This is a genomic window from Pseudarthrobacter humi (assembly GCF_024294965.1).
GTDB classification, from domain to species: Bacteria; Actinomycetota; Actinomycetes; order Actinomycetales; family Micrococcaceae; genus Arthrobacter; species Arthrobacter humi.
This window is the reverse complement of the sequence record NZ_JANCLV010000005.1, coordinates 1-110,368: the sequence shown is the minus strand read 5'-3', so window position 1 is coordinate 110,368 and position 110,368 is coordinate 1. Positions and strand designations below refer to the sequence as shown.

The following is a 110,368-nucleotide window of genomic DNA, read 5'->3' as shown; positions in this document are numbered from 1 at the left end:
CTGACCGGTGAACTCGGCCAACAGCTCTCCCTGGGAATGGACACCACCAGCGGCGACGGCCTGGACCTCAACTCCAAGGAGGCCGGCAGCACGCTCGCACCCAAACTCATCCTCACCCTGAGCTAGGTCAGGCAGGAAGAGGACAAAACAGGCCCTTCGCAGATGAGCGTGGTTAGGGCGGTCTGAGACTGTCGCCGCGGGGTGGGGCAGTTTCCGGTGCGGCGTGGTGCAGCGGAAAAGAGGTCAGGGCCTCTTTGAATTGGTAGCGACCAAGCAAACCAATACCAAAAGAGACCCTGACATGAATAACTCTATGTCTTGTTCTGATGGCCGCTGGTGCACGCGCGCGGATGCGCTGCTCGGTGTCGAAGGCGTACACGTCAGCTCCGTCACCGCAACCCCAGGCGGATTGATTCTGAGCGTCGAGACCGGGGAGGACGTCACCGGCTGCCCCGACTGCGGCGTCGTTGCGGTCGGGCACGGGCGCCGGCAGGTTCGGCTCCATGACATTCCCTGTTTCGGCAGGCCGGTGCGGCTGCTGTGGGCCAAGCGTGTCTGGCGCTGCCCGGATCCGGACTGCCCGAGGACGACGTTCACCGAGGAGCACCCGCTGGCCGGGCCCCGGGCGAAACTTACCGACCGTGCCGTGAACTGGGCAACCGACGCGCTGCAGCATTTCGACTCCTCGGTATCGGCACTGGCCCACCAGCTCGGCGTCTCCTGGCACACCGTGTGGCACGGGATCCGGGCCGAGGCCGCGCGGCGGATCGCTGACACAGGCCGGCTGAAGGGGGTGAATGCGCTCGGCGTCGACGAACATGTCTGGGCCCACACTGGTCCGCCCGGCACCGGGATGGTCACCGGGATCGTGGATCACACCCGCGACGCGGACGGCATCGTTCACGCCCGGCTGCTTGACCTGGTTCCGGGACGGTCCGGGAAGGCCTACGCGGACTGGCTCAAAGACCGCGGCGCCGGGTTCACCGCCGGGATCAAGACCGCTGCGCTGGATCCGTTCCGCGGCTACGCGAACGCGATCCGTGACGAACTGCCCGAAGCCATCACCGTCCTGGATGCCTTCCACGTCGTGAAACTGGGTTCGGCCATGGTCGATGAGGTCCGCCGCCGGGTCCAGCAGGACACCCTGGGACACCGCGGCCGCAAGGGCGATCCGCTCTACGGGATCCGCAGGACCCTGCAGATCGGCGCAGAACACCTCAGCGAGAAACAGGCCGCACGCCTCGATGCGAAACTCACCATCGGGGACCCGGACCACGAAGTCACGCTGGCCTGGCAGTGCTACCAGAAGCTCCGCAACATCTACCACGCAAGGCCGGAACGCGGCCGTGAACTCGTCACCGAGGTCATCGCGTCGTTCCCGACCTGCCCCATCCCGGAAGTCGCCCGCCTCGGCCGGACACTCAAACAATGGAAAGCCGCGATCTTGGCCTACTTCGACACCCTCGGCGCCTCCAACGGCCCCACCGAGGCGATCAATGGCGTCATCGAGACCACCCGCAGAATAGCGCGAGGCTTCCGCAACTTCCCCAACTACAGAATCAGATGCCTACTCGCCGCCGGCGGCCACCGTCCCTACCGGGCAAAACAAACCAACCATGCCTAAATGCGAAGGGCCACAAAACATGGCAGGGACCCCATCCTTAGGGATGGGGTCCCTGCCATGTTTAGCGACGCGCCCGTCACAGGTCAGATGGAGTGTGCGCTCACTGGACCTCGCTCCACGGTGCGCGTGCAATGACGGTCCCGGACAGCGGGCGGCCCTCCACGTGCGCTATCCGGCGTCCGCGTACGTACCCGGCGGCCGTCCAGGCCAGGACTGCGATGACGGCTCCCGCCCGGCCCAGCCCCTGCGGGTTGTCGCCCCGGCCCCAATCGCGCACTCCCGCAAAAACGGCCCGGGGCAGTACGCTGCGCACGTAGCGCCGCTCAGGGCCGAGAGCCCGTTTTTGGCCTACCACGCGGCTGACCTGGGCTTTGGAGATGCCTTCGGACCAGGAACGCGACAGCATGTAGCGCAATGTCCCCCTGTCCGCCGGCACATGGTGGCGGACCAAAGCCGCAGGTTCGTAGACGATCCGCGATCCGGGTGAGCCCATCTTCGAACGGATGCAGATCTCGGTCTCCTCACAGCCAAGGGGCAAGGTGCCCTGGCGGCCCAGCGAAAGGTTGAAGCCGCCTACCTGCCGGAGGACTTCGCGCCTGAAGGACATGTTTGCGCCGATGACGTTCCGGACCTCGGAGGCCACCTTGGGCATTCCGCGGTGGCTGCATCCTACGATCCAGTCGAGCTCTTCACCGAAGTAGCCCGGACGGCCTGTTTCCCACACCGGTTCCACGCGGCCGCCGACGGCCAGGACATCAGGATCGTCATAAAGGGCGAGCAGCCGTTGAAGCCAGTCCGGGGCTGCCTCGGCGTCGTCGTCGAGGAAGGCAACAATGTCCGAGTCGGCCAGTCCGACGCCGGTGTTCCGTGCTCCGGACAACCCGCGTGGACCGCTGCTCTCCACCACCGTCACGTCATCTACGATTTCGGTGAGCCGCTCGTAGAGGTCCGCGTTATGGTCAATCACCACCAGTACCTCCTGGGGTGCAACTGATTGGGCCCGGACGGACTCTATGACGTCCAGCAACCGGTCCCAACGCCTTTCGGTATAAGCACAAATGACGATCGTTACGCTCGGCCTTGCACCACGATCCAGCATGTTACGCTCCCCGAGCCGCAGAGAGGACTGTTTGGGGATCCATGGGCGTCCGCGGGACGCTGATATTTGCGTAGGTATATTTCACCCGGCGGAGGGCTTCAGGTCTGGCGCCCGCGGTGGGCGCCTCCCACATGGTGCATTCGCGCGCCAGCGTTCCCAGTACCCGCCAGCCGTCACGGAACGTCTGCAGGTTCGACGCGCCGGAGATCCTGTCCAGCTCCAGGCTGGGGACTTCGGCAATGCGCAGACCGGCCTTTGCCGCCCGGACAATCAGCTCGGTCTCAATTTCAAAGCCGTCCGATTCCAGCTGAAGGATCTCCAGGCATTCCCTCCGAAACGCAATATATCCATAGCAAAGGTCAGAGTAATTGCTGTGCAGGACCGCATTGGCCAATCCGGTCAGAGCGCGGTTGCCGGCCTTCCTCAGCCGGGTCAGGTCTTCGGATCCTCCGCCCGTGACATGGCGCGAACCCTTAACAAAGTCGAAATCGTGCTGAAGCGGGGCAACGAACCAGCCGATCTCCTGGGGATCCATGCTGCCATCCGCATCCAGCATGACAATGATGTCCCCTGAGGCTGCGGCAAAACCCGAACGAAGGGCCACGCCCTTACCCTTGCGCTGCTCATCGACGATGACAAGGTTGTCACGGATAGCGCGGGCTACTCCCACCGTGTTGTCCGTGGACCGGCCGTCCACGATGACAACCTCGTCCACATACGAGGGAATCCGGCGAAGCACCCACGGGATATTCCTCGCCTCGTTCAGGGTGGGGATGACGACACTGACTGACGCCCTCGGAGCTTCGAAGGCCAGCATAGGGAATGTTATCGGGAGCTGGGTTGAAATAGACAAATACCTCACCACTTCATGACGCTTGCGGATTTCGTCAACTCCGCACTCGACTCAGAAGTCGGGCGCAGATTTATCGCTTTATCCGGTCATGGGTCTGGTCTCTGGCCCCAGCTCTCATTTAGCCTTCGACTCTGGCCGTGAAAATGAGCCTATGGCTGGCCTGAGGAGCCTGTCACCAGTGGCAGGTACTCACTTTTGAGCGCCGGATATACGTTCCCTACCCAAGTACAGGGGTTAGCCGCCGGTCAAAATATTAGGTATAGGGTTCTCATTCCGCCCATATATCTTAGGGATTTGACCGCTGTATCTGGGCTAGCGCGCCTAGGGGACTTCACGTTGATGATTTCCAAGTGCCCGGGAGCCCCGTTGAAAATGGCCCGTAGCGTCGGGTGTCTCGCCTTCCATAAAGCACCGCCGAAACCATCACCGGGCGGACCGAACGCTGGGAGGCCCCTTCCGGCCAGATAGCCGAAGTTGGCTGACCGCGTTCAGGCCACGCCTACACCGCCGTCCGGAAGAAAAGCTCCGTGGCCGTTGCCAGCCGGTGCGGGTCATCCACGCCGCAGAGCTCGCGGGCTGAATGCATTGACAGCAGGGGCACGCCGACGTCGACAGTCCGGATCCCCAGGCGCGTGGCGGTCAGGGGGCCGATGGTGGAGCCGCAGGGCATCACGTTGTTGGACACAAATTCTTGGTACGGCACCTCCGCCTCCCCGCACAGCCTCGCCCAGAAAGCCGCGCCGATGGCATCGGTCGCGTACCGCTGGTTGGCGTTGATCTTCAGCAGCGGGCCGCTGTTCAGGACCGGGTGGTTGGCCGGATCGTGCCGCTCCGGGTAGTTGGGGTGGACGGCGTGGCCGGCGTCCGCGGAAACACAGAACGACGCCGCCAGCGCCTGCCGCCGCTGGCTCACCGTTGCGCCCAGCCCGTCGGAGATCCGCACGAGGACGTCCTCGAGGACGGGCCCGGACGCGCCGGAACGGGAGTTGGAACCGATTTCCTCGTGATCGAACGCCGCAAGGACGGCGATAGGGGCGCCGGCGATCGGCCTACCTGCCGCGCCGCCGGACGCAGCAGAAGAATGCGCGATCAGTGCCGCCAGCCCTGCGTGCGTCGCGGAAAGGTTGTCCAGCCGCCCGGAGGCGAAGAACTCACTGTTGGCACCGAAAACCGCAGGTGCCTGCGTGTCTGCAATGACGACGTCGTACCCTCCGATCCTGGCCGGATCAACGGACGCACCGGGCACATGCGATGCCAAAACCGCCAGCAGGTCGACATCGGAAGGGCTACCGAGGCCCCACACGGGGTTCATGTGCCGCTGCTTGTCCAGGGTCAGGCCGTCGTTGACGGCACGGTCAAGGTGGATGGCCAGCTGCGGGAAGCGGAGCATGGGCCCGGTAGCGGTGAGGTGTTCGGTGCCGTCCAGCATGACCAGGCGGCCCGCCAGCTGAAGTTCGCGGTCCAACCAGGAGTTGAGCAGTGGCCCGCCGTAGACCTCCACCCCGGCCTGCAGCCAGCCGAACGCTCCCGCGGTGGGCTTGGGCTTGAGCTTGAAGGATGGGGAGTCCGTGTGCGCGCCAAGGATGTTGAACCCGGTGGTGGGTCCGGCATTTTCCGGGACCACCCAGGCGATCAGCGCGCCGTCGCGGACCATGTAGAACGACCCGGCCCCGCCGCCCCAGGGCTCACGCTCGTCCAGGCCCGTGAACCCTGCGGCGTCCAGCCGCCGGGCGGCCTCGTGGACGGCGTGGAAGCTCGACGGCGATGCGATGACGTACGCGCCCAGGTCCTGGATGTGGTCAACGGCATTGGACGCGGCGGCACTGGAGCGTGAAGGCATGGTTCCGAGTCTAGATGGTCACGTTGAGCCCCGCGGTGTAGCCGGCCGAAGCCGATCCGGTCATGGTGGCCAGCTGGTAGATGCCGCCGTCGTCCCCGAAGACGTTGTCTGACTGCAGGGTGGTCCGGGGAAAGTTCCGTGCACTGGATTCATAGCCAGCCGTTGCGTAGACCTCCTTGCAGGCAGCGTCGGTCAGCGCGATCTGCGAGACCGCCAGAACCTGCCCCGCCGCCGTGGCGTTGCTCATGGACTCGAACACCTCGAAGTGGATGTGCGGCCAGCGCCCGGAATAGGCTCCGGGGAAGATGGACGTGAAGGTGACCTGGCCGTTGGAGTCGGCCTCCTGGACGCCGCGGAGGTAGTTTTCGTTTGCCAGTCCGGAATCGTACATGGAGTACCTGCCGTCCCGGTCGCAGTGCCAGGCGTAAACGGCCGCGCCCGCCAGGGGTACACAGCCATTGGCGTTGTCCAGCAGGGTCAGGGTGAATGTCAGCGGCACGCCTTCAGCCTTGGCGGACCCGGTCCCGAAGCTGGAGGTGATGTCCTGCCGGACCACGCCGGAGGCTGCCAGGACGTTGGGGCCGTTGGAGCCGTCACCCGGGTAGGGCCCCGCCGTTTCCTGCGGGATCTCCACGCCGCACTCCGCGATCGCCCGGGTGAGCGTGGGGCTGGCGGTGGGAGTCGCCGCCGTCGTGGTGGCGGCACTTGCGGAGGATGAGGCACTCTCCGGGGCGGCCGACGTCGACGTGCCGGCTGTGGTGCCTGACCCGCCGGGCGTGCACGCTGCCAAGGCCGCGGCCGCACCGCCGGCGCCGAAGAACATTCCGAGGGAACGGCGGCTGATCATGGTGGAAAGATCAAATTCAAGGCCGCGGTCGTGGTTGGGGTGGGGAAGGTGGTTGCTCATGGCTCCATCCAACGCGCCCCGCCTGTCCCCTGCATAGGCCCTTCCTGTGCGGAACCTGTGCCGTCAGTCGTCCGCGCCAGCGTCAGTCGTCCGCGCCAGCGTCAGTCGTCCTCGCCAGCGTCAGTAGTCCGGATTGCTGGGGACTACCAGGCCTGTCTCGTAGGCGTAAACCACTGCCTGGACCCGGTCGCGCAGGTGAAGCTTGGTCAGGATGCGGCGGACGTGGGTCTTCACCGTTGCTTCGGAGAGGAAATACCGGTGCGCGATCTCGGCGTTGGACAGGCCCTCCGCCATGGCCCCGAGCATTTCTGTTTCGCGCGGTGTGAGGTCTTCGAGCAGGGCATCCCGCGGCGCGGCGGAGGGGGCCGGCACCGCTGCACCGCGGACATAGGTCTCCAACAGCCGCTGCGTGACCCTCGGTGCCACGACGGCATCCCCGCTGGCCACCACCCGGACCGCGCTGACCAGCTCCGACGGCGCCACGTCCTTGAGGAGGAAGGCGGACGCGCCGGCCTGGAGTCCGGCGAAGGCGTATTCGTCCACATCGAAGGTGGTGAGGATGATGATCCGGGCGCACGATCGGGAGGCTGTGATGGCGCGGGTTGCCTCGATACCGTCCAGCACGGGCATCCTGACGTCCATCAGCACCACGTCGGGTTTGAGGTCGCGGACCAGCCGGACCGCCTCGGCACCGTCAGAGGCCTCGCCCACGATATGCAGGTCTTCCTCGCCCTCGAGGATGAGGCGGAACCCCATCCTCAGCAGGGGCTGGTCATCAACCAGCAGGACGGTTATGGGTTGGGTTTCAGTCACGGGTGCCTTGCAGTTGGGATGGACGGTTGTGGGGTTCCACTGGCTCGTCGGCCGGCCAGTTCAGGACGGCACACACGCGCCAGCCGCGGCCGCGCCGCCCGGCCACCACGGTGCCTGCGTAGATGCGCGCCCGTTCGGCCATCCCCGCCAGCCCCTGGCCGGAACCGGGGCCGACGCCGGAGCCAGGGAGCCCTGGACCTGGCCCGCCGCCGTCGGACGTGCCTGGACCCGGGACTCCCGCGCCGTCGTCGAGCACTTCAATAGTGACCGTGGGGCCGGCCCGGACGATGCCCACATCCACGCGTCCCAGCGACCGGCCGTAGCGGAGCACATTGGTCAGTGACTCCTGCACAATCCTGTAGACCGTCAGCTGGAAGGCCGCGTCGTCCGGCAGCGCCGGACCGGTGTGTGAGTAGTGCAGCGGCAAGCCCGCGGTGCGGAAGCCTTCCAGGAGCGTCGCCAGGCTGTCGCCCGAAGCGAGCGGCTGACGCGGCGCCGTCCCGCCGGCGTCGTCCCGGAGTACACCCAGGACACGCCGCATGTCCGCCAGCGCCGTCCGGCCGGTCCGCGACAGCTCACCCAGCACTTCCGCGGCGCGGTCGGGGCTTTTCCGGACCACAATGGCGGCGCCATCGGAGAGGCTGACCATCACCGTCAGTGAGTGAGCCACGACGTCGTGCATTTCGCGGGCGATCCGGTTGCGTTCGTTAACGGACGCCAGGCTGGCCGTCCGCGCCGCCCACGCGGCGATCTCCTGCTCATGTTCCCGGCGCTGCCGCACCGAGATGCCGATCCCGGTGGCGATGACGTTGGACAGGGCGATGGTGGCGCCGGTGGCGATGCTGGTCAGGAGGTGGAAGGCGCCGGGATTGCCACCGGCATCATGGACGAAGGAATTCTCCATGGGACCAACGGCGGCCAGCAGGTACAGCAGGGCCAGCGGCGCTGTGGCGGCGGCCATGGCCACCAGCGCGAACCGGCGCGTGTGCACCACGGCCACGGCGTACAGCGAGAACCACAAGCCCGCCGAGACATTGGAGCCCCACGGGTGCAGCAGCGTGACTGCCACTTCCATCACCGCCACGAAGGCAGCCAACGCCACAGGGTGGGAGCGCCGGAAGAACAGGGCCCCGGCGACCACAAGGAGGAGCGCCGCCGCCAGCCAGGCGCCGGACATGATCGCGTCCACCACGGTCGGCGCCACCAGAAGCGCGTAGCTGAACACCACCACACCGTCCATCACCCGGGGATGCTGGTAAAGGTAACGCCGGAGCAGGCCGCGGCGCTTGGCCGTGATCTCGGCAAGGGACGCGTCGGCCTGGCTGGCCGGCGCGTCCCTCACGAGTGCCGCTTCATTCATGCTCTGAGCCTAGTGTCCGCCTAAACGTCGCGTTTCTTGAGCACGATCATGGCCGGTACCAGGAACAGCAGGACGTAGCCCAGGAATATCAGGCCACCCTGCCAGGGATCGATGACCCCGTCGGTGTGGCCAATGGACAGGAACCGTCCGCCGGCGTCGCTGGGGAGGTACTGGGGCACGTACTTCCAGAAGTCACCGGGGATGAACGTCATGAAGCTGGCCGCGATGGACAGGACAAAGAACAGGCCCACCAGGACCGTGATGCCGCCCGCGGAGTTGCGCAGCAGCGCACCAAGTGACAGGCCGATCAGGGCCACCCCGGCAACGTAGAGGCCGCCCGTGAAGACGCTGTACAGCACGCCCTCCGTGGACCAGTCCAGGTCCAGGCCCAGTCCCTGGAAGACCGGCATGGCGATCAGGAACGTGGCCACGGCGGCGATGGTGGTGATGACGTAGGAGATCACGGCGAGCAGGATCGCCTTGGCCACAAAGGCCGGTGTGCGGCGCGGGACGGCGTTCATGGTGGAACGGATCATACCCGTGGCGTACTCGGAGGAGATGAACAGGACAGCCAGCGAGCCCAGCACCAGGATGCCGATCTGCAGGCCTGCATTGGGCAGGTTGTACAGGTCAAAGCCTGATCCCGGCGGGAACGTCTGGGACATCATTTCCGGCGTCAGCGTCTGGCCCTGGTCCCGGGCCTGCCGGGCCATTTCGTCCAGGAAGGAAAACCGGATCAGGACGGCGAGGGCCCCGACGCCGATGATCGCCACCAGGGTCAGGAGCAGCAGGATGCGGGTGGACATCAGGGAGAACAGCTTGATCCATTCGGACCGCAGCACACCGGCGAACGTCACGCCCTTGGTACCAGCGGTGGAACGGACCAGGGAAGTTTGGGTATCAGTCATGGTGGTCATCGTCCTTACTTTCCTGCCGTTGCCGGGGCGGTTTCCGGGGCGAACTCGCCGGCCGGTCCGCCGGTCAGGTGTGAGTGGTATTCCACTTCGTCCTTGGTGAGGTCGAAGTAGGCGTCTTCCAGAGACGATTGCTGCGGGGTGAGTTCGTAGACGAGCACCCGGTTGTCCAGTGCCACCTGGGCAATGTGGCGTGCGTCCAGGCCTGTCACTTCCAGGGTTTCGGGCTGGCCCTGGTCCACGGTCACGCCATGGCCGGACAGCAGCGCGGACAGCTGGGTGGCTGCGGACGTGCGGACCAGGGTCTTGACCTGACGGGTGCCGGCAATGATGTCCTGCACGGGGGCGTCCGCAATGATCTTGCCGCGGCCGATCACGATCAGATGGTCTGCCGTCTGGGCCATTTCGCTCATGAGGTGTGAGGACAGGAAGACGGTCTTGCCCTGCCCGGCGAGGTAGCGGACCAGGTTGCGGACCCACAACACACCTTCCGGATCGAGGCCGTTGACCGGCTCGTCCAGGATCAGGGTCTGCGGGTCGCCAAGGAGCGCGTTGGCAATGCCCAGGCGCTGCCCCATGCCCAGCGAGAAGCCGCCTGCCTTCTTCCTGGCCACTGCCTCCAGGCCGGTCATCTCGATGACTTCATGCACGCGGGACGTGGGAATGTTGTGCGTCGCCGCCATGGCCCGCAGGTGGTTGTAGGCGCTGCGGCTGGTGTGGACGGCTTTGGCGTCCAGCAGCGCACCCACCTGGTGCAGGGGGGCCTTGTGGTCGGCGTAGTGCAGGCCGTTGACGGTGACCGTGCCCGACGTCGGCCGGTCCAGTCCCATGATCATGCGCATGGTGGTGGATTTGCCGGCACCGTTCGGGCCCAGGAAGCCCGTGACCTGCCCTGCTTTAACGGTGAAGCTGACGCCGTCAACCGCCGTTTTGCTGCCGTAGACCTTTGACAGGCCTGTTGCCTCAATCATGGAAATGTTCCTTAGAAACAGCAGCCTGGTGGCTGCGGGGTGTGGGGAAGCTTTCGTGTGTACGCTCCACGCTACCGACGCCTCGGGGGGATTTCGCCTGTCTCAGGGATGATTCAGGGTCGAATCAGGGTAGTCCGCACGGATGATCAGGGGTCCCCTCAGGGGGCGCAGCAGCCTTAGGTGCGGGGCGAGTAGTAGGTCAAGGCACGCGGTTCCACCCGGATCCGGACGCTGCGCACGCCCGCCAGCGCCTCGCCGTCGACCGCCAGTGCCAGGGGGGAGCCCTCCGACTCAATCCGGACCTCGGTAGCCTCCCGTAGATGGGTGATCCGGGACGTCGCCACCGTGCCGGTCAGCACCGACCACAGGAGCCGGAGCCGGGCAAAGGATTCGTCGGCGGTGATCATGCGGACATCCAGGACGCCATCATCCATCACGGGCCGCGACAGGGGCGCGTGGTCCCGAGGGAAATAGCGCCCGCGTCCGATGTACGCGATCCAGAGTTTGTGCCGGACGCCGTCCACGGTCAGGGTGGTGGGTGTTCCCGCGGCGAACGTCCGGAACATTGCCACCACGCCGGCCAGCGGTTTACCGAGGGCCGGCTGCAGTTGTTCCCTGCGCCGGACCAGATTGGGATACAGGCCGATGCTGGCCGTGTTCAGCATGACCAGGTCAGCTGTCTCCGGGTTAACCGCCAGCCCGCGCTCCACGGTCACAATGCCGACGTCGGCCCGCGCGGCCTCACCTGCGGCCGCGGCTTCCACAGCGTCCTTCAGGTTCGCAGTCCCTGTGTCCCTCGCGAAGTGGTTAAGCGTTCCGCCCGGGAGCACCAGCAGGGGAAGGGAATGTTCGACGGCGGCGGCGGCGGCGGTGCCAACGGTACCGTCGCCGCCCCACACGCCCAAGGCACGGGTGTCCGGGTGGGAAGCGGTGGCCTGGATGGCCTCCTCCAGGCTCTCTCCCAGCTCCACCGTTTTTATATACGCCTTGGGGAATACTTCCTGGAGAGCGCCTGCCGTTTGTTCGGTGAAGGAGCCGCCGAGCGTATTCACCACGATGCTGAGGCCTTCACCGCCCGGCAGCTCCGGGGCCTGGGTTGCGGTGCGCGATACTCCGGGAAAAGGTGGGCGGACGGGCCACCACTTGCGGGTCACAAGCGCCGCCCCTGCGCCGATCGCCGAACCGAAGAACACATCCGAGGGCCAGTGGGCCCCCGTGTGGACGCGGGAGTAGGCCACCCCCAGCGCCGCCGGCGCAAGTGCCGCACCGACAACCGGCTTGACCAGCCCGGCGCCGAGCGCGAAGGCGATGGCTGAGGCCGAATGCCCCGATGGCATGGACGAAGTGGTGGGCTGCGGATGGACGAACCGGAAAACCGGCAGATGCTCAGGGAGCGGGCGTGCCCGCGGCAACAGGGTCTTGAACACCACGTTGGTCACCGCCGATGCCACCGCTTGGGCGATCAGCCCGTGCAGGGCAGCCCGGCGGGGCTTTCCGGGGAAGGCGGCCATAATCGCCGCTGCCCCGATCCACAGCTTGCCGTGGGTGGCGGAGGCGGAGAGGCGCCGGAAGAAATCATCGTGGTTTCCACCCGGGAACGACGACACGCCGCGGATAAGATGCCGGTCAAAGCGGCTGATCCAGCCCGGTCCCTTGCGCCACGCTCTGTACATCTCCCCACCCTATAACCGGCGGGTCCTCACTACTTGGAGGACTGGGGCATGGCGGGCAGGGGCTTGGAGGGCAGGGGCCTCGCGGCGCCGGCAAGGAGCAGTGCCACCAGGATCGGGGCGAGGATCGCGAGGAGGGCCAGGTGGATTCCCGTGAGGTCGCCGAGGTAGCCCAGCAACGGCGGGCCGGCGAGGAAGGAAACATACCCCAGGGTGGATACAACCGAGACCCTCGCGGCCGCATGCTTCGGATCGTCGGCGGCTGCTGACATTCCCATGGGGAAGGCCAGCGCGGAGCCCACGCCCCACAGCGCAGCACCAACCCCGGCCAGCCAGATGTTCCCCGCGAGCACAAACAGGCACAGACCCGCCGTGGCCGCGGCCATGCTGGCCCGGAGCACTACGACGCGGCCGTAGATGTCGATCACACGGCCGCCGAAGAGCCGCATCGCCGTCATCGCCAGGACAAACAAGGCGAACATCAGGGCACCGGTGGATTCCGAACTGCCCAGGCCGTCAACAGTGGCCTTGGCGATCCAGTCGTTTCCGGCGCCTTCGGTGAGGGTCGCACCCAGGACCACAACGCCGATCAGCAGGGTGCGTCCGTCACGCCAGGCCGATGGCCCCTTCGCAGCTGTCGGTTCACCTTCGACCGGAGGGGCCAGGGCCGCGTGGGGGAGGAAATAGCGGGGCGCCACGAGCGCCACCGCCACTACGACACCGGCGATGACCAGCAGGTGCACCGGCAGGCCAATACCGAGCGTCGAGAGGCCCGCGCCGATCAGTGCCCCCACAAAGGCCCCGCCGCTGAAGGCCGCATGGAACTGCGGCATGATGGTGCGCCGAAGCTTGTGCTCGACGTCGGCTCCTTCAATATTTTGGGAAACGTCCCACAGCCCGACGCCAATGCCGAAGAAGAACAGCGAAACGGCAGTGCCCGGGACCGATTGCGCCGACAGGGAAAGGGCAATGCCCACCCCGGCCAGGGCTGACAGCAGACCGCCTGTGCGCACGGCATTGGCGGTGCCGATCTTCCCCACCACAAGTCCCGCCGTCGGAAGGGCGAGCAGGGAGCCGACGGCGATGCACAGCAGAAGCGTGCCCATTTGGCCGGACGTCAGGTGCAGCGTCTCAGTGACGGCGGGGATCCTGGCGGCCCAGCTGGCAAAGACGAAGCCGTTGATCCCGAAGACCACAAAAGTGGCGGCGGCTGCTGCCCTGAGGGACGGTCCGGCCGTCGTGCTGGTATTGATGCTCATGCTTTGACTACTTCCACCGAGAGCTCGTTGAGGTGTGCGAGTTCGTCCGCACTCAGGTCTTTGTCCGTAACTATCACGTTCACGGCGTCCAAGGGGGCAACCAGGGCCATCGCGGTGGCGTTCCATTTGGCGCCGGCGCAGGCAACAATGACCCGCGCCGCGGATTCGAGTCCGGCCCGCTTCACTGCGGCGTCTTCCAGATCATGGGCCAGGAGACCGTCCCTGAGGTTCAGGGCGCAGGGGGTGATCACCGCCGCGTCGAAGCGCAGGGAGCGGATGTTGGCTTCCGCGAGCGGGCCGCGGAAGGAGAGCTCGCCAGGAACCAGGCTTCCGCCGGGGAGCAGCAGGGCGGGACGCTGGCCGGCATGCGGGTCGTCGTCGGTGACCGTCGTCAGGGAGCGCATGGACATGGGCATCAGCGTCAGTTCGCGCCCGCGGAGGACGCGGGCAATTTCCGTGGCTGTGGTGCCGCTGTCCAGCCACACGCGTTCGCGATCTCCCAGCAGGCCTGCCACGACGGCGGCGATCCTGGCCTTCACGGCCTGGTCTTCGAGTTCGCGCTGGCCGTAGCCCGGGTTTTCGCCGCCGGCAATGAGGCTCCTGGCACCGCCATGGACCCTGCGCAGCACTCCATGCGATGCGAGCAGCTCAAGGTCGCGGCGGATGGTGGCGCCCGATGCGTCGCACGCCTGGGTCAGCTCCTCCACCGAGACTTCGGCTTTGCGGCGAAGCAGCTCCCCGATCAGGCGGTGCCGCTCTTCAGTCTTCATGCTCATATGATAGCAATTTTTGATCATATGAACAGAGCACTACCGGACGCTCTCTCACTTAACGCAAGAAAATCACCATCGCTCTCTCACTTTCCTCAAGAAAGTGAGAGAGCGTCGGCCGAAAACCCGCAGGAAGTGAGTTTCTCAGGGGCGCTTCGCTCCGCCGTGGGGGCCGAAAATGTACTGCTGTGGGGAACCTTTGCGGTGTCTGGGCTGCCGGAGCAGACTGAAGAGTGTGTTCCGGTCGACCCCGGTCTCTCTTTAGTGCCGGTGAGCCTGTAAGTGAGTTTGGTGGTGGAGGGCGCAGCTTTTGTCCGCGGGACCGTGGAATGTTGCCGTTGAGCACGAATGTCAGATTTGTTGTTTATCCGCCTTCCCCGGGACACAGACGCCATCTGTTGGACTGTTCGAGGAAGGGTGAGCTCTCATGGAGGTCATTCACCCGCGCTGCGCGGGTGTCGATATTTCAAAGAAGGACGCGAAGGTCTGTGTCCGCATCCAGGGCCGCGGCGGCCGGTCCACCACATCCACCGTCACGACTTGGGGTTCGATGACGGGGCAGATCCTGGGGCTGAAGGAACACCTGCTGGACGAGCACGTGGATCTGGTGGTCATGGAGGCCACCGGTGATTACTGGCGCCCCTTCTACTACCTGCTTGAAGACGACGGACTGAACATCATCCTGGTCAATGCCCATGACGCCAGAAACGTCCCGGGCCGCAAAACCGACGTTTCCGACGCTGCCTGGCTTGCCGACCTGGGCGCCCACGGGCTGGTCCGGGCCTCCTTCGTGCCCCCGCCTCCGATCCGTGAACTGCGGGACCTGACCCGGGCCCGGACCATCATCACTCAGGAACGGACCCGGGAAATCCAGCGCCTGGAGAAACTCCTCGAGGACGCCTGCATCAAACTGTCCTCGGTAGCTTCGAACATCACCGGGGTCTCCGGACGACTGATCCTCCAAGCACTCATCGACAGGCAGACCGACCCCGCGGCCCTGGCGGAGATGGCCCAACGCCGGCTGCGGTCCAAAATCCCTGAACTCACCCAAGCCCTCAACGGCCGGTTCACCGAACACCACCGCTACATGACCGGACTCTATCTGCACCGGATTGATGCCCACACCGCCGATATCAACGACCTCAGCGCCAGGATCGAGGCGGCGATGGAGCCCTTTCGTTTCGCCCGGGAGCTCCTCGTGAGCATCCCGGGGTTCAGCACCACCATCGCGGAAATCTTCATCGCCGAAACCGGCGCCGACATGAGCGCATTCGCCACCGCAGGGCAGCTGGCATCCTAGGCCGGTACTTCCCCGGGATCCAACGAATCCGCCGGACGGGTCAAATCCACCAAAATACGGCCCGGCAACCGGTACCTCAAAGGTGCCCTGGGCATCGCTGCTCTGTCCTGCGCGAAATCGAAGAACACCTACCTCGGTGCCAGATACCGGCGCATTGCCTCCCGGCGCGGACCCGCCAAAGCCCTCGTCGCCGTCGAACACTCCATCCTCACTGCAGCGTGGCACATGCTCACCACCGGTGAACTCTACAACGACCCCGGCGCCGACTACTTCACCCGGCAGACACCCGTTAAAACCATGGCCCGGGCCGTCAGACAACTAGAATCCCTCGGCTATCAAGTCATTCTCGAACCCCTGCAACAGACCGGATAACACCGCTCACCCCACCGCACTCACCTAATTTTCATGTCAGAGAGCGTCAGCGGGCGCGCTCAACCCGCTTTTCGTCCCAGACAGGCTCGGCGGATTCGTAGACGCGGCCGTCGGAACCGAACACCAGGAACCGGTCAAAGGTGCGGGCGAACCAGCGGTCGTGGGTGACCGCCAGGACCGTTCCCTCGAAGTGGTCGATGGCCTTTTCCAGGGCCTCGGCCGAATGCAGGTCCAGGTTGTCGGTGGGCTCATCCAGCAGGAGGAGCGTTGCGCCCGAGAGCTGCAGCAGCAGGATCTGGAACCGTGCCTGCTGGCCGCCGGAGAGCGATTCGTATTTCTGCTCCGACTGCGACGCCAGGCCATAACCGTCCAATGCGCCTGCGGCAGCCTCGCGGCCCAGGCCGGACCGGTGCTCGTCGCCGCGGTGCAGGATTTCCAGCAGGGTCTTGCCCAGGAGGTCGGGACGGACGTGCGTCTGGGCGAAGAAGCCGGGCCGGATACGGGCGCCGAGCTTCACGGTCCCCTCGTGCGGCACTTCGGCAATATCGACGTCGGACACGGGAAGGTGTTCCCGTTCCGGGTCCGTCCCGCCCGTGGCGAGCAGGCGCAGGAAGTGGCTCTTGCCGGAGCCGTTGGAGCCGAGCACACCCACGCGGTCCCCGAACCACACTTCGGTGGAGAACGGCTTCATCAGCCCGGTCAGTTCCAGTTTCTCAGCCACGACAGCCCGTTTCGCGGTCCGGCCACCTTTCAGGCGCATACGCACGTTCTGCTCGATCGGCAGCGCTTCCGGCGGGCCGGCCTCGAGGAACTTGGCCAGGCGCGTCTGGGCGGCCTGGTAGCGGTTGGCCATATCGGAGCGGAATGCCGCCTTGTTTTTGTACATGTTGACGAGTTCCTTGAGCTTCACGTGCTCCTCGTCCCAGCGCTTGCGGAGCTCCTCGAAGCGGGCGTTCCGGTCGGCGCGGGCGTCGACATAGGAGCCGAAGCCCCCGCCGTGCACCCAGGCGCCGGCTCCGTTGATGCCCGGTTCGAGGGTCACGATGCGGCCGGCGGCATTGTTGAGCAGCTCGCGGTCGTGGCTGATGAAGAAAACAGTCTTCTTGGACTCGTTGAGCTTGTCCTCAAGCCAGCGCTTGCCGGGCACATCGAGGTAGTTGTCCGGTTCGTCCAGGAGCAGGAGCTGGTCAGGTCCGGCAAACAGGGCCTCCAGCACCAGCCGCTTCTGCTCGCCGCCGGAAAGGCTCGACGCCGGGCGGTGCTGTGCGCGGTCAAAGGGCAGTCCTAGCGCGGCCATGCAGACCTCGTCCCAGACAGTCTCCACGTCATAACCGCCGGCATCTCCCCAGTCCACGATGGACTGCGCGTACCGCATCTGGCTGGGCTCGTCGTCGTGCTCCACCATCGCGAGCTCGGCCTCGTCCACTTCCCTGGCCGCGGCGGCCAGGGCCGGCGGAGCGGCGGATACCAGCAGATCCCGGACGGTGGAATCGTCCCGGACCTGGCCCACGAACTGGCGCATGATGCCCATGTTTCCGGAGCGCCCGACCACACCTTCGTCCGGTACGAGGTCGCCGGAAATGATCCGGAAGAGGGTGGTCTTGCCCGTGCCGTTGGGGCCGATCAGGGCGGTTTTGGTACCGTCCGGGACCTTGAAAGTCACGCCGTTGAGCAGCTGGGTGCCATCGGAGAGGAAGTAGTCAATGCCGGAAATGTCTATGTGGGCCACGCCATCAATCTTCCCACGCCAGCCCTACCCGGCTTTTTGTCCAGATAATCCGACTTTGCCGGAGTTCTGCGCGCATTATCTGGACAAAAACTCGGGGGCGCTAGCCGGCGGCGGTCAGGAACTGCTTGAGCAGCGGCCCGGACGTGGTGGCTCCGAGTCCGCCGTCCTCGACAAACACAGCCACTGCCAGGTCACCGTGGACAGCCACAATCCAGGCGTGCGTCCTGGGCGGGTTCTCCTTGCCGAACTCCGCCGTGCCCGTCTTGGCGCCGACCGGCGCGCCCGGAACGGTAGACAGGAAGCCGGCGTGGCCGGACGTGACCACCGCCCGCATCATGTCGGACAGTGCCGCGGCCTCGGCGGCAGTGATCGGCTGGCCGGACGCTTTGGACGGCGCCTCGGGTGTAACGGTCGACGACGGCGACGCGGCCTCCGCGGTCGTCCCGCCGGAGGTGTCTGCCGCGGCAGCCCCCGCGTCGGGGTTCAGGACCAGCTGCGGTGAGACGGGGGATCCCTTGCCCACGGAACCGGCCATGATGGCCGCCGCCAGCGGGGAAAGGAGCACCTTGCCCTGGCCGATCATCGAGGCGGCATGTTCGGTGCCCGCAGCCTCGCCCGGAACGGACCCCAGGAAGGCCGCGGCGCCCAGCGCGGGGGCCTCCACCGCCACGCCCATGGCGACGGCGGCGGCCTCGAGCTGGGCCTGCGTGACTGTGTCGCGCGCAGCGATGAACGCCGTGTTGCACGAGTGGGCAAAGGCATCGCGGAGTGCCACGGACCCCAGAGACGTTTCCGGGTAACCTTCCGCGTTCTTGAATGTCCGGCCGTCCACCGTAAGGGTGGGTGTGCATTCCACCTTCGAATCGGGCGTCAGGCCGTTGCGGAGCATGGCCAGCGAATCGACGATCTTGAAGGTTGACCCGGGCGCGTACTGGCCCAGCATGGCCGTGTTGTAGCCGTTGCTTCCGGGGCCTGAGGCCGCGGCGAGAACGGCCCCTGTGGAGGGGCGGAGCGCCACGATGGCCGACGCCGGGCCTACACCGGCAAGGGTGCTCTCGGCGAGTGACTGGAGGTTCGGATCAAGGGTGGTCTTCAGTGGCGTGCCCGGGGTCGGGGCCATCTCGAAGACCACCCTGCGGGGATCCGTTCCGGTGGCCTGGATCTGTTCGCGGGTCAGGTCGGCCCGTTGGGCACGGATCACCACGGCGTCGGTGCCGCGGAGCTGCACGTCGTACTGCTGCTGGAGCCCGCCGATGCCAGTCACGTCGCCGGCGGTCAGGACGCCGTCGGACGCCTCGATCTGCTCGGCCGTGGCCTCGCCGACGGTGCCGAGCACTGCCCTTGCGAAGGTGCGGCTGGGTGCCAGCGGCTGGGCTTCCGGGATGGCGCGGGCGCCCGGAATGGCCGTGATCTGCGAGTCCGTGACGGTGCGGCCCTCATCACGGAGAGTGATGGCCCGGACGAACGCCTCGGCACCGGAGGCCGCAACCTGTTGGGCGTAGGCGGCGGGATCCACGCCCACCAGTTCAGCCAGTTTGGTGGCTGACGCGGCGGCGTCCGCGGATCCCAGAAGCATTCTGTCGATCCCCACATTGACCACGGGACGGTACGTGACCAGCTTCGCGTCACCCGCGCCCAGGATATCGGCGCGCTGCGGCGACTGCGTGCCCTTGCTGAGGATTTCGCTGTCGGCGAGTCCGGGGACCAGGGCTGCCGGGTTCCAGACCGCCAGCCATTTGTCCCCTGACTTCGTGAACTCCGCGGAGACCGTGTACTTCCACTCCCCGGTACCGATTTTCCAGGTGTAGTCCAGCGGAACGGTTGCAGTGTCGCCGTCCAGGGTGAGCTCGCCGGCCGACACGGTGGGCTTGTCCGGCTCCAGGGCCTTGAAGACGTCCTGGACCTGTTGCTGGGCCACCCCGGAGTCCTTGCCATCAAAGGCGACCGACCCGACGTCGAGCGTGGAAAGAGCGGACGCGAACTGCTTGGCCGCGCTTTCGGCACCCCCTCTGCCGTCGTCGCAGGCAACCAATGAGGCGCCGAGGATGAGTCCAGCTATGGCAAGCGATAGTTTCTTTGAGTTCCCCACGGCGCTATTATGCCCCGATTTGGAATGCACTTGCCGTCACACATATCGCGCGAACGGACACTTGGCGCCCCAACGATTTGCGCGAAAGGACACTTGAGCACCGCCGCCAGGGGCTTAAGTGTCCGTTCGCGCCGGCAGAGAGGCGGGGTTCAAAGGCCGAGCGAAGGGACCCCAAGACCAAATATGTCCTTCAGGGCATGTTTCGCGGCGAAGAACCCTGGCATGCCCGTTACCCCGGGGCCGGGCGGTGTAGAGGAGGAACAGAGATACACGCCGGGCACGGGCGTCCGCCACGGAACGCTGGAGACCACAGGGCGCTGGATAAGTCCGCGCACATCCATGATGCCGGCACTGAAGTCCCCGCCCACGTAGTTCCGGTTGTAGCTGGCCAGTTCGGCCGCAGTGGTCACCCGGGCCTGCATCACCACATCCCGGAACCCGGGTGCGAAGCGCTCCAGCTGCGCGGTGACGGCCTCGCCCATGTCGCGGGTTGATCCGGCAGGCACATGGCAGTATGCCCACAGGATCTGCCGGCCGGCCGGCGCCCGGCCCGTGTCGAACCGTGATGGCTGGGCCACCAGGACGTAGGGGCGCTCCGGGTGTTTCCCGGCGGATACTTCGTTCTCGGCACGGGCCAGTTCAGCACGCGTGCCGCCGAGGTGCACTGTTCCGGCGTCCCGTAGTTCCTTCGCTGCCCACGGAACGGGTCCGGACAGGATGAAGTCCACTTTGCAGGAACCATTCCCATAGCGGAACGCCTCCAGGGCTTGCCGGTATCTGACCGGGAGGCTGTCGCCTGCAATGTTCAGCAGGCCCCGTGGGGCCACGTCCAGCAGCGTGGCCCGCGCGCCGCGGAGTTGTTGGAGGCTCTCGATCGTCGCCCCCGTATGGATCACGCCGCCGTGGGCACGGATGTCGGCTTCCAGCGCCGCCGCAATGGAGGCCGATCCGCCCAGCGGAATCGGCCAGCCTTGGGCATGGGCCAGTGCGGTAAGCATGAGCCCGGCGCCCGCAGAGGCCAGTGAGGGCAGCTGCGAAACCGCATGGGCGGCCACGCCGCTGAGCAGTGCGGGCGCAAGGTCCTCGTGGAACCGCGCATTCCACAGCCGCGATCCCTGCTCCAGTGTCCGCAGCCCGAAAAGCGCCGCTGCCAGGGGATCCCGGGGGATCCTCATCAGCTGGTGCTGCGTCAGATCCATCACGCCGTCAATACGGTCAACCAGCGGGCCAAGTAGCCGGCGGTAGGCGTCGCCGTCCCGGCCCAGGCCTTGGACCGTCCGTTCGAGGCTGTGATATCCGAGGGCCGCCCGTCCGCTGTCGAGCGGTGATCCGAAGGAAAGCTCCGGGACCACCAGGTCTATCCGGCGTGCCAGCTCGAAGTCGCGGAAGAAGGGTGATGCCAGCGCCATGGGGTGCACGGCCGAGCAGATGTCATGGAGGTGCCCCGGCTGCATCAGTTCGGCGGTGCGGGTACCGCCTCCGATGGTGTCCGCCGCCTCGTGGACCTCGACGGAGAGGCCGGCGCGCGCCATTACGGCGGCTGCAGCCAGCCCGTTGGGTCCGGACCCGACGACGGCGACATCAGGCATGGTGTTTCGCCCGCCAAGGGAGCACCGCATGCGCGGGATGGCTGGGGCTGAAACGCAACCAGTCCGGGAGTCCGTCGAACGGCCCTCCCTGTGGATCATCGAGGTGATGGCGGCGGACAGGATCGTAGTCCGGATCGCGGATGTCCCATATAACCCGGAACATCAAATATGCCGTTGAAAGCATATGTGCTGCCACGGCCAGGACATAGTAGGGCATGTCAATATTGTGCTGGGTCGGGCCCTGGCTGGCCACTTGGCCCAGGTACATCCAGACGGCTGCCCAGTGCAGGCCTTCAACGCCCTGCCACATAAGAAAGTCCCGCCACCGCGGCCGGGCCAGCGCCAACAGCGGGATGAGCCACAGGACATGCTGCGGCGAATAGACCTTGCTGGTCAGGACAAAAGCACCCACGATGAGGAACGCCAACTGGGCCAGCCGCGGCCGGCGTGCTGCTGTCAGCGCCACCGCGGCAATCATGGTGCAGGCCAGCAGGAACGCGGCCAGCGCCAGCCAGTTGATGGTTGCGGGATCCAGCACTGGCCAGCGCAGCCGCCGGGCCACCAGGTTGTAGGCAAACCATAGGGACCCGTAGCCGGCTTCCCTCGTCTCGGTGAACCTGAAGAAGTACCCCCAGCCGGACGGATTGGCCACCGCGACAGGCACGTTAATGACCAGCCAGGCCGCTGCGCTGGCGCCTGCCGTGACAAGGAACCCGCGGATCCGTCCGGTCCGCAGGGCCAGCAGGAGGACTGCTCCGAGAACCAGGGCGGCATAGGGCTTCGTCGCTGTGGCGAGGCCAATCAGGGTGCCGGCGAGGACCAGCCTTTCCCGCGAAAAACACAGCATCCCCAGCGCCAACAACGCCACGGCCCACATGTCCCAGTTGATGGTTCCGGCCAGCACGATGCCAGGTGCCAGCGCCACCATGGCCGCATCCCAGGGGCGCCGCTCTGACATCCGGGCCGTGGCCAGCACGGTGACAATCCATACGGCTGCAACCAGGGTGGCATTAACGTCGAAGTAGCCAAGAATCCGCGCGTCACTGATGCCCTGACCCGGGACCATCCAGGCAGTCACGCCGGCAATGAGTCCCATCAGGACGGGGTCTTCAAAGAGGGATCCCGGGCTGAGGACCGGGAACGTGCCGTCCCCCAGGCCGCGGTTGCGGAAGAATTCCGGGAAGTCGGAATAGCACGTGGAATAGAACTGGCCGGGGCTCGACCAGCCGTTGGCCCGGCAGTAGCCCTTGACGGCGAGCCCGGCCAGCGCCGCCACGACGGTCAGGATGATCAGGACACGTTCCACGGTAAAAACGCCGGGGGAGACGAGGCCGGGCGCCGACCGGGCACCCATCGGCCCGCCGATCAGTTCCGTGAAGTTCTTAAGCAGCAGGTCGCTGCGGCTCGGAACAACCAAGCGGGCGCGCCGTGGGTGCGCCGGTGGCTTCGTCTCCTGCATGTCTGAGAGCTTACCCGGGACGCCCTGCCGGACGTTGGACTTCATTCCTGGCCCTCGCCTCAGTTCATGCCGCCCATCTGCTGGTGCAACAGGACGAAAACGTCTTCGCGCTGCCGTTCCAGCAGCTGCCCGTTGAATTCCCGGCGGTCATCGCGGACGGAATCCCGGACAGGCCTCCGCAGGAAGAACAGTGCTTTCTTGATTCTTTTGATCATGGTGGTCACCTCCTTTCGGCGTGTAATTGGGCATGACAAATAGAGCCATTTAATGTCGGAGCAATAACGGCAGAATTAGGCATGGAAATGCCCGGTGGTTATGAATTGTTCGCGAATGCGAATAAGGACCCTGTTGCAGCGGCGGTGCAGACCCCAACAAAGAAGCTTGAGTTCCGAACTATGGGGATGCTGCGGCGCCGCGCGGACCAGCCCAGAAGCTACGCCGACAGGAGACTTCCAGCAGGCGTCGCCTGAGGCGAGCCGCTAGCTAGCACGAGCCATCCGAGAAGGAGGTGGCCTGGACATACCTCATTGCAGGTGACGCCCCCCCCCCGCGGGGCGGGATCAGTTGCAGGAAGGTTAGGAGGCAGACACTCCATTATGACGGCGCGCAAAAGCAGCAGAGGCCGGGTTCGCGGTGATGGTCATCTTCCATCCGCTAGTCAAAGTAATCATTTTCCCAACCTCCTTTTCCGTTATGCCGCTGTCTCGGCTGACTGGCCAGACAACGCGCGCCGCGACCCCGGCAAAGACGCTCTGGGGTCAGGAATAAAATTACCCTACGAATAGAGCAATGCGCCACTTAATTCGCAAATTTTTTCAAGGAAGTTTATTAATGCGCCGTTAGAGTCCCCAGCGGACAATGGCCGGGGTCCGCTTATCCCAGCCGAGGGTGCAGACTTTCGCGGTTCCCAGGATGAAATGGCGGCCTTCGGCGGGCGGCAGTTCCAGCCAGCGCGCGGTGAGGATCCGGGAGAAGTGCCCGTGCGCCACGATCAGTACGTTGTCCAGCCCGGATTCCAGCACGCGGGCCACAATTTTGTCGGCGCGGGCTGCCACCTGATCCAGGGATTCGCCGTTGGGCACACCATGCGTCCAGATCAGGTAATCCGGGTTGTCCTTGCGGATCAGGTCCGAGCTGATGCCCTCGTAGTCGCCGTAGTTCCATTCCACGGCCAGCGGCTCGTGCTGTGCGTCAGGGTAACCTGCCAGTTCGGCTGTGCGCCGGGCGCGGCGCAGTGGGGACGTCAGGACCAGGTCGAAGTCCACCTGGTCCAGCACTTTGCGGGCCTCTACGGCCTGCTGCTCGCCTTCCACGGTCAGGGGCAGGTCGGTGAGCCCGGTGTACTGCCCGCTCTTGGACCATTCGGTCTCACCGTGGCGCAGGATCCAGAGCTGCGGGCGGGGCGTGGTCATCGGGTTGGTCATTTGGACTCCTCGTTCGGGGAAGGTTCGACGGCGGCGGGAGGTTCGTCTGTTTCCGGAACCGGGGGTGCCGCCTCGGGCTGCTCTGCCCACCAGGCCAGCAGCCTCGCTTGGGCGTCGTCCGGTTGCAGCGGTCCGTGTTCCATCCGCTCCTCGAGCAGGTACTTGTAGGCACGGCCCACCACGGGTCCGGGTTTGAGGTTCAGGAGGGCCATGATTTTGGCGCCGTCCAGGTCGGGACGGACCGCGTCCAGGGACTCCTGCTCGCGCAGTACGGCGATCCGGTCTTCCAGGTCGTCGTAGGCGAAGGCGAGCCGTTCAGCCTTCCGCTGGTTGCGGGTGGTGACGTCCGAGCGGGTCAGCCGGTGCAGCCGTTCCAGGAGCGGGCCGGCGTCCGTGACGTAGCGGCGGACGGCCGAGTCGCTCCAGCCGGCATCGCCGTAGCCGTAAAAACGCATGTGCAGCTCCACCAGCCGGGCCACGGCCTTGATCGTGTCGTTGTCGAACCGCAGGGTCTTCATCCGTTTGGCCGTGAGCTTGGACCCCACCATGTCGTGGTGGCGGAAGCTGACCGCGCCGCCCGGTTCGAAACGCCGCGTAGCCGGCTTGCCGACGTCGTGCATCAGCGCTGCGAACCGCAGCACAAAATCGGGGGCCGGCACGGCGCCGTCGGCATCCGTTTCCAGGGCGGCGGCCTGTTCCAGGACCTGAAGGGAGTGCTGGTAGACGTCCTTGTGGCGGTGGTGCTCGTCGGATTCCAGCCGGAGCGCCGACACCTCAGGCAGCACAAACTCGGCGAGGCCGGTGTCCACCAGCAGGTCCACGCCGACGCGGGGGTTCGCACCGCAGATGAGCTTGACCAACTCATCACGGACCCGTTCAGCCGAGATGATCTTGATGCGCTCGGCCATCTGGGTCATGGCCAGCCGCACGTCGTCGTGCACGGAAATACCCAGCTGCGATGCGAACCGGGCAGCGCGCATCATGCGGAGGGGATCATCGGAGAAGGAGTCCTCGGGTGAACCGGGCGTCGCCAGGACAGAGGCGCTGAGGTCCCGGACGCCGCCGAACGGATCAATAAGTTCAAGGGAGGGCAGCCGCAGCGCCATGGCGTTGATGGTGAAGTCGCGACGCAGGAGATCGTCGGTGAGTGAGGTGCCGAATGCCACTACGGGTTTGCGCGACTCCGGATCGTAAGCTTCGGCGCGGTACGTGGTGATCTCGATCTGGAAGCCGGCTTTCCGCATCCCGATCGTCCCGAACGCGCGGCCGATCTCCCAGAAGTTGTCCGCCCATTTCTTGATCAGGGCAACTGTCTGGTCCGGGCTGGCGTCGGTGGTGAAGTCCAGGTCCGGCGAGGTGCGTCCCAGGAAAAGATCCCGTACCGGACCGCCCACCAGGGACAGCTCGTGGCCGGCGTCGACAAAGCGCTGCCCGAGCTCCAGGACCACCGGGTCCACCTGGAAATCGACGGTGTTGGAATCAATCTTGTGATGTGCGTGCGCCATAGTTACTTAAGCTTGTCAGAAACCAGCGGCTTGGCAGGCCAAATTCTCCTCAAGATCGCGCCTATTCGCCTCCAGCCCCTCAAAGTGCGTCATACGCAGTCCACTTTGATGTCATGTTCAGGTCATCATGATCGGACAAGAGTCGTTAGAGTGGACTCCATGGCCCATCCCGTACCGAGCGCTCCCGGCAGGAGGACAAACGCACCGTTGCCGTCGGCAATTGGTGCCCACGTCGCGCCTGTCTTGCACTCGGCCCCGGCCTCGCTGCCTACGGTGGAGGAAATCTCCGCCGGCGGCGTTGTGGTGGACACGTCCGACGGCGAACTAAGGGTTGCGATCATCGCCCGCCTTAACAGGGGCGGACGGCTGGAGTGGTGCCTGCCCAAGGGCCATCCTGAAGGCAAAGAGGACAACGAGCAGGCAGCAGTCCGCGAGATTGCCGAGGAAACCGGTATCGAGGGCGACATCCTGGCGCCGCTGGGCAGCATCGACTACTGGTTCACTGTCAGCGGGCACCGCGTGCACAAGACCGTGCACCACTATCTGCTGCGCGCCACCGGCGGCGAACTCACCATCGAAAACGATCCGGACCACGAAGCCGTGGATGTCGCCTGGGTCCCCATCAAGGAACTCGCACGGAAGCTTTCGTTCCCCAATGAGCGCCGCATCGCGGATCTGGCCCGGGACGTCCTGCCCGAACACCTCTAAGGCTGCATCCGCCGGAGTGGCATATGCCTGCTCCGGCATACGGCCTGTCCGTTGCGGTACAAACAGCGTCCGGGTGAGACGATGAACTCGATGTCAGCTACCAATCCCCCCTCCGATAAAGCAGGCCGCGCCGCCCCGAGCGAAACCTCGAGTGAAACCCGGTCCAGCGCCATCATGGCCGCAGGCACCCTGGTATCCCGGTTCCTGGGCTTCGGCAAGACCTGGATGCTGGGTGCAGCGCTGGGCCTCGGCTCCACGGTTAACGACACGTTCATCAACGCCAACAACCTGCCCAACCTGATCTTCCTCCTGGTGGCCGGTGGTGTGTTCAACGCCGTGCTTGTCCCGCAGATCATCAAGGCCAGCAAGGCCCCGGACAGGGGAGCGGACTACATCAGCCGGCTGCTGACGCTGGCTGTGCTGCTCCTCCTGGGCCTCACTGCCCTGGTCACCCTTGCAGCGCCGTGGGTCATCGAACTGACAACCCAGGGTTATTCGCCCCAGCAGAAGGCCCTGGCAGTAGCATTCGCCTTCTGGTGTCTGCCCCAGATTTTCTTTTACGGCCTCTACGCCCTGCTCACACAGGTCCTCAACGCCAACGGCGCGTTTGGACCGGCCATGTGGGCGCCCATCATGAACAACCTGGTGGCCATTGGCGGCCTGGGCATGTTCATCTGGATCTTCGGCGAGAACCTGGCCAACCCCCACACTCTGGACAACTGGGGCACCACCCAGACGCTCTTCGTTGCGGGTTTCTCCACCATTGGGGTGGTGGCCCAGACGGCTATCCTGCTGATCCCTGTGTTCCGGCTCGGGCTGGGCCTCCGCCCGCGGTTCGGCTGGCGGGGCGTTGGACTGGGCCAGGCCGCCAGGCTGAGCGTCTGGACGCTACTGACCGCCGCCGTCGGGCAGCTTGCGTTCCTCTACGTCATGCGCATCGCCACCATTCCCGGCGCCGAACGCCTCCGCCTTGAGCAGGCGGGGGACCCCGCCGCCGACTTCCTGCCTGGAAACGCCGTGCTGGAAGTGGCCAGCCAGCTTTATCTGCTGCCGCACTCGATCATTGCGTTGTCCCTGGCGACGGTCCTTTTCAACCGGATGACCCGTGCCTCGCAGGACGGCAACAAGGCCGAGCTGCGTGACGCGCTGTCCCACGGCCTCCGCACCATGGCCGTGGCCACTGTTTTTGGCGCCCTTGCCCTGTTCGCGCTGGCAGGCCCCCTGGGCATGTTCTTCTCCGGCGGGGAAAAGCAGGACGGCGTGATGCTGGCCCAAACGCTCACTATCCTGGCGCTGAGTACCCCATTCATGAGCGCGAATTTCATGATGTCGCGGGTCTTTTACGCCAATGAAGACGCCCGCACGCCCTTCAATATCCAGTTGCTGCTCGCCGTGGTCTATGTGGCCGGCGCCTTCGCCATCCAGTTCCTGCCCGTGGGCCAGGTCATCTACGCGATCGCCATCCTCTACATGATCGGCAACATCCTCTCCGTGGTGATCAGCGCCTTCTTCCTGCGCCGGCTCCTGGGCCACCTCGACGGGCCGCGGATCGCCAACTCCTATATCCGGATGGGTTATGCGGCGCTCGGTTCCGCGATGGCGGGCGCCGGTGCCCTGTGGCTGATGGGCAGCTACAGCGCGGACGGGTTCGCCTGGAGTGGCCGGCCCGCCGCGCTGGTGACGGTCATCGTCGTCGGACCCATCATGTTGGTTACCTATCTCTTCCTGCTCAAGATCTTCCGCGTCGCGGAACTCAGCGACCTCATGCGCCCCCTGCTGGGACGGTTGGGGCGCGGTACAGGACCTTCGGGCGGCACCGGGGGAACGCCGTCGTCGGCTCCGGATGCTGACGCTTACGGAACGGAACGTCCGACGCCGGAACGCGCCACGGTCTCGGTGGACACCGGCCTGATTCCCCGGATTTCCGGCGAATTCGACGCCACCTCCTTCCGCGCAGGTCCCGTACCGGAACGCCAGGCAGCGCCTACGGCGCCGGCTGACGGCGCACAAGGGGAAACTGAGGCGGTGGCTAACGGGGGCACTGAAACCGCCGCGGGATACCTTCCCGCAGAGGACGTGCCCGGCACAGCGCGGGGCGGGCTGCTGCGGGACGAGATTCCCCTTCCCGGCCGGCGCACGTTCCAGGGCCAGGCCGGACAGAACCCCCATTTCAGGCCGCGCCGACCTCGAAAAAAGTGATCTTCCCGCGGTTTTTGGTTGCCTGTCGACCACGGCGGCCATGGCCGATCGGCTAGGATCGACAGTGAACAGGGGTAGTTGCAGGCAAGCGCAGACCGGCTCGCCGGCTGGCTTTTGGCCGGTTTCTGACCGGCGGTGGCATCAGCTACGCCGGCATTCCCGGACAGTCTAGGAGGAACACGTGTCCCACCCGATCGACGTTGGATCAGTACTCGGCGGCCGCTACAAGGTCACAGCCACGGTATTGACCTCACACGACCAGGATCTGGTGCTGGACGGGGTGGACCAGGTTCTCAACCGACCGGTCAGCATTCTGGTCGCCGGCCCGGACAACACCGAACAGGTGGCCCAGAGCGCCCGCGAGGTGGCTACCGGTGAGCGCCCAGGCAACGTCCAGGTCCTGGACCTTGGGGTCACTGAGGCCACCACGTACCTCATCACCAACCACACGTCCGCGGCAGACCTGTTGGACCTCGTGGTTGCCTCCGACGCGCCTTACGTCGAGCCGTTCTTCACGGATACCCTGGGAAGCGAAATTTTCGGCCAGGTGCGTTCACACGAACCGGAACCGTACGACGACGAAGAGAACGTCGACGCCGGATATATCAAATATTCGGACAATCACCCCAGCCAGGGTGACCCCCACCGGTCGGCCGCACCGGTTGCCCCGCCGTTTGTACCCCCGGTTGTTCCGGCCCGTCCGCCGCTCCGCCCGGCGGTACGTCCGGCGTCGGGGCCTGCAAATGCCGGAGCCGTTGGAGCAGGGGCCGCCGCTGCTGGCGCCACTGCCGCACATCAGCACGTCACTGCGCCGCAACCGGTGCAGGCTGCGGAGAACCGGCCAGTTTCCGGTCCGGCTGAGCCCAGGGCCGGCGCGGGCTCCGATTCGCCCAAGGTTTCCCTGTGGTCTGAGGACGATTATTCCAGCGGCTCCCACGACGCAGGCTACGACGAATCCGTGGTCTCCGGAGCGCCGGAACGCTCCGATCGCGCAGCGGGCGCCTTCCCGTCGCTTGCCCGGAAAGCGTCTCCGGCGGCCGCCGTACCGCCTTCCGGCGGGACGGATGACTATTACGACGACGACGAGCCCGAGCGTGAGCCCCGCTCCATGCGCTGGCTGGTGGGCGGGCTGCTTGCCGTGGTGCTGATTGCCGGGCTGGTCTTTGCGGTCACCAACCTGGGCAGTCTATTCAAATCTGGCCCCCAGGCCGCCCCGACCTCCAATTCGACGGGCTCCACGGTGCCAAACTCCGGGTCAGCTTCCCCAAACCCGAGCTCCGCACCGCCGGCGGCACCGCCTGCAATCGAAAGCATCACCCGCCAGGGGGATTTTGACTTCGCAGGCACCTATGACGTGGATCTGGTGAAGGCGTTTGACGGCAACGCAGCCAGCTACTGGTCAGACATGGAATTTGCCACCGAGGGCTGGGGCGGCCTCGCAACCGATGGCGTGCCCTTGTTCGTCAAGCTGAAGAATCCGGCGAAGGTTTCATCCATCACCCTGACCCAGCTCGGAGCCTCGGGCGGCAATCTCAGTGTCTTCACCAATGACCGTCCGTCATTGGACGGAGCCAAGCTGGTGGGGACCAACAGCTTCACGTCAACAGATCTGACCATGCCACTGGCCGAGCCGGTGGAGGCACAGTACGTGATCGTGTCCATCAAGACGCTTCCCAAGCTGGCCGCCCCGAAGACCCGCTACGGCTTTGGCATCCGCCTGGCGGAGATCAAGATCCAGTAGGACCACACCTGCGTCGTTCCCGTTGAGCCGCGACTGTTCTGCCCGGAGCATTGCTCCGCAGTAACAGACGCGGCTCAGCTGTTTTCAGACGGTAATCTGGTAGGGCGTCCCGTCCAGGTGACGGGGTTATGGCCGCTGATGGTTCCTCCGTTCGCGCGGCGCCCGGAATATTCACCACCTAGATTCAGTTGTGCCATGTGGCCGGCCGCAAAAGCCGGCGCATCGACTAAGGAAGAGGTTCACCGTCCAGTGAGCAACGCAGAAAACACCGCGTCCGAAGTACGTGATGTCATCATCGTCGGCTCGGGCCCGGCCGGGTACACCGCCGCTATCTACACGGCGCGCGCCAACCTGAAGCCCTTGCTTCTGGCCGGATCAGTCACCGCCGGCGGCGAACTGATGAACACCACCGACGTCGAAAACTACCCTGGCTTCCCCGAAGGCATCATGGGGCCGGACCTCATGGAGAACTTCGAGAAGCAGGCAGCCCGGTTCGGAACGGACATCCAGTTCGAGGACGTCACAGCACTGGACCTCGACGGCGACATCAAGACTGTCACCATCGGAACCGGGGAAACCTTCCGCGCGAAGGCAATCATTCTTTCCACGGGATCCGCTTACCGTGAGCTGGGCCTCCCGAACGAAAAGCGCCTCTCCGGCCACGGCGTCAGCTGGTGTGCAACCTGCGATGGTTTCTTTTTCAAGGACCAGGACATTGCGGTTATCGGCGGAGGAGACTCGGCCATGGAAGAAGCCCTCTTCCTGACCAAGTTCGCCAAGTCGGTCACCGTTGTTCACCGCCGCGACACACTCAAGGCCTCCAAGATCATGGCGGACCGTGCCCTGGCCCACGACAAGATTTCGTTCATCTGGAACAGTTCCGTTGACGACGTCATCGGAACGGACAAAGTCACCGGGCTCAAGATCAAGAACCTCCAGGACGGTACCGTGTCCGACCTCGCCGTCACCGGCGTTTTCGTCGCCATCGGAAACGACCCCCGCACCGACCTGGTCAAGGACTCCCTGGAGATCACGGCAGCCGGTACCATCGCTGTCGAGGGCCGGAGTTCCAAGACGACCATTCCTGGGGTTTTCGCCGCCGGCGATGTTGTTGATCCCACCTACCGTCAGGCCATCACGGCCTCCGGTTCCGGATGTGTTGCCGCGATCGACGTGGAACACTACCTCGCAGACCTTCACGCGTAATCTCGCGTACCCGCCGTTCGAAGAGAGAGACAAGGTTATGAGCAACGCTAAAGACGTAACAGATGCAAGTTTTGCTGCGGACGTACTGTCCGCCGACAAGCCGGTAATTGTGGACTTCTGGGCTGAATGGTGCGGCCCCTGCCGGAAGCTGGGACCCATCCTCGACGAGATCTCGGTGGAATACAGCGAGAAGGTTAATGTGGTCAAGCTCAACGTCGACGACAACCCCGCCATCGCCGCCGAGTACGGAATCACGTCCATCCCCGCCGTTTACCTCTTCCAGGACGGCCAAGTGAAGAGCACTGTTATCGGTGCGAGGCCCAAGCAGTTCTTCGAAAAGGAATTTGCGGACGTCCTGTCCTAAGCAGGTAGGGGACTTCGGTCCCATAAGACCAGCGACACCGGCCTGTGGCCACTGCTTCCTTGAAGCGGTGGCCACGCGTCTTTAAGACCGAGCCCGTTGAAGCGCAACAACATTGCATCAACCGTCATTTGTTTCCGAACCTCACTAATTGCTCTGAGTCGCCCCTGGAGACCAGTGCAGAGCTGGGTGTCTTACTTATAGGGGCTAGGCTAGTGAGCCGCAAATTCCGGTCAGACGTCCCCGCCGCCGTCCTGGAGTTCGCCTTTCCGGATTCGGATTCCTGTTTCACGTGAAACATTGGCGATCGAGATGCAGAGCCTCGTACTTCTGGCCTCGCTCACGTGAGGAATTGGCGTACGACACTGTGAGAATCTTCGCAGAACGTGCGGTCCTCGTGGGCTTCGGCCCGCGAACCGCGATAAGAAGGCATAGGTTCACCGACAGTAGGCAGAGGGTTCCCGGACTCCAGATCGTTACCAGACTCAAAATGCCCGCCGACGCAAGACTGAGTGCACTGTTTCACGTGAAACATCCACCGTTCGCCAAGCCGAGCGGCGTAGGGTCGCGGGCCGACAAAATATCTTCAGCGTCAGTGCATGCTAATCCTTACATCCGGGTTCCCTTGCGGCACAACAATGCCGCCGCGATTCGGCTCGACATCCTTGAATTCAGTTGGGTTCAGTTCGGCTCACGACGGTAAAACAACTAACCCAGACTTCCATTTTCGTGACGGACAAACACTGCGCACTCATGCGTACCCCGGGCTATGTTTCACGTGAAACACTGCGAAGACTGCGTGAGTCTGCTCCCTCCAGTTCCCATAGGCCTGCCCGATGGCAACTTCGAGCCAGGCCTCATGTATCGAATTCACGCGATGTAGCCGTATTGCGTCCCATCCATTCGCTGAGGAGAATAGCCGCGGCGAACTCAGAGATTAGATCGAACTAGGAGCGGCGAATACCAATTGGATTCGGTGGCCTAGTGACTTTCACGGCCCGTTTCACGACGCGGGGGACAATGGAACCGGAGCAACAGACTACCGGAAGCACACCGACCAGGTCGGCGTATCAGTCTCGCTGGCCGTCCATGGTCTGAATCAAACGCCGATTCTCGTGGTTGATGCCTCGAAAATCGAGGTTCCACGGATTGCTCAGACGCAACGCCGGTGGTCGGGGGAGTCGGCGCTCGTCGGGGGGTGTCGGGGCCGGCCGGAGAAGGCAAGGGCGCCTGGGATGTCCGGTCTCTCCCATAACGCAAGGTTACGAGCAATTGGAATAGGTCCCCGACTTCAAATGGCGGCGTCCCCTCGTAATTGACTGCCCTCTCTCGAAAATGGATCCACGTCAGAAATGCGCACAAGTCTCGTCGCCAAATCGCAGCACGTTGCTATCCTGCCACGTCGGTATCCAGTTCAGTGCCAGCCTGACCAGTTGCAACAGTCCAGTCTTGTCCACTGCATATCGACACAGCAGCGCGCGCGATCCAAGATTCAGCGACCCCCGGGAGCATACTCACGCAGCGCTGGGAAACCTCCAGCACAGACGAGCATGCGGACGAAGTCGGAACCGTCGGCCCGGAGTCTCACCAAGCGCTTAGCCGATACCTGCAGCGTCGGATAGTGATGGAGAGGCCGTTCGGACAGGGCACGCGTCGCGCATTCAAATTGTACTGGCCGCTCTGGTGGGTCCATTCGGGATCAATCGTCGTATTGTGCGACGTATCCATGAGTGCCAATAGCTGAAGAGGCAGCACATGCGGAGATTGAACAAGCCTGATTTAGCTCTCGACCGCCTGCAGCGACGGTCTCGACGCACATGTGTTGCGGCCTCATCCTTTGACAACGACGCCGTACTCGTATTCGCGGGCCATACAAGAGACGTCCTGTTCGCCATGGGTGCGGGCCGGCAAAGACGGAAATAGGGACGCGGCTGTTCTTCCACGCCGGACTGTTTCACATGAAACAGTCCGGCCCCTCTGACCACTACGTGGATGGCCAGACACTGTTTCACGTGAAACCGACTGACCGAAATCTTCCTCCCAGCCTTTCCGAGACGGCATGCCAAGGACGCCGGCTTCGTATGTGCGGGACGCCATCTTCAGAGGCCAACTACCAGATAGCCGCATCCCCACGTCAAGCTAGTAGCGCCACGACCAACACTTCGTAGACACTCGGACCACCCCTACACAACCCAGGCAGACGAGGAATACTCTGCTCACCGCAGGAATTCTCTAAACTGCCGGGCGCCCTCAATCCTGCCACCGGGCCCTATGGACGCAAACGTGAAGGCTCGGCCTTCGCCCACGGCCCCTGGTCTGCAGCGTCGATGGGGGACAGTCAGACTGAACCTGGTCTGGAAGAAGGCGACCGCCGTCTACCTGCCCGTGCCCAAATGGGCACTACAGCTCCGCCCCCACGCACATCTCTATTGGCAAGATCGCTACGGCAGCCGTCCAATCAGCGAAGCACCATACCAGAGCCACCTGCCCGGTCGTCAACGAAGGACGGTATAGGAACCGATTGCCCGGTCAACAACATGTCAGTCCGCCCTGCAGTTCCCGACCGAAGCGACACGCGTCGGCCTGTGCCGATGGGATGCGCGTTGGAGCAAGGCACCGGGCACCCAGCTGCGAACGCATCCTAGGGGCGGGTTATGAATCAGCTGGCCAATGCAGACTTTCCTGTTCGAACGGCGGAACCTAGGTGCCCGACCAACTCCAGCCAATGACATAGAGTAGGTGCCCAATGTCAGCGGGCGACGGAATCGTAGCCATCCGAGGTGTGACTGTCCGGTTCGACTGGAGGGTTCCATCGCGTTGATGTCCACCGACTTCAAAGTTATCCCCAAAGGTTATCCACACCGATATCCACAGGCTTATCCACCTGCCCGCAAATCGTGGATGCAGTACCACTAGTGTTGTCCTTTAATTCAGCCGACACCAACAAGCTGGCTTTGCTCCCAGGGCAACTACCACGGACGAGGCGCATGCTCACGTGGGACTGGAGAAATCGCCGGAAATCCAACTATTGAAGTCGCTTTCCGTCCCGAAAAAGAGTCTGAATCGGCCTTGGTAGTGTTTCACGTGAAACGGGACTGCAGGCGCTATCCAATGCTCACGCTGACCGCTCGTTGCAGGATCCGCTCGTGTGGGCCAAATCTCTTCGTGATGTGTGCCACTAAGGAATCTATCCACAAAGTTATCCACAGCGATATCCACCGTGATATCCACCGCTTAATCCACACCTACGGGCCCAAGACTGTACTGGCTCCATCTCTTGTTGTGGCAGGTTTGCCGCACACGATGATGAACAGTGGGCCGAGGAATCATAATCTTGGGGGATCTTCTTTCTCCTAAACCAGACTGCTGTCCGCCTGGTTAGCTGATTCATCTTCGGCCGAGCCATGATCTGACGTGCTTGCAATTTTGGCCGCTGCCCCCTCGAGTCCGAACCTTCCGAACAGCTCCGTCTGTCTCAAACTGCTGCACAGCAAGACGACTCGGCCTCCACCAATTCCTTCCACTCCCGGACACTCCCCGACTGGGGCGTATTCTGGGCACCCCGCGGTCAGGTCCTAAAGGGGCGAAGCCCGGTCGCGGAGCTGGCCCAGAGACGCGCTATGACAGATTGCCCAAGGTTATGATGTGACGTCTTGGACCGTCGCGTTCCTGCCCAGGACTGTTACCGGATGAGGCAGCAGACGCCCCTATTGGCCAAGTCGGGCGATCGAGGCGCCCTTCCTGAAACTTGTTTGTATGGAGGCATCTTACAGACTCGTTTTTGTCGACTTCCTGTCTCCACAGAAGACCATTTGACGAAGGTCCCCAAGGGCGAGGTCGTACCTGCCTGCCCGCCCGCCTCAGCCGATGCCAACGATGCGCCGGCGTGTGGCCAGCATCCCGGCCTCGGCCGGAACATCTGAGGTGCCTCAATCTCAAGCGTCGTCAGTGGCTGCCAGCTCAAAGGTCCTCGGATGCGCCAGGAAGCTATCTGTTCGGCTATCTGCCCGTCGGATGGAACTCAGGCGTCAGGGTCTGGCCGCGACGGACGGGACAATCTGGACCACGGCATGGCTCTCCGCTGGATACGAACCCTCTGGACGGCTTACCAAGGTCCCAGAGTCATGGGCGGCCATGCGCTGGTTCAGCAGGATGTAGCCACTGGCGGCCCGTCACTGCCGGCCGGGGGATTGGGGTCGACATCATCCTCTAGGCGTGAAGAGGTCAACGTAGGCTCTAGTCCGTTAGCTCCAAGGTCTGTGAATTATCTCTGTTCCCGCGGCGATCGAGATGGGAGGGCGTTTAGGCTGCATGTTGCAATCCGTGTCCCAGCCCCCCTCGCCGGCACGGTTAGGGCGTCGGGACGTTGGGGCGTTGGGGCGTCGCGGCGTGGGCGTGCCGGAGTGCCGGAGTGCAGGGGTTCCGCGGCCACGCGGAGATGCCGGGCGCAGTGCCCTGGACTCGTCACGATGTTTCACGTGAAACCATATGGAAGACGACCGGGGCGTATACCGAGCCTTCCCCGCGATCTCGGCTACCCTCACGAAGCGTAGTGAATTGCTGCAGGAGTAATTTCTGGCCCGGTATTGGCTGCCCGCGCAGACCCCGTATGCTGCAAAGCCGAGTTTGCTTCACCGCAGCCGTGGCCGTAGATCAGGCGAGGCTGGCGAGATCACGCGGCGTTAGCTGTAAACCATACCAACTTCATGTTCGTTCTCGATGGCGCCGCCTAGATCCGGCACATACCCTCTTGATGTTTCACGTGAAACAGCCACCGCGAGACGTCTTCCCATCTGAACCTGACGTTGCCGAACCCGAATGTTGCCGAACCAGATTGAAAGTCAGAAGGCCATCTTGCGACCAGTCGCGGGGGGAGACGTCCACCCTGGCGCATCCGCTTAGGCACCGAGCCAGCCGCAGGCTGGGGCCAACAGCTGCACGGGTGCCTACGCTGCACACCAGCTCCCTGGAAGAGAAAAAGAGAGCAAGAACATCGAACACGGTGTTCCTGCCGCTTGGCAGTAAGGACACCGCACGCGACTGATTAGAAATTGTGCGAATCGACGCATTCTTCACCGCTTCGCAGCAACGGGAGCCCACTGGGCGTCAAGCATCACGACTCGTATCAGAGTGTTCAGCGATCCGTCGAATCCACCGCTCCTGCCTGACCGCCGTCTCGGGAGTTCGCGACTCCGCCAGCTGCATCGCCTTCAGTGCGCACCTCTAGTGCGTCAGCAAAACCGAAGCCACCGACGTCCACCGCTGCCGTGGCAACACCGGCAGAGACGCCAGCCTCAAGAGGGGACCAGTCGTTGGCGGAGTCCAGTCTATGGAGGAGTCCAAGGCAGCAGACAATGCGAAACTTGCGTCGCCACAACGGAACTATCCCATCGGGACCAGAGTGGCACGCGATGCGAACCGCGGGCTCAATCCCGGGGCGTGTCACAACCACGATGGCCACGCCAGTATCAGCTCCGGAGTGCGAGGATGGCGTCAATACAGACGAAGGAAGGGCCTGTTTCACGTGAAACAGGCCCTTCCTTGAACAGAGAACGCTAGTTTTCAGATCCCGGCGCAAGAACTTCCATGATGCGGTTCAGGTCTTCAACGCTGGCGAATTCAATGCTGACACGCCCCTTGCGGACACCCAGGGAAATCTTAACGTTGGTGTCCAAGCGGTCTGACAACGAGGATGCAAGATAGTCCAAGCGCTCATGGCGGGCTCCCGGACGAGGGATGTTGTTCTTGGCAGGCTTGGCAGGATCCTGATAGAGAGTGACGGCTTCTTCGGTTGCCCGAACAGACATGCCTTCAGCCACGATTTTCTGGGCGAGGCGTTCCATGGCAGCTGCATCCGGCAGGGCGAGCAGCGCGCGCGCGTGGCCAGCTGAAATAACGCTGGCCGCCACACGACGCTGAACCAGGGGCGGAAGTTTGAGGAGACGCAGCGTGTTCGAAACCTGGGGGCGTGAACGGCCAATGCGGTCCGCAAGCTGCTCGTGAGTCGTTCCGAAGTCTTCAAGCAGCTGCTGGTAAGCGGCAGCTTCTTCGAGCGGGTTCAACTGGCTGCGGTGCAGGTTCTCCAGCAGTGCATCCCTGAGGAGGTCATCATCAGTGGTGTCCCGGACAATTGCAGGGATGGTCGCCATCCCGGCCGCCTGCACTGCCCTCCACCGACGCTCACCCATCACCAGCTCATATGGTTCTCCACCTTCTTCGGTTGAAGTACGAACCACAATTGGCTGGAGGACGCCGATTTCGCGCACGGAGTGGATGAGCTCGGCCATGTCATCGTCATCGAAGACTGAGCGGGGCTGTTTGCGGTTCGGATGGATGTCGGTGACCGGAATCTCGGCAAAACGCACGCCGGGGACTTCCACGAGGTCAACACCGTTATCCGGCGTACTGCTTTGGGATTCAGGCGCCTCGGACACAGACTCGCCAGGCGCGCCTTCAACCGGCGTGGGCGAACCGTCCACCGTTGATGCAGCTGAACCGCCCTTTGCGGGAGCTTTCACAGGAGCCTTGGCGGGAGCTTTTGCGGCCGGCAGCTTCTCTGCTGTCTTGGCCGCCGGATTCGCGAGGGAGGCCGTTCTCGGAGCGGCTGCTTTCTTCGTTACCGATGCGTCGTTGGCCTCGGCCGGCACAACCGACTCGGAAGCAACCGACTCAGAAGAGGAAGCATCTAGAGCCGCCCCATCATTCCCTGAACCGTCGTCAGGGGACGCCACTTTCTTGCGGCCTTCAGGAAAAAAGAGATCCACAGGCCGCGACACAGCGCCACCGTTGCCCGACGCACTACCGGCGGAACTTGGAATGAGTGCGCCAAGACCGCGGCCTAGGCCACGTCGCTTTTCGCTCATGGATAATTCCCTCCGATGGAAGAGTCAGATCTTGCCGGACTCCGGTTGTTGCAGTTCTTGAAGATTCTAGCGTTCAGCGATTTCGGCTGCAGCTTCCAGGTAAGACAGGGCTCCACTGGAGGAAGGATCGTACGTCATGACGGTTTGCTGGTAGCTCGGAGCTTCTGAAATCCGCACTGAGCGGGGGACTACAGCACCAAGGACCTGCTCGGGGAAGTGGAGGCGAACTTCCGCTGCCACCTGGGCTGCAAGATTGGTCCGTCCGTCATACATCGTGAGGAGAATAGTGGAGACCACCAGATCCGCATTCAGGTGCTTCTGGATCATCTCAATGTTCTTGAGGAGCTGACTGAGGCCTTCCAGTGCGTAGTACTCACACTGGATGGGGATAAGGACCTCACCGGCAGCACAGAAGGCATTAACCGTGAGCAACCCGAGGCTGGGCGGACAGTCAATGAAGATGTAGTCGAGGCGTTCTTCGCCGTTCTTTGCCCGTGACTTGGCATAGACGTCGATCGCCCGGCGGAGCCGCTGCTCACGGGCCACAAGCGAAACAAGCTCAATCTCCGCGCCGGCCAGGTGAATGGTGGCAGGAGCACAGATCAGGTTGCTGATGTCCGGGCAGGGGGCCACGACGTCAGCGAGAGGGAAATCGTTGATGAGGACGTCGTAGATGCTGTCCACGTCGGCATGGTGCTCGACGCCGAGGGCGGTGGAGGCGTTGCCCTGGGGATCGATGTCAATGACCAGGACGTTCAGGCCGGCTGCGGCCAGGGCAGCAGCGATGTTCACGGTGGTGGTGGTCTTACCCACGCCGCCTTTTTGGTTGGACACCGTGAAGATACGGGTCTTCTCCGGCTTGGGAAGTTTCCGGCCAACCAGCCGTTCGCGGCGCCTGGTCTCGTGCGCGAGTTCCCGGGCGATAGGACTGGAATCGTCCATGGTATCCATGACGTTGATCCGGCCACCCGTTGTTGTTTCACGTGAAACAGAGGCAAGAATTGCCATTTCCGCAACCGGATTAGGGTGACTTTCCCCTCGTCCGGGTGCGGAACCCATACCCATGCCAGCAACTGATCGTGCTGACCCCAAAGACACGAACGGGGGTATCCGCTGTGTGGAGGCTTCGCTACTGGTCACTGGGACACACTCACTCTCGTTCGGCTTTTGCTGCCGTTGTCTAGCCTAACCGCTTCGCCCTGCAGACCAAGGTTACCGGGCCAGGACTAGGAGATCTTTCGGGACTTGTTAACGACGATCCGTACCACCGTGGTGGGTTCCTCCAGGAGGTTTTCACCGACAGTCACTACAGAGGTCTGGACGCCACCGAGTTTCCGGATGACCTTCGCTGCTTTTTCAATTTCCTCGCCTGCGCTGCGTCCCTTAATGGCCACAACTTCACCCTTGCCGGCGAGCAAGGGGATGGTCAGGCCGGCGAGGTTACTCAACGCGGAAACAGCCCGGGCAGTCACAACATCAGCGTCCACCATGCCAACCGCAAGCTCCGCCCGGGTCCGCATCACCGTGACGTTCGTCAAGCCTAGATCGTCCACCACTTCCTGGAGCCAGATCACCCGGCGCTCCAGCGGCTCGATCAGTGTCAGCTGGAGGTCCGGACGCGCGATGGCAAGGCAAAGTCCGGGGAGACCGGCTCCGCTTCCGACGTCGGCAACGCGACTGCCGTGCGCGATCTCGCTTTCGATGACGGCACAGTTAAGGACGTGACGGCTCCACAACCGCGGGATCTCACGCGGCCCGATCAGCCCGCGTTCGGTTCCGGACGTGGCCAGGTGCTCCACGTAGCGTTTGGCCAGGTCCAGGCGGTCACCGAAGATCTTCTCGGCCGCCAGCAATTCTGCTGCCGTGATGTCAACCATGATTAGCGGTTCAGCATTCTCTAGTCTGCGGATACTACGATGTGACGCCCGGGGCCTTCGCCCTCGGACTCGCTGACGAGTCCCAGGTCAGCGACGGCGTCATGAACGATTTTGCGTTCGTAGGCACTCATCGGCTCCAGTGCCACGGCTTTGCCGGACTCCTTGACCGAAGCTGCCGCATCCTCGGCGATCTTCTGGAGGTGGACGGCGCGCTGCTGACGGTAGCCGTTGATGTCCAGGACCAGGCGTGAACGGTTCTCCGTTGCGGAGAGAACAGAGAGCCGGGTCAGTTCCTGAAGGGCTTCGAGGACTTCGCCGTCTTCGCCTACGAGGCTGTCGAGACCATCAGTTTCTTCCTCGGCAACGATCGAAATGTATGTGCGGCCATTCCGGACTTCAATGTCAATGTCGCCGTCGATGTCAGCGATATCAAGGAGTTCCTCCAGGTAATCTGCGGCAACGTCGCCTTCCTCTTCGAGGCGGCTGGCAGCGGATCCCTTGGGCGAAGCATCGGCGTCCGTTGAGGCTTCGTCCTGATCGTCAATGACCTCGTCGGAAAGGGCGTGTTCGGTGCTTTCGGCTGACATTACTTTTTCTTCCTGTTCTTACGCTGGGGCTGGACGCGCTGTCCTTTTTGCTCGATGATCGCAGCGGCGGCAGCTGCCTCCGCTTCGGCATCGGCCTTCTTCCCGCCCAGAATGGGCAGGACCGGCAGGCCCTTGGCAGCCCGGCGCTCGGCGAGTGCCTTGGCGGCGGGGGATCCCGGCGTCGGCATGCGGCGGATGACGAAGAACTGCTGCGCCATGGTCCAGAGGTTGGTGGTGGTCCAGTAGATGAGGACACCGATGGGGAAGTTGATACCACCCACACCGAACACGACGGGCAGGATGTAAAGCATCATCTTCTGCTGGCGCATGAACGGGCTGGCCATGGCCTCTTCAGACATGTTCTTGGCCATGATCTGCTTCTGCGTGATGAACTGCGAGGCCGTCATGGCCAGGATCATCACAATCGAGAGGATCCAGACGGACGTCAGATTGCCCTCGCCGCCGTGCAGCAGCGATGCGGACAGTGTGGCGCCGAAGATCGTGGACTCATCGAACTGCACTACCTGGTCGTGGCTCATCGCCCCGATGCCGAGGCCCTTGTCACGGGCCGTGCTGATTCCGGACAACACGGTGAACAGCGCGAAGAAGAACGGCATCTGGATCAGCATGGGCAAGCAGGCAGAGAAGGGGTTGGTCCCGTGCTTCTTGTACATGGCCATCTGTTCCTGCGCCATGGCCTGGCGGGAAAGCTGGTCAGTCTTGCCCTTGTACTTGTCCTGGAGTTTCTTCAGGTCCGGCTGCAGCAGCTGCATGCCACGCTGCGCCTTGATCTGCTTGACGAAGACCGGGATCAGGGCGGCACGGATCACCAGCACCAGCCCGATGATGGACAGCGTCCACGTCCAGCCCGAAGCCTCCGGCAGCCCGATGCTGCTCAGGCCCTCGTGGAAGCCCACCATGATGATGGAAACGAGCCACTTGAACGGAAACATGATTGTTTCAAAGAAGTCCATACGATATCCCTATTCGTCAGGCCGCAAGGCGGCCTTCTCCATCAGTCTGAGCAGCCAGGTACTTGTCCGGGTTGTTCAGCACAACAATTGTGGGGGTCCGGTGATCGGGCCAGTGGCGGTGGCCGGCGGGAACATGGTCCACACCGCCGGCATTCCACGGATGGCAGCGCACAAGGCGACGGGCCGCAAGCCAGCTGCCCTTCACCGCCCCATGGACAGTGATCGCTTCAAGGGCGTACGCCGAGCAGGAAGGAAAGAAACGGCAGACCTGGCCATACAAGGGAGAAATCACCTTGCGGTATGCCATCAGCAGCAGAATAAGAATGTTTCTGGGCAGGTTCCAGAGAAAGGTGCCCACAGCGGCAGCAACAGGATGAAGGGAGTGGACGACGGCGGCAGTTACCTTACGCACGCTGTGTCCCTTCCTGTGTTGTACCGGTCGAACCGTTTACGGCAGCCCGCGGAAGGCGGCTGCCCAACCGGCTCATAGTTGATTCCAGTGCGGCGTTGTAGTCCGCCAGCAGTTGATCCCAGCTGGCGTCAGCGGACGCAGGCAGCGCCCGGACCACTATGGCGAACCCGGTACCGTACTCGCGCAGCGAGGCAGCACCGGCTTCTCTCAGTCTCCTCTTAACGAGGTTCCTGACCACAGCGTTCCCGACACCTTTGGAAACAATGAACCCGATCCGGCTGGGTTCGTCGGCAGCAATAGCTGCCGCATATAACACTACGTTCCGGCGTCCATTGCGGACACCGGAACGTACGGTTGTTGAAAAATCGGTTGCAGTCCTCAAACGGTTACGGGTGGCCAGCACCTTAAACTCGCAAAGAAAAGATTACCGACGAGTCAGATATCTAGGCCGACAGTTCGGTGCGGCCCTTGCCACGACGGGCTGCCAGGATGGCACGGCCGGCACGGGTACGCATACGAAGGCGGAAGCCGTGCTTCTTGGCTCGACGGCGGTTATTCGGCTGAAAAGTCCGCTTGCTCACGTTAGTTACTCCAGTGGATCAAAGGTGCGCCCACCCGATCAGTAAAAGGGGAAGAACTGGCCGACGCTAAGTTTTGTATATGCACGCTTCCCCCGGCTGCTTCAACGCGGTGCGTCAAAGAGATTCAGAAGGGGCCAAAAAGCGTACACAAAGGACTTCACAACGTTAGGGCAAAATGCCTGCCAGAGTCAAACCGGGGTACCCCTGCGTCCCTGTCCCCGGCTGTGGTTAACCTGGCCCCACAGCCTGTGGATGAAGTGGCTCACAAGGCCTGTTTTCGAACCACAACGGTGTAATTATCCACAAGCTACTTCCCAGCTATCTTCTGGCCTTTTGTTCCCCTAGAGTGGCTCAGTAGCCGATTATCCACGGACTGTGCATAACTCTGTGGATGAAGCTGAACCAGCATCCTGGTTCGGGACTTGGGGCTGCACGTAATGCAGGCACGCAAGTTTTGAGGAACTGATTGATGACAGTAGACGAAGCCAACCACGCCAATACTGTCGGAAGTTCCTGGCGTCGGGTGGTGAGCCTGCTCGAGCAGGACGACCGCGTATCTCCACGGCAGCGGGGCTTTGTCATCCTGGCGCAGGCCCAGGGCCTGATCGGATCCACCCTCCTGGTGGCCGTTCCCAACGAACTGACCCGCGAAGTCCTTCAGACCCAGGTCAAGGACGCCCTGGATGACGCCCTGCATAACGTTTTCTCCGAGGACATCCGCTGCGCGATCGACGTGGACACTGATCTGGTGCCGCTCCACACGGAGCCGGAACCCGTCGTCGAACCTTCCTACTCGCCGGACCAGCTGATCGAACAGAAGCCGCAGCCGATGCTGCCGAGCACTTCCCACGAGTTCGGCCGGCTGAACCCCAAGTACGTCTTCGATACCTTTGTGATCGGTTCGTCCAACCGCTTTGCCCATGCAGCTGCCGTGGCCGTGGCCGAAGCGCCCGCCAAGGCCTACAACCCGCTGTTCATCTACGGTGATTCCGGACTGGGCAAGACCCACCTCCTGCACGCGATCGGCCACTATGCCCGCCGCCTGTACAGCGGAATCCGGGTCCGGTACGTGAACTCCGAAGAGTTCACCAACGACTTCATCAACTCCATCCGCGATGACGAAGGCGCCAGCTTCAAGACCACGTACCGCAACGTGGATGTGCTGCTGATCGATGACATCCAGTTCCTGGCAGGCAAGGACCGGACGCTGGAGGAGTTCTTCCACACGTTCAACTCCCTGCACAACAACAACAAACAGGTGGTCATCACCTCGGATCTGCCGCCCAAACAGCTGGCAGGTTTCGAGGACCGGATGAAGTCCCGCTTCGAGTGGGGCCTCCTCACCGACATCCAGCCGCCCGAGCTCGAGACCCGCATCGCCATCCTGCGGAAGAAGGCGCTCAGCGAAGGCCTCTCCGCCCCGGACGATGCCCTGGAATACATCGCTTCCAAGATCTCCAGCAATATCCGCGAACTCGAAGGCGCACTGATCCGGGTCACGGCATTCGCCAGCCTGAACCGTCAGCCCGTCGATGTTGCGTTGGCTGAGATGGTCCTCAAAGACCTCATCACGGACGACGGGGCCCAGGAAATCACGTCGAGCCAGATCCTGATCCAGACGGCGGAGTACTTCAAGCTCACCATGGAGGAACTCTGCAGCAAGTCCCGGACCCGCACGCTGGTGACCGCCCGGCAGATCGCCATGTACCTCTGCCGCGAACTCACGGACATGTCCCTACCGAAGATCGGCCAGGAACTCGGCGGCCGCGACCACACCACGGTGATCCACGCGGACCGCAAAATCCGTGAACTGATGGCTGAGCGTCGTGTGATCTACAACCAGGTCACCGAACTCACCAACAGGATCAAGCAGCAGCAGCGCAACTCCTGAGCCGTCGCCTCTATACCTTATTAACAGGTGCATGTGGATAACCCTGTGGATACTTAAGGGGACAACTGAGCTTAATGGGCTTAAAACCCTTAAGCCGCCTGTGGATCAGCGAAAACCCAAAAATTGTTATCCCCATCCACAGCCTGTTTAAAACCTGCGTCACCCACAATCCATGAACAGGGCTTAACCGCTGGATCCTGCGGCCGGATCGAGTTATCCACAGTATCCACAGCAGTTATTAACACTACTAATCCCAAGAAATTGATTTCCCTCAAATAACAATCTCGATCCGCACCCCGAACCGGCCCAGGCCCAAGGGCCTCCGGACCCCAGGCGTCCTGACCGGGGATGGGTTAATCAGCTGTCTTCCGGCTAAGCTGTCAGCAGCGCTCCCATCCTCGGGTTTCTTTGTGGTTCAGCACTTGATGAACCATGCAGGTTCCGTTGTTGGGGCGCCACTACTTTTGGGCTCCCTGTGGGAGTTTCCGGTTCAGACAAGGCAGCAGCAATGAAAGGCGGCACCCTTCCGTGAAGTTCAGAGTCGAACGGGACGTCCTGGCAGAAGCCGTCACCTGGACAGCCCGGTCGTTGTCTCCGCGGCCGCCGGTTCCAGTGCTGTCCGGCCTGCTCCTGAAGGCTGAAGCCGGCACGGTCAGCCTCTCGAGCTTTGACTACGAGACCTCCGCACGGCTGGACATCCCCGCGGACATCACCGCCGAGGGAACCATCCTCGTTTCCGGACGCCTCCTCGCAGACATTTGCCGCAGCCTTCCTTCCGCTCCGGTGGTCGTGGAGACCGATGGCAACAAGGTGACGCTGACCTGCCGCCGCAGCAGCTTCCACCTGGCCACCATGCCCGAGGCCGAATACCCGCCGCTGCCTGCGTTGCCCGCCATCAGCGGCACCGTCCCGGGTGACGCATTCGCCCAGGCTGTGTCCCAGGTGATCATTGCGGCCAGTAAGGATGACACGCTCCCCATCCTGACCGGCGTCCGGATGGAGATCGAGGATGACCTCATCACGCTTCTGGCAACCGACCGCTACCGTCTGGCCATGCGCGAAGTGCCGTGGAAGCCCACCACCCCGGGAATTTCCACCAGTGCGCTGGTCAAGGCAAAAACCCTCAACGAAGTGGCCAAGACGCTTGGCAACAGCGGCGACATCAACCTCGCCCTTGCTGACGATGACAGCCGGCTGATCGGTTTCGAAAGCGGCGGCCGCACCACCACGTCGCTGCTCGTGGATGGCGATTACCCCAAGATCCGCTCGCTGTTCCCGGATTCCACGCCCATCCACGCAACTGTCCAGACGCAGGAACTTGTGGAAGCCGTCCGCCGTGTGTCGCTGGTGGCCGAACGCAACACACCGGTTCGCCTCGCGTTCACCGAAGGACTGCTGCACCTGGACGCCGGCACCGGCGAAGATGCCCAGGCCTCCGAAGAACTCGAAGCCCAGCTCTCCGGTGACGACATCACCGTCGCCTTCAACCCGCACTACCTGGTGGAAGGCCTGAGCGTCATCGAAACGAAGTACGTCAGGTTCTCCTTCACCACGGCGCCGAAGCCCGCGATGATCACGGCCCAGGCAGACGCCGACGGTGAGGACCAGGACGACTACCGTTACCTGGTCATGCCCGTCCGCCTTCCCAACTAGGTAGCAGAAAACGTCGTTATGGGCCCTCATAACGACACTTAGTGCGACCTAGTTGGGATGACCCGTTCAGCAACAGCCAACCCCGTGCAGAAAAGAGACCCACGTGCATATTGGACTGATCGGCCTTGGCAAGATGGGTTTCAACATGCGCGAACGCCTGCGCAAGGGCGGCATTGAGGTCACGGGTCTTGACCGCAACCCGGAGGTCACCGATGTTGCCTCCGTGGATGAGCTCATTGCGGCGGTTCCGGCCCCGCGGCTGATCTGGGTCATGGTCCCGTCAGGCGACATCACCGATGCCGTTATCACCGAACTCGGGGACAAGCTCGACGCCGGCGACCTGGTGATCGACGGCGGCAACTCCCGCTTCACCGAGGACCAAAAACATGGTGCCGCGCTGGCTGAGAAGGGGATCCGTTTCGCCGACTGCGGTGTTTCCGGCGGAGTGTGGGGCCTCCAGAACGGGTACGGGCTCATGGCCGGCGGCGATGCCGCCGATATTGAGCGGGCACTGCCTGTTTTCGATGTGCTCCGTCCCGAAGGCGAGCGGGCGGACAGCTTTGTCCACGTCGGCGGAATCGGTGCCGGACACTACGCCAAGATGGTCCACAATGGCATCGAGTACGGCCTGATGCAGGCGTACGCCGAGGGCTACGAACTGCTGGCTGCCAAGGACATTGTTGACGACCTGCCCGGTACGTTCCGTGCCTGGCAAAAGGGCACCGTGGTCCGGTCCTGGCTGCTGGACCTGATGGTCAAGGCGCTGGACGAGGACCCGGGACTGGAATCCATCGATGACTACGTCGAAGACTCGGGCGAAGGCCGCTGGACCGTTGAGGAGGCCATTGCCAACGCTGTCCCGGCGCCGGCCATCACAGCTGCACTCTTCGCGCGCTTCTCCTCCCGCGAGGAAAACTCGCCCGCCATGAAGATGGTTTCCGCGCTGCGCCACCAGTTCGGCGGGCATGCCACCCGTCCCGCCAAGTAAAATCCACCCCGGGACCGTGGGTTCCGAGAATTGTCGAACACAGCGTGTACCTAGAACACCTATCGCTCACTGACTTCCGCAGCTACGCCCAGGTTGACCTCCCGCTCGAACCGGGGGTCACCGTGCTCGTCGGGGCAAACGGCATCGGCAAAACCAACCTCATGGAGGCCATTGGATACCTGGCCACCCTCAGCTCGCACCGGGTCAGCTCCGACGCCCCGCTGCTCCGGTTCGGCACGGACCGCGCGCTGGTCCGTGCCCGCCTGGTCCGCGGCGGCCAGACCACAGTTCTGGAACTTGAGATCAACGCCAGCCGAGCCAACAGGGGGCGGATCAACCGCAGCAATCCCGTCCGTGCCAGGGATCTCCTGGGGATCTGCCAGACAGTGCTTTTCGCCCCTGAAGACCTGGCGCTCGTCAAGGGAGATCCGTCCAACCGCCGCCGGTTCCTCGACGAGCTGCTGGTCAGCCTCATGCCCCGGCACGCGGCGACCCGCACGGACTATGACCGCGTCCTGAAACAGCGCAACGCCCTGCTCAAATCCGCCCGCGCCGGAAAATTCACTGCCGGGCACGAGGCCACCCTCGATGTCTGGGACCAGCACATGGCCCGGGCGGGCGCCGAACTGCTGCACGCGCGGCTGAAACTGGTGGAACTGTTGAGACCGCACCTGGCCAAGGCGTATGCCCAGCTCACGGATGGCTCCAAGGAAGCGAATGCCGTCTACCGGTCCACCCTCGAAAACCTGATGGACGACGACGGCGGCGCGGCACCGGGTGCCGGCGGCGGGTTTTTGGCGGGAGAGTCCGCCGCTGCCGAAGATCTGTGGGACCTCACCGTTGAGGACCTCACCGGCCGCTATGTCCAGGCCTTTGCGACCTCCCGCCGCAAGGAACTTGAACGCGGAATCTCCCTGGTGGGGCCGCACCGGGATGAGCTCGAACTGATCCTCGGCGAAGCGCCCGCCAAGGGGTACGCCTCGCACGGCGAAACCTGGTCGATGTGCCTCTCCCTCCGGCTCGCCTCCTATTACGTCATGCTCGATGACGCGAGGACCGGCGGGTCTGCGCCGATCCTTATCCTCGACGACGTTTTCGCCGAGCTGGATGTGGGGCGCCGGCGTAAACTGGCGGCAATAGTCTCCGGCGCGGAACAGGTCCTGGTGACCGCCGCCGTCGACGCCGATATCCCGGAGGAACTCTCCGGCCGGCGGGTGAAGGTCGTCCCGGGAGGAATCGATGAATAAGGATGAAAAGGGCGGGCTACAGCCTGGCCGGGATCCTGACAACATCGACGCGCCGCAGGCTGCGCTCAACCGCATGCGCGAGGCCGCGGCTGCACGCGGCGAAATCCGCCGGAAGGCGCCCCCCAAGGCCGGCGCCGCCAAGACAAAGGGTGGGATCCGGGATACCCGCGGTTTCAGCCAGTTCCATTCCACCGGCCGTGATCCGCTGGGGCTCGGCAAAGTGGTGGGACGGCTCGTGGCCGAACGCGGCTGGAGCTCGCCGGTAGCGGTGGGGTCGGTCATGGCAGAGTGGGCCACACTGGTTGGCCCGGAGATTTCAGCGCACTGTACCCCGGAGAGCTTCACCGATACCACCCTTCATGTGCGCTGCGACTCGACGGCCTGGTCCACGCAGCTGCGGCTGCTGAGCAACAGCCTGCTGGAGAAGTTCCGCACGGAACTGGGCGATGGTGTGGTCACCAGCATCCAGGTGCTCGGCCCGTCAGCACCCAGCTGGCGCAAGGGGGGACGCACCGTCAACGGCCGCGGGCCGCGCGATACGTACGGTTAGCCGCCGTCGACTCTTGAATATTCGTCCGGCGGCGTGTAGGGCGGGCTAACGCCCTTGGGGTGTATAGGCACCCGGAGGCGGGACCTCGAGGGCGCCCTAGGCGGGGTCAATGGCCTCGCATCGGCACATCAAGGTCCCGCGACGCCTGCCGGAATGCGGGTTTGCAGCCCATTTCACGATAGAATCACAGCAGATAACTGGGCGCCGGTGAAACGTTGACTGAGTCCGTTTTCCGCACGCTCTCCGCAGGCGGACTTCGGTCCTGCACGTCGACGTATCCGTCAGCGCCATCAGCTTGTGCCTGTTGGCGGATGCTTTCCCCTGGAAGGCCGCCGCCGGCCATCATCGAAAAAGAGGAGTCGACAGCACCTGTGGCTAACGACAATACAGATACCCAGGCAGTGGAACGCGCTACGGAGGATGTCCCTACTCCCGATACCCCGGCGGAGGCCGTGACACCCCGGGAGTACGGCGCAAGCGACATCACTGTACTTGAGGGCCTCGAAGCCGTCCGGAAACGCCCGGGCATGTATATCGGCTCCACCGGGCCGCGCGGCCTGCACCACCTGGTCTATGAAGTCGTGGACAACTCTGTTGACGAGGCGCTGGCCGGGTACTGCACGCACATCGAAATAGTCCTGCAGGCCGACGGCGGCGTCAAAGTTGTAGATGATGGCCGCGGCATCCCCGTGGACATGCATCCCACCGAGCACAAGCCCACCGTGGAAGTGGTTATGACCATCCTGCACGCCGGCGGCAAGTTCGGCGGCGGCGGCTACGCCGTCTCGGGCGGCCTCCATGGCGTGGGTATCTCCGTGGTGAACGCGCTTTCCAGCAGGGTGGACACCGAAGTCCGGCGGCAGGGCAACGTCTGGCGGATGTCCTTCGCCGACGGCGGCAAGCCCCAGGGTGGGCTGGTCAAGGGCGAAGAGAGCGCCACCACCGGCACCACCCAGACCTTCTACCCGGACGCGGGAATTTTCGAATCCACTGAATTTGATTTCGAGACGCTCCGCGCCCGCTTCCAGCAGATGGCCTTCCTGAACAAGGGCCTGCGGATCACGCTCACGGACGAGCGCACCGCAGCCTCGAACGCGGACGCCAATGAGGACCTTGACCTTGACGCTGTGGTCACGGAAGGCGAAGTCGCCGCTGAGCACCGCACCGTGGTGTACCAGTACGACGACGGCCTGCTGGACTATGTGAAGCACCTGAACTCGGGCAAGAAGGTTGATGTTGTCCACGAAGACGTCATTTCCTTCGAAACCGAGGACACGGAACGGCACATCGCGCTGGAAATGGCGATGCAGTGGACCAACGCGTATTCCGAGAGCGTCCACACCTATGCCAACACCATCAACACCCACGAGGGCGGCACCCACGAAGAGGGTTTCCGCGCCGCGATGACCTCCCTCATCAACCGCTACGCGCGGGAGAAGAGCATCATCAAGGAAAAGGACGACAACCTCACCGGTGACGATATCCGTGAAGGCCTCACGGCGGTCATCTCCGTGAAGCTGGCCGAGCCGCAGTTCGAGGGCCAGACCAAGACCAAGCTCGGCAACTCCGAGGTCAAGGGCTTCGTCCAGCGCGTTGTCACCGACGGCCTGGGCGACTGGCTGGAACGCAACCCCGGCCCCGCCCGCGATGTCATCCGTAAGGCCATCTCCGCGGCCCAGGCCCGGATGGCCGCGCGGAAGGCCCGTGACAATGCGCGCCGCAAGAGCCCGCTGGAATCCTTCGGGATGCCCGGCAAGCTGTCCGACTGTTCCTCGAAGGATCCCGCCCGCTGCGAGGTGTACATCGTGGAGGGCGACTCCGCCGGCGGTTCCGCCAAGCGAGGCCGCAACCCTGAAACCCAGGCCATCCTGCCGCTGCGCGGCAAGATCCTGAACGTGGAGCGGGCCCGGCTGGACAAGGCCCTGGGCAACACCGAGGTCCAGTCCATGATCACCGCGTTCGGCACCGGCATCGGCGAGGACTTCGACCTCAGCAAGCTCCGGTACCACAAGATCGTGCTGATGGCCGACGCTGACGTCGACGGCCAGCACATCACCACGCTGCTCATGACGCTGCTGTTCCGCTATATGCGCCCGCTGATCGAAAACGGCTACGTGTACCTGGCGCAGCCCCCGCTGTACCGGATCAAGTGGTCCAACGCGCCGCACGACTACGTCTTCAGCGACAAGCAGCGCGATGCCAAGCTCCTGTCCGGGCAGGCCGCCGGCCGCCGTATTCCGAAGGACAACGGCATCCAGCGCTACAAGGGCCTGGGCGAGATGGACTACACCGAGCTGTGGGACACCACCATGGACCCGGACCACCGGACCCTCCTGCAGGTCACCATGGACGATGCCCTGGCAGCGGACCAGACCTTCTCCACACTGATGGGCGAAGACGTGGAGTCCCGCCGAAACTTCATCCAGCAGAACGCCAAGGACGTCAGGTTCCTGGATATCTGACCGGTTCACCGAGCAGATATTCCAAGACCGACATATACCTGAAACGGAAAATATAAACGATGAGTGACGAGACACCCGAGAACCCGGCGGAATCCGCCGATCTTCCGGAAAGCGTTCTTGAAGGCGACGTGCTGGTTGACCGCGTGGAGCAGGTGGACCTGCAGACGGAAATGCAGCGCTCGTACCTGGACTACGCCATGGCCGTTATTGTGGGCCGTGCCCTTCCCGACGTGCGCGATGGCCTCAAGCCCGTGCACCGCCGCGTGCTGTACGCGATGTTCGACGGCGGTTACCGGCCGGAACGGTCCTTCAACAAGTGCGCCCGTGTGGTGGGCGAGGTCATGGGCCAGTACCACCCCCACGGCGACACCGCGATCTACGATGCGCTGGTCCGCCTGATCCAGGACTGGACGATGCGCTACCCGCTGGCCCTGGGCCAGGGCAACTTCGGTTCGCCGGGCAATGACGGTGCCGCCGCCCCGCGGTACACCGAAACGAAGATGTCCCAGCTAGCCATGGAGATGGTCCGGGACATTGACGAGGAAACCGTCGACTTCCAGGACAACTACGACGGCAAGAACCAGGAACCCACCATCCTGCCGGCCCGTTTCCCCAACCTGCTGGTCAACGGCTCCTCCGGCATTGCCGTGGGCATGGCCACCAACATTCCGCCGCACAACCTCCGCGAAGTAGCCGACGGCGTCCAGTGGTACCTGGCCAATCCGACGGCCAGCCGCGAGGAACTGCTCGAAGAGCTGCTGCTCCGCATCAAGGGACCCGATTTCCCCACCGGCGCGACCATTCTCGGCCACAGGGGCATTGAGGACGCGTACCGGACGGGCCGCGGCTCCGTGACCATGCGCGCCGTGGTCAACGTCGAGGAACTCCAGGGCCGCACGTGCCTGGTTGTCACCGAACTGCCCTACCAGGCCAACCCGGACAACCTGGCCATCAAGATCGCCGAACTGGTCAAGGACGGGAAGATCTCCGGCATTGCGGACCTCCGCGACGAGACCTCCGGCCGCACCGGCCAGCGGCTGGTCATTGTGCTCAAGCGCGACGCCGTGGCCAAGGTGGTGCTGAACAACCTGTACAAGCACACCGACCTGCAGAGCAACTTCTCCGCCAACATGCTGGCCATCGTGGACGGGGTTCCGCGCACGCTGAGCCTGGACGCCTTCATCCGCCATTGGGTAACGCACCAGTTGGACGTCATTGCGCGCCGTACCCGGTACCGCCTGCGCAAGGCCGAGGAAGAGGCGCACATCCTGCGTGCCCTCCTGAAGGCACTGGATGCGCTGGACGAGGTCATTGCGCTCATCCGTGCGTCCAACACCACCGAAGCCGCGCGCGACGGACTGATGCAGCTGCTGGACATCGACGAGCTGCAGGCCCGGGCCATCCTGGACATGCAGCTGCGCCGCCTTGCAGCCCTGGAACGCCAGAAGATCCAGGACCGCCATTCCGAACTTGAGGCCCTGATCGCCGAGTACAACTCGATCCTTGCCTCCGAAGAACGCCAGCGCGAGATCATCAGCACCGAGCTGGGCGAAATCGTGGCCAAGCACGGTGATGACCGCCGCACCAAGATCCTGATGGGCTTCGACGGCGACATGTCCATGGAGGACCTGATTCCGGAGGAGGAAATGGTTGTCACGATTACCCGCGGCGGTTACGTCAAGCGCACGCGCAGCGACAACTACCGGTCGCAGCAGCGCGGGGGCAAGGGCATCAAGGGCGCCCAGCTCCGCGGCGACGACGTGGTGGAGCACTTCTTTGTGACCACCACCCACCACTGGCTGCTCTTCTTCACCAACCTCGGCCGGGTCTACCGGGCGAAGGCGTACGAACTGGTGGAGGCCGGCCGTGATGCCAAGGGCCAGCACGTCGCCAACCTGATGGCCTTCCAGCCGGACGAGCACATCGCCCAGGTCCTGGACATCAGGGACTACCAGCAGGCCCCTTACCTCGTGCTGGCAACGAAGCGAGGCCTGGTCAAGAAGACCCGGCTGGAGGACTACGATACCAACCGCTCCGCCGGCGTCATCGCGATCAACCTGCGCGACGAGGACGAGCTGGTTTCCGCCCAGCTGGTCTCCGAAACGGATGACCTCATGCTGGTGTCCCGCATGGGCCAGTCCATCCGCTTCACCGCCACCGACGATGCCCTGCGCCCCATGGGCCGGGCCACGTCCGGTGTCACGGGCATGAAGTTCCGCGAGGATGATGAGCTGCTGGCAGCCGACGTCGTCACGGACGGTTCGTTCGTCTTTGTGGTCACCGAGGGCGGTTACGCCAAACGCACCGCGGTGGAGGAATACCGCCTGCAGGGCCGCGGCGGCCTCGGCATCAAGGTGGGCAAATACCAGGAGGAACGGGGCCATCTCGTGGGCGCCCTGATTGTCCAGGAAGAAGACGAGGTCCTGGTGGTCATGGAAGGCGGCAAGGTTGTCCGATCATCCGTGGCCGGCGTACCGGCCAAGGGCCGCGACACCATGGGTGTTATCTTCGCGAAGCCGGACAAGAACGACCGCATCATTGAAGTGGCCAGGAATAGCGAACGCGGCCTTGAGGGCGAAGAATCCGTGGACGATGACGTAACGTTGGCTGAAGAGGCCGGGTCCCCCGAGGGATCCGCAGGGTCAGCAACAACGGCAGAAACATCACCGGCTGTTGAGTCAGAGGACGCCTCCGGCGACGCTGAGCCGAACGAAGACTACACCGGAGGTAACGAGTGAGTAATCCCGACTCATATCCCAAGCCGAGCAGTAATGTCCCCGGCGGAACGCCGCCGCCGGCGGCCGCACCCCGCGTGAACGCCCCCGTCCGTCCGCAGCAGCGCCCGCCGGCCCCTGCCGGTGCGCCGGGGCAGCGGCAGGCCGTTCCCGGCCAGCGCCCTGCGCAGGACCGGGTTCCGGCAGGCCAGGCCGGCCAGCGTGCCGGCCAGGGCCGGCAGGCGGCAGCACAGCCAAGCCAGCGCCCAGTGCCGGGCCGGTCTCCGCAGGCCCAGCCCGGCCTGGTCAAGCCTGCACCCAAGGCCAAGGTCAGGCGTGCACGGCTGCTGGTCAGCAAGGTGGATCCCTGGTCTGTCCTGAAGATGGCATTCCTCCTGTCGGTGGCGCTGGGAATCGTCACCGTCGTGGCCGCCATCGTCCTTTGGACCGTCCTGGACCTCACCGGAATCTTTGACCAGGTGGACAGCCTCCTGGGCACCCTGGCAGGCTCCGAAGGCGGCGGGTTCGAACTGAAGAAGGTCGCATCCCTGGGCCAGGTGGCTTCCTTTGCCACGATTATCGCCGTGGTGAACGTTGTCCTGCTGACGGCGCTGTCCATGCTGTCAGCGGTGCTTTACAACATCTCAGCAACGCTTGTTGGCGGCATCGGCGTCACCCTCACGGACGACTGAAAACCCTTAATTTCACCGGAATTTCTCCGGCGAAATGCCTCGATTTGAGATCGGGCCGGGATGTGCTGTAAAGTCATGTCTCGGCCCGATGAGGCATCGGGGCGTATAGCTCAGGCGGTTAGAGCGCTTCGCTGATAACGAAGAGGTCCCAGGTTCAAGTCCTGGTACGCCCACGGAACCTGTGCAGGTTCGAAGGAAGGTTCGGTTTGCTTCACGGCAGGCAGGATCGGAACGGGGAGCATGTGAAGAAGTTGCTGGTACTTGCAGCTGCGATCGCAGGCGTCCTGCTCTACAGGAAAGCACAGGAATCCGAGGCCCGGAAAACAGTCTGGAGCCAGTCGACCGACAAGGTCGAATAGGCCGGATTCCCGGACCGGGAGCTTGCAAAAGGCTCCACGGTTCTAGGGTATGATTGACGGGTTGCTTCTTATGGGGGCATGGCGCAATTGGTAGCGCACCTGCTTTGCAAGCAGGGGGTTCGGGGTTCGAGTCCCCGTGCCTCCACCATAAGAAAAGAGTCCCGGACAGCTGAAAAGCTGTCCGGGACTCTTTCGTTAAGGCGGCACAGTGCTAATCCAGGACAGTAGGGTTGAGCGGTGAACTTTCTTCTTGCGGCCGTGGGCGTCCTGGGTGTGGCGTCGTCCGGGCCGTTGATCGCCGCGACCCTCGGTGCCACCACCGTCAGTGCCCTCGCCATCGCCTTCTGGCGCAACGCCATCGGGGCCGCCGTGATGGCCACCCCCACCGTGGTCCGCGAACCCCGGCAGTTCGGCCGGATCACCGGCCCTGAGTTCCGCTGGTCGCTGCTCGCCGCCGTGGCCCTGGCCCTACACTTTGCCTGCTTCATTACGTCCCTCCAGCTGACGTCCGTGGCTGCCGCCACCGCCCTGGTCTGCCTGCAGTCGGCCTGGATCGCGGTCTTCCAGCTCTTCCGCGGCACCAGGCACCGCTGGCAGGTGCTGGCAGGGCTGGGGATTGCCTTTGGTGGTGTTATCACCATCACCGGGTTCGACCTGGGATCCTCGCCGGACGCGCTCCTGGGCGACCTCCTGGCCGTCGCGGGCGGGGCCCTGGCCGGCCTCTACACGCTCGCCGGCGGCAAGGCCCGCCAGACCATGACCACGGGAACGTACACCACGCTCTGCTACGGGATGTGTGCGGCCTTTGTGGCGGTGCTGGCGCTCTTCAGCGGCCAGCCGCTGGTGGGGTTCGACGCCGTTGGCTGGGTGGGGATCCTGGCGATCACCGTGTGTGCCCAACTGGTGGGCCACACAGCCTTCAATCACCTGCTGGCCACGATGAGCCCGCTGCTGGTGTCCATGATTATCCTGCTGGAGATCCCCGGCGCAGCCGTGCTGGCCGCGGTCTTCCTGCACGAGACGCTGCCCGCCGGCACCTACGGCGGGCTGGGGCTCATCCTCGTGGGCCTCGCCGTCGTGGTTCTGGGACAGCGGTCAGGCTTCAGGAAACGGCGCGAAGGTTCCGCCGAGCGTGGGGATGAACCGCCGTCGGACCGTCTGGCTGAACTCGGAACGGACTGAAGCGGGCCTATTGTCCGCCGCGGCGGACAGGCTGGGCGGTGTTGACCGTGTGGATGGCCCGCAGGAGCTTCGCCGGGAAATAGACCGAGAAGAACACCACCATGGGTGCCTTGAGGGCCATTTTCTTGACGTTGTGCGCCTTGTACGTGCGGTCGAAGCGGGTCACGTAGTACCGGTAGTCCCGCGGTGAATCCTCGAGCCGGCGGGCGGACATCCCGGATACCATCTGGGGCCAGTACTGGACCTTGAGTTCGTGGTCGGCGAGGTGCAGGGAGAGATCGATGTCCTCGTGCATCTCGTCCTTCTCGTCCCGGCAGGTTTCGGCCCGGATGGTTTCCCATGCCGTAGCCCGCAGGGCCATGTTGGAGCCGAACAGGAAGTGGTACTGGTGCTTGGCGAGCTTGAGCATCAGCTGACGCATCTTGTCGTCTGCCTTGAGCCCGAACCGCCGCATCGGCATGTCGTAGTAGACCACCGGTCCGGTGGCTGCCTGGATGGACGGATCAAAAAAGGCCTTCTGAACCTGCTCCACCCAGTCGGGCTCGACGACGGAATCGGCGTCAATGCGACCCAGGACGTCGCCGGTGGCATGGTTGAGGCCAAAATTACGAGTGGGAATCAGGCCCTGGTCCCGGTCCTGGCTGAGCAGGATGATGGGGCTTTCCGGATACTCCAGCTGCATCTGCGCCACGATGGCGGCGGTGCGGTCAGTGGAGAGGTTGTCCACCACGATGATTTCGTGGGCCGGCACCGACTGGTACACCGCAGCGATAAGACACTGCCGGATGACACTTTCCTCGTTGTAAGCCGGGATGACAATGGACACGAGCGGCAGCTGTGCTGCGTCGTTCAAGGCATCCCCAGAGGATTTATCGGCTGACATCAGTTCAAATTTAGCACCGATCAGGGTTCGTCCCGCCAGCGACTGGGCCCGGCCCGGACAAACACTGGGAAAACACTGAAGGGGCCCCGCACCAGGCGGGGCCCCTTCAGTGGGCGGCGCGACGGCGCCGGAAGTGCTAGTTGCTGCCCTTGTCCGCGGAACCGTTCATGTTGGCCGCAATGTTCTTGATGGCGGTCTTGGCATCGGTGGACGCCTTGGCTGCTGCGTCTGCCGATTCATCGGCGACGTGCTTGGCCTTCTCTGCCGAATCCTCCGCGTCCGCGGCAACATCCTCTGCCTGGCCGGCCACGGCGTCAGCGGCTGAACCGGTGGCGGCTGCAGCCTTGCTGGCTGCATCCGCGGCCGTGTCCTTGGCGTCGTTCACGGTGGTGGCAGGAACCGGTGCAGGAGTGACAGGAGATGGGGTCTTCCACGGGTCTTCCACGGGCTTGGAGGCTTTCCAGGCCGCGACGCCGGCGGCGACGGCTGCGGCGATGATGCCGAACACCAGCCAGCCGCGCTTCTTGGGCTTCTGCGGCTGGGCGATCTGGACTCCCACGGCCTTGCCCGCTTCGTGCGCGGCGGCCTTGAGCTGCGTGCCGGCCGTCTGTGCCTGTTCCTGGAGGGAATGCACGACGCCGGAATCGGCAAGCCGCTGGGCGACGGCATCCACGTGGGACGGCGCGCTTTCCAACGTGCGGTGCACGGCGTCGGACGCGTGGCCGATCTGGTCCGAAAGGCGCGGCAGGTATTCCACCACCACGCGGTCACGGGCGTTCTGGATCACGGGAGTGGCCTTGTCCAGGGCTTCGTACAGGCGCGGCGTAGCGACCTCAACGGCGTCGTGGATTTTCGGGGCGAGCTGGGCGAGCCCCTCCTGGATGCGCGGTGTCACCGTTGCGACGCCGTCCGCAAGGTTATGGGCCGCGGTCTTGAGCCCTTCCTGGATTTTGGGAGAGGCAGTGTCCAGGCCATGCTGCAGGCGGGGAACTGCCCAATCCACCGCTGCTTCCACGCGGGGGGATGCCCAGTCCTTGGCGTTCTCAACTGCGCTGTTGACTGACTGTTCAAGGTCACGGGCAATACGATCCGATTTCTTCACAACTACCTCCCGATTAATGTGACGGTTCTGTTGTTAGCCTACGTGCCTTGACCTGCACGGGCTATTCTTCCAGCGGATTTACGGCTGATTTCACCCAGCGCGGAACTGCCGGTCCAGCCCTGTCCGCGTTGACCTGCCGTGAAAGAATAGGCGGCATGACTGCAATCGCAACTGCAAAAGCAACCATCCACACGAGCCTCGGCGACATCGTCGTTAATCTCTTCGGCAACCACGCGCCGAAGACGGTCAAGAACTTCGTTGGCCTGGCCACCGGGGAACAGGCCTGGACCCACCCCGAGACCGGTGAGGACAAGACGGGCACGCCGCTGTATGACGGCACCATCTTCCACCGCATCATCAAGGACTTCATGATCCAGGCCGGCGATCCGCTGGGCCGCGGCGTAGGCGGACCGGGCTACAAGTTCGACGACGAAATCCACCCCGAACTCAGCTTCAACGCCCCCTACAAACTGGCCATGGCCAACGCCGGCATCCAGGCGGGCAAGGGCACCAACGGCTCACAGTTCTTCATCACCACCATCCCCACCGACTGGCTGCAGGGCAAGCACAGCATCTTCGGCGAGGTTGCTGACGAGGAATCCAAGAAGGTCGTCGACGCCATCGAGGGCGTCCGCACCGGCATGGGTGACCGCCCGGTTGAGGACGTCACCATCAACAGCATCGACATCGAGCAGCTCTAACCCAACACATGAGCTACGGAATTCCGGCGGCTGAGCCGTCCGCGCAGGTTCCGGTGTGCCCCAGGCACCCGGACCGGCCCTCCTATGTGCGCTGCCAGCGCTGCGGCCGCCCAGCGTGCCCGGACTGCCAGCGGGCGGCCGCCGTCGGATTCCAGTGTGTTGACTGCGTCAACGAAACAAAGCGCACGACGCCGGCGGTCAAGACTGTCTACGGCGGCGCCGTGGCAACCGGCAAACCACTAGTGACGTTTGGAATTATCGCCCTGTGCGCGGTGATGTACGTTCTGCAATGGGTGGTCCCCGGCGAGTGGATCTACCAGAACCTGGCGTTCGCCAATGTTTTTGCCACTCCCGAATTCGGTGAGTTCGAACCGTGGCGGATGCTGACGGCGGCGTTCCTGCACTCCCAGGGATTCATCCTCCACATTGTGCTGAACATGTACATGCTGTGGATTTTCGGCCAGGCGCTCGAACCGCTTCTCGGCCGGGTCCGTTTCCTGGCCCTGTATCTTATCTCTGCCATCGGGGGTTCGGTCGGCTACCTTCTGCTGACTCCCGGCTATGTGCCTGGTGTGCCTCTTGCCGGAGTGGTGGGCGCCTCGGGCGCCATCTTTGGACTCTTCGGGGCGATGCTCCTGGTGCAGCGTCACCGCGGCGGGGATACACGGCAGCTGTGGATCCTGATCGCCATCAACGGCGTGATCGGATTTGTGGTCCCCCAGATCGCCTGGCAGGCGCACCTGGGCGGGCTCGTCACAGGAGCCTTGTGCGCTGCCGTCATTGCGTACACACCCCGGGGCCCGCGGCAGCGCCTGCTGCATGCCGCCGGACTGGCCGGAGTGGTTCTCCTACTGGTCCTCGCGAGTTGGCTCCGCGTCACAGCCGGCTGACCGCCCGGGTCCGTGGCCCAGCTCCAACAGACCGCTTAACCCCCGGTGTCCCAACGGACACCGGGGTTTTTTTGTGCCTTGTGTGGCCTCTGAACCGCGATGCCGTTCACTTGCTGGGTGCGTCCCGCCGTGCGAGCAGCCCCTGATCGGCCTCAGGCCCCTGACGATGGCGCCGAAGTTATCCACAGCGGTTATCCACACTGTTGGTAACTTACACGGGTGTAGTTCAGGATTTCAATGTGCCCCTGCTCCCGCACGTCCGCCCTTTTGCCGGATTTCATCATCCTGTTATCCACAATTGTGGACAACACCTGGGGATGCGCCTGTGGTTAAGTGGAAAAACATGCCATTTGAGCCCACCCTGTGGATATCCCGGCCATTTCCCGCGCCGGGGACACAAAGGAGGGGATCCCACCTGCCCGTATCAACAGGGTTATTTACAGTGTTAACAACTTACGGACATGTAGTTAACCTTCGGTGTTTCCCCGGCTGGGGCAGCCGAGGGGTTCGCTCGGGCCCTCCTGTGGATTGTTTTCCACACCTGTGGATAACTTGTGGGTAGTCCAGTGTTAGTAAGTGGATAACACGCGTGTGTGCGAGGGTGTTCGTACGCAGCATCGGACCCGACAAGCTTCCAGCCAGGAGGACCGCCTTGAGCTCCACCGCAACAACCCAGCACATCTACCTCGACAAACAGCACCCCGCGGTATGGCGCGCTCTCAATGGTCTGGGGCTGAAAGTGCGCGAAGCCGCCGACGCGGCCGGGATCGACCGCAAGACCATAGAGCTGCTCAACGTGCGGATCTCCCAGATCAACGGCTGCGCCTTTTGTCTCGACATGCATGTGCGGGACGCCGTGGAGGCCGGGGAGAGCCACCAGCGGCTGGCTGTCCTGCCGGCGTGGCGGGAGACGGCCCTGTTCACGGACAAGGAGCGGGCTGCCCTTGCCCTGGCGGAATGCATCACCGAACTGCCGGACCACCGGACAACCGAGCTTGAGGAAGGATATGCGCGTCAGCACCTCAGCGCCGATGAATTTTCGGCGGTCAGCTGGTTGGTGATCACCATGAATGCCTTTAACCGGGTGTCCATCACCAGCCACCATCCGGTCCGCCGGGAGCGCTGACACCAAGGACACCGTCGTCGGGTCAGTGTGAATTATCCACAGCCAATCCACACTGTTAATAACTGTCCGTCCGAGCGCTTTGGCTCCGGTCCTGTGCGTCATGGCCTGCATGGGCGGCTGTCGCTTCCGGCGCCGGGAAAGTTATGCACAATGTGGATAACTTTCCCAACAGCTGTGGAAAACGGGCCTTGGCGGAGCGTCCGGCCAGTTCCCCGCGGAGCGGCAGGTCAGCCGGTCCAGACGCCTGAGGATCCGCGCCGGTGGCTGTCCAGAAGATGGGTGTCCACCATGCCGATGGCTTCCATCAGCGCGAACATGGTGGTGGGGCCAACGAACGAGAATCCCTGCGTCCGCAGCGCCTTGGACAGCGCCACCGATTCCGGTGACTGCGTGGGGATCTCAGCGTGCGTGACCGGCTGGGGAGTGGCCCGGGGCTGGAACTGCCACACGAAGTCAACCAGGCCTTCCCGCTCGCGCAGCGCGATGGTGGCCCGGGCATTGGTGATGGCGGCACGGATCTTGAGCCGGTTGCGGACGATGCCGGGATCCTGGAGCAGGCGCTCAACATCCGCTTCCGTAAAAGCCGCGACAGCGTCCGGCTGGAAGTCGAGGAAAGCCTGACGGAAGGCAGGGCGCTTCCGGAGGATCGTTGCCCACGAGAGACCTGCCTGGAAGCCCTCGAGGCAGATGCGCTCGTACAGGCCCTGTTCGTCCCGGACGGGCAGGCCCCATTCGGAGTCGTAGTACTCGCGCAACAGCGGATCCACGGCGGCCCACGGCGGACGGGCGAGGCCGTCGTCGCCCAGGACAGTTCCGGCCGCACCCTCGTTCAGGGGCTGGGCAGCGGCAGCGGGACTCATGCGGGTCCTGCGGTCAGGTCAGGAACGCCAGCGCGTGGTCATCAGGAAGCCGATGATGGCAATGCCGAAGCCGGCCACGATGTTCCACGACTCCCAGGCCTGGACAGGAAACCGGCCCTCGCTGATGTAGAACGTGATGATCCAGAAGAGCCCGATGATCATCAGGCCGAACATCACCGGCTTGAACCAAACAGCGTTGGGCTTATACGCTTGCGCCCCGGAAGCGGGCTGTGCGGCGCTGGAAGTCTTCTTGCGAGGCTTTGACTCGGGCACGTGCTCTCCTTGGCGGACTGGAGCAAGCTCGGCGCCGCGGGCTTGATATCCTGCAAGAAGGAAGTTGCCAGCGGTCTGCGCGATCTTGGTCAAATCTGGATTCTTACTAGCAGTCAATTCTAGCCGTAGTTCAGGGCATTCAAACGCCCATCGCGGCCACCCCGGAGGAGAACGCGTGGCAGTGCAGGAGAAGGCGAGGCGCGCCGCTACGCGGCCCGCCCGTGCGGCGCCGGCCCGCGCTTCCATACTGCGTGGCACAGTGCAGGTGCTCGGCGAGCTGCTCATCACAGCCGGCATTATCCTCCTGCTCTTTGTGGGCTGGCAGCTGTGGTGGACCAACATCGAATCCGACGCCAAGCAGAGTGCCGTCATCAAGGAGTTCGCCCAGGGGCTGGGCGGCCCGGTGCCTGCAATCCGCGAACCGGATCCATCGGCAGCGCCCGTGGATTACGGCACCCCGGCCGTTGCCGCGGCACCAGGCCATGCCGGCACCATCGGCATTATGTATATCCCCCGCTTTGGCCCCAACTACACCCGGCCCATCGTGCAGGGAACCACCGGGGACGTCCTGGATACGCTGGGGCTTGGCCATTACGCCAACACCGCCATGCCCGGCGCCGTCGGCAACTTCGCGGTGGCCGGCCACAGGCAGACGCACGGTGCCGTCCTGGACAATATCCACACCCTTGTCCCGGGGGACAAAATCTACGTCCAGACCAAGGACGGCTACTACATCTATGTCTTCCGCAACAACCAGATTGTGATGCCGTCCCGGACCGATGTCCTGGAACCGGTCCCCACCCGCCCCGGCGTCACTCCCACCGAAAGCTTCCTCACCATGACCAGTTGCAATCCGCGCTTCGGCGCCGAGGAACGCATCATCGCGTACGCACTGCTGGACAGCTGGCAGCCTGCCTCGGCGGGCCCGCCGGCCGAGATCGCCGCCCAGGTCGCCGCAGCGGTGGGAGGAAACTGAGTATGTACGGCTGGATTTTCCGCCACCTTCCGGGCCCCCTCTGGCTGCGGATCCTTACGTCGCTGGTGCTCATCGCCGGCGCACTGATCCTGATGGTTCAGTTCCTGTTCCCCTGGATGTCCGGGTTCACCGCATTCACCGACTCAACGATTGGTTCTGCAAGCCAGCCATGACCACAACCAAAATCCTGGTCGTAGACAACTACGACAGCTTCGTTTACACCCTGGTGGGCTACCTCCAGGAACTCGGCGCCGAGACCACCGTTGTCCGTAACGACGACGTGACCCTCGCTGAAGCCATCGAGATGGCACAAACGCGCGACGGCGTCCTCATCTCACCCGGGCCGGGAAACCCCGCCGAGGCGGGTGTGTGCATTGAACTCATCAAGTGGTGCGGGGCGAACAACAAGCCGATGTTCGGTGTGTGCCTAGGCCATCAGGCCCTGGCCGAAGCCTATGGCGGCACAGTGACCCACGCGCCGGAGCTGATGCACGGCAAGACCTCGCTGGTGGAGCACAACGGCACCAGCGTCTTCGCCGGGCTCCCCTCCCCCGTGACAGCGACGCGCTACCACTCGCTGGCAGCGGTAAGGGACACCATCCCTGACGTCCTGGAGATCACCGCCGAGACCGCAACGGGCGTCGTGATGGGCCTGCAGCACCGCACTGCACCGCTGTGCGGCGTACAGTTCCACCCGGAGTCGGTCCTGACCGAAGGCGGCTACCAGATGCTGGGCAACTGGCTCGAGTCCCTGGGAATGGCGGGAGCCGCCGCCCGTGCCGCCACGCTGAGCCCGCTCATCCAGCACTGACGGGCACACGAACAACGTGGGCCCACGCCCGCCGGGTCCCCTGGCCGAGCTTGCGAGGTTAGGGTGCGGGTGGGGAGGGTCACTTCGCTCCCATGTTCCGCTTCGGGATGGGCGCGAAGTGACCCCGCGTTGCTTTAAGGAGCAGGTGGAGGCTTTTAGCCCTTTTTCGTAGCTGTGGGCGTGGCCGTGGGCGTTGGCGATGGCGGCGGGGCCGGTTCCTTGGCCACCACAATATTGATCGTCTTGCCCTGGTCGACGGCGGCATTCACCGGGTCACTTTGATCCGTGACCCGGCCCGCCTCCACCTCGGAATTCTCCACTTCCTGGACGTTCGGCACAAGGCCAAGTTCCTTCAGCGCCGTTTCCGCCTCGGCTCGCGTGCGGCCCCGCAGTTCAGGCATGGACACCTTGCCGGTGGAAATCACGATCTCCACCGTGGTGCCCGGGCCTACCATCTGGCCCGGTGCCGGGCTGGTGGTAATCACCCTGCCGCCGGGAACGGTGGCGCTGTTGGCTGTGGTGGTGGAAGGCGCTCCCACGAGTCCTGCCTGGCGAAGGATGTCCCGCGCCGCGGCTTCTGTCTGGCCCGGAAGGTTCTCCGGAATCTTGACGGCGCTTGGGCCTTCAGAAATATTCAGGATCACCTCCGCATTGGGGTCAAGCGAGGTTCCGGCCACTGGGTCAGTGCCGATGGCCGTTCCGCTGGGTATGGTCTCGTGCTTGTTCCGTTTGATCTGCGGGCGCAGGTTGGCACCATAAAGTTCCTGCAGGGCCGCCGATTCCGTCAGGGCCGCCACCGCCGGGACCGCCACTTTGGGCGGCGGGGGCGCGGGCCGGTTCACAGTGTTGTACAGCCAGAGACCGCCGCCGCCAAGAACCAGCAGGGTGAAGATCACCAGTGTGGCAATCCATGTACGACGACGGGACTTCTGCCGGGCGGACCGCTCACGTTCCGGAGCGAAGCCCAAGGGCAGTTCATCGACATCCGACTGTCCGAGGGTGGCTGCCGCCATGACCGGTACGCCGTCAGTCCGGGTGTCGTCCGCGTTGCGCTGCCGGCCGGTGGGGGCATCGTCCAGGAAGCCGGCTCCGGTGAGCCCGAACGCCTCTGTCACGGGCGGGCGTTCCGGCGTCGGGACATGGTCATTAGGATCGGTGGGGGCTTCGGTCGCGGCCAGCGCGGGCACGGACACGCCCGCCCGGGCGGCGCGCAGCGCACGGCGGAAGGCGGCCGCGTCCTGGAAACGGTCCGCCCGGTTCTTCTGCAGAGCCTTGGCCAGGACACTGTCCAGGGCGGCCGAGACCTCCGGGTTCACGCTGCTCGCGGGCTCCGGGATTTCCCTGACGTGCTGGTACGCCACGGACACGGGGCTGTCACCAATAAAGGGCGGGCGGGCGGTGAGCATTTCGTACAGCAGGCACGCTGCGGAGTAGAGGTCGCTGCGCGCATCCACTGTTTCGCCCCGGGCCTGCTCGGGCGAGAGGTACTGGGCAGTGCCCACCACGGCCTGGGTCTGCGTCATGGTGGCGGATGAATCGGCGATGGCCCGGGCAATCCCGAAGTCCATGACCTTCACGGAATTGGAGCCTTCGCAGTACATCACGTTGGCGGGTTTGATGTCCCGGTGGACGATGCCCGCCTTGTGGCTGTATTCAAGGGCAGAAAGCACGCCCAGGCAGAAGTCGATGGCCTGGTCAATGCTGACTTCCTTGGCCCGGATCAGGTCGCGGATGGTCCGGCCCTGAACAAACTCCATCACGATGTAGGGCACCCGGACACTGTCCTCGGAGCCGTCCGGAACCGTATGTTCGCCAGTGTCGTAAATGGCGACGATGGAGGGATGGTTCAGCGCCGCCACGGACTGCGCTTCCCGTTTGAAGCGCGCCTGGAACTGCGGATCACGGGCCATATCCGGGCGGAGAAGCTTGATGGCAACGGTCCGGCCAAGCCGGGTATCCACGCCGCGGTGGACATCCGCCATCCCCCCGCGGCCGATGATTCCGCCGAGTTCGTAGCGGCCGCTCAGGACACGCTGGTTATCCACCGGGAGGCTGTCCTCCCGGTGGAGCGGGGTGCGGGCCGAATCACTCACTGTCAGTTCCGACCGCTACGGCGCGCAGGTAGGAGGCAATCCCGGCAGCTGGCCAGGGTTGCATTTGGGGAGGGTGGACGTTGGCTCAGCAGAGGCGGCCGGCGAGGACGGCGGAGCGGTCGGCATGCTGGCCGGGACCGGGACGGCGTAGGTCACCGTCACTTCCGCCCCCTTGGGCACGGTGCCCGTGGGGTTGACCTGCAACACCGTTCCGGCGGCGGAAGTACTCTGCTGCGGGATGACCCGGACGGACAGGCCCATGGTTTCCAGCGTCCCCTGGACCTGACGGTAGTCCTTCCCGAGGTAGGCCGCCGAAATGATGTCCACCGTGCTGGGGGTGGGCGTTGGCGTGGGAGCCTCGGTGGTCAAGCTGGGCGTAGGTGTGGCGGATGCCGAGGTCTTTGTCGGGCTGGCGCTGGTGGACGACGGGGTGCTTGATGCCGAGTTGGTGACGGTGGTTGCCGGGTTAAAGATCCCCTGCTGCGTCAGGAAGAACCCCACCAGCGCGAACAGGACCAGCACGATCAGGGCGACCAGTGGCCACGTCCAGGGGCTGCGGCCGCGACGGTCGGGCTCGTCGGCCGGCTCGTCGTCGTACTTCTCTTCCTCCTGCACCCAACTGCGCTCCGCAGCCAGGGCGTCCGCACGCGAAAGCGTGCTCCCGGCTCCAGCGGCCGCGGCGCCGACTGCAGCGCCGCCGGCAGCGGCACCCAGCACGGGCAGGGCGGACGTTGATGTCGTGTTGCTGTCCTTCTGGGCGATGACGCCGGTGGGTGCCGTGGCAATGTCCACCGGAGCGGTAATGGGGCCCGTGGTTGCCTCGAAGAGCAGCATGCCGGGAACCGCTGCGTGCGCGGCGTCAATATCGCCGTTCCGGATGGCCTCGGCGGCTTCGGACAGCTTGATGGCGTTGGCCGGGCGGTTTTTGGGGTCCTTGGCCAGCATGGACATCAGCAGCGCGCGGACCGGTTTGGGGAGAGTCTCCGGAAGCGGCGGCGGGGCGTCGTTGACCTGGGCGAGGGCAATGGCGATCTGGGATTCGCCGGAGAAGGGCCGGTGCCCGGTGAGGCACTCGTAACCGATCACGCCGAGTGAGTAGATGTCCGAGGCGCCGGTTGCGGTCTGGCCTGTGGCCTGCTCGGGGGCGAGGTACTGGGCGGTGCCCATCACCTGGCCTGTCTGCGTCAGCGGGACCTGGTCGGCCAGGCGGGCGATGCCGAAGTCGGTGACCTTGACGCGGCCGTCGGGGGTGATCAGCAGGTTGCCCGGCTTGATGTCGCGGTGGACCAGCCCCTGGGCGTGGGCGACGGAAAGGGCGCGGGCGGTCTGCGCCATCATGGACAGCGTCCGGTCCGGGGACAGCACCTGCTCGTGCTCGATGATGCTGCTCAGCGGCTGGCCCGGAACGAGCTCCATGACCAGGTAGGCCGAGCCATCCTCTTCGCCGTAGTCAAAAACATTGGCGATGCCCACGTGGTTCAGCAGGGCGGTGTGGCGTGCCTCGGCGCGGAACCTCTGGAGGAAACCGGGGTCACCGGTGTACTCCTCCTTGAGCACCTTGATGGCGACAATCCGGCCCAGGACCTGGTCCTTGGCCTTCCAGACCTCTCCCATCCCGCCGATCGCAATCCGCGTGGTCAGCTGGAATCTGCCGCCGAGGGTGATTCCCGTTGTAGGCCTCACTTATTCAACACCGCCTCAAAAATCTTTTTCGCGTTCGGACTGGTTAGCTGTGCGCCAGTGGTGATGTCTACGCCTTCCATGACGATGGTGACACTCACCTCCGGGTTGTTCGCCGGGGCAAACCCGGTGAACCATGAGTTGTTCAGGCCGTTGCCCAGTTCAGCGGTTCCGGTCTTGCCGGCCACTTGGACACCGGGGACGGCCGCCCCGCGGGCTATGCCCTGGCTCACCGCACTGGTCATCCATTCGGTGATCTGGCGGGCAATTTCCGGGGTGGTGGACGTCCGGAGCGCTGCAGGCTGGGGCTCGTCAATGACCCTGAGGTCCGGGGACCGCACGGTCTTGACCAGGCTGGGGCTCATCTGGACACCGTTGTTGGCGATGGCCGAGGTCATCAAGGCGATTTGCAGCGGAGTGGCGCGCACGTCCTTCTGGCCGATGGCGGACTGGGCCAGGCCTGGCCCGTCCAGGTCATCGGGGAAGCCGCTGCCCCTGGCGTAGTCGAGCTTGAGCTGGTCGCCCAGACCCTCGCCGAAGCCGAATTTTGCGGCCTGCTCGGCGATGGCGTCGCGGCCTAGGTCGAGGGCAATGCTGGCGAACGGCGTATTGCAGGATTGCTGCAGGGCGAAGGCAAAGCTGGCCTTGTCCTGGGTGTAGCAGTTGCCTCCGGCGTAGTTCGGCAGTTTGTACTGGATCCCAGGGAAGGGCATCTCGGCCGGGTTGGGGAGCACGCTGTCCTTGTTGTACTTCCCTGAGGCGAGGGCCGCCGCGGCATCCACCAGCTTGAAGACCGATCCCGGAGCGAGCAACTCGCCGGTGGGCCCGCTGACATTCTGGTTCAGGTTGATGCCGGGTACCTTGACCAGCTCGTTGATGTTGGTGGTTTCGGCCTTCGGGTCCTGGGTGGCGATCAGGTTGGGGTCATAGGAAGGCTTGGACACCATGGCCAGGACGGCCCCCGTCTTGGGGTTGGTGACCACAATGGAACCCCGCTGGCCGTCCGGGATGAGGTCGTAGGCGAGCTTCTGGATGGCGGGATCGATGGTGAGTTCCACCGAGGCGCCCTTCGGCTGGTTGCCCAGGAAAAGCTGGCCGATTCGGTCGAAGAACTGCTGGTCTGAGCTGCCGGCCAACTGGGCGTTCATCGCAACTTCCAGGCCGGTGGCACCGTAGTTCTTCGAGAAGTAGCCCGTGATGCCCGCATAAAGTGCCGGCTGCGCGTACGTTCGCTGGAACTGGCAGACCTCGGACGTGCCTTCCACCGATTCGGCCACGGGGTTCCCGCCCACGATGATGGCGCCGCGGTCGTTGCAGTAATTCTGCAGAATGGCGCGCTGGTTCAGGGGGTTGTCCTTGAGGTCATCGGCACCCACCACCTGGACGAAGCTGATAGCGCCGAAGATCAAGGCGAACATGGCGATCGCTGCCACCCAGGAATTACGGATTGCTTGGTTCACGCTTGTTTCACCGCCTCGGTGGGAGTATCAATTCCTGCAGGTTCCGCGGCGCCGCCGGGAGGAAGTGGTGTTGTGTCCACAGGTCCCCGCGCCGTGTGGGAGATCAGCAGGAGCAGGCCAACGATGATCCAGTTGGCCAGCAGCGACGAACCGCCGGCGGCAAGGAACGGCGTGGTCAAGCCGGTCAGCGGGATCAGTCGTGTGACTCCGCCGATCACCACGAAACACTGAAGGGCGATGGCGAAGGAAAGTCCGCAGGCCAGCAGTTTCCCAAAGGCATCCCGCGTGCCCAGCGCCGCCCGGAACCCTCGCGTGAACAGCATGACGTACATCAGCACCACGGCGAACAGTCCGATCAGGCCCAGCTCCTCGCCGATGGACGCGATGATCATGTCGCTGTTGGCGAAGGGGACCAGGTCCGGCCGGCCCTGGCCCAGGCCGGTACCCACCAGTCCGCCGTTAGCCATGCCGAAGAGTCCCTCGATGACCTGCCGGCTGCCGGTCTCGTAAACTTCCGGGCTGAAGGCGTTCAGCCAGCCGTAGATGCGGACTTCGACATGGGAAAACACCTGGGCTGCCACAAAGCCGCCGCCCAGGATGAGGCCCAAGCCGATCACCACCCAGCTGATACGGCTGGTGGCCACATAGATCATCACGATGAACAGGCCGAAGAACAGCACGGAAGACCCGAGGTCGCGCTGGAAGATCAACACCCCGATGCTCACCAGCCAGGCGGTGATCATGGGCCCCATGTCCTTGAACCGGGGGAACTGCAGCGGGCCGATCTTGCGGCCGGCCAGCAGAATGAGGTCGCGGTTGGAGGAAAGATACCCGGCGAAGAATATAGCCAGGGTGATCTTGGCGATTTCACCCGGCTGGAACGTCATGGGACCCACCCGGATCCAGACTCGGGCGCCCAGGATTTCGCCGGCGGAGATACCGGGCACCAGCGGAAGAATCAGCAGGAGCGCGCTCACCGCCAGCGAGATATAGGTGAAGCGGCGGAGCACCCGGTGGTCCTTGAGGAACCAGATCACGCCAATGGCGACTGCCATTGCGATCAGCGTCCAGCGCAGCTGGTTGTTGCCGGTGTCCTCCCCGGGGGCGTCAAGGCGGTGGATCATGGCAAGACCCAGACCATTGAGAGCAACCACCAAAGGAAGTATTACCGGATCGGCATATTTTGCGCGGACCCGCAGGACCATGTGGAAGACGAGGGCGGCCACCGCGAGGAGGCTGGACTGGAACCAGAAATCGGAGTCGAACGCCTTCGCCTGGTCAACGCCCACCAGCATGTTGGCGCCGATGCCCACGGACAGGGCGAGGACCAGCAGCAACAGTTCCACGTTGCGCCGGGGCTTGGGGATGGTGCTGAGCTGGCTCACCGGACCCCCTCACAGGCGGTACTGGGGGTGGGTGACGCGGCCGGGGCAGGTGCTGCCGCGGGAGCGGCTGGGTCCGGCGGTGGGGTAGGCGTGGTGGGTGCTGCAGCGGAGGCCGTTGCTGGCGCCGGAGTGGGCGAGGGGGTGAGGCACTCATCCGGCGGAGCAATGGTGCCGGTGCCCTCGAGGTTCTTCACGATCCGCTGGGCGTCGTAGAGGTCACGCGCGGGCACTGTCTGCCGGACGCGTTGCTGGGAGAACTGGGGCAAGGAATCCATCCGGATCTCTGTTACGGCTTCAAGGGTTGAAAGCTGGATAGGGCCAAGCCGCTGCGATACACCGTTGAAGATGGCCACGCGGGAATCGTATTCCCCGATGTAATAGCGGGTCTGGGTCCAGGCATAGCCGAGCCAGAGGCCCAAGGTCAGGACCAGCACCACGGACGCCGCGATGGACATGGTGACCCAGCGGCGGGGTTTGGGCCGCCCCAGGGCGTCATCTACCTCCGCAACGGGCGCGTCAGCCTTGTGCGTCAGAACGGTGGCGGCCCGCCGGGCCACTGTGCGGCCGGCGATCGTGGGAATGGAGCCGGACTCGGCCGCGGTGGCCGCAGCACCGACGAGTTCGTGCGGGCGCGATGCGAGTTCCTGCCGCAGCACTTCGGCCGAAAGGTGCTCGCCGAGATGGGGGTCGGTGGAGGGCGCCGGTTCCGCGGCAACTGGCTTTTCGGGAGCTTTGTCGGCGGCGGGCTTTTTGTCGTCGGCCGCCACGGGGTCCGCTGAAGCGCTGGCGGCGTCGCTGGCCGCGGCAGGGGCTTCGGTGAGCAGCTGCGAAGGGATGATATCGACGGCGGCGGTACTGACGTCGTCGGGCGTTTCCTCAGTAATTTCCACCATGACCACGGTGACGTTGTCCGGCGAGCCGGCTTCCAGCGTGAGGTTGACCAGGGTTTCGACGCACTCGCGCAGATCTTTTGTCTCGCGGACGGTCCGCTCCACCACATGTCCGGCCACATAGTTGAGCCCGTCCGAGCACAGCAACCAGCGTTCCCCGGGCTTGACGTCCAGGGTGTCCAGATCCAGCTCGGGGCTGGCATCGACGTCGCCCAAGACGCGCATGAGGACGTTTTTGTGCGGGTGGGTTTCGGCCTCCTCGGGCCGGAGCCGGCCCTCATCGATCAGCCGCTGGACGAACGTGTGGTCCACGCTGACCTGCTCAAACTCGCCATCACGCAGGCGGTATGCCCGGGAGTCGCCGATATGCGCGAAGTGCAGCTTGCCCTCGGCGAGCAGCAGGGATGTGACGGTGGTGCCCATGCCGGCGAGCTTGGGGTTGATGTGCACCAGTTCGGATAGCAGGGAGTTGGCCGTCTGGATCTCGTCGGCGAGGACCGTGCCGGCGTCGCCGTCGTAGTCGCCGTGGTCCAGGTGCAGCATGTCCAGCACGGTGGCGGCCGAGGCAACATCGCCGCCCGCGTGGCCACCCATGCCGTCCGCGACCACTGCCAAATGGCGGCCGACGTAGGCCGAGTCATCATTCTTGGCCCGGATGCGTCCCACATCCGAGCGCGCCGCATAGCGCATGATGAGGGGCCGCTGGACGGGTGTGGCCCCGCCGGCGGGAATGTCAGCGGCCATGGCTACGGCCTCAATTCGATGACCGTCTTGCCGATCCTCACGGGTACACCCAGCTCAACGGGCAGAGCCCGGGTAAGTTGCTGGTCGGCCAGGTAGGTGCCGTTGGTGGAGCCAAGGTCCTCGATGAACCATCGACTGCCTTGCGGGAACAACCGCGCGTGGCGGCCGGAGGCGTAGTCGTCCTCAAGTACCAGCGTGGCTTCCTGAGCGCGCCCCAACAGGATGGGGCTGGCGGCTAGGGGGATGGTGGTTCCCTTGAGCGGGCCTTCGGTGACCACCAGTTGGTGGGCCTGCTGCTTGAGCGGCTGCGGCGGAGCCTCGGCCAGTTCAGGGTTTTTGCGGACCTGACGGGCGGTGGGGGTGCCGGCGGCGGCTTTGCGGCCCACCATCAGGTCCCTGCGCATGGCCGAAACGATGCTGAAGATGAGGACCCAGAGCAGGATCAGGAACCCAAACCGCAGGGCAGTGATGGTCAGGTCGCTCATGGGCGGCCCCCAGGGCTGGCGGGAAGCAGGCGGAAGATGATCTTTGTCCGTCCCATCGTGATGGTGGAGCCGTCGGTCAGTTCGGTGCTGCCTGCCAGTTTATGGCCGTTGACGTAGCTGCCGTTAGTGGAGCCGAGGTCCACAGCGCTGGTGACGCCGCTGGCGGTGCGGATCTCGAGGTGGCGGCGCGAGACGCCGGTGTCGTCAATCAGGATGTCGGCCTCGGAGGACCGGCCCAGGACGATGGAGGGGGCATTGAGGGAGTAGCGCTGGCCGTCGATGTCCAGGACGGGCTGCAGGCGTACGGGCGGGCGGCTGGGCGCTGCCGGCATGTTGGGCCTGGCCGAGGAGACTCCGGGGCCGGCTTTGGACTTCTCGGTGGAGGAGACGATCTCGAAGTTGCCAGCGCGAAGATCCTCGGACCGGCGGAAGGAGATCCGCACTGAGCCTTGCAGGGTGTAGCCCTGGCTCCGGACGTGGTTGATGACAACGTCGCAGAGTTCTTCGGCCAGCGGCGTGCCCCAGTCCTGAGCCCTCCTGAAGTCGTCGTCACTCAGTTGGACGTCGAAGACATTGGGGGCCAGGGTGCGGCCGGCAGCGATGGTGAGGGCTTTGTTGTCCACCTCGCGGCGGAGCCGGCTGGCGATTTCCACAGGTTCAACCTGGGCGCGCGAACCGGTGGAGAAGACACCGCGGACGGCTTTTTCGATGCCGCGCTCGACCTTGTCCAGCAATCCCATGGTCCTTCTCCTTTCCCCCCGGCTGTGGGGCAGTATTCGTTCCGGAACTCAGCCAACAATGCAGTTCAGAACCCTTGGGCCTGCCTGGCAGTGGCAGGCACTACTACATCAGATACTACTGGGCAGGCCTGTGAATGACCTTAATCCACAACGGCCGGGCCTTCGGAAAAGTTCGCTGGGGGCTCCCTGCCGGCCCCCTCCCGGCAGTGAATTTGACCCCTCCCGAGGCTCAATTGGTGTTTTGCCGCCGATGTCCGTTATGCTTGATCTCGCTGCTTTTACACGGTTGCGGATCCGGGAAACCGGCCGTAATTCATGGAAAAGAAGTTGCGCGCGAGTGGCGGAACGGCAGACGCGCTGGCTTCAGGTGCCAGTGTCCGAAAGGGCGTGGGGGTTCAAATCCCCCCTCGCGCACGCAAATACAGAAGAGCCCCGGTCTGAGGACTGGGGCTCTTCTGCGTCTGGGGTCCGTGCCGGGTGGCAGCGGCTCTATTCCCGTAACGCCCCGAAGCCCGCGATAAGGGCCTCAAGCCCGAGGCTGAACGCCACGTCTGCAGGTTTCTCGTGCCCCAGCGCGGCCAAGCTCCGGACGGCACCCGTGAAGCTCGGCGTCGACTCCGCCATGCTGCCGGAATCGAAAATGTCGGCTGGGGCCGTGACGTCGTAGGCGGATCCGAAGATGAATGATTCCAGGGCCACGATGGCGGACACGATCCGCTCCTCCGGGAATCCGGCCGCCCGGAAGCCGGCGCTGACGGTCTCATACATGGCAAGGGTCTGCGGTGCGTCCGTCACGGGAAGTACTGCGATGACGGGAATCAGGGGCGTGTGCTCCGCGAAGACGTCCCTGTAACTCCAGGCCCACTTCCTCACCGCGGACTCCCAAGGTTCCGCCGCGAATGCGGTCACGTCCACCAGTGCGGTTAAGTGGTCTTCCACGAGCAGGAGCACGTCCCGCTTGGATTCCACATGGTTATAAAGTGCCGACGGCGCCACTTGCAGTGAGCGGGCCAGCGCCGCCATGGTGAGTCCGTCGTAGCCGTTCTTGCCGATGAGCCGCAGGGCCGCTGCCGTGATGCCCGCCTTGTCCAGGACGGCTGCGGCGGGCCGACCCACGCGGCGCCGTGCCGCACCGGTTTTCGGCACGGGTTCGCGCTCCGTGGTACTTCGTGAAGCGGCTGGTGACGCCGGCATTGGTGGCCTTTCCGCGGGCAGATATCCCCAGCATTATTCCACCCGGCTCTTCCTTGCGGACCACAAAACAGCTATAGTTCCACTAAATGAATGGCATTCATTTAGTGGTTCGCGTCACTCGACCGGCCACAGAGAGGACACTATGCTCAATCTTGACCGCGACGTTGTAATCGTCGGCGCTGGACCCTCCGGGCTCACCGCTGCCCGCGAGCTGAAGAAGGCCGGCCTCAGCGTGGCAGTGCTGGAAGCACGGGACCGCGTGGGCGGCCGGACCTGGACCGACACCATTGACGGGGCCATGCTGGAAATCGGCGGCCAGTGGGTCTCCCCGGACCAGACCGTACTGCTGGAGCTCCTGGACGAGCTCGGCCTGAAGACATACCCCCGCTACCGTGAGGGCGAATCCGTCTACGTCGGCGCGGACGGCAGGAAAACCCGCTACACCGGTGATTCCTTCCCGGTAAGTGAAGCCACCGGAGCGGAGATGGACAAGCTGATCGGCATTCTGGACGGACTGGCCGCGGAAATCGGTGCCACCGAGCCCTGGGCGCACCCCAAGGCCCGTGAGCTGGACACCATCTCCTTCCACCACTGGCTGCGCGCCAATTCGGCCGATGAGGAGGCCTGCAACAACATCGGCCTGTTCATCGCCGGCGGCATGCTCACCAAACCCGCGCACGCGTTTTCGGCACTGCAGGCGGTCCTGATGGCAGCCTCCGCCGGGTCCTTCAGCCACCTCACCGACGAGGACTTCATCCTGGACAAGCGGGTCATCGGCGGGATGCAGCAGGTGTCCCTGCTGCAGGCAGCGGAACTGGGTGCCGACGTCGTACTTAACAGCCCGGTGCGCACCATCCACTGGGAGGATGCCGGCGACGGCGGACACCGCGTCAGCGTTGTCTCGGAGCGTGCCACCGTGAACGCGCGTTTTGTGATCATGGCCGTGCCACCGAACCTTTACTCACGTGTCACTTTTGACCCGCCGCTTCCGCGGCGGCAGCACCAGATGCATCAGCACCAGTCGCTGGGCCTGGTGATCAAGGTCCACGCCGTCTACAGCACGCCGTTCTGGCGCGAAGACGGACTCTCCGGAACGGGTTTCGGCGCCGGGTCGCTGGTCCAGGAGGTCTACGACAACACCAACCATGGTGATTCACGGGGAACCCTGGTGGGCTTCGTTTCGGATGAAAAGGCCGACGCCGTCTTCGAGCTGGATGCCGAGGACCGCCGCCGCGCCATCCTGGAATCGATTGCCGGGTTCCTGGGGGACAAGGCACTGGAGCCTGAGGTCTACTACGAATCCGACTGGGGTTCCGAGGAATGGACCCGTGGCGCGTACGCCGCCAGCTACGATCTGGGCGGGCTGCACCGCTACGGCAAGGACCAGCACACTCCTGTGGGCCCGATCTACTGGTGCTCCTCGGACCTCGCCGCCGAGGGCTACCAGCATGTTGACGGAGCCGTCCGCATGGGCCAGCGTACAGCGGCGAGCATCGTGGACGCGGCGGGCGTTGCAGCCAAAGCGGGCGCTGCCCATGCGGCAAACGAGGCCGTGGCCGCCGTCGGCTGAGCGCACCGGCTCCAACCCATTCAGCGTCGAATGAAAGAGAGGCAAGCCCGTGAGTCCCAAAGAAGTGACAGCAGAGCCACCCAGCGCCCCGGGCAATGGCCTGGCTGAAAAGGGCCTCAGGGGCAAGGGCCTGAAGGCCGGGGCGGTGGGGCTGGTGGGCGCCGTCGTGATCGGCGTCTCCTGCATCGCGCCTGCGTACACGCTGACCGCGGCGCTGGGGCCAACCGTATCGGAGGTGGGGGTGCAGCTGCCGGCGATCTTCCTGGTGGGCTTTATCCCCATGATCCTGGTGGCGTTCGGCTACCGCGAACTGAACAATGCCATGCCCGACGCCGGCACCTCGTTTACGTGGGCATCGCGCGCCTTTGGTCCGTGGATCGGCTGGATGGGTGGCTGGGGGCTGATCGCGGCCACCATCATTGTGCTGTCCAACCTGGCGGCGGTCGCCGTCGACTTCTTCTACCTCATGCTGGCCCAGCTGTTCGGGAACCCGGAACTGGGCGAGCTGAGCAAGAACCTGCCGCTGAACATCGCCACGACCCTGGTGTTCATCGCCCTGGCTTGCTGGATTTCCTATCGGGGTATGGAAGCCACCAAGGGCGTGCAGTATGTACTGGTGGCGTTCCAGCTGCTGGTGCTGGGCTGGTTTGCCGTAGCTGCCTTCACTCACGTGGCCAACGGCTCGGCGTTTGATGCGACCGCCATTTCGCCGGACTGGTTTAACCCGTTCGCGGTCGGATCCTTCTCAGCCTTTGCTGCCGGGGTTTCCCTCTCCATCTTCATCTATTGGGGCTGGGACGTCACGCTGACCATGAACGAGGAAACCAAAAATCCGGAGAAGACTCCGGGGCGGGCGGCAACCGTCACCGTGGTGGTGATAGTGGCGATCTACATGACCGTTGCGCTGGCAACCTTGTCCTTCTCGGGCGTGGGCGAAACCGGCCTTGGCGCCGGGAATCCGGACAACCAGTCGAGCATCTTCGCCGTCCTCTCCGGGCCGGTGATGGGACCGTTCGCCATCCTGATGTCCCTCGCCATCCTGAGCAGTTCGGCCGCCTCGCTGCAGTCCACGTTTGTGTCGCCGGCGCGGACCATGCTGTCGATGGGCCACTACAAGGCATTCCCGGGCCGCTTCGGCAAGGTCAGCCCGCGCTTCAAGTCCCCGAGCTACGCCACGATCGCCGCGGGCGTTGCTGCCGCAGCCTTCTACGTCGTAACCCGGACCACCTCGGAGAACGCACTCTGGGACACCATCACGGCGCTGGGCATGATGATCTGCCTCTACTACGGCATCACAGCCCTGGCATGCGTCTGGTTCTTCCGGGCACAGGCGTTCAGCGCTGGCCGCGCCTTCTTCTACACGTTCCTGGCGCCGCTGGTGGGCGGAGTCATCCTGCTGGTGATGTTCTTCAAGACCGCGTCCGATTCCATGGACCCCGAGTACGGCTCCGGATCATCGGTGGGCGGCGTGGGGATGGTGTTCATCCTGGGCATGGGGGTGATCCTGCTGGGCGTGGTGCTCATGCTGGTGATGTCCCGGCTGCGGCCCGAGTTCTTCAAGGGGCAGGTGCTGGCCCGCGGCCGCGAGGAGGGCTGAGTGCGGGCGGTGCCTAAACGGGTGGGCGTACCGAAGCCTTGAACCGCCGTCGGGAATTTGCGAGGTGGCTGCGCATGGCAGCAGCTGCCGCGCTTTCATCGCGGTCGGCGATGGCGGCAGCGATGGACCGGTGCTCGTGCACCACCTGGTCAAAGTAGTCCCGGGCGTAATGTTCGACGCCGGTGAGCAGCCGGGTGCGGGGCATCGCGATCATCGTCTGACCCAAGGCGGCGAGGCAGTCTGAGTAGAAAGGGTTGCCGGAAGCGGCCGCGATGGCCCGGTGGAACTCGAAGTCGGCCTTCATGGCGTGGCCGGGGTGGTCAGCGCTGGCGGCGAACTGTTCCAGGGCGGTATTGACAGCCCTGAGCTGGCGGTCGGAGTGGTTGCGGGCGGCCAGGCCTGCTGCTTCAGTCTCGACGCCCAGCCGGAATTCCAGCAGGTGGAGGCGGTCTTCGATGCTGGCGACGGGGCGGCTGCCCGGGACTGGCTGGGGGCCGGCGTCGGGCGGGGTCAGCGCGAAGCTGCCCCGCCCGCGTTCGGTTTCCACCAGCCCTTCGGCCTGGAGGCGCGTCAGCGCCGAACGCACCACTGTGCGGCTGACGCCGAAGTCGACCATCAGCGCGTTTTCGCTGGGAAGCTTGTCGCCGGGCTGGATGACGCCGTCCACGATGCGGGTGCGAAGGTCGGCGGCGAGGTCCGCGGTCAGGTTCCGGCTCATGCGTTCAAGGTTACGCGCCGAACTCCACGGACTCGGTGGTCCAGGCGCGGGCCTGGTCACTGAGGGTCACGCCCAGGCCGGGACGGTCCGGGACCAGCATGCGGCCGTCCTTGGTTTCGAGGCGCTCATTAAACAGCGGATCCAGCCAGTCGAAGTGCTCCACCCACGGTTCCCGCGGGTACGCCGCGGCGAGGTGCAAGTGGATCTCCATGGCGAAGTGGGGCGCCAGGCCAAGCCCGCGTTCGTCCGCGAGGGCGGCGAGGCGCAGGAACTGGGTGATGCCGCCGACGCGGGGTGCGTCCGGCTGGATGATGTCGCAGCCGTTAGCGGTGATGAGGCCCTTGTGCTCGGCCACGGACGCCAGCATCTCCCCGGTGGCGATGGGCGTGTCCAGGACGTTGGCCAGGTGCGCGTGGCCCTCGAAGTCGTAGGCATCGAGCGGCTCTTCGATCCAGATGAGGTTGTACTGTTCCAGCTGGCGGCCCATGCGCAGGGCCGTGGCCCGGTCCCACTGCTGATTGGCGTCCACCATCAGGGGAACATCCCAACCGATGTGTTCGCGGATGCCGGCCACGCGGCGCAGGTCCTCGGCGGAATCGGGCAGGCCCACCTTGATCTTGATGCCGCCGATGCCTTCGTCCAGGAGTACGGTGGCTCGGTCCTTGACTTCGTCAAGAGAGGCGTTGAGGAAGCCACCGGAGGTGTTGTAGGTCTGGACGGAGTCCCGGTAGGCGCCCAGGAATTTGGCCAGTGACAGGCCGGCGCGCTTGGCTTTGAGGTCGTAGAGGGCGATGTCGATCGCGGCGAGGGCCTGAGTGGCCACACCTGAGCGGCCCACGGAGGCGCCGGCCCAGAGGAGCTTGGTATAGATCTTGCCGATATCGTTGGGGTCCTCGCCAATGAGTCCCTGCGCGACCTCCTTGGCGTGGGCGTACTGGGCGGGACCGCCGGCGCGCTTGGAGTAGCTGAAGCCGATTCCGCTGTGGCCCAGTTCCGTGGTGATTTCCGCGAACAGGAACACCACTTCGGTCATGGGCTTCTGGCGGCCGGTGAATACCTTGGCGTCACTGATGGGGACGGCCAGCGGGAGCCGAGCGGTGGAAAGTTTAACGTGCCGGATGACATCGACGGTACTCATTGTTGCTCCTCGAAAGCAGGCTGTCCGGGCCGCGTTGCCCTGCTACTTAGCGTACAAGTATATAACTTGTATTACAAGTAGGACACGCTCAACCCACCAGCCAGGCGACAGCCAGGAGCGCCCCCACACTCAGCACGGTGGTGCACAGGATAACGTCGCGGGCCACGGTCATGCCGCGGTCATAGGGGGAGGCAAAGAGGAAAACGTTCTGCGCCGTGGGAAGTGCCGCCATGATCACGCTGGCGAGGAGATGCTGTCCTTCCAGCCCGAAGACAAAGCGGCCAAGGACCCACACAATGAGCGGCATGCCGGCGATCTTGAGGAAGGTTGCCACGAGGGTTTCCGTCCGTCCGTCGTCCTTCTGCAGCGGCGCGCGGCCGGCGAGGGACAGGCCGAAGGCCAGCAGGACCATGGGCACGGCCCCGCCGGCCAGCATGTCGATCGGCTTCTGCAGCAGGTCCGGGGCGGTCCAGCCCGTCAGGGCGACGGCCACACCCAGTGCCGAGGCGATGATCATGGGATTGCCCATCGGCTGCAGCAGCATCTTCTTCCACGAGATTTTCGTGCCGGAGACCAGCCCCAGGACTGTCAGGTAGAACGGCGCCATCACCAGGAGCTGGACCAGCAGCACCGGTGCCACGTGCTGCGCCGTTCCCACGGTGTACAGGGACACCGGGATGCCGATGTTGTTGGCATTCGCGTAGCTGCTGGCCATGGCCCCGACGGCGGTCTCCGCCGCAGGACGCCGGAAGAACAGGAAACTCGCCAGCCAATAGAGAAGCCCCACTATCGCCGCGGAGAGCAGCGCGAGCGGGGCATCGGTTCCCAGGGCGGCGCGGATGTCGCTGCCGGCAACCACCGTGAACAGCAGCGCCGGGTTGGTGACGTAGTAGGCAGTGCGGGTCAGTGCACCCTGGACTTCGGGCCCCAGTATCCGCAGCCGGGCCGCGAAATAGCCCACGGCAATGACCACGGAGACGATCAGGATTCCGGAGACAACGCCGCCCACAGTCCACCCTTCTATTTAGCTGTTGGAATTTCCGCACGGCCGGCCCCGCTCTAAGCGGACCGGCCGTGGGGAAGCGTACTTGGCGTCCTTAGCGGACCAGGCAGGGCCGTTTCGGGTCGAAGGACCAGCCATCGACGTAGTACTGCATGCCGATGCTGTCGTCCCGCGCGTCGAGGCCGTGCTGCAGGTACAGCTCGTGCGCCTTGTCCAGCGCCGCCCGGTCCAGTTCGATGCCCAAGCCGGGCGCATCGGGCACCGAGATGGCGCCGTCGCGGATCTGCAGCGGGTTCTTGGTGAGCCCCTGCCCGTCCTGCCAGATCCAGTGGGTGTCCAGTGCCGTGATTTCGCCCGGGGCAGCCGCACCCGTGTGGGTGAACATGGCCAGCGAAATGTCGAAATGGTTGTTCGAATGCGATCCCCAGGTCAGTCCGAACTCGTTGCACAGCTGCGCCACGCGGACCGAGCCGGACATGGTCCAGAAATGCGGGTCCGCCAGCGGGATGTCCACGGCGTTGCTGCGGATGGCGTGGGACATCTCCCGCCAGTCCGTGGCGATCATGTTGGTGGCCGTCTTCAGCCCGGTGGCGCGGCGGAACTCAGCCATGACCTCGCGCCCGGAGAAGCGGCCTTCCGCGCCGCACGGGTCCTCCGCGTAGGCAACAACGCCCTGCATCCGCTTGCCCAGGCGGATGGCCTCCTCCAGGAGCCAGCCGCCGTTCGGGTCCAGAGTCACCCGAGCGTCCGGGAAGCGCGCGTGAAGGGAGGTCACAACATCCACCTCGTCGTCCCCGGACAGCACGCCGCCCTTGAGCTTGAAGTCAGTGAAGCCATAGCGTTCCTGGGCGGCCTCGGCCAGTGCAACAACAGCCTCCGGAGTCATCGCTTCCTGGCGGCGCAGCGCTTCCCAACGGTCCGACGGCGACTCCTCCACCAGGTAGGGAAGATCGGTCCGTGCGTGGTCGCCAATAAAGAAGAGGTACCCGAGCATCGGCACCGAGGTGCGCTGCTGGCCGTCGCCGAGCAGTTCCGCGACGGGAACGCCGAGGAACTGGCCGTGCAGGTCCAGCAGGGCGGATTCGACCGCGGTGACCGCGTGGACCGTGGTGCGGAGGTCGAAGGTCTGCAGGCCGCGGCCGCCCGCGTCGCGGTCGGCGAACTCCGCCGCGATCTCCCGGAGCAGGGAGCGGTAGCGGGCTACAGGCTGGCCGGTGATCAGCGTCCCGGCCTCCTCGATGGTGGTTTTGATCTTCTCGCCGCCGGGAACCTCGCCCAGGCCGGTGCGGCCCTCGGAATCAGTCACGATGACCACGTTGCGGGTGAAGAACGGGCCGTGGGCGCCGCTGAGGTTCATCAGCATGCTGTCGTGGCCGGCTACCGGGACAACCTCGACGCGGACGATGGTGGGCTGGCTGCTCATGCGTTGACCTTATCTTTTGCATCGGCTGCGGCTTCAACGGTGCCGTCGATGCGGCGGTTCAGCTGCCAGGGGTTGGTGTCCCGGAGTGCGGCCGGCAGCAGTTCCTGGGGCAGGTTCTGGTAGGCGACCGGCCGGAGGAAACGGTTGATGGCCAGGGTGCCGACGGAGGTGGTTCGGGTGTCCGAGGTGGCGGGGAACGGACCGCCGTGGACCATGGCGTGCCCTACTTCGACGCCGGTGGGCCAGCCGTTGACGATGATGCGGCCCACCTTCTGCTCGAGCGCGGGGAGCAGCTGCGCCGCCGTCGGGAAGTCCTCTTCGGTGAGCTGCAGGGAGGCGGTGAGCTGGCCTTCCAGCCGGTTGGTGGCGGCGATCAGGTCCTGCACCGAGCCGTAGCGGATCACCAGGGACGCGGCACCGAAGATTTCCTGGTGCAGCACGTGGTTGGCAACGAATTCCTTGACGCCGGTCCCGAAGATCGTCGGGGCAGGCGCGTTTTTGGTGGGACCCTGAGTGCCCTGTCCGACGACGGTGACGCCGTCCGCGGAACCGAGGGCTTCGGCTCCGGCGTTCCAGGACCCGGCGATTCCCTCGGTGAGCATCGTCTGGCCGGCGCAGGCGGAGACGGCGCGGCCGACGGCGGCGGCGAGTTTGTCGCCCAGCTCGCCTTCGGGGGCGAACAGCAGGCCGGGGGAGGTGCAGAGCTGGCCTGAGCTGCCGGTGACGGCGGTGACGTACTGCTGTGCCAGCGCGTCAACGTCACCCTTGAGGGCGCCGTCGAACACAAAGACCGGGTTCAGCGAGGACATTTCCGCGTACACGGGAATGGGTTCCGGCCGGGCTGCAGCGGTACGCATCAGGGCGATCCCGGCATTCTGGGATCCGGTGAAGCCCACTGCTTTAATGGCGGGATCGGCCACGAGGGCCTGGCCGATGCTGGCGCCGGGGCCGTAGATCAGGGAGAAGACTCCCGGGTGCAGGCCCGCATCCTTGACGGCCTGCACGATGGCCTGTCCCACGAGTTCGCTGGTCCCGGGGTGGGCGTTGTGGGCCTTGAAAACCACCGGGCAGCCGGCGGCGAGGGCCGACGCTGTGTCTCCGCCCGCCGTCGAAAACGCGAGCGGGAAGTTGCTGGCACCGAACACTGCCACGGGACCCAGCGGGATCTGGCGCTGGCGGATGTCCGCGCGGGGCAGGGGAGTGCGCTCCGGCAGGGCCGGGTCGATGCGGACGCCGCGGAAGTCACCCTGGCGGACCACGTTCGCGAACAGGCGGAGCTGCCCGGTGGTGCGGGCGCGTTCGCCCTGCAGCCGGGCGGCGGGCAGCCCGGTTTCCTGGCCCGCGCGGATGATCAGTTCATCGCCGATGGCCTCGATGTTCCCGGCGATGGCTTCAAGGAAGCCGGCGTGCGTCTCGGGGTCCAGGGCACTGAAGGAGGGGTAGGCAGCCGCGGCGGCGGAGGTCGCCGTCGTCAGCTGGTCTTCGGTGATCAGCGTGTACGCGGGTTCGAGCGACTCGTTGGTGGCGGGGTTGAAACCGAAGGCGGTCCTGCCGCTGCCGACGACGGGCTGGCCGGCGATCAGGGAATGTCCGGTGAGTGTCACTGTATTTACTCCTAGGGAGACGTTGGTCAGGAGGCCGTGGTTCAGGAAACGGTGGCGATGAGGGCCTTGAGGTCTGCGAGGTCCTGGGGCGCGAGGTTCTGCAGCGGCGGTCGGACCCCGCCGGCGGAGCGGCCGATGGCGTCCAGGCCGCCCTTGACGATGGAGACGGAGTAGCCTTTCACGCGGTCGCGGATGTCCAGATACGGGATCACGAACTCGTTGAGCTTCTTGTTCACGGCCACACGGTCGTTGTTGCGGACGTCCTGGTAGAAGTCCAGGGCGAACTGCGGGACGAAATTGTACATGGCGCTGGAGTAGGTGCTCATGCCCAGCTGCAGCAGCGGGAGGGCAAAGGTTTCCGCCGTGGGAAGGCCGCCGAGGTAGAAGAGGCGGTCGCCGAGCTTGGCGTAGACGCGGGCGTCGTGTTCGAGGTCGCCCACGCCGTCCTTGAAACCGATCAGGTTTTCGTGGCGGTCCGCGAGGGTGGCAACAGTGGTGTCTTTGTAGATGGCGTTGGCGCGGTTGTAGATGATGACGCCCAGCGATGTTGAGGCGCAGATGGCGCTGACGTGGTCGGTCAGGCCGCCTTGGTCAGCCTCGGTGAGGTACGGGGGGAGGAGAAGGAGCCCGTCGGCGCCGGCGGCTTCGGCGGCTTGGGCGTTCTCGATGGCCTGGGCGGTGGATCCACCGGCGGAAGCCAGGACAGGAACCAGCTTGCCGACTTCCTCGACGGCGGTGCGGACTACGCGCTCCGATTCCGCCGGAGTGAGGGAGAACCCTTCACCGGTGCCGCCCGCCGCGAACAGGCCTGCAACCGGGAAGCTGGCCTGCCAGGCGAGGTGCTTGCGGTAGTTTTCCTCGTCGAACTGCAACTGGGCATCGAAGGACGTCACCGGGAACGAGAGCAGGCCTTCCTTGAGGGTGTCTGCCAGTTCCTGGGGGGTGTATTTCGCCACGATGTTGTCCTCTGTCTGGAGGCCGCGGTGTGAATGCCGCGGGCCGCTGGATGCTGATTCCTGTCCAGAGTAGGCAGGCCACATGATGCCTGTCTAAGCCCTTTTTCGTATTGATTGATACCCGGATAGCATCATCTGGGCCACTCCGGGATTCCAGCGAAGTAGCGGATTCGCCTCGCCTGGTGGCAGTTCAGTTGCTGCTGCCAGCGATTTCTGCTCGCCGGTCCTGCACCCAAGGGTTGGCCACCCACCAGGCCAACCCGGCCGGGACGAGTCCGGTACCCACGAGCACCAGGGTTGGCAGTTTGGCCAGCACAAGCAGCCACGTAACCATTACGACGACGGAAAGTGCCAGGGGGATGGCCCGGCGCTGCGCCAGCGACCAAACCTTATGAAGCCGCTCGCGGAATCCCGCAATGCTGTCCCATCCACGGGTGCCTGTCCTTGAGGCGCTGGCTTCAAGGGTAGATGCGAGGACGGCCACATAGCCGGCAACCAGCACTCCATACATCGGAATCAGGATGCAGAGGGCTACTACCCCCGCCAACCCGCCTGCCGCCAACCAAAACAAAAGCGATGCAGCCGCAAGAATTATCAACAACGGCAGCAGAATAGCCGCTTTCCATGTACGTCTTATGGCCCAGATGAAGTTGGTCCAGAAGAGCCTTGCAGGCCGGGGCCTTCCTTCCACGAAGACATCGCCAAGGGAATACTGCAGCGCCAGGGCCGCCGGAAACATCGTGATCACAGGCAGGGATGCCACCAGGAACAACAGCTGAAGCGTCAGGATGTCCCCGGTCACCTCGAACACCCCGAGCAGCCGGGCCGAGCGCGATGGCCCCTTTGTCGACTCCACTGGCGTTCCTCATTCTTCGTCATGTTGGCGGTTGCAGGTCAGGACCGGAGCGTTCCGACGGCCGGACGCGTCTTGCGCGCATGTTCATTTGATCGGATTATGATCGATATTGCAACGGTCGGCACGAAACTGATCTCGGATGAAGGAACCACGCCATGCTTGCTGAGGAACGCCAGAAGCTCATTCTCGAGCACATCCGCCTCTATGGCCGCGTCCGCGCCGTGGATATGGCCCGGGAACTCAACGTCGCGGAGGTGACCATCCGGCGGGACCTGAACGGCCTGCACTCTGCCGGGATGCTGAGCCGGATCCATGGCGGTGCTGTCCGTCGCGGACAGGAACAGCCAGGCAGCCCCGGCCAGAAACTGGTGGGCATCGTGGTGCCGAGCAGCCTGTATTACTTCAGTGAAGTCATCCGCGGGGCAGAATCCGCGGCGGAGCGTTTCGGTGTCCGTCTGGTCCTCGGCGTCTCCGACTATGGTGCCGTGGAACAGGACCGGGTGCGCCGAATGATCGCCCTGGGTGTGGAGGGTATCCTCCTGGCCACTGCGGCCGGTGACTCCGATCCCGGTGCCGCGACCTGGCTGGAGGACATCAGTGTTCCCACGGTGCTGATGGAGCGGGCCTTCGGCAGCCCAAACCTCAAGCGGGAAATGGATCACGTCCGGACGGATCACAGGGCCGGTGCTGTCCTGGCCCTGCGGCACCTCCACGGACTGGGCCACCGGTCCATAGCCGTGGCCATGTCCGCAACGCCCACCTCGTACTGGCTCGAACTCGGTTGCCGGGATGCCTGGGAGATACTCGGGCTGACGAATGAGCCGGACGTTGTCCAGCTGGGACGGGTGGGCGGAGATGGCGTGCCGGCTGAGCTGGAACAGCTCCTTGACCGTTGCCTGGCCGACGGGACGCGGGCGTTCTTTGTCCACAACGACATGGCCGCTGCCCTCCTGGTTGAACTCGCCTTCCAGCGGGGTCTCCGGATACCCGAGGATATTGCCGTGGTGGCCTACGACGATGTCACCGCGAGCATGGCGCCCGTGCCGCTGACGGCGGTGTCACCCCCCAAGCAGGCCGTGGGTTCCCTGGCCCTGGAACAGCTCATGCGCAACATCGGCTACGGCTCCACGGCGGCCGGTCCGGTGTCCCACATCTCCCTGCTGCCCACGTTGCACATCCGTGAATCCTGCGGAGCGCGGGAAACATTATCTGACCGATAATGTTCGATCATGCACAAGACGATTGAATGAAGGGTTGTTTCGATCTACCTTCTAGGGAGGCGCTGGCCCCTGTGCGGCGCATCAAAGTCAAGGGAGACAACTCATGAAGAAGAACGCTTTGAAGGTTATGGCGATGTCCGTCGGCCTCGGGCTTGCGTTGGCGGCGTGTGGTTCCGGCAGTGCGCCGAGCTCATCCACGGACGACCCGGCGGCGGCTACCGGATCGCTGCGGGTCATGATCCCCACGTACCCCCTTTCCAACGAAGGCAAGGCGGAATTCCAGAAGGTTGTTGATGACTTCAACAAGACCTACCCGAAGATGACCATCGAACCGGACTTCGTCACGTACGACACCATGAACGAGAAGATCTCCACTTCGATCGCCTCCGGATCCGGCTATGACGTCCTGGTCACGGGGATAGGTTGGATCCAGCCGTTCGCCGCCAAGAAGGTTTTCAAGGATCTCGCGGACGTGGGGGTTACCAAGGAGGACATCAGCACCAAGACAGTGGAGGCGATGATCCCGGCCGTCACCCACGATGAGAAGGTATACGGCTACCCACTGATCGCTGATGCCCGCGCAGTGGCCTTCCGTAAGAGCGCCTTTATCGAAGCGGGCCTGGACCCCGAAAAGCCGCCGACCAGCATGGCGGAGTTGAAAAAAGCAGCCGAGAAACTGACGAAGCGGGATGCCTCCGGGGCGATCACACGTCCCGGCTTCGATTTCTGGGCAGCGTCGGGGGCCTACCGGCAGACGTTCACCACTTTCCTGGCTTCGACAGGCACGCCCCTGTTCGTGGACGGCAAGCCGAACTTCAGCAATTCTGAAGGCGTGGAGACGCTCGAATGGATGAAAAGCATGATCAACAACGTCCAGACGTTTGGCCAGATGAACTCTGCAAAGAAGCCCCTGGTCTACACGAATGAGGCTCCCATGGGCATGGTGGGCGGCGCCGTTGACTGCAGCGACAAGGGCATCGGCCAGGCCAATTGTGACGACCTCAGCTTTTTCCTGCTGGACAGCGGCACCAAGGCAGAGTTCGTGGGCGGCGACATTGCCTCGATCGGCGCCAAGACGAAGAATGCAAAGGCTGCCTGGACGTTCATCGAATCCCTCATCAAGCCTGAGGCCAACAACGCCCAGGCCAAGCTCAATTCGAAGATTCCGGCTACCAAGGACACCGCGAAAACAGGGCAGGCCCAGTCCAACCCGCTGAGCAAGTTCGTCGCGGAGAACCTTTCGCACGCGGCCTACGAAGGCGGAGCCTCGAACTGGCTGGAAGTGCGTAAGTCCTTCAACTCCGGCCTCGATGAAGCCCTGCTCGGCAAGCGTCCGGCAGAGGAAGTCCTGTCGTCCCTGGCCGCGCTTTCAAAATGACCAACCGAGCAACCATGACGCCGGCGCCGGCGTCGGAGTCCCCAACCGTGGCGCCGGCAGACCCGCGGAAACCCACGGCCGCCAAACGGCGCGGCGGCCGCACGAAGCGGCGCTCCGTCACACGGAAGCAGGTGTGGGCCGGCTGGTTCCTGCTGACCCCGGCGCTGCTGCACTCCACGCTCTTCATCTCCGTACCCACCCTCGCCGCAGTGTTTCTGAGCATGACCGACTACAGCTTCAGCGGCGAATGGGCGTGGGTTGGTTTTGATAACTTCGTTGAGCTGATGGGTGACCAGAACTTCAAGACCGCCTTTGTGAACACTGTTCTGTACGCCCTCGTGGTGGTGCCGATCTCCATGGGCCTGGCACTGGTCATCGCACTGGGGCTCAACCAGAAGCTTCGCGGCATGGCGTTCTTCCGGACCGCCTTCTACATCCCCACGGTGACCGCCACGGTGGCGGTTGCCACCGTATGGCTGTGGATCTACAACCCCGGTGCAGGCCTGGCCAACGGTGCGCTGAGCTTCTTCGGCTTCGGTCCGCAGCCGTTCCTCAACAGCCCCGACACGGCACTGCCCTCCCTCATGTTGGTGGGGATCTGGCAGGGGCTTGGCGCCAAAATGATCATCTACTTAGCCGCCCTGCAGGGTGTTTCCCGGGAACTCGTGGAAGCCGCGGAATTGGACGGCGCCAACCCTTGGCAGACGTTCAAACATGTGAAGTGGCCAGCCCTGGCTCCTGCCCAGTTCTTCGTCCTGATCACTTCGATTGTGGGCACGTTCCAGGTCTATGACCTCGTCTATGTCATGACCAGGGGAGGTCCCGGGATCTCCACCAACGTGCTGGTGCTGGACATCTACAACAATGCGTTCCAAGGGATGCGGCTCGGCTATGCCTCAGCCGAAACGGTGATCATGATCCTCCTGATCAGCGTGTTCATCATTGTGGGCCGGAAGCTTCAAGGATCTGATAAGAGTGAATAGAACCGCAGGAATCAAACCCGGCAGGATTGCCCTGTACGCGGCACTGACGGTGGGCTCGTTGCTGATGCTGGCGCCGTTCATCTGGATGGTACTGACCGCGCTCAAGGCCCCCAACGAGGTGGGTGTCTTCACCTGGCTGCCCAAGGAGTACCACTGGGAGAACTTCGCGGAGGCGATGAAGATCGCCCCGTTCCTGAACTACTTCCGCAACAGCTTCATCATCGCCATCGGCGAGACGGCGGTGACCCTGGCCGTCTGCACCATGGCCGGTTACGCGCTGGCCAAGCTCCCCCTCCGCGGGGCCAAATCGCTGCTGAACTACTTCATCGTGCTGCTGATGGTCCCGTTCCAGATCATCCTGGTCCCGCTGTTCCTGATCGTGAAGAGCATCCCGCTGTTCGGCGGCAATGACATTTTTGGCCAGGGCGGCACGGGCTGGCTGGATTCCTGGTGGGGCCTCATCATCCCGCTGGCGGCAGGCCCCATGTACACGTTCCTGGCCCGGCAGTTCTACGTCTCGCTCCCGTCAGAGCTGGCCGACGCGGCCCGGATGGACGGCGTGGGGGAGTTCGGAATCTTCCTGAAGGTCATGACGCCGTTGATCAAGCCCGCGCTGGTCACCATTTTCGTCTTCCAGGTCGAAGGGGCATGGAATGCATTCCTCTGGCCCCTCATGATCACCAACACCGACGAAATCAGGCCGCTCCAGCTGGGCCTCGCGATCTTCTCCCAGGACCAGTCCGACGTCCTGTGGCCCTACCTCATGGCCGGGACCGCACTCGCCGCGTTGCCGATGATCCTCCTGTTCATCTTCGCGCAGAAGCGGTTCGTTGAGGGCATGGCAAGCGCAGGGCTGAAAGGATGAACCGCCGGACGGACGACGACGGCGAGAGTCGGTTCCGGCCCCGTGTGGCCTTCGCCATGGGCTCCAATGAGCTCCGGGACGGCCTGATCAATGCTGAATGTTTCGGCCGCCTGCGGGCGGTTGCGGACGTGGTCAGCACGGATGTGCTGACCGACTTCAGCACTCCCCGGGCCCGCGAAGTGCTGGCCGGGACCACGGCCCTGATTACGGGGTGGGGCAGCCCCAGGATCGATGCTTCCGTCCTGGACCTGTCGCCCGGCCTGCGCCTCGTGGCGCACGCTGCCGGAACGGTGAAGAACCATGTGGCACCGGTGGCCTGGGACCGCGGACTGACCGTCACCACGGCGGCGCACGCCAACGCCGTCCCGGTGGCGGAATATGCTCTGGCCTTCATACTCCTCGCCGGAAAGGACGCCTTCGCCTTCCAGGCCGGGCAACGCGCACGGCAGTCCGGCTACCGGAAGGAGGTCCTGCGGCAGGATGTGGGCAACAACGGAAACACGGTGGGCATCATTGGCGCCTCCAGGATCGGGCGCCTGGTGATGGAACGGCTGAAGTCGCACGGGCTGCGTGTCCTGCTGTCGGATCCGACTGTCTCGCCAGCCGAGGCCGCGCGCCTGGGGGTCGAACTGGTGACGCTGAAGCAGCTGATGCACAGCAGCAAGGTGGTCTCACTGCACGCTCCCGTGCTGCCTTCGACCCTCGGGATGATCGGCGCGGCAGAACTCGCGCAAATGCAGGACGGAAGCACATTCATTAACACGGCTCGTGGCGTCCTGGTGGATCACACAGCGCTGCGTACCGAGCTGCGAAGCGGCCGGCTTAGCGCCGTCCTTGATGTCACGGCACCTGAACCGCTGCCGGACGGCGATGAGCTGTACGGGATGCCCAATGTGATACTGACCCCCCACATCGCAGGCTCCCTGGGCAACGAGCTCGCCCGCATGGGGGATCTCGCCGTGACCGAGGTGGAACGCCTGGCGCAGGGCAGGGCCCCGGAGCATTCAATCAGCCGGGAGACGCTGGAAGGCATGGCATGAGTGTCCTGACACCAGGCATTTGCTCAGTGACGTTGCGGAACAGCAGCATCGAGGACGTTGTGGACATCGTTTCCACGGCCCGCCTGGCCGGCATCGAGTGGAGCAGCCAAGCGCACGTTGTCGATGCGGCTGCCGCGCTCCGGGCCAAGCAGGCGACAGCGGCAGCCGGCCTCACAGTCCTGTCCCTCGGCTCCTACTATCGCGTGGGGAGCCGGGGTGACTTCGGAGCGGTCATGGCTCTGGCGTCAGCCCTGGGAGCTCCGCGGATCAGGGTCTGGGCGGGGGAATCGGCGTCCCTGGAGGCCAGCCCGCAGGGCTGGGACGCGGTGGTGGCGGACGCCCAGCGGATCTCCGGGCTTGCTGCGGCGCACGGACTGGAGATCGCCTTCGAGTACCACGGCGGAACACTGACGGACTCGGCGGAAACCACCCTGGAGCTATTGGCAAGGGTGGACCGGCCCAACGCAGGAACATACTGGCAGCCCGCCGTCGGGCTCACCGACGAGCAGGCCGTCGACTCGTTGCGCCACGTGTTGGATCACGTCGTAGGCATTCATTGCTTTTCGTGGTGGCCCCAGCGCGAACGGCTGCCACTCACGGACCGCAGGCCGCTGTGGCTTTCAGTGGGGGAGATCCTCCGGGACAGTGGAGCGTCCACGGACCTGATGCTGGAGTTCGTGGAAGCGGACCTTCCGGAGAACGTCATCCGGGACAGTGAATTCTTAACCCGCATCGCCCTCGGTGCGGAGCAGGCAACGGCGCTCAAGGGAGGAACGTAATGACCACCATCGGCGTGCAGGCAATGATGCTGAAGGACAGTTTCACCGAAATCGGGGCGTTCGAAACGCTGCGTAAGGTCAGCGGCATCGGCTACAACGCCGTCGAGATCTCCCAGATCCCGATGACGCCGGAGAACGTGGCTGAGCTGGACCGTTCGCGCAGCGAGCTGGGTATGGACATCGCGGCGCTGTCCGTTGCGATGGAGACCCCCAGGGGCCGTCCCGGGGACTCACTGGCGGAGCACTTCGACAAGATTGTGGACGATGCCAAGCGGCTGGATTCAAAGCTGCTGCGGATCGGCATGCTGCCGTTCCCGGCGATGAAATCGATCGGCGCCGTGGTTGACTTCGCCAAGCAGGCCAACGATTACGCCGAACGGCTGCAGGAGCAGGGCCTGGGCCTGTACTACCACAACCACCACATCGAGTTCGCGAAGTTCGACGGCAAGTACATGCTGGACATCATCGCCGAGAACTCCCCGGCCATGGGCATGGAAATCGACGTGCACTGGGTCCAGCGCGGCGGCCTGGAACCGGTCCGGACCCTGGAAAAGTACGCCGGCCGCACGGCCATGGTGCACCTGAAGGACTACCGCATCGGCGAACTGCCCGAGTCCGCCTTAGGGCTGCTGGACTCAGGGGACGCGGCCGGCTTCATGACGGAGTTCAAAAACGTGGTCCAGTTCGCCGAGGTGGGCGAAGGGAACCTGGATTTCGCCTCCATCATCCCCGCCGCGCAGGCCGCCGGCGCCCAGTATCTGCTCGTGGAGCAGGACGAACTCTACGGCCGCACCGTCTGGGAAGCGCTGCAAACCTCCCACAACAACCTGGCTGCCCTGGGCCAATCCGAACTTTTCTAGGCTTCGTCCGCCCTACCCAGCGCGGAACTCCAGGTCCTGCAGGAGCCGCCGCAACGCCGGGTTGGCCACCTTGCGTTTCCAGATGGCATGGAGCTCAACAGGGTCGTCGCTGCTGGGACCGGCCAGCGGTAGGAATTCGACCCCCTTGATCGCCAGGAGCGTTGTTGAATGCGGAACAAAGGCCACACCCCGCTTGGCCGCGACCAGGGAGACCATGGTGAGGATCTGGCTCACGGTGTGCAGGACATTCCCGTGGTTGATGGAGTGCATGCGGATGACCAGGTCGTAGAAGTAAGCGGCCTGCGTGGGTGAATGCATGATGAGCGGTTCGTCCCGGATGTCCTCGTCCTCCACGGGGCGGGACAGGTCCGCCAAAGGGTGGCCTGTTGGCACGGCCAGCACCATGGACTCTTTGTACAGCAGGTGCGAATCGAAGATTTCCCTGTCGAAGGGCGGCCGGGCCAAGCCCAGGTCGAGCTCGCCGGTCAGCAGGCCCTGGAGCTGTTCCCCGGTCACTAGCTCTTGGAGGTCAATGTCCACCTCGGGAAGAATGGACGCGATCTCTTCCAAGAGCGGCCCCAGGATGCTGAACCCGCTGGCGGCGGTGAAGCCCACGCGCAGCACGCCCGAACGGCCGGTGGCGATCCGGCGGGCTGTCACCGGTGCGCGGTTGGCCAGGGCCATCAGCCGCTTGGCTTCGTCCAGGAAAGCGCTCCCGGCCGGTGTGAGCTGCACTTTGCGGTTGTCGCGTTCCAGCAACTCGGTGCCGATGATCTTCTCCAGCTTCTGGATCTGGCGGCTGAGCGGCGGCTGGGTCATATTCAGCTTTTCCGCCGCCCGCCCGAAATGGAGTTCCTCCGCGACCGCGATGAATCCGGCCAGTTGGTCAAAAGTGAACATGATGCCTTTCAGGTATCATCGCGTGCATTCTTGGGCTTAGAAATGCATCATAGCCAGGTCAGGCCGCCGGCGGCAGTACGGACCTGATTGCCCGTGCCTCGCCGAAGGCGCCTCCAAAACTCTTGGCCAGCCCATGCCCGTGGTCAACAAGCCGGGTGCAAACGGCGGCCCTGGCAACCAAGGAAGTGGCCGGCAAGCCCGCCGATGGGCAGGAGCTCGTCGGCCTATTTCGGCCACGCTGCTGGTGGTGTTCGTCCTGGTAGCCGTGCTGCCGGTTATCCGCGGCGCCGCAGCCAAGCGCAGGGCCTCCGTCCCGGCCGGCCCGTCAACCTCAGAAATCAAGGAGAAGGTATGAGTATCGTTGTCGGATTCGTCCCAACACCCGCAGGAGAAGCCGCAGTGACGGCAGGCATCGCGGAAGCCAAGCTCCGCAACGAGGACCTGGTGATCGTCAATTCTGCTCGGGAAGGCGCGCTGGTGGACAAGCCAGTGGCACCCGACGACGTCCTCGCACAGGCGGCCCGGCGGGCCACCGACGCCGGCGTGAAGGCAACCGTCATCCCGGGAAGCCACGCGCAACGGATCCTGATTCAAGCGGACCGGCCGGTGCTGGCGGTCAAGGCCGGTACCTCCGGCACCTAAATGCTGCGGGCTACGGCGCCACTGTCAGCGCGGCGAGGACGGCGGGGAGCAGCACGTCATTGCGGCCCCAGACCGGATCCAGGATTTCCACGTACCAGGAGTCGGCGAGCAGGAGGGCCAGCGTTTCGTTGGTTTCCTCCGCCCAGTCCTGGATCTGATCTTCCTGCACCGGAGTCTCGCTGGAGCCGAGGACGGTAACTACCTCGCCGCCGTCGAGCGTTACCGGGATGGCGGCACTGCTGGCCTCGCCCGGGGCATGCGCCACCGTCACCAGCTCGGACCGGGTGGACAGGGCCAGGAGTTCCACGGCCGCCTCTGCGCTGCAGAAGCCGGTCACGTACTGCCGCTGGGCGGAGTTGTTGGTCCGAAGGCCGGGCTGGGACTCCTTGGTGAACAGCCCGTTCCTGTTGAGGGCGGACAGCTCCGCCGCGATCGGTTCTGTTTCGGCGTCGTAGCGGGCCGTGAAGGTGGCGGCCTGGTATTCGCTATGGCCCTCCAGCCACCGCGCCGTCAGTTCCCCGGCCGCTTCCAGGGTGATGGCCTGCCGCCAGGCCCCCTTATCCTCCAGGCGCCTGCCGAACTGGTCACGGATTTCCGCTTCTGTGGGTTCCATCCTCGGATGCTACGGCGCCCTGCCGCCGGACTCCAGCGGCGCCGACACAGCAGTTAACGTCCGACGGCGGGAAGTTCCGCAGGGATCCCGGCCGCCCGTTCCGCCGCGGCGAGGGCAAGGCCAAAGCGGACGACGGCGGGAGCGTACCCTTGGTGCGGCACGGCCCGCAGCTGCTCTGCCTCCTTCATGGCGCGGATCAGCGCGGACGTTTCGGGCAGCCGGACATCCGTCATGGCGGGGTAGTCGATGCAGCTGGCGGGGTCCAGTTCGTAGCGGCTCCACCTGGCCAGGAGTGCGTCATGTTCGGCCTGCGCCGCAGTGTTTACGGGCCGGTCCAGCCGCAGCTGCCGGCGGCGTTCCTGCCACGCCAGGATCTGGGGGCTGCCCCGGTAGGCGGCCAGGCCCGCCCCTGCGCCCAGCGCGGCGAGGACCACCCCAAACCACGGTGACGCGAGCGTGGGAATGAGGATCGCCGGAAGTGCCACGGCAGAGCCCATAAACACGTCCCAGAACACGGGATCCGGGGCGCGGACGGCTTGGTCCGGCGTCGAATGCCGATGGACAGCCAGGACGGTGGCCGCCACGGCGCACACCAGCACTGCGCCCCAGAAACTCAGCTGCAACGCTCCAAACAGGACGGATTCTGCAAATGCCGGCACTGCGGCACCTCCCCGCGTCAGGCCCGGTCCAGGATTCCGGGTTGCTCCTTCCATTCCAGCCCCTCCGGGCACCGGGGTCAATGGGCGGGCAGGCTATGTGGATATTGCACGATCCTGAGGCTGATCAGGGAGGCCCCCGGGCATTTGACTTGGCTCCTGGTTCCGCCTGCCAAACACGAAGTTCGCCCAACGCGACGATGTCTGCGTCACGAGCGGAGCGCACCAGTTCGGCCAATTGAGGCCTGAGGGTACAGATGCCGGAAGCCTTGTTGCTGAAAATCTAATCCAAGGCTTGGCCGCCGAGCTTGCGCTGTTCATTCTGGTCCAGCGTGGTAGCCCTCGCATACCGGATTCCTTGACCTGCCGCCGTAGTCACCCCTGCCGAAGCTGTCAGGATGAAACCTATGACTTTCCAAAAGGCATGTCCGGAAACGCTATTTGTGACTGTTAGTTCGCAATGGCGGTTTATTCACAGCTCGGTTTGGCGGTTCTAACTGATTCCGATGACGAGGGTTGAGCGTGCGGCTTCAATGACGTCGTCGGTGATGGTGCTGAGTTCGTTTATTTTCATGACCCGTTCGATTTGGATGAAGAGCCGGTCGATTAGGCGGAAGTTGCCTCGGGTGATCCGGGCGACGGCGGCGATGGCCTGGGCATCGGTGAAGTCTTCAGGGTCCAGGGTTTGGCCGAGTTTGTGCCAGCGGCGTTCCAGGACGAAATTCAGTTCTTCCTGTGCGAGTGGGCGGTATTCGTGGGCGAAGCCGACCCTGCTGTAGAGCTGTGCATAGCGGCTGAACCATTTTTCAATCCCGGGCATGCCGATGAGGATCAGGGCTATGTTGTCCCGGTCGTAGCGGTCGCGCAGCAGCTCCAGGGAAGTGGCGTTGAGGCGCTCGGATTCGTCAATGATGAGGAGCTCAACATGCTTACCGGTGCGGGTGCGCGGTCCTGTCTTCTTGCCGATTTTTTCCAGGTGCTGGTCCACGCAGATCGATACGCGGGTGCTGATGTGCTCGAGTTCGGCGTGGATCTGTTTGGGTGAGGTGAGAACGGCAGGGGTGTAGAAGACTGTGCGTGCCCGGGCCAGGGCCGCGTAGATCTGGTAGTCGGAGTCGTCCCGGGGACCCCACTGTTCTAAGAGGTTCTCGGCCTTGTGCCAGTTGGCGTAGCGCTTGGCGGAGAGGGTCTTTCCGATGCCGGCCTGGCCGTAGCAGATTCCGATGGTGTGCTGGCGGCGCACCGCGTCGGCGAACTCAGCGAACCGGCGGTGCTCTTTGGTGGCAATGAAGCTTTGTGTTGTCATCGGTCGTCCTCCAGGTAGGTGCGGAGCTTCGGGCGCTTCTTGGGTTGATCGTCAGGGACCGGGACGGGAGCCGGTTTCGCTGATGCCAGGTCCGGCAGGTGCCGGGCCACGACGGCGATGCGCTGGTTGATTTGTCCGCGCAGTTCCCGGCGGCGCGCCGATCGTGCGGCCTGGATGTCCTTGAGGGTCAGCGTCGAGGTTTCATGGTCGGGATCCACCGCCTTGCAGATGAACTGGTTCTTGTGGAAGACGCGGATCTCCGTCACGTCCCGCGGGTCGTAGCGAACAATGACTGGTTCGCGGACGTAGGCGGCCAGCAGGGGCGAGACGTATCTCAGTCCCTGGAAGTGCACGCCGTCGCGGTGAACGATCCGGGGTTTGGCTACGGTCAGCAACAACAGGTTCAGTTCGTCCAAGGTTGCCGGGAGCCGGGGCAGCCAGCCGTCACCTACCCAGGCGTGATGCGGTGTTGCCCTGATCTCGGGGTGCTCCCGCTGGTGGTAGTCCTCTGTGATGAAATGGCCAATGGCCGTGTCCAGTTCTTTGAGCGTCAGTACCGGTGCCGGTCGCGGGTGGCCGCGGGCCAAATGTCCCGGCAGTTCGGCCAGCAGCTCTGTATTAACGGTGCCGAAGAACCGTTCGATCTTGCCCCGCCCTTGGGGTCTTGCGACCGTTGAGTAGGTGATTTCGAAGTGCAGGTCCTTCGAGGTCTGGGCCAGGTGGTGACTGGTGAAGTCTGACCCGTGGTCGACGTAGAGGACGTCGGGGATCCCGCATATCGGCCACCCTGCGCCGGCTTTGGGCCAGATCCCCTGCCGTAGTGCCAGTGCGGTGTTCAGGGCGGACGGTGCCCCGAGGAAGAGCATGTAGCCGCAGATCGCGCGGGAGTAGTCGTCCATGATCGTGGTGAGCCACGGGCGCCCGGGTTTCAGGTTTGCGTCCAGAACGAGGATGTCCAGTTCGGTGTGGTCTGCCTGCCAGATCATGTTCGGGCGCTCGGCCCGGTGCCGCCAGGCCAGTTCGTAGGTGTCCCGGTAGGCGGCAGTTCCCTGTTGGGCGAGGGTCTTCATACCGGGGTCAAGGCCCGTGGTGATGGAGCGGACCGTGCTGTAGGAGAGCGGCGGCCAGTCGTGGTCGGCGGCGACGCGGTTGGCCTTACGGGCGATGGCGGCTATCGGCAGGGGCGGTTTCACCAGGGCCAGACCTTCGACGAGTGCGACCAGCTCGGAGGTGCTCCTGCGTCGGGTGGTCCCGCGATTTGCTGTGGCCAGTCCGGAGATGCCGTCGCGTTTGTGGGCCGCGTGCCAGCGCTGCAGTGTCCGCAGTCCTATGCCTTCGTGTGCCGCGAGGGTCGTCAGTGGCACGCCGTGTTCGATATGCCGGCGCAGGATCTGCCAGCGCATCATCGCGGTCTCTTCGGGCGTGGAGGCAGTGCTACCGGTCGGGGTCCCGCTGCCTCCTCCCGTCACCGGGCTGTTTTCTGTGTGGCCTTTGAACGCCGCCGTGCCGCGGGGACCGGTTCGCGCCGAAGGGCCCGGTAGACGGTGGTGCGGCTGACGCCAAGGACCTCGCCGATCTTCTCAACCGTCATATCCTTCTGCTCATACATCCGGCGGGCGGTCCGGAGTTTGTCCTTGGTCAGCAGCCGTGGCCGGCCCCCGACGCGTCCGCGTGCCCGTGCTGCCTGCAGCCCTGCGGTGGTCCGCTCACGGATCAGATCCCGCTCGAATTCCGCCAATGCGGCGAACACGTGAAAGACCAGCCGTCCGCCTGACGATGTTGTGTCAATCGCCTCCTGCAGAGAGCGGAACCCGATACCGCGTTCCTGCAAGGCCGCCAACTGGTCGATCAGATGCCGGATGGACCGGCCGAGCCGGTCCAGTCTCCACACCACCAGTGTGTCCCCGGGCCGAAGCTGGTCAAGGACCTTCGTTAGTTCAGGCCGGGACTCCAGGGAACCTGAAGCGGTGTCGGTGAAGATCCGGTAGCAGCCGGCCGCCTTCAACGCGTCCTGCTGCAGGGCCGCGTCCTGATCTGTGACTTTCGGCGGTAAATGGCGGCTTTCTGACGGCGCTATTTGTCGCATGGCGCAGCCCGCAAGGGGATCCTCACGGGAACACCACGGGGATCGTACGGTGTTGAAACCTAGCCCATTACCGCTTGATTGATTTCGGCCAGCCGATGCAGCGAGATCCCCGTCGCTTGTTCTCTGACCAAAGGGTGGTCAGTAGACGGGTCGAGCTCAATGTAGGGAACCAAACCTGGCTCCCTGCTGTGCACGTGCGTTGCTATCGAGGTCGTGGGCCTGTCGTAGGGGAGTTCATTGGATAGCCAACCGAACACCGGAGGCATAGAGGCTCGCGCAGGGTCATCCCAGTGGTCCGCAATCTTTTGGACGCTTTCTTGGCTGAGTGAAACCCAGGCAGACCAGCTGAAGACCTCCCCCTGGGCATCAATAAGAGGGATCTCTATGTGTCCTCTAAGGAAGTAGTGCCGTTCTCCTCCGACTTCAAGCACGCACATATCGCCTGTCAGCTCGCCTGCTTCCCGTTCGGTTGCGCTGGCATGCATCCACACATCCGGAGCTTGGGCTCCGAAAACCGTAGCGAGCCCCCGATGTTGCTGTCCGCACGTCCCGCACTGCCATCCGTTCATGCGCTGGCCGCCCATTGATTCCCCCGTTTTCATGATCACTATGGCTCCCCGAAGCCTACCTGCGAAGGATGCACCTTCCTGGCGACCGCCGGAGGATCGGCTAGCGGGCATCATTGGAGGGCAGGCCGCGAGTACTGTTGACTGGTGTTTGAACCGCGTCAGCTCAGTGAGAATGTCATCATGCGCATATTGCGCCCAAGTGATGCGTCAGCGCTTGCCGCCGCCTATGTGCGCAACCGCGAGTACCTTTCGACCTGGGAACCGATGCGTCCCGCGGAGTACTACACCGAATCGTGGCAGGCTGCGGATATTACGAGCCGCCTTGTGGCGGCTGATGCCGGGGAAGGGTTCCCCTTTGCATTATTTGCTGGCGACACCCTTGTCGGCAGATTCAACTTGGCCGGCATCGTGCGTGGACCCTTCCAAAGTGCAGGGCTAGGCTACTGGGTGGACAGCAACTACGCGGGCCGTGGTCTGGCATCCGCTGCCGTCCGCACGATCGTCGACACGGCACGCGACGTACTTGGGCTGCACCGCATAGAGGCGAGCACTCTCCTGCACAATGCTGGTTCGCAACGGGTGCTATTAAAGGCGGGCTTCCGGCAGATTGGGATGGCCCCACAGTACTTGGAAATTGCCGGGAAATGGCAGGACCACAACCTTTACCAGGTTGTCCTTCACGAATAGGGCCCTGCCCTGCCGTCAATAACCATCCAGCGGAGCACGACACCGACACCTCCCATTCCGTTTCGGGATCCTTTACCGGACGTCGGGTGAGATTTCCAGGGGCAGTGGCTAGACGATGGCTCCATTGTTGAGCTGTATGTGCTTGGAGCGGCGCGGGCGCCCGCGGGCCCAGAATGCGATCATGAGCCCGGCTGTCGCGGCCCCTCCAGCGTGAACCCAGGGTGACGACCAGGCACCTTCCGGAGTGGGATCATGAAGGCGACCACGACCACCGCGAGCCCCAGCAGAACCTCCACGCCGGCTTGCAACGGACGGGCGCGGTAGTCGGGGTAGGCCAGCCGAACCAAGGGGATGATCGGCAGCAGGAACAGGCCCAGACTGAAGAACGGGAAGATGCCGTTAAACATGAAGATAACCAGGCCCAACACCAGCAGCCCGAAGAACTTCAGGACCTTCAGAACGGGAAGCCGGCTCTCCGGCGTCCATCGACTCAGCAGGAGGCCCCAGGCCGGAAGACCGAGCAGCCAGCCGCCGGCCCAGAAGCCTAGGTTCAGCAGCGCCAGGACGACGAGCAGGGCGCCGGGCAGCAGGAACCCTCCGACCTGTCGCAGCGAAGGGAGCTTCCCGGTCGGGACGAAGATACACGCCCCGACCAGGAGATAAGCGGCCACATACCAAGGCAGCAGCTGGTCCGCCGGCACCTGGGACAGTCCAACCACCAGCAGCGCCAGCGAGGCGACCATCACGCACACCGCGGCGAACGCCCACGGTCGGCGGCCTACGTTCGGTGTGGCATCCCCCAATGTCATAAATCGCACTCTACCGGGCTTCGACGTTCTCGAAGCCGGTCCATGTGACAGCTGAGGTGCAATTATGCGGCGTCCGGTAATGGATCCCCTAAGGAGCTATATCTGACACTGACGTTTCCACCGCAGTCCAGGAGATGGGCGTGCCGGCGGGCATCACGCCGTAGTCCTGCGTGAGGACTTGGCGTTCCCCGATCAGCTGACCTGTCTTGGGATCGATGATTATCTCTTGGCGCATAAGGGTGCCTTCTGTTCGCCCGATGGCTACGCCTGTTCGTCCATCGAGGTTCGCTTGCCCTTCCATAATTGTTACCCCGGGAATCATGGCTGCGGCCTTATAAAGTGCGGCGCGCAGATCCGCAGGGACTAGTCCGGTTCGCAGGAGATCAGCGATGAAGACCAACGCTTCTCCGTCCACTGATTGCCCTGCGCCCAAGGTTCGTATGTAGATATGGTTCAGCAGCCGATAAGGGTCTCGGGGGAAGCTAGACATATCGGTGGCGAGGGTGCCGCCTGGCTGGCCGTAGAACTCTCCCTTGGGCGCCCGCAGCGTTTCGGGATGGGGTTGGCGGCCCTGTTCCTGGACGTACTTTCGTGCCTTGTCGTCAAAGAACGTTGTGGGCACACGCCCCGAACGCAGCCACACCCATTCTTCATTCCGGTCAGCTGGGATATACATATCCATTTTTTCTGTATCCAGCCACTGGTATTTCGAACCATCCTCGGGCCACTCTTCAGTCGACCAAACGTTGGTGCTTCTGATCCTCAGATACTGGCTTGGCTTCACGACGGGATCGATGCTGGTAATGGCCGTTTCCGCAGCCGTATTGAGAACTTCAGCAGCTTCAGCGGTGGCGCTTCCGCGCCAGCCGGCAAGTCCTACGAGGTCTCCGGCAACAAGTGCGGCCAGAACGGCTGCTGCAGCTACCGAAGTAAGTCACCTCCTCCGCCGCCGTTGCCGCTCGGCGGACAACGAGACAACAGTCGATGACTGCTCCGGGCTGTCACCCACGAAGATTTCGCCTGAAGAATTTTCCTCGGTTGTCCGGATGTTGAGGGAACGTTCCCTGCTCGCGGCCAATTCCTGCTCCGTGATACGAGCTGCTGGGTCAGCTGCGGTCAGATGGCTTCGCACCTGCTCGTCCAAGATTTTCTGGTTCATGATTCTGCCCCCTCTTTTTCTAATAGGTGGGCCAGTGCTTTACGGGCTCGGTGCAGACGCATCCTGACAGCCGTGGCGCTGGAATTAAGTAAGTCGGATATCTCTCTGGAGTTGAAGCCGTCCCAATAAGTCAGGAGTAGAACTTCACGGTCTTCCGGGCTCAATTGGTGTAAGGCTTCCTGGAGCGGAGAGTCCAGGGAGAGGGCCTCAGCGTCCCCGTGCTGCCCTGCCGGCCGAAGTTCTCCGATGAGCTTTGCAGCGCGGACTGACGCCCGATCATGATTGCGGAGCACATTACGTGCCACACCGAAGAGAACCATCACTGATAGGGATTCGCTGGTAGTCGATTTCTCCCAAGCGATCCGAAAGACCTCTGCGCACAGGTCCTCGGCAGCCGCTGCATTCTCGGTTCGTCGGCGGAGATAGCGGTAGATCCGATCGTGGGCGGCGGCGTGCGCAATCAAAAAACGCTTCTCCCGATCCAAGTCCGCTCTTTCCCCCCGGGCTGTTTGAAAGCTCATACCCGTTAATGTCCGGCAACGTGGAAAGTGTAACGGGCATCCTCGAATAATCTTGGCGACGCCGTCAATCACACATTCGGCGCCTCAGCTCTATTCCACCGTCCGTAAGACGGTCCCCCACCGGCGCAAGCGCCACCCAGAATTTCAAGATCACGATTCCCCGAGTTTCCGCGGCAGGCCGATTCCCGTAAGACCCGCCCGCAAAAATGCCCGGTGACGGGGGGCTAAACGGTACATTCAACACCATGACCGGACTCCTCATCGGATACGCCCGCGTATCTACGAACGACCAAGACCTCACTGCCCAGAAGAATGCCCTGGTCGCCCTTGGGGTGTCGTCGGAGAAGACGTTCACAGACCAGGGCCTCACCGGCGCCAACCGGGCCCGGCCGGGACTCAGGGAAGCGCTGGCCGCCTGCCGGGCCGGGGACACCCTGATCGTGACCAAACTCGACCGCCTGGCCCGGTCGCTACGCGATGCAAAGGACATCGTTGACGAACTCACCTGCCGCGAGGTCAAACTGAACATCGGTGGCTCCGTCCACGACCCAACCGATCCCGTAGGCCGGCTCCTCTTTAACGTCCTGGCCATGGTCGCGGAATTCGAAGCCGACCTGATCCGTGCTCGGACTCGGGAGGGCATGGCCGTCGCCAAGGCGAAGGGCCGCCTGCGGGGCAAGCAGCCCAAGCTCTCAAAAAAACAGGAAGCACACCTGGTCTCCGTTCACCGGGCAGGGACACACACCACGGTGGAACTGGCCGAACTCTTCTCGGTAGCGCGTTCAACCGTCTACCGTGCCATCAAACGCGCAGGGGACCCCGCCTGACCGCTCGGGCAAGGCCCTGACGCAAGGAGTTTTCAACAGGTTAAATCATCTCGGCGGTGGATCTGCTGGTCGGGGTACTCGATTGCATGAGCCAAGTGGATCGTTGGGATAACGCTGTCAGCCAGGGCACATAGGCCCTGCTGTTTCCGGCGGAGTGGCGCGCCTATAACGGCGATTGGGCGAAGTTACGGTTAGCCCATGAAGAGATCAGGCCTGCACAGTGGACCTCCGCGCAATCGCGACTTTTGGGCGGCCTGCGGTCGTTGTGTCAACGGAAGCACCTCAGTAATCGCCGCCGTTTGGTTTTATTTCGTGGCCTTTGGTCCGAACGCTGCCCTTTCGAGCGAGGAGATAAGGGCGACGGCGAGCGTTGCCTTCGCCCTCGGTCTTTTGAGAGGCATAGCTGCGTTCATTCCAGCCGGGAAGGTCCGGCTGGTGCGGGTAGTACTGCCGCTGATTGTTCTCGGGACACCGCTCGTATTGCGCGGCAACGACATCTACTTCCACTCCGCGTTTCCGGCATGGTGGGTGATCTGTCCGGCACTCGTGCTTGTCGTAGGTCTTGTCGGTCAGGATCTGTTGACGCACATTGGAGACGACAGAGTTGCCCGCTAGCTGTATTGACCCCCGACACACAACAAACTTGTGGTGGTGAGTGCGTCAGGGAGGCTTAGTCCTGGAGTCTGTCCGGTAACAGCTCACGCGCCTCCCAGTTCAAGGAAATGGGACAAAGAGATCTAAGGGAGTTGACCGGCCCTTGGCCGTCGCATCTGGGTCCCAAGGGCAACCAACGCTACTGCTACTTGCTTGGCATCCAGCTGTTCCAATCTTGCGTGGACCAGCTACCGGATCGCCCGGGCTTACCCGGTGTGCCCGGGATGCCAGGCCGTCCTGGACGGCCTCCGATCCCCGGCTTACCTGGTACGCCACTGAGTCCTGGGCGAGGGATGGGGGCGGAGGCGTCGCGCGTCATCCCGATGGCACGGTTCTGTGCGTCCCAGAAAGCACCCTGTTCGAACCAACCAAGGTGGCGCCCGTTGCGGTAGCTGATCACGTTACTTCCGTGAACAAAGCCTCGATGCGTTCCGCCCAGATCCAAGATGTCGTTGCCGTAAAGCCAAGCAACGACGGTGCCGTTCTTGTTGAATATGGGGTCCATGCCGTTTAGCTCCTTCAGTTATTGGGGTCGAAGGTGTTGTTGCCCAAGAGTAGCCACGGAGTCTGACAATCCTGCAGGCATCCGTGTCAGAGACCGCAGTTCATGCTGGGCGCGTGGAACATAGGATGCGCAGTATGAATTTCTGGGATTCTGTCGTGCGCTAGGCTCCGTTCCATGGACCCCACCACTCTCGGTATCTTGCTGGGACTTGTCGGCATCGCTATTACCGTCGCCCTAGGCTTACCTCCGTTGCTGCGGCGCCGTAGTGTCACGCATTGGACTCCTCCGACTTGGAATCGGGGAACCGAAAAGATCGGGACTACGCGGATCCCTGTTGTTACTGTCCGGTGGGCTGTGCGTGGCAGCAATGCTTCCATCCAAGGCGTGGAGTGCTCGGTTCGAGGCCCTTCAGGTAAGTGGCGGCAGCTGGCAGCCCCAAAAGGAAAGCTCGACCTTCCAAAAGAGAATCTGTACACCTACATCAACCTCGTTGACGAGTTGCCCTTCAACTCGGTAGTCGCTTCGCCAGTAAACATTGGGAAACCAGTTAGCGACGCCGTCGCATTGGCTAAAAAAGGCCGCTATCAACTTCGAATCCGCTGGTATGAAGACGACAAACCGCGGCGGCGCGAGAAGGTCTTTTCATATGTGGTGCGCTGACCAGCGCGATGACGCGGGTAACAACGTGCCGAACAGTAGTGACGGTAGGCGAATGGGTGGACTTCCATCTATCCTCGCCCCTGGCCTGGCTGCGGTGCTCTGCGGAACGGCAGTATCGGAAAATTCTGAGAGCCGAGGTCACTACTATGCCGGCCCGGGCAATGACTTCTGGAATCTGCTCTACCAGAGTGGCCTCACCAGTGAATTGCTCACTCCCGAGCGGGACCGGGAACTTATCGGGCGTGGGCTGGGAGTGACTGATCTGGTGCGGGGAATGAGCCAGTCAAATGATCAGAGACTCCATGCGAAGTACGATGTCCCCGGACTTATCAGCGTCCTTCGCGAGTACGGCCCCCGATTCGTGGCGTTCACCAGCTTGGAGGCGGGGAAAGCTGCCGCTGGGCATGTTGGAGTTCGTCGCCCGATGCTCGGTCTGCAGTCGTGGTCCTTGGCTGGGTGCCGTGTGTACGTGCTCCCTAGCCCGAGCGGGGCCAATCGGCGCCGTGACTATCAGGGCAAGCCCACCCGCCTGCAATGGTGGGCTGACTTCGCAGAGCTGCTGTCGAAACGCGAGGAACTGGCGACTTTTCCCTAATTGAACGCACGTAAGTCTGTCCATAAGGGCTGTCCCACATCTAAGGAAGTGGGACGGACGTTTCTGACTGAGTCTTTTTGTATCAATCGCGGCGAGGACCAATGGCTTTCGGGGCGACAGATACACTTCGCTCTATGTTGAGCAACGAAGAACTCGCCGCGGTCCTCACCGTTGGTCACGAAACTCGTAGCGTCGAATTCAAGTCTGCAGGCAACCTCACAGACAAGGCATTCGTAGCGTTGGTTGCCAGAGCGGCACTTGGACTCGCCAACCAACGCGATGGTGGAAACATCGTGCTTGGCGTTGATGACCGCGATCCACAGGGCGAGGGTAATGGCCTGGACGAGAACCAGCTTCGAGACTGGAAGAATCTGGATGCTGTGGCTGACAAGCTCAACCGCTACGCCGATCCTCCGTTGATCCTCCGAGTGGAGGCGCGCCAGCATCCAAACGGTAAACCGGTAGTGGTCATCGAGGTATCAGAATTTAGCGAGATCCCCTCTCTTTGCATGAAGGATTACCCGAACACTCTGGCGCTTGGGCAGCTCTATACGAGATCCCTGCGGAAACCTGAAAGCTCGATGTATCACACGCAGAATGAGATGCGCGAAGTCCTCGATCTGGCGACGCAGAAGGGCCTACGTCGCTTTATGGAAACTTCCACTGGCGCTGGCTTCTTCATGAGGCCTGGTGAACCCGCTTCAGCATTACCCTCCCACGCCGAGCAGTTCCAGGAGCAGATCGAAGCAATGGCTGCTGATCCTCAACTCGTTGCCATCACAGCTCACGCCCATTTCCGTCATCTGATCTATCCGCAGTCCTTCGAGGCCGACAAGGTGCCGTATGAGGAGATGAAGCGTTACGTTCGGGAAGCCACAGTTAGGTTACGGGGCTGGCCGTTCCCGTTCGTGGAAAATCCGGTCAACGGTGACGTCTTTGTCGGGGAGACGACCATGTGGGGGACGCACAATGAAACCTGGCGGTTCTTCACCAGCGGATTGTTCGCTGATTTTAAGGCAATAGGGGACTGGCCGAACGACTGGGATTCCTTCGGTGGAGACGGCGAGGCTGCGGGCAACATGCCGGCTTGGTTCCCGCTCCTTAACTTCACAGAAGCACTCGAGTTTGCTGCTCGTCTCAAGTCCAAGTTGGCCCTAGCAGAACCGATGGTTGTCCGGTTTGAGGCCTACAACATCGCGGGCACAAAGCTCGTCGTTGCAGACGATAGGCGTAGCGGATTCCACCAGGACTACGTCTACTCCTCACCCAGCTGGAGGAGTGAGGAGATTCACGTAACAGACGAGGCAGTTCTTTCGGGAACACGATCTCTGGCCGCGAAGGCGGCAAAGCGTTTGCTCGGCAGGTTCGGTTGGGAGGGTGTTACTTCCGACCTTTTGGAAGGAATCCAAGCCAGTGCTCTGAACACTTAGCTCGGACAGGCGGATCCTGATCTGCTTATTTCCTAGCCGGCCCGGAAATGCTGTCTGGCGGTAGCTGCCTCATCTGCGTCCAACTGCCAGCGCACCTCATTCCGCGTCGCAAGGAGGCCGTACGTTTGGCGCAGGTAATCCCGAATCTTCTTTTGTGGAATATCAAGTTCGTGAGAGAGATCTCGTGGAGTGACGAAGTCGGCCATAAGACGAGGTTACCGTCAGCAGCTAAATCCAGGGCGTATACATCGGGTGGTGTTCCGGTTCCCAAGGAAGTGGGATATGCGTTAGACCAGCGTGCGGTGACTGCTTTTTATCGCCGCTCCGTCTATCGATCATTCAGAACAGCACCTGGGTTAGGCTCACGGTATGAAGCGCCTCGCCGGTCTGCGCGCCGGGCCCAACGAATCGGGTCCGGCAACTGTCCAGCGAGGCTGCTTCGTTGGCATCTGGTGCTTGGACTGGCGGCGAAGTCCGCGTTTCCACCTTGGCGGATAGAGATATCGTATGGATTTCCTTGAAACGACCATGTTCCCGTTCAAGTGGTTTGTGTCCATCATCATGGTGGGCTTCCACGAGGGCCTGAGCGCCATCGGGCTGCCGGAGGCATCCGGCTGGACCTGGACGCTGTCCATCATCGGCCTGGTGCTCGTGATCCGTGCTGCCCTGATTCCGGTGTTCGTCAAGCAGATCAAGGCCCAGCGCGGCATGCAGTTGCTGCAGCCGGACCTGAAGAAACTCCAGGACAAGTACAAGGGCAAGACTGACCAGCTGTCCCGCCAGGCCATGGCGCAGGAACAGATGGCCATGTACAAGAAGCACGGGACCAACCCGTTCTCGGCCTGCCTGCCCATGTTGATCCAGATGCCGTTCTTCTTCGCGCTGTTCCAGGTGCTCTCTGGCATCACGGCCGCAAAGAACGAAGCCGAAGGCATCGGGGCCATGAGCCACGAACAGGTGGTGCAGTTCGACCAGTCCAGCATCTTCGGCGCCCCCTTGTCGGCGGCGCTGCTTTATAGCGACGGAAATATCGCGGTCACAGTACTGACCATCGTGATGATCCTGGCCATGACAGCCTCGCAGTTCATTACGCAAAAGCAGATCATGGCCAAGAACATGTCCGAAGAGGCCATGGCCAGCCCGTTCATGCGCCAACAGAAGATGATGCTGTACATCCTGCCGCTCGTGTTCGGTGTGGGTGGCATCAACTTCCCCATCGGTGTCCTGATTTACTGGACCACCACCAACCTCTGGACCATGGGCCAGCAGTTTTTCGTCATCCGCCGCATGCCGACGCCGGGATCCCCGGCGGCGAAAGCCCTCGCCGCACGCCGGGCGGCCAAGGGCCTGCCGGCCCTGCCCATCCTGAGCGGAAACAGGGATGAGGGTGAGGCCACCCCAGCCGTCGTCGAACCCATAGGCCAGCGCGTCCAGCCGCAACGCAAGAACAGGAAGAAGAAGTAACAAGACCCCCTGCGGATCCGGGATCCGCGAGGGAGTGTCCCACCAAAGCTGTCCCGGTACCAAGGAGGCGGGACGCTTCATTTGCGCTCTTGTTACTTGCCTTCCGCCCGGCAAACCGGCCGGGAGGTGGCTATTCAGGTGCAAGAGCTGCACACAGGTCTGTCGCTGTTCCATTGAGCGAGAAGGACGTGTAGACGAAGGTGGACGAGTCCATCGTCACGCGAGTATGGCCGTTGACGCTAAGGAGCAGGCCTGGGTATTCAACCAGGCCATAGGGTCCTTGGTCTCCAGGAAAGATGGTCATGAACAGTTGACCACTGGTCTCAATCACAATCTCGCCTTCCACTGAAGAAGGCCTCTCCGTGACATAGAAGCGGCTGCGATGTACGAGCGACTTTCCGGTGTCCACATTGGTGAGTGTTGGGTCGGCGATGTCGTGCGTCACGATCCGTCCATCAGCGAACTCGGTGATCGTCACCCGGACACTCTCGGCTTCTGCGGCGACGGCGAATGTACAGCCTTGACCCGCCGGTATTACGAAGGGCTCCGGAACTGTGATGACCGTTCGAGTTGGTTTCGCGCCTTCCGCAGCCGAAGCGGGGCCCACCACCCCCACCGCTGACAAGAGCACGACAACCAAGAATGTGCATCCTAGACGCCTGGCTATGTTCATGACGTGTTCTCCGCCCTTCGGACGACAGCGCCGCCGCGTGTGGGTAGGTCTGTATTCAATCTAGATTCCTCCTCCCGAGGCAACATGTCGATGGCCTGGTGCATGCAGAGGCGACGACCGCAGAAGCTGCAGAGGCAGAGTTGGTGGGGAGAGTCCCATAGAACCAAGGAACTGGGACGCCTACCCAAATTGATGCATCCGCGCTTGCCATTATGAAATATTGAGGCATGGCAAAGACCGCGGCGTACTTGCTCGTCCTAGGCGAGCGTGAAGCAATCCTCTGGGTGCTCCTGAACGAGCAGATGGCGTTTCCACCCACGCCCCGACGAGAGGTCTCTGCATTGCAGCCAGGGGATGAGCTCGTTTTGCTAACGACGCGAGGGGCCTATCACAATCCCACTACGGGCCGGACCCCTACGTGTCAGGCTGGAACGGTACCAGGGGCTCATAGCAAGTCCGCCTAATCGCGTGGGGCGAGAGCCAGGAATCCAGTAATCATGTCCAGTCCAGTTTTGAGTGCAGTACGCGAAGATAG

At 63.7% G+C, this 110,368-nt stretch carries 96 protein-coding genes, 3 tRNA genes and 3 pseudogenes; 44 read left to right on the top strand and 58 right to left on the bottom strand.

Annotation, left to right across the window (positions count from 1 at the left end; genetic code table 11):
• The first annotated feature begins 301 nt into the window (after window positions 1-301).
• Window positions 302-1,624, top strand: coding sequence for an ISL3 family transposase (locus NFC73_RS09425; protein WP_443703142.1), 1,323 nt, complete (start codon window positions 302-304; stop codon window positions 1,622-1,624).
• Window positions 1,625-1,724: 100 nt separating this feature from the next.
• Here NFC73_RS09425 and NFC73_RS09420 read toward each other — a convergent pair whose 3' ends face one another.
• The 11 genes from NFC73_RS09420 to NFC73_RS09370 all read right to left on the bottom strand — a co-directional run bounded on the left by NFC73_RS09420 (window position 1,725) and on the right by NFC73_RS09370 (window position 14,080).
• The gene (locus NFC73_RS09420; protein WP_254749588.1) at window positions 1,725-2,723 is read right to left on the bottom strand and encodes a glycosyltransferase family 2 protein; all 999 of its coding nucleotides are present in this window, start codon (window positions 2,721-2,723) and stop codon (window positions 1,725-1,727) included.
• Between the two features lies 1 nt (window position 2,724).
• Window positions 2,725-3,540, bottom strand: coding sequence for a glycosyltransferase family 2 protein (locus NFC73_RS09415; RefSeq protein ID WP_254749586.1), 816 nt, complete (start codon window positions 3,538-3,540; stop codon window positions 2,725-2,727).
• A gap of 535 nt (window positions 3,541-4,075) precedes the next feature.
• Window positions 4,076-5,416: a M18 family aminopeptidase gene (locus NFC73_RS09410; RefSeq protein ID WP_254749584.1), complete on the bottom strand. Its 1,341-nt coding sequence runs from the start codon at window positions 5,414-5,416 to the stop codon at window positions 4,076-4,078.
• 10 nt (window positions 5,417-5,426) lie between these two features.
• Window positions 5,427-6,323: an intradiol ring-cleavage dioxygenase gene (locus tag NFC73_RS09405; RefSeq protein WP_254749582.1), complete on the bottom strand. Its 897-nt coding sequence runs from the start codon at window positions 6,321-6,323 to the stop codon at window positions 5,427-5,429.
• Window positions 6,324-6,443: 120 nt separating this feature from the next.
• Window positions 6,444-7,136 carry a response regulator gene (locus NFC73_RS09400; protein WP_254749581.1) on the bottom strand — a complete coding sequence of 231 codons (693 nt, stop codon included), beginning with the start codon at window positions 7,134-7,136 and terminating at the stop codon, window positions 6,444-6,446.
• On the bottom strand, window positions 7,129-8,496 hold the full coding sequence (locus NFC73_RS09395; protein ID WP_254749580.1) for a sensor histidine kinase: 1,368 nt from the start codon (window positions 8,494-8,496) through the stop codon (window positions 7,129-7,131). The genes NFC73_RS09400 and NFC73_RS09395 overlap by 8 nt, the downstream gene beginning before the upstream one ends.
• A 20-nt stretch (window positions 8,497-8,516) precedes the next feature.
• Window positions 8,517-9,404, bottom strand: coding sequence for an ABC-2 transporter permease family protein (locus NFC73_RS09390; protein WP_254749578.1), 888 nt, complete (start codon window positions 9,402-9,404; stop codon window positions 8,517-8,519).
• Between the two features lie 14 nt (window positions 9,405-9,418).
• Complete coding sequence (locus NFC73_RS09385; RefSeq protein ID WP_254749576.1) at window positions 9,419-10,381, bottom strand: ABC transporter ATP-binding protein; 963 nt, start codon at window positions 10,379-10,381, stop codon at window positions 9,419-9,421.
• Between the two features lie 176 nt (window positions 10,382-10,557).
• Window positions 10,558-12,054 carry a bifunctional phosphatase PAP2/diacylglycerol kinase family protein gene (locus NFC73_RS09380; RefSeq protein ID WP_254749575.1) on the bottom strand — a complete coding sequence of 499 codons (1,497 nt, stop codon included), beginning with the start codon at window positions 12,052-12,054 and terminating at the stop codon, window positions 10,558-10,560.
• A gap of 29 nt (window positions 12,055-12,083) precedes the next feature.
• On the bottom strand, window positions 12,084-13,310 hold the full coding sequence (locus tag NFC73_RS09375) for an MFS transporter (RefSeq protein ID WP_254749574.1): 1,227 nt from the start codon (window positions 13,308-13,310) through the stop codon (window positions 12,084-12,086).
• The gene (locus tag NFC73_RS09370) at window positions 13,307-14,080 is read right to left on the bottom strand and encodes a DeoR/GlpR family DNA-binding transcription regulator (protein WP_254749573.1); all 774 of its coding nucleotides are present in this window, start codon (window positions 14,078-14,080) and stop codon (window positions 13,307-13,309) included. The genes NFC73_RS09375 and NFC73_RS09370 overlap by 4 nt, the downstream gene beginning before the upstream one ends.
• Window positions 14,081-14,507: 427 nt before the next feature.
• Here NFC73_RS09370 and NFC73_RS09365 point away from each other — a divergent pair.
• Window positions 14,508-15,752: pseudogene (locus NFC73_RS09365) on the top strand (IS110-like element ISArsp3 family transposase).
• Window positions 15,753-15,798: 46 nt separating this feature from the next.
• Here NFC73_RS09365 and NFC73_RS09360 read toward each other — a convergent pair.
• The 7 genes from NFC73_RS09360 to NFC73_RS09330 form a co-directional block, all read right to left on the bottom strand.
• Complete coding sequence (locus NFC73_RS09360; protein ID WP_254749572.1) at window positions 15,799-17,481, bottom strand: ABC-F family ATP-binding cassette domain-containing protein; 1,683 nt, start codon at window positions 17,479-17,481, stop codon at window positions 15,799-15,801.
• 100 nt (window positions 17,482-17,581) lie between these two features.
• Window positions 17,582-19,570 (bottom strand): penicillin-binding transpeptidase domain-containing protein, encoded by a 1,989-nt coding sequence (locus NFC73_RS09355; protein ID WP_254749571.1) that lies wholly within the window; start codon window positions 19,568-19,570, stop codon window positions 17,582-17,584.
• A 149-nt stretch (window positions 19,571-19,719) separates the two neighbouring features.
• Complete coding sequence (locus NFC73_RS09350; protein WP_254749570.1) at window positions 19,720-21,159, bottom strand: phytoene desaturase family protein; 1,440 nt, start codon at window positions 21,157-21,159, stop codon at window positions 19,720-19,722.
• Window positions 21,152-22,618, bottom strand: a complete 1,467-nt coding sequence (locus NFC73_RS09345) for a glycosyltransferase family 87 protein (protein WP_254749569.1) — start codon at window positions 22,616-22,618, stop codon at window positions 21,152-21,154. The genes NFC73_RS09350 and NFC73_RS09345 overlap by 8 nt, the downstream gene beginning before the upstream one ends.
• Before the next feature lie 59 nt (window positions 22,619-22,677).
• Window positions 22,678-22,833 (bottom strand): hypothetical protein, encoded by a 156-nt coding sequence (locus NFC73_RS09340; protein WP_254749568.1) that lies wholly within the window; start codon window positions 22,831-22,833, stop codon window positions 22,678-22,680.
• 624 nt (window positions 22,834-23,457) lie between these two features.
• Window positions 23,458-24,042, bottom strand: coding sequence for a histidine phosphatase family protein (locus tag NFC73_RS09335; RefSeq protein ID WP_254749567.1), 585 nt, complete (start codon window positions 24,040-24,042; stop codon window positions 23,458-23,460).
• Window positions 24,039-25,547 (bottom strand): CCA tRNA nucleotidyltransferase, encoded by a 1,509-nt coding sequence (locus NFC73_RS09330; RefSeq protein ID WP_254749566.1) that lies wholly within the window; start codon window positions 25,545-25,547, stop codon window positions 24,039-24,041. The genes NFC73_RS09335 and NFC73_RS09330 overlap by 4 nt, the downstream gene beginning before the upstream one ends.
• A gap of 207 nt (window positions 25,548-25,754) precedes the next feature.
• Between NFC73_RS09330 and NFC73_RS09325 the strand changes: the two genes are divergently transcribed.
• From NFC73_RS09325 to trxA, 5 genes are all read left to right on the top strand, one after another.
• Complete coding sequence (locus NFC73_RS09325; RefSeq protein WP_058930646.1) at window positions 25,755-26,255, top strand: NUDIX hydrolase; 501 nt, start codon at window positions 25,755-25,757, stop codon at window positions 26,253-26,255.
• Between the two features lie 90 nt (window positions 26,256-26,345).
• Window positions 26,346-28,454 carry a murein biosynthesis integral membrane protein MurJ gene (gene murJ / locus NFC73_RS09320; RefSeq protein ID WP_254749565.1) on the top strand — a complete coding sequence of 703 codons (2,109 nt, stop codon included), beginning with the start codon at window positions 26,346-26,348 and terminating at the stop codon, window positions 28,452-28,454.
• Between the two features lie 181 nt (window positions 28,455-28,635).
• Complete coding sequence (locus NFC73_RS09315; RefSeq protein ID WP_254749564.1) at window positions 28,636-30,195, top strand: protein kinase family protein; 1,560 nt, start codon at window positions 28,636-28,638, stop codon at window positions 30,193-30,195.
• Window positions 30,196-30,444: 249 nt separating this feature from the next.
• Window positions 30,445-31,401 (top strand): thioredoxin-disulfide reductase, encoded by a 957-nt coding sequence (gene trxB / locus NFC73_RS09310; RefSeq protein WP_254749563.1) that lies wholly within the window; start codon window positions 30,445-30,447, stop codon window positions 31,399-31,401.
• A gap of 37 nt (window positions 31,402-31,438) precedes the next feature.
• Window positions 31,439-31,765 carry a thioredoxin gene (gene trxA, locus NFC73_RS09305; protein ID WP_058930642.1) on the top strand — a complete coding sequence of 109 codons (327 nt, stop codon included), beginning with the start codon at window positions 31,439-31,441 and terminating at the stop codon, window positions 31,763-31,765.
• Window positions 31,766-37,317: 5,552 nt separating this feature from the next.
• On the opposite strand, the gene NFC73_RS09300 is transcribed toward trxA, so the two are convergent.
• The 8 genes from NFC73_RS09300 to rpmH all read right to left on the bottom strand — a co-directional run bounded on the left by NFC73_RS09300 (window position 37,318) and on the right by rpmH (window position 43,056).
• A complete protein-coding gene (locus tag NFC73_RS09300; RefSeq protein ID WP_254749562.1) occupies window positions 37,318-38,625 on the bottom strand; it encodes a ParB/RepB/Spo0J family partition protein in 1,308 nt (435 codons plus the stop codon).
• A 66-nt stretch (window positions 38,626-38,691) separates the two neighbouring features.
• Window positions 38,692-39,765: a ParA family protein gene (locus NFC73_RS09295; RefSeq protein WP_254749561.1), complete on the bottom strand. Its 1,074-nt coding sequence runs from the start codon at window positions 39,763-39,765 to the stop codon at window positions 38,692-38,694.
• 86 nt (window positions 39,766-39,851) lie between these two features.
• A complete protein-coding gene (gene rsmG, locus NFC73_RS09290; RefSeq protein WP_254749560.1) occupies window positions 39,852-40,502 on the bottom strand; it encodes a 16S rRNA (guanine(527)-N(7))-methyltransferase RsmG in 651 nt (216 codons plus the stop codon).
• Window positions 40,503-40,522: 20 nt separating this feature from the next.
• Window positions 40,523-41,089: a Jag family protein gene (locus NFC73_RS09285; RefSeq protein WP_254749559.1), complete on the bottom strand. Its 567-nt coding sequence runs from the start codon at window positions 41,087-41,089 to the stop codon at window positions 40,523-40,525.
• On the bottom strand, window positions 41,089-42,063 hold the full coding sequence (yidC, locus tag NFC73_RS09280) for a membrane protein insertase YidC (RefSeq protein ID WP_254749558.1): 975 nt from the start codon (window positions 42,061-42,063) through the stop codon (window positions 41,089-41,091). Before yidC (NFC73_RS09280) ends, NFC73_RS09285 begins: the two co-directional genes overlap by 1 nt.
• A gap of 16 nt (window positions 42,064-42,079) precedes the next feature.
• Window positions 42,080-42,475 carry a membrane protein insertion efficiency factor YidD gene (gene yidD / locus NFC73_RS09275; protein ID WP_252600890.1) on the bottom strand — a complete coding sequence of 132 codons (396 nt, stop codon included), beginning with the start codon at window positions 42,473-42,475 and terminating at the stop codon, window positions 42,080-42,082.
• Entirely contained in the window at window positions 42,468-42,878 is a 411-nt protein-coding gene (gene rnpA / locus NFC73_RS09270; protein WP_254749557.1) for a ribonuclease P protein component, read from the bottom strand. The genes yidD and rnpA overlap by 8 nt, the downstream gene beginning before the upstream one ends.
• A 40-nt stretch (window positions 42,879-42,918) precedes the next feature.
• A complete protein-coding gene (gene rpmH, locus NFC73_RS09265; protein WP_003800212.1) occupies window positions 42,919-43,056 on the bottom strand; it encodes a 50S ribosomal protein L34 in 138 nt (45 codons plus the stop codon).
• A 469-nt stretch (window positions 43,057-43,525) separates the two neighbouring features.
• On the opposite strand from rpmH, the gene dnaA reads away from it, so the two are divergent.
• The 12 genes from dnaA (at window position 43,526) to NFC73_RS09205 (ending at window position 56,794) form a co-directional block, all read left to right on the top strand.
• Complete coding sequence (gene dnaA / locus NFC73_RS09260) at window positions 43,526-44,947, top strand: chromosomal replication initiator protein DnaA (protein ID WP_056342735.1); 1,422 nt, start codon at window positions 43,526-43,528, stop codon at window positions 44,945-44,947.
• 528 nt (window positions 44,948-45,475) lie between these two features.
• Window positions 45,476-46,600 carry a DNA polymerase III subunit beta gene (gene dnaN, locus NFC73_RS09255; protein WP_058930635.1) on the top strand — a complete coding sequence of 375 codons (1,125 nt, stop codon included), beginning with the start codon at window positions 45,476-45,478 and terminating at the stop codon, window positions 46,598-46,600.
• A 103-nt stretch (window positions 46,601-46,703) separates the two neighbouring features.
• Window positions 46,704-47,588: a phosphogluconate dehydrogenase (NAD(+)-dependent, decarboxylating) gene (gene gnd, locus NFC73_RS09250; protein WP_254749556.1), complete on the top strand. Its 885-nt coding sequence runs from the start codon at window positions 46,704-46,706 to the stop codon at window positions 47,586-47,588.
• A gap of 44 nt (window positions 47,589-47,632) precedes the next feature.
• Complete coding sequence (gene recF, locus NFC73_RS09245) at window positions 47,633-48,835, top strand: DNA replication/repair protein RecF (protein WP_254749555.1); 1,203 nt, start codon at window positions 47,633-47,635, stop codon at window positions 48,833-48,835.
• On the top strand, window positions 48,828-49,385 hold the full coding sequence (locus tag NFC73_RS09240) for a DciA family protein (RefSeq protein WP_056342749.1): 558 nt from the start codon (window positions 48,828-48,830) through the stop codon (window positions 49,383-49,385). Before recF ends, NFC73_RS09240 begins: the two co-directional genes overlap by 8 nt.
• 371 nt (window positions 49,386-49,756) lie before the next feature.
• Complete coding sequence (gyrB, locus tag NFC73_RS09235; protein ID WP_308292667.1) at window positions 49,757-51,847, top strand: DNA topoisomerase (ATP-hydrolyzing) subunit B; 2,091 nt, start codon at window positions 49,757-49,759, stop codon at window positions 51,845-51,847.
• A 59-nt stretch (window positions 51,848-51,906) separates the two neighbouring features.
• A complete protein-coding gene (gyrA, locus tag NFC73_RS09230; RefSeq protein WP_254749554.1) occupies window positions 51,907-54,585 on the top strand; it encodes a DNA gyrase subunit A in 2,679 nt (892 codons plus the stop codon).
• The gene (locus NFC73_RS09225) at window positions 54,582-55,253 is read left to right on the top strand and encodes a DUF3566 domain-containing protein (protein ID WP_254749552.1); all 672 of its coding nucleotides are present in this window, start codon (window positions 54,582-54,584) and stop codon (window positions 55,251-55,253) included. The genes gyrA and NFC73_RS09225 overlap by 4 nt, the downstream gene beginning before the upstream one ends.
• A 99-nt stretch (window positions 55,254-55,352) precedes the next feature.
• Window positions 55,353-55,426 (top strand) — tRNA-Ile (locus NFC73_RS09220).
• Between the two features lie 69 nt (window positions 55,427-55,495).
• On the top strand, window positions 55,496-55,612 hold the full coding sequence (locus NFC73_RS09215) for a DLW-39 family protein (protein WP_210412373.1): 117 nt from the start codon (window positions 55,496-55,498) through the stop codon (window positions 55,610-55,612).
• A 72-nt stretch (window positions 55,613-55,684) separates the two neighbouring features.
• Window positions 55,685-55,760: transfer RNA gene (locus tag NFC73_RS09210), tRNA-Ala, on the top strand.
• 89 nt (window positions 55,761-55,849) lie between these two features.
• Window positions 55,850-56,794: a DMT family transporter gene (locus NFC73_RS09205; protein WP_254749551.1), complete on the top strand. Its 945-nt coding sequence runs from the start codon at window positions 55,850-55,852 to the stop codon at window positions 56,792-56,794.
• Window positions 56,795-56,801: 7 nt separating this feature from the next.
• Here the strand turns inward: NFC73_RS09205 and NFC73_RS09200 are convergent, their stop codons facing one another.
• Window positions 56,802-57,677 (bottom strand): glycosyltransferase family 2 protein, encoded by an 876-nt coding sequence (locus NFC73_RS09200; RefSeq protein WP_254749549.1) that lies wholly within the window; start codon window positions 57,675-57,677, stop codon window positions 56,802-56,804.
• 136 nt (window positions 57,678-57,813) lie between these two features.
• The gene (locus NFC73_RS09195) at window positions 57,814-58,779 is read right to left on the bottom strand and encodes a hypothetical protein (protein WP_254749547.1); all 966 of its coding nucleotides are present in this window, start codon (window positions 58,777-58,779) and stop codon (window positions 57,814-57,816) included.
• 155 nt (window positions 58,780-58,934) lie between these two features.
• Here NFC73_RS09195 and NFC73_RS09190 point away from each other — a divergent pair, with 155 nt between their 5' ends.
• The 3 genes from NFC73_RS09190 (at window position 58,935) to NFC73_RS09180 (ending at window position 61,496) form a co-directional block, all read left to right on the top strand.
• Window positions 58,935-59,480 (top strand): peptidylprolyl isomerase, encoded by a 546-nt coding sequence (locus tag NFC73_RS09190; protein ID WP_254749545.1) that lies wholly within the window; start codon window positions 58,935-58,937, stop codon window positions 59,478-59,480.
• Window positions 59,481-59,488: 8 nt separating this feature from the next.
• On the top strand, window positions 59,489-60,370 hold the full coding sequence (locus NFC73_RS09185) for a rhomboid family intramembrane serine protease (RefSeq protein WP_254749543.1): 882 nt from the start codon (window positions 59,489-59,491) through the stop codon (window positions 60,368-60,370).
• 652 nt (window positions 60,371-61,022) lie between these two features.
• Entirely contained in the window at window positions 61,023-61,496 is a 474-nt protein-coding gene (locus NFC73_RS09180) for a carboxymuconolactone decarboxylase family protein (protein WP_254749542.1), read from the top strand.
• A gap of 227 nt (window positions 61,497-61,723) precedes the next feature.
• Here the strand turns inward: NFC73_RS09180 and NFC73_RS09175 are convergent, their stop codons facing one another.
• Both NFC73_RS09175 and NFC73_RS09170 read right to left on the bottom strand, forming a co-directional pair.
• Window positions 61,724-62,356, bottom strand: a complete 633-nt coding sequence (locus tag NFC73_RS09175; protein WP_254749541.1) for a DNA-3-methyladenine glycosylase I — start codon at window positions 62,354-62,356, stop codon at window positions 61,724-61,726.
• An 18-nt stretch (window positions 62,357-62,374) separates the two neighbouring features.
• On the bottom strand, window positions 62,375-62,629 hold the full coding sequence (locus NFC73_RS09170) for a cell division protein CrgA (protein ID WP_056342777.1): 255 nt from the start codon (window positions 62,627-62,629) through the stop codon (window positions 62,375-62,377).
• Between the two features lie 175 nt (window positions 62,630-62,804).
• On the opposite strand from NFC73_RS09170, the gene NFC73_RS09165 reads away from it, so the two are divergent.
• The 3 genes from NFC73_RS09165 to NFC73_RS09155 are packed head-to-tail and all read left to right on the top strand — an operon-like array spanning window position 62,805 to window position 64,416.
• Window positions 62,805-63,605 carry a class E sortase gene (locus NFC73_RS09165; RefSeq protein ID WP_372494618.1) on the top strand — a complete coding sequence of 267 codons (801 nt, stop codon included), beginning with the start codon at window positions 62,805-62,807 and terminating at the stop codon, window positions 63,603-63,605.
• A gap of 2 nt (window positions 63,606-63,607) precedes the next feature.
• Window positions 63,608-63,778 (top strand): hypothetical protein, encoded by a 171-nt coding sequence (locus NFC73_RS09160; protein WP_167349826.1) that lies wholly within the window; start codon window positions 63,608-63,610, stop codon window positions 63,776-63,778.
• Window positions 63,775-64,416, top strand: a complete 642-nt coding sequence (locus NFC73_RS09155; protein WP_056342783.1) for an aminodeoxychorismate/anthranilate synthase component II — start codon at window positions 63,775-63,777, stop codon at window positions 64,414-64,416. The genes NFC73_RS09160 and NFC73_RS09155 overlap by 4 nt, the downstream gene beginning before the upstream one ends.
• A 155-nt stretch (window positions 64,417-64,571) precedes the next feature.
• Here the strand turns inward: NFC73_RS09155 and pknB are convergent, their stop codons facing one another.
• The 7 genes from pknB to NFC73_RS09120 are packed head-to-tail and all read right to left on the bottom strand — an operon-like array spanning window position 64,572 to window position 73,893.
• A complete protein-coding gene (gene pknB / locus NFC73_RS09150; protein ID WP_254749540.1) occupies window positions 64,572-66,509 on the bottom strand; it encodes a Stk1 family PASTA domain-containing Ser/Thr kinase in 1,938 nt (645 codons plus the stop codon).
• Between the two features lie 15 nt (window positions 66,510-66,524).
• On the bottom strand, window positions 66,525-68,192 hold the full coding sequence (locus tag NFC73_RS09145) for a protein kinase domain-containing protein (protein WP_254749539.1): 1,668 nt from the start codon (window positions 68,190-68,192) through the stop codon (window positions 66,525-66,527).
• A complete protein-coding gene (locus tag NFC73_RS09140; protein WP_254749538.1) occupies window positions 68,189-69,649 on the bottom strand; it encodes a peptidoglycan D,D-transpeptidase FtsI family protein in 1,461 nt (486 codons plus the stop codon). The genes NFC73_RS09145 and NFC73_RS09140 overlap by 4 nt, the downstream gene beginning before the upstream one ends.
• Complete coding sequence (locus tag NFC73_RS09135; protein ID WP_254749537.1) at window positions 69,646-71,034, bottom strand: FtsW/RodA/SpoVE family cell cycle protein; 1,389 nt, start codon at window positions 71,032-71,034, stop codon at window positions 69,646-69,648. Before NFC73_RS09135 ends, NFC73_RS09140 begins: the two co-directional genes overlap by 4 nt.
• Window positions 71,031-72,668, bottom strand: a complete 1,638-nt coding sequence (locus tag NFC73_RS09130; RefSeq protein ID WP_254749536.1) for a PP2C family protein-serine/threonine phosphatase — start codon at window positions 72,666-72,668, stop codon at window positions 71,031-71,033. The genes NFC73_RS09135 and NFC73_RS09130 overlap by 4 nt, the downstream gene beginning before the upstream one ends.
• A gap of 2 nt (window positions 72,669-72,670) precedes the next feature.
• Window positions 72,671-73,153 carry an FHA domain-containing protein FhaB/FipA gene (locus NFC73_RS09125; RefSeq protein ID WP_056342800.1) on the bottom strand — a complete coding sequence of 161 codons (483 nt, stop codon included), beginning with the start codon at window positions 73,151-73,153 and terminating at the stop codon, window positions 72,671-72,673.
• Window positions 73,150-73,893, bottom strand: coding sequence for an FHA domain-containing protein (locus tag NFC73_RS09120; protein WP_254749535.1), 744 nt, complete (start codon window positions 73,891-73,893; stop codon window positions 73,150-73,152). The genes NFC73_RS09125 and NFC73_RS09120 overlap by 4 nt, the downstream gene beginning before the upstream one ends.
• A 331-nt stretch (window positions 73,894-74,224) precedes the next feature.
• On the opposite strand from NFC73_RS09120, the gene NFC73_RS09115 reads away from it, so the two are divergent.
• Window positions 74,225-74,307, top strand: a tRNA-Leu gene (locus tag NFC73_RS09115).
• 75 nt (window positions 74,308-74,382) lie between these two features.
• On the opposite strand, the gene NFC73_RS09110 is transcribed toward NFC73_RS09115, so the two are convergent.
• Entirely contained in the window at window positions 74,383-75,087 is a 705-nt protein-coding gene (locus NFC73_RS09110) for a TetR/AcrR family transcriptional regulator (protein ID WP_254749533.1), read from the bottom strand.
• Window positions 75,088-75,229: 142 nt separating this feature from the next.
• On the opposite strand from NFC73_RS09110, the gene NFC73_RS09105 reads away from it, so the two are divergent.
• Together NFC73_RS09105 and NFC73_RS09100 are read left to right on the top strand one after the other, a co-directional pair.
• Complete coding sequence (locus NFC73_RS09105; protein WP_254749532.1) at window positions 75,230-76,657, top strand: flavin monoamine oxidase family protein; 1,428 nt, start codon at window positions 75,230-75,232, stop codon at window positions 76,655-76,657.
• 64 nt (window positions 76,658-76,721) lie between these two features.
• The gene (locus tag NFC73_RS09100; protein WP_372494628.1) at window positions 76,722-78,254 is read left to right on the top strand and encodes an APC family permease; all 1,533 of its coding nucleotides are present in this window, start codon (window positions 76,722-76,724) and stop codon (window positions 78,252-78,254) included.
• 13 nt (window positions 78,255-78,267) lie between these two features.
• Here NFC73_RS09100 and NFC73_RS09095 read toward each other — a convergent pair whose 3' ends face one another.
• The 7 genes from NFC73_RS09095 to NFC73_RS09065 form a co-directional block, all read right to left on the bottom strand.
• Window positions 78,268-78,972: a FadR/GntR family transcriptional regulator gene (locus NFC73_RS09095; RefSeq protein WP_254749531.1), complete on the bottom strand. Its 705-nt coding sequence runs from the start codon at window positions 78,970-78,972 to the stop codon at window positions 78,268-78,270.
• Window positions 78,973-78,982: 10 nt separating this feature from the next.
• Window positions 78,983-80,110, bottom strand: a complete 1,128-nt coding sequence (locus NFC73_RS09090) for an L-talarate/galactarate dehydratase (RefSeq protein WP_254749530.1) — start codon at window positions 80,108-80,110, stop codon at window positions 78,983-78,985.
• 88 nt (window positions 80,111-80,198) lie between these two features.
• Window positions 80,199-81,119, bottom strand: coding sequence for an AEC family transporter (locus NFC73_RS09085; RefSeq protein WP_254749529.1), 921 nt, complete (start codon window positions 81,117-81,119; stop codon window positions 80,199-80,201).
• 88 nt (window positions 81,120-81,207) lie between these two features.
• Window positions 81,208-82,536, bottom strand: a complete 1,329-nt coding sequence (locus NFC73_RS09080; protein WP_254749528.1) for an enolase C-terminal domain-like protein — start codon at window positions 82,534-82,536, stop codon at window positions 81,208-81,210.
• Window positions 82,533-84,140, bottom strand: coding sequence for an aldehyde dehydrogenase (NADP(+)) (locus NFC73_RS09075; protein ID WP_254749527.1), 1,608 nt, complete (start codon window positions 84,138-84,140; stop codon window positions 82,533-82,535). Before NFC73_RS09075 ends, NFC73_RS09080 begins: the two co-directional genes overlap by 4 nt.
• Before the next feature lie 41 nt (window positions 84,141-84,181).
• Entirely contained in the window at window positions 84,182-85,096 is a 915-nt protein-coding gene (gene kdgD, locus NFC73_RS09070; protein ID WP_254749526.1) for a 5-dehydro-4-deoxyglucarate dehydratase, read from the bottom strand.
• A gap of 190 nt (window positions 85,097-85,286) precedes the next feature.
• A complete protein-coding gene (locus NFC73_RS09065; RefSeq protein ID WP_254749525.1) occupies window positions 85,287-85,952 on the bottom strand; it encodes a hypothetical protein in 666 nt (221 codons plus the stop codon).
• A gap of 155 nt (window positions 85,953-86,107) precedes the next feature.
• On the opposite strand from NFC73_RS09065, the gene NFC73_RS09060 reads away from it, so the two are divergent.
• From NFC73_RS09060 to NFC73_RS09030, 7 genes are all read left to right on the top strand, one after another.
• Window positions 86,108-87,172: a substrate-binding domain-containing protein gene (locus NFC73_RS09060; protein WP_254749524.1), complete on the top strand. Its 1,065-nt coding sequence runs from the start codon at window positions 86,108-86,110 to the stop codon at window positions 87,170-87,172.
• A gap of 103 nt (window positions 87,173-87,275) precedes the next feature.
• A complete protein-coding gene (locus tag NFC73_RS09055) occupies window positions 87,276-88,550 on the top strand; it encodes an extracellular solute-binding protein (protein ID WP_254749523.1) in 1,275 nt (424 codons plus the stop codon).
• Window positions 88,547-89,533, top strand: coding sequence for a carbohydrate ABC transporter permease (locus NFC73_RS09050; RefSeq protein ID WP_254749521.1), 987 nt, complete (start codon window positions 88,547-88,549; stop codon window positions 89,531-89,533). Before NFC73_RS09055 ends, NFC73_RS09050 begins: the two co-directional genes overlap by 4 nt.
• Window positions 89,526-90,398, top strand: a complete 873-nt coding sequence (locus NFC73_RS09045; protein ID WP_254749519.1) for a carbohydrate ABC transporter permease — start codon at window positions 89,526-89,528, stop codon at window positions 90,396-90,398. Before NFC73_RS09050 ends, NFC73_RS09045 begins: the two co-directional genes overlap by 8 nt.
• Window positions 90,395-91,438, top strand: coding sequence for a hydroxyacid dehydrogenase (locus NFC73_RS09040; protein ID WP_254749517.1), 1,044 nt, complete (start codon window positions 90,395-90,397; stop codon window positions 91,436-91,438). Before NFC73_RS09045 ends, NFC73_RS09040 begins: the two co-directional genes overlap by 4 nt.
• Window positions 91,435-92,217: a sugar phosphate isomerase/epimerase family protein gene (locus tag NFC73_RS09035; RefSeq protein WP_254749515.1), complete on the top strand. Its 783-nt coding sequence runs from the start codon at window positions 91,435-91,437 to the stop codon at window positions 92,215-92,217. Before NFC73_RS09040 ends, NFC73_RS09035 begins: the two co-directional genes overlap by 4 nt.
• Complete coding sequence (locus NFC73_RS09030) at window positions 92,217-93,077, top strand: sugar phosphate isomerase/epimerase family protein (RefSeq protein WP_254749513.1); 861 nt, start codon at window positions 92,217-92,219, stop codon at window positions 93,075-93,077. Before NFC73_RS09035 ends, NFC73_RS09030 begins: the two co-directional genes overlap by 1 nt.
• A 12-nt stretch (window positions 93,078-93,089) precedes the next feature.
• Here the strand turns inward: NFC73_RS09030 and NFC73_RS09025 are convergent, their stop codons facing one another.
• Complete coding sequence (locus tag NFC73_RS09025) at window positions 93,090-93,977, bottom strand: LysR family transcriptional regulator (RefSeq protein WP_254749511.1); 888 nt, start codon at window positions 93,975-93,977, stop codon at window positions 93,090-93,092.
• Window positions 93,978-94,033: 56 nt separating this feature from the next.
• Between NFC73_RS09025 and NFC73_RS09020 the strand changes: the two are divergent.
• Together NFC73_RS09020 and NFC73_RS09015 are read left to right on the top strand one after the other, a co-directional pair.
• Window positions 94,034-94,198, top strand: a pseudogene (locus NFC73_RS09020) (tripartite tricarboxylate transporter substrate-binding protein); the annotation flags it as partial.
• Window positions 94,199-94,328: 130 nt separating this feature from the next.
• A complete protein-coding gene (locus NFC73_RS09015) occupies window positions 94,329-94,619 on the top strand; it encodes a putative universal stress family protein (RefSeq protein ID WP_254749509.1) in 291 nt (96 codons plus the stop codon).
• Between the two features lie 10 nt (window positions 94,620-94,629).
• Here NFC73_RS09015 and NFC73_RS09010 read toward each other — a convergent pair whose 3' ends face one another.
• The 6 genes from NFC73_RS09010 to NFC73_RS21025 all read right to left on the bottom strand — a co-directional run bounded on the left by NFC73_RS09010 (window position 94,630) and on the right by NFC73_RS21025 (window position 99,849).
• Entirely contained in the window at window positions 94,630-95,232 is a 603-nt protein-coding gene (locus NFC73_RS09010) for a DUF6919 domain-containing protein (RefSeq protein WP_254749507.1), read from the bottom strand.
• 53 nt (window positions 95,233-95,285) lie between these two features.
• Complete coding sequence (locus tag NFC73_RS09005) at window positions 95,286-95,891, bottom strand: hypothetical protein (RefSeq protein WP_254749505.1); 606 nt, start codon at window positions 95,889-95,891, stop codon at window positions 95,286-95,288.
• 490 nt (window positions 95,892-96,381) lie between these two features.
• Window positions 96,382-97,194, bottom strand: a complete 813-nt coding sequence (locus tag NFC73_RS09000; protein ID WP_254749503.1) for an AAA family ATPase — start codon at window positions 97,192-97,194, stop codon at window positions 96,382-96,384.
• A complete protein-coding gene (locus NFC73_RS08995; RefSeq protein WP_308292666.1) occupies window positions 97,191-98,600 on the bottom strand; it encodes a TnsB C-terminal domain-containing protein in 1,410 nt (469 codons plus the stop codon). Before NFC73_RS08995 ends, NFC73_RS09000 begins: the two co-directional genes overlap by 4 nt.
• A gap of 59 nt (window positions 98,601-98,659) precedes the next feature.
• Window positions 98,660-99,280, bottom strand: a complete 621-nt coding sequence (locus NFC73_RS08990) for a recombinase family protein (protein ID WP_254749501.1) — start codon at window positions 99,278-99,280, stop codon at window positions 98,660-98,662.
• A 59-nt stretch (window positions 99,281-99,339) separates the two neighbouring features.
• Window positions 99,340-99,849 carry a DUF2199 domain-containing protein gene (locus NFC73_RS21025; RefSeq protein WP_372494627.1) on the bottom strand — a complete coding sequence of 170 codons (510 nt, stop codon included), beginning with the start codon at window positions 99,847-99,849 and terminating at the stop codon, window positions 99,340-99,342.
• Window positions 99,850-99,993: 144 nt separating this feature from the next.
• Between NFC73_RS21025 and NFC73_RS08985 the strand changes: the two genes are divergently transcribed.
• A complete protein-coding gene (locus tag NFC73_RS08985; RefSeq protein ID WP_308292665.1) occupies window positions 99,994-100,536 on the top strand; it encodes a GNAT family N-acetyltransferase in 543 nt (180 codons plus the stop codon).
• 179 nt (window positions 100,537-100,715) lie between these two features.
• Here NFC73_RS08985 and NFC73_RS08980 read toward each other — a convergent pair whose 3' ends face one another.
• The 3 genes and pseudogenes from NFC73_RS08980 to NFC73_RS21020 all read right to left on the bottom strand — a co-directional run bounded on the left by NFC73_RS08980 (window position 100,716) and on the right by NFC73_RS21020 (window position 103,025).
• Window positions 100,716-101,345: a hypothetical protein gene (locus NFC73_RS08980; protein WP_254749499.1), complete on the bottom strand. Its 630-nt coding sequence runs from the start codon at window positions 101,343-101,345 to the stop codon at window positions 100,716-100,718.
• An 88-nt stretch (window positions 101,346-101,433) separates the two neighbouring features.
• Window positions 101,434-102,264 (bottom strand): annotated as a pseudogene (locus NFC73_RS08975) (CU044_5270 family protein); the annotation flags it as partial.
• 236 nt (window positions 102,265-102,500) lie between these two features.
• Window positions 102,501-103,025 (bottom strand): RNA polymerase sigma factor, encoded by a 525-nt coding sequence (locus NFC73_RS21020; protein WP_372494617.1) that lies wholly within the window; start codon window positions 103,023-103,025, stop codon window positions 102,501-102,503.
• A 245-nt stretch (window positions 103,026-103,270) separates the two neighbouring features.
• On the opposite strand from NFC73_RS21020, the gene NFC73_RS08970 reads away from it, so the two are divergent.
• Window positions 103,271-103,852, top strand: a complete 582-nt coding sequence (locus NFC73_RS08970; protein WP_254749497.1) for a recombinase family protein — start codon at window positions 103,271-103,273, stop codon at window positions 103,850-103,852.
• Between the two features lie 312 nt (window positions 103,853-104,164).
• Window positions 104,165-104,467: a hypothetical protein gene (locus NFC73_RS08965; RefSeq protein ID WP_254749495.1), complete on the top strand. Its 303-nt coding sequence runs from the start codon at window positions 104,165-104,167 to the stop codon at window positions 104,465-104,467.
• 184 nt (window positions 104,468-104,651) lie between these two features.
• On the opposite strand, the gene NFC73_RS21015 is transcribed toward NFC73_RS08965, so the two are convergent.
• A complete protein-coding gene (locus tag NFC73_RS21015) occupies window positions 104,652-105,011 on the bottom strand; it encodes a 4-fold beta flower protein (protein ID WP_372494616.1) in 360 nt (119 codons plus the stop codon).
• A 174-nt stretch (window positions 105,012-105,185) separates the two neighbouring features.
• Here NFC73_RS21015 and NFC73_RS08960 point away from each other — a divergent pair, with 174 nt between their 5' ends.
• The 3 genes from NFC73_RS08960 (at window position 105,186) to NFC73_RS08955 (ending at window position 107,696) form a co-directional block, all read left to right on the top strand.
• Entirely contained in the window at window positions 105,186-105,671 is a 486-nt protein-coding gene (locus NFC73_RS08960) for a hypothetical protein (protein ID WP_254749493.1), read from the top strand.
• Complete coding sequence (locus NFC73_RS21010; protein ID WP_372494615.1) at window positions 105,616-106,266, top strand: mismatch-specific DNA-glycosylase; 651 nt, start codon at window positions 105,616-105,618, stop codon at window positions 106,264-106,266. Before NFC73_RS08960 ends, NFC73_RS21010 begins: the two co-directional genes overlap by 56 nt.
• A gap of 134 nt (window positions 106,267-106,400) precedes the next feature.
• Window positions 106,401-107,696, top strand: a complete 1,296-nt coding sequence (locus NFC73_RS08955) for an AlbA family DNA-binding domain-containing protein (protein WP_254749491.1) — start codon at window positions 106,401-106,403, stop codon at window positions 107,694-107,696.
• A 32-nt stretch (window positions 107,697-107,728) separates the two neighbouring features.
• Here NFC73_RS08955 and NFC73_RS08950 read toward each other — a convergent pair whose 3' ends face one another.
• Window positions 107,729-107,902, bottom strand: a complete 174-nt coding sequence (locus tag NFC73_RS08950; RefSeq protein ID WP_254749489.1) for a hypothetical protein — start codon at window positions 107,900-107,902, stop codon at window positions 107,729-107,731.
• A 301-nt stretch (window positions 107,903-108,203) separates the two neighbouring features.
• Here NFC73_RS08950 and yidC (NFC73_RS08945) point away from each other — a divergent pair, with 301 nt between their 5' ends.
• Window positions 108,204-109,160, top strand: coding sequence for a membrane protein insertase YidC (yidC, locus tag NFC73_RS08945; RefSeq protein ID WP_254749487.1), 957 nt, complete (start codon window positions 108,204-108,206; stop codon window positions 109,158-109,160).
• A 130-nt stretch (window positions 109,161-109,290) separates the two neighbouring features.
• On the opposite strand, the gene NFC73_RS08940 is transcribed toward yidC (NFC73_RS08945), so the two are convergent.
• On the bottom strand, window positions 109,291-109,638 hold the full coding sequence (locus tag NFC73_RS08940) for a hypothetical protein (RefSeq protein ID WP_254749485.1): 348 nt from the start codon (window positions 109,636-109,638) through the stop codon (window positions 109,291-109,293).
• Between the last annotated feature and the right edge of the window lie 730 nt (window positions 109,639-110,368).

Coding starts and splice junctions, on each gene's coding strand:
- NFC73_RS09425 (WP_443703142.1), top strand. CDS start 302: ATGAATAACTCTATGTCTTGTTCTGATGGCCGCTGGTGCACGCGCGCG.
- NFC73_RS09420 (WP_254749588.1), bottom strand. CDS start 2,723: ATGCTGGATCGTGGTGCAAGGCCGAGCGTAACGATCGTCATTTGTGCT.
- NFC73_RS09415 (WP_254749586.1), bottom strand. CDS start 3,540: ATGCTGGCCTTCGAAGCTCCGAGGGCGTCAGTCAGTGTCGTCATCCCC.
- NFC73_RS09410 (WP_254749584.1), bottom strand. CDS start 5,416: ATGCCTTCACGCTCCAGTGCCGCCGCGTCCAATGCCGTTGACCACATC.
- NFC73_RS09405 (WP_254749582.1), bottom strand. CDS start 6,323: ATGAGCAACCACCTTCCCCACCCCAACCACGACCGCGGCCTTGAATTT.
- NFC73_RS09395 (WP_254749580.1), bottom strand. CDS start 8,496: ATGAATGAAGCGGCACTCGTGAGGGACGCGCCGGCCAGCCAGGCCGAC.
- NFC73_RS09390 (WP_254749578.1), bottom strand. CDS start 9,404: ATGACTGATACCCAAACTTCCCTGGTCCGTTCCACCGCTGGTACCAAG.
- NFC73_RS09385 (WP_254749576.1), bottom strand. CDS start 10,381: ATGATTGAGGCAACAGGCCTGTCAAAGGTCTACGGCAGCAAAACGGCG.
- NFC73_RS09380 (WP_254749575.1), bottom strand. CDS start 12,054: ATGTACAGAGCGTGGCGCAAGGGACCGGGCTGGATCAGCCGCTTTGAC.
- NFC73_RS09375 (WP_254749574.1), bottom strand. CDS start 13,310: ATGAGCATCAATACCAGCACGACGGCCGGACCGTCCCTCAGGGCAGCA.
- NFC73_RS09370 (WP_254749573.1), bottom strand. CDS start 14,080: ATGAAGACTGAAGAGCGGCACCGCCTGATCGGGGAGCTGCTTCGCCGC.
- NFC73_RS09350 (WP_254749570.1), bottom strand. CDS start 21,159: ATGCCTGATGTCGCCGTCGTCGGGTCCGGACCCAACGGGCTGGCTGCA.
- NFC73_RS09345 (WP_254749569.1), bottom strand. CDS start 22,618: ATGCAGGAGACGAAGCCACCGGCGCACCCACGGCGCGCCCGCTTGGTT.
- NFC73_RS09340 (WP_254749568.1), bottom strand. CDS start 22,833: ATGATCAAAAGAATCAAGAAAGCACTGTTCTTCCTGCGGAGGCCTGTC.
- NFC73_RS09335 (WP_254749567.1), bottom strand. CDS start 24,042: ATGACCAACCCGATGACCACGCCCCGCCCGCAGCTCTGGATCCTGCGC.
- NFC73_RS09330 (WP_254749566.1), bottom strand. CDS start 25,547: ATGGCGCACGCACATCACAAGATTGATTCCAACACCGTCGATTTCCAG.
- murJ (WP_254749565.1), top strand. CDS start 26,346: ATGTCAGCTACCAATCCCCCCTCCGATAAAGCAGGCCGCGCCGCCCCG.
- trxA (WP_058930642.1), top strand. CDS start 31,439: ATGAGCAACGCTAAAGACGTAACAGATGCAAGTTTTGCTGCGGACGTA.
- NFC73_RS09300 (WP_254749562.1), bottom strand. CDS start 38,625: ATGAGCGAAAAGCGACGTGGCCTAGGCCGCGGTCTTGGCGCACTCATT.
- rsmG (WP_254749560.1), bottom strand. CDS start 40,502: ATGGTTGACATCACGGCAGCAGAATTGCTGGCGGCCGAGAAGATCTTC.
- NFC73_RS09285 (WP_254749559.1), bottom strand. CDS start 41,089: ATGTCAGCCGAAAGCACCGAACACGCCCTTTCCGACGAGGTCATTGAC.
- yidC (WP_254749558.1), bottom strand. CDS start 42,063: ATGGACTTCTTTGAAACAATCATGTTTCCGTTCAAGTGGCTCGTTTCC.
- dnaA (WP_056342735.1), top strand. CDS start 43,526: ATGACAGTAGACGAAGCCAACCACGCCAATACTGTCGGAAGTTCCTGG.
- NFC73_RS09240 (WP_056342749.1), top strand. CDS start 48,828: ATGAATAAGGATGAAAAGGGCGGGCTACAGCCTGGCCGGGATCCTGAC.
- gyrA (WP_254749554.1), top strand. CDS start 51,907: ATGAGTGACGAGACACCCGAGAACCCGGCGGAATCCGCCGATCTTCCG.
- NFC73_RS09200 (WP_254749549.1), bottom strand. CDS start 57,677: ATGTCAGCCGATAAATCCTCTGGGGATGCCTTGAACGACGCAGCACAG.
- NFC73_RS09190 (WP_254749545.1), top strand. CDS start 58,935: ATGACTGCAATCGCAACTGCAAAAGCAACCATCCACACGAGCCTCGGC.
- NFC73_RS09185 (WP_254749543.1), top strand. CDS start 59,489: ATGAGCTACGGAATTCCGGCGGCTGAGCCGTCCGCGCAGGTTCCGGTG.
- NFC73_RS09175 (WP_254749541.1), bottom strand. CDS start 62,356: ATGAGTCCCGCTGCCGCTGCCCAGCCCCTGAACGAGGGTGCGGCCGGA.
- NFC73_RS09160 (WP_167349826.1), top strand. CDS start 63,608: ATGTACGGCTGGATTTTCCGCCACCTTCCGGGCCCCCTCTGGCTGCGG.
- NFC73_RS09155 (WP_056342783.1), top strand. CDS start 63,775: ATGACCACAACCAAAATCCTGGTCGTAGACAACTACGACAGCTTCGTT.
- NFC73_RS09130 (WP_254749536.1), bottom strand. CDS start 72,668: ATGGCCGCTGACATTCCCGCCGGCGGGGCCACACCCGTCCAGCGGCCC.
- NFC73_RS09125 (WP_056342800.1), bottom strand. CDS start 73,153: ATGAGCGACCTGACCATCACTGCCCTGCGGTTTGGGTTCCTGATCCTG.
- NFC73_RS09120 (WP_254749535.1), bottom strand. CDS start 73,893: ATGGGATTGCTGGACAAGGTCGAGCGCGGCATCGAAAAAGCCGTCCGC.
- NFC73_RS09110 (WP_254749533.1), bottom strand. CDS start 75,087: ATGCCGGCGTCACCAGCCGCTTCACGAAGTACCACGGAGCGCGAACCC.
- NFC73_RS09105 (WP_254749532.1), top strand. CDS start 75,230: ATGCTCAATCTTGACCGCGACGTTGTAATCGTCGGCGCTGGACCCTCC.
- NFC73_RS09095 (WP_254749531.1), bottom strand. CDS start 78,972: ATGAGCCGGAACCTGACCGCGGACCTCGCCGCCGACCTTCGCACCCGC.
- NFC73_RS09090 (WP_254749530.1), bottom strand. CDS start 80,110: ATGAGTACCGTCGATGTCATCCGGCACGTTAAACTTTCCACCGCTCGG.
- NFC73_RS09080 (WP_254749528.1), bottom strand. CDS start 82,536: ATGAGCAGCCAGCCCACCATCGTCCGCGTCGAGGTTGTCCCGGTAGCC.
- NFC73_RS09060 (WP_254749524.1), top strand. CDS start 86,108: ATGCTTGCTGAGGAACGCCAGAAGCTCATTCTCGAGCACATCCGCCTC.
- NFC73_RS09055 (WP_254749523.1), top strand. CDS start 87,276: ATGAAGAAGAACGCTTTGAAGGTTATGGCGATGTCCGTCGGCCTCGGG.
- NFC73_RS09050 (WP_254749521.1), top strand. CDS start 88,547: ATGACCAACCGAGCAACCATGACGCCGGCGCCGGCGTCGGAGTCCCCA.
- NFC73_RS09040 (WP_254749517.1), top strand. CDS start 90,395: ATGAACCGCCGGACGGACGACGACGGCGAGAGTCGGTTCCGGCCCCGT.
- NFC73_RS09035 (WP_254749515.1), top strand. CDS start 91,435: ATGAGTGTCCTGACACCAGGCATTTGCTCAGTGACGTTGCGGAACAGC.
- NFC73_RS09030 (WP_254749513.1), top strand. CDS start 92,217: ATGACCACCATCGGCGTGCAGGCAATGATGCTGAAGGACAGTTTCACC.
- NFC73_RS09025 (WP_254749511.1), bottom strand. CDS start 93,977: ATGTTCACTTTTGACCAACTGGCCGGATTCATCGCGGTCGCGGAGGAA.
- NFC73_RS09015 (WP_254749509.1), top strand. CDS start 94,329: ATGAGTATCGTTGTCGGATTCGTCCCAACACCCGCAGGAGAAGCCGCA.
- NFC73_RS09010 (WP_254749507.1), bottom strand. CDS start 95,232: ATGGAACCCACAGAAGCGGAAATCCGTGACCAGTTCGGCAGGCGCCTG.
- NFC73_RS09000 (WP_254749503.1), bottom strand. CDS start 97,194: ATGACAACACAAAGCTTCATTGCCACCAAAGAGCACCGCCGGTTCGCT.
- NFC73_RS08995 (WP_308292666.1), bottom strand. CDS start 98,600: ATGATGCGCTGGCAGATCCTGCGCCGGCATATCGAACACGGCGTGCCA.
- NFC73_RS08990 (WP_254749501.1), bottom strand. CDS start 99,280: ATGCGACAAATAGCGCCGTCAGAAAGCCGCCATTTACCGCCGAAAGTC.
- NFC73_RS21025 (WP_372494627.1), bottom strand. CDS start 99,849: ATGAACGGATGGCAGTGCGGGACGTGCGGACAGCAACATCGGGGGCTC.
- NFC73_RS08980 (WP_254749499.1), bottom strand. CDS start 101,345: ATGACATTGGGGGATGCCACACCGAACGTAGGCCGCCGACCGTGGGCG.
- NFC73_RS21020 (WP_372494617.1), bottom strand. CDS start 103,025: ATGAGCTTTCAAACAGCCCGGGGGGAAAGAGCGGACTTGGATCGGGAG.
- NFC73_RS08970 (WP_254749497.1), top strand. CDS start 103,271: ATGACCGGACTCCTCATCGGATACGCCCGCGTATCTACGAACGACCAA.
- NFC73_RS21015 (WP_372494616.1), bottom strand. CDS start 105,011: ATGGACCCCATATTCAACAAGAACGGCACCGTCGTTGCTTGGCTTTAC.
- NFC73_RS08960 (WP_254749493.1), top strand. CDS start 105,186: ATGGACCCCACCACTCTCGGTATCTTGCTGGGACTTGTCGGCATCGCT.
- NFC73_RS21010 (WP_372494615.1), top strand. CDS start 105,616: ATGAAGACGACAAACCGCGGCGGCGCGAGAAGGTCTTTTCATATGTGG.
- NFC73_RS08955 (WP_254749491.1), top strand. CDS start 106,401: ATGTTGAGCAACGAAGAACTCGCCGCGGTCCTCACCGTTGGTCACGAA.
- NFC73_RS08950 (WP_254749489.1), bottom strand. CDS start 107,902: ATGGCCGACTTCGTCACTCCACGAGATCTCTCTCACGAACTTGATATT.
- yidC (WP_254749487.1), top strand. CDS start 108,204: ATGGATTTCCTTGAAACGACCATGTTCCCGTTCAAGTGGTTTGTGTCC.